Raw genomic sequence first — 115343 nt, forward strand, 5'->3', positions numbered from 1 at the left:
TGTAGACGTCGACCTCGCCCCGCACCGCGTCGAGGAACCAGACCCGGTTGACCACGTCGGCCAGCAGGTCGACGTTGTGGCTGATGATCACCAGTCCCCCGTTATGGGAGCGCAGGAAATCCCGAAGCCAGCCAACCGAATCCGCGTCCAGGTGGTTGGTCGGCTCGTCGAGCAGCAACGTCGTGGAGGACCCGGAACCGCTGTCGGATGCCGCGAACAGGATTCGCGCGAGTTCGACACGGCGGCGCTGCCCACCAGACAGGGTGCGCAGTTGCTGGGTCAGCACCCGGTCGGGCAGTCCGAGGCTGGCGCAGATGCGGCCCGCTTCGCTTTCGGCGCCGTAACCGCCGAGCGCGACGAACCGCTCCTCAAGCTGGCCGTAGCGGCGGATGGCGCGGTCGCGCGCGTCGTCGTCAGCAACCTCGGCCATCAGCGCCTGTTGCTTCTCCAGGTCGGTGAGCAACACGTCCAGACCACGGGCGGACAGCACCCGGTCGCGGGCCAGCACGTCGAGGTCGCCCTCTTTGGGATCCTGTGGCAGATAACCGATGTCGCCCTTACGCGTCACCGAGCCGGCGTATGGCTGGCCCTCCCCCGCCAAAATGCGCATGGTCGTCGTCTTGCCTGCGCCGTTCCGTCCGACCAATCCGATTCGGTCGCCGGGCTGCACCCGCAAGTCCGGACCGTCCGGGGAGAGCAGGATGCGCGCACCAGCGCGGACCTCGAGGTCCGTAGCCGTGATCACATTCGCTCCTTTTGTCCGGCGCTACTCGCCGGCGTTATTTGTCGTCAGTGAATACCGCTGGGCGCTTCTCTGCGCGTGCGGCAACCGCTTCTTCGAAGTTGGAGGTGAGCAGACGGACGAAAAGCTGTCCGAGGCCTTCGGCCTGCATGTGTCCCTCGAGGCTGCTGGCGTCCAGTCCACTCCATAGCGTGCGTTTGGTCAACTCGATACCCGGCCGCGAGAACGCCGCCATGCGCGCGGCAATCGCATAACAGGTGTCCAGCAACTGGGCTTCCGGCACCTGACAGGACACCAATCCGATCCGTTCGGCCTCCTCGGCGGAGACGTCACGGCCGGTCAGCATGATCTCGAATGCCCGCGAGGACCCGATGGCCCGGGGCAGCAGATAACTCAGGCCGAGTTCGCTGGCGGTGAGACCGTTGTTGATGCCGGCCGCCCGGAAATACGCGCTGGTCGAGGCCACCCGGATGTCGGATGCCAGCGCCAGGCACAGTCCCCCGCCGATCGCCGCGCCGTTGACCGCGGCGATCACCGGTTGGTGCAGGCGCCGCAGCTTCAGAATGATCTCGTCGAGCAGTTCCATCGACCGCAGCGCGTACGTCGGGCGGGTGAGGTCTTCGACGTGCGGGACGGTGCCGGCGGACTTGTGGTCGGCGCCCGACGAGAACCCCCGTCCCGCCCCGGTGAGGACCACCACACGCACCGAATTGTCGTAGGTGACCTCGTCGAGAGCCTCCTTGAGCGGCACCATGACGTCGAACGCCATCGAGTTCATCCGCTCGGGACGGTTCAGCGTGATCAGAGCAATCTCGGGCCGCGGGTGTTCCAGGAGGACCAAACTCACCGTGAAACGGTAACGCAGAACGGGCCCGAGTCCGCGAACGTAACCCCGGCCGGGTTCGCGCTCAGACTTCGGTCGCCTCTTCGATGTCGTAGGCCTTGAGCTGCTGCACCAGGTCCTCCAGCGCCGCCGGGGGCAGCGCACCGGCCTGGTTGAAGAGCAGCTTGCCCTTCTTGAAGGCCATCAGGGTAGGGATCGAGCGGATCTGGGCGGCCGCGGCGAGTTCCTGCTCGGCCTCGGTGTCGACCTTGGCGAAGACCACGTCGGGATGCTTCTCCGACGCAGCCTTGAAGGTGGGCGCGAAGGCGCGACACGGGCCGCACCAGGAGGCCCAGAAGTCGACCAGCACCATGTCGTTGCCGTTGACCGTTTCGTTGAACTGCGAGGCAGTGAGGTCTTGGGTAGTCACAACTGCGCTAACGCCGACGTCGTGATCGTTGTTCCCGAGCCGCTCACAACAAGCTCGGCGTCGTCTGCTGATGCCGATAGGCCCGCAACTGCTTGACCAATTCGGCCATCACCCTCGGATTGGCGATCCCCGGCTGCTTGAACACCAATGCGCCCTTTTTGAAAGCCATCAATGTCGGCAACAATGTGACCCCTGCCGTTTCGACCAATTCCTTTTCGGTTTCGAAGTTCACTTTGCCGTGCACGATGTCCGGGCAATTCTGCGCGGAAGTCTCGTAGGTAGGCGTGAACACGTCGCACGGCTGGCACAACGGCGCCCAGAAGTAAACGAACACGTTCTCGTTGCCCCTAACCGCCTGCCGGAAGTCGGCGGCGGTCAGATCACGTGTCGACCCGGTGCCCATCAGCAGTAGAGCGTACGTCAACGCGACGCGGCAGACCGCCAGCTTCGCTTACTCAACAGGCGCATCCCGTTGAGCGCCACCAGCAGTGTGGATCCCTCGTGACCGGCCACTCCCAGCGGTAACGGCAGCTGCCCAAAGAGATCCCACAGCACCAGCACCGCGATGATGCTGCTGGCGAGCGCAAGGTTGACGGTCACCACGCGGCGCGCCTGCCGGGCCAGCCCGATGATCGTCGGGATGGTGTGCAGTTCATCGCGCACCGTCACCGCGTCGGCGGTCTGCAGGGCGATGTCGGAGCCCGCACCCATCGCCATCGAGGCACACGCCGCGGCCATCGCCGGCGCGTCGTTGACGCCATCACCCACCAACAGGACCCGGTGACCGTCCGCCTGCAGCGCACGTACCGCGGCCACCTTCTGCTCGGGCAGCAGCCCGGCGCGCACGTCGGCGATCCCGGCGTCGCGGGCGACAAGTCGGGCCGCGCGGGCATTGTCGCCGGTCAGCAGCACCGGAGGTGCCGACGTCACGGCCGTCATGGCCGCGACGGAGTCCACGGCGTCGGAGCGGATCTGATCGGCGAGTCCCAGCACACCGACGGCCGCCCCGTTGAGGACGATGACCGCGGCTGTGGCCCCGGTATCGACGAGATGTGCCACTTCCCGCGGGAGCGTTCCGCGGAAGCTGTGCGGGCTGCAGACCTCGACGAAATCGCGTCCGACCATCGCACGCACCCCGCGGCCCGGCACCGCGCGGAAGTCATCGGCGGCGGGGATGGCCACACCGCGCCGGCGCGCTTCCCCGACGATCGCCCGGCCCAGCGGATGTTCGCTGAATTGCTCTGCAGCAGCGGCTAATTCGAGCAACCGCGATATGCCGACCGACTCCGGCCGCAGCGCCTGGACGGACGTCAGCCGCGGCGTCCCGCAGGTCAGCGTGCCGGTCTTGTCCAACGCGACGACGGTGGTGTCGGCAAGGCGTTCGACGACGACCGCCGACTTCACCAGGATGCCGTGCCGGCCGGCGTTGGCGATCACCGAAAGCAGCGGCGGCATGGTGGCCAACACCACCGCGCACGGGGAAGCGACGATCATGAACGTCATGGCGCGCAACAGGGTTGGCTGCAACGCAGAGCCCAGCAGCAGCGGACCCGCGATCAGAGCCAGCGAGGCCACCACCACTCCCACCGAGTATCGCTGCTCGATTTTCTCAATGAACAGTTGGGTTTTGGCCTTGGTTGCGGACGCCTCGGATACCAACTCGACGATCCTCGCGACGACGCTCTGAGATGGGTCGCGGGCGACGACCATCTGCAGCACGCCGGACCCGTTGACCGTGCCGGCGAAGACATCGTCACCGGCAGCCTTGATGACCGGCATCGATTCACCGGTGATCGAGCACTGGTCCACCTCGGACTCACCGGACAGCACCACGCCGTCGGCAGGCATCCGTTCTCCCGGCCGCACCACCAACCGGTCGCCCACCTCGAGTTCGCTCGCAGGCACCACCCGCTCGAGGCCTGCCGCGTCGACGATTACGGCCTGATCGGGCGCGAGGTCCATCAGGCCCTGCACCGAATCCGCGGTGTGCTTTGTCGCAACCTCGTCGAGGGCACCCGAGGTCGCGAAAATCACGATGAGCAAAGCTCCGTCGAATATCTGACCGATCGCCACCGCACCGATCGCCGCCACGATCATCAGCAGGTCGACGTCGAGCGCCTTGTTCCGAAGCGCCTGCGCGCCTGCCCATGCCGAGCCCCAGCCGCCGGCCAGATAACAGGCCAGATACAGCGTCCACCAGACGACGGGTGGCGCACTGGCGAGTTGCGCCGCCAGCCCGCCCAGGAACAGTGTCAACGCGACGGTGGCCCAGCGCACCGACATGACCGACCACAACGCGACGCGCCAACTCATCCGGCGGACGGCGGGAACGCGGTCGAAGGAAACCTCCGGGGCGGTCTCTTCGAGAGCGGTCAAGGTCATTCCGGCGGCCTCACAACGGCTTGGGACTACGTCTGGATGCACCGAGTCTATTGACGCGGGCGTCGCCGGAGGTCTCGGTTTGGTTCCGTTATGTCATTGAATTGGCTTCTGGCACTTGGGCATACAGACCCGCACCGCAGCAGCCGCCAACTCGTTCAGCTCGGTCGGGATACGGCGCCGAATTCCTTTGATGGACTACTTAAATTCGCCGAAAAATGGTTGCCGAAAAGGATTCATCATTGCCGAATCGCGATACGATTCTGGGATCGCCGGCTCTTCGCTGTGGAGGTGCGAGATGTCGTTTGTGGTCGCCAATACCGATTTCGTATCGCAAGCAGCGGGCAATCTCGCCCGGGTCGGATCACTGATCAGCGAAGCCAACAACGCCGCGGCGGCCCAGACGACCGCCGTCGCCGCCGCCGGCGCGGACGAGGTGTCGGCCGCCGTCGCCGCCATTTTCGGTGCGCACGCGCAGACGTATCAGACCCTCAGCGCCGGAGCCACCGCATTCCACGAACAGTTCGTGCAGTTGCTCTCCGGCGGCGCCAATGCTTATGCCCTCGCCGAAGCGACCAATATCGGTCCGCTGCAGCCGATCCTGGACCTGATCAACGCACCCACCAACGCGCTGTTGGGCCGCCCGCTGATCGGCAACGGCGCTGACGGAACCGCGGCGAACCCGAACGGCCAGGCGGGCGGCCTTCTGTTCGGCAATGGCGGCAACGGATTCTCGTCGGGCGTCGCGGGAGTAGGCGGAGGCAACGGCGGGGCCGCGGGACTGCTCGGTTTCGGCGGGGCCGGCGGCGTGGGCGGGTTGGGCGCCAACGGCGGCGCCGGTGGTGCCGGCGGCTGGCTGTTCGGCGGTGGCGGCGCCGGCGGTAACAGCGGCGGTGGCGGCGGCGCCGGCGGTGCCGGCGGCTCCGCATTCTTGTTCGGGAATGGCGGCCTCGGCGGTACCAGCCCCAACGGGATGGGGGCGGGCGGCGCCGGAGGCAACGGCGGACTGCTGTACGGCAACGGCGGTGGCGGCGGCGGCAGTTCCCTCACCGGCCCCGCCGGCAACGGCGGCAGGGCTTTCCTGTTCGGCGACGGCGGCAGTGGCGGGGCGGCATCCAACGCCGCCCCGGCCGGAGCCGGAGGCGCCGGGGGGGTCTTCGTCGGTAACGGCGGCGCCGGCGGCAACGCCCCGATGGGCGGCGTCGGCGGGCCCGGTGGGCAGGCCGGGCTGATCGGCAACGGCGGAGCCGGAGGCAATGCCAATATCAACGCCGGTAACGGCGGTAATGCGATTTTGATCGGTAACGGCGGGGCGGGTGGCAGTCCAAACGGCCTCGGCGGCCAGCGCGGGCTGCTGTTCGGCCAGAACGGCGCGCCAACGGCTAAGAGCCGTCGCAAGTCAGGAGGTTTCCTGGTTACGGTTGCGTACGTTTTCTCCCAGCAGCAAGACTGTGCCCGATCACCGGGCCGATCAGACTGAGTGGAAGGAACCACAGTGGGGCACTACATCGCCAACGTGCGCGATCTCGAGTTCAATCTGTTCGAGGTTCTTGACGTCGGTGCCGTACTGGGGACCGGCAAGTATGCCGACCTCGACGAAGACACGGTGCGCACCATCCTCTCGGAAGCGGCCCGGTTGGCCGAAGGCCCGGTCGCCGAGTCCTTCGCCTTCGCCGACCGCCATCCTCCGGTCTTCGACCCGGCTACGCACTCCATCAGCGTCGCACCGGAATTGGTGAAGACCGTGCAGGCCATCAAGGACGCGGAATGGTGGCGACTGGGCCTCGCCGAGGAGATCGGCGGCATGGCCGCGCCTCCGCCGCTCACCTGGGCGGTCAACGAGATGATCTACTGCGCCAACCCGTCGGTCTGCTTCTTCAACCTCGGCCCCATTCTTTCGCAATCACTGTTCGTCGAGGGCAACGACGAGCAGAAGCGTTGGGCCGCAATGGGAGTCGAGCGCGGCTGGCAATCGACCATGGTACTCACCGAACCCGACGCCGGCTCGGATGTCGGAGCGGGCCGGACCAAGGCCATCGAACAGCCCGACGGCACCTGGCACATCGAGGGCGTCAAGCGATTCATCTCCGGTGGCGACGTCGGCGACACGACCGAGAACATCTTCCATCTGGTGTTGGCTCGCCCTGAGGGCGCGGGACCGGGTACCAAGGGTTTGAGCCTGTTCTACGTTCCCAACTTCCTGTTCGACCCGGACACCGGCGAGCTCGGTGCGCGCAACGGGGTCTACGTCACCGGGGTGGAACACAAGATGGGTCTGAAGTCCTCCCCCACCTGCGAGCTGACCTTCGGGGCCACCGACGTTCCGGCCGTCGGATATCTGGTCGGCGGTGTCCACGACGGGATCGCGCAGATGTTCCACGTGATCGAGAACGCGCGCATGACAATCGGCGTCAAGTCTGCGGGGACCCTGTCGACGGGCTACCTCAACGCCCTCGCCTATGCGAAGGAACGGGTGCAGGGCGCGGACATGACGCAGATGACGGACAAGACCGCGCCGCGCGTCACGATCATGCACCACCCCGACGTGCGTCGCAGCCTGATGACTCAGAAGGCGTACGCGGAGGGCCTGCGAGCCGTCTACATGTATGCCGCAGCGCATCAGGACAGCGCTGTGGCACAACATGTTTCGGGCGCCGACCCCGACCTGGCGCACCGCGTCGACGACCTGCTGCTGCCCATCGTCAAGGGCGTGGGCTCGGAGCGGGCCTACGAGGTGCTGACCGAATCGCTGCAGACGCTCGGCGGGTCCGGTTTCCTCACCGACTACCCGCTGGAGCAGTACATCCGCGACTCGAAGATCGACTCGCTCTACGAAGGCACCACCGCGATCCAGGCGATGGACTTCTTCTTCCGCAAGATCGTGCGCGACCACGGGCAGTCTCTGCAGCACGTGACGACGCAGATCAACAAGACCATCGAGACCACCACGGAGTCATTGAAGGACCAGGCCGAGCTGCTGCAGGCCGCCGTCGAAGACGTCACCGGCATGACTGGTGCGCTGATGGGATACCTGATGTCGGCCGCCCAACACCCCACTGACATCTACAAGGTAGGCCTGGGCTCGGTGCGCTACCTGCTTGCCGTCGGTGACCTGATGATCGGCTGGCGGTTGTTGGCGCAGGCCAACGTGGCGGCGGCGGCGCTGGAGGGCGATCCGTCCGCGAGCGACAAGGCCTTTTACGAGGGCAAGGTCGGTGTGTCGGCGTTCTTCGCCAAGAACATGTTGCCGAAGCTGGCCGGGGTGCGGGCGGTGCTGGAGAACATCGACGACGACATCATGCGGGTCTCCGAAGACGTCTTCTGACGCATAGGGTCCGCACAGCTCCGAGGGGTAGACCGGATCGTCAAGAACCACCGACGATTTGGGGAGACATGTTGTCATTCACTCGTATCGCGATACTTGCCGGCGCCACGGCGCTGTCGGTCGCGTCGTGCAGCTCATCCACCACCTCCAGCCCGACCACATCGCCGAGCACCGTGGTGGCGTTGCCGACGACGTCGGCCCCGGGCAAGGGCGACGCACAAGTTCGTGGCCTAATCGCGTCCGTGGCGGGCAACGCGGCGCAGGTGACGCAGCAAAGCGGAACGGCCACAGTCGACTTCACCGGGTCGACCAAGGTGACCGAGATGACGACGGCGGCCCTGACGGACGTCACTGCGGGCAGCTGTGTCACGGTGAGGACCAACGATGCCGGTCAGGCAGCGACCTGGGTGCGCGTCAGCCCGGCGGTCGACGGCAAATGCCCACAGGGCAAGCAACCCACGACTCCCGGCAAGCATGCGCCGATCCAGGGCAGCGTGGCTTCCGTTGCGGGACAAACTATTACGATCAACACCGCCGCCGCGCCCCAGACGGTGACAGTTACCGACCAGACGAAGTACACCAAAATGGCCCCGGCGACGTCACAGGCGATCGCGCAAGGCAAATGCATCACAGCCCGCGGCAGCGAGGACAACGGCACGTTGCAGGCGACGGTGATCAGCCTGCGCCCGGCCGCCAACGGCAAGTGCCCGGACGGCGTTGGGCCGCACGGGCACTAGGGGGTGCTCCGCGCCCGCCGGCTAGACCGTAAACCCGAGGGCGCGCAACTGCTCGCGGCCGTCCTCGGTGATCTTGTCCGGGCCCCACGGCGGGTTCCAGACCCAATTGATCTTGATTTCGTCGACCAGGCCCGCGCCAACCAGCGCCGACCGCGACTGGTCTTCGATGACGTCGGTCAGCGGGCAGGCCGCCGACGTCAGGGTCATATCGACCAGGGCGACGGTTCCCTCGTCACCCTTCTCCAGATTCAGACCGTAGACGAGGCCGAGGTCGACGACGTTGATCCCCAGTTCCGGGTCGACGACGTCGCGCATCGCCTCTTCCACGTCGGCGAGCAGTAGCTCGTCAGATGCAGCGGCGTCGCTCATTGTGCAACCTCCTCGAAGCCGGCGTGCGCCTGCGCAGGCGCTTGCTTTGCCGCGCTGGCCCGCGCCAGCGCATCCTTGAACGCCATCCAGCCCAGCAGTGCGCATTTGACCCGCGCCGGATACTTGGCCACCCCCGCGAACGCGATCCCGTCCCCCAGCACGTCCTCGTCGCCCTGCACGGTGCCGCGCGAGGAGACCATCTCAGTGAAGGCGTCGATGGTGTCGAGGGCCTGCGACACGCTCTGCCCGATCACCTGTTCGGTGAGCACCGATGTCGCCGCCTGGCTAATCGAACAGCCCTGCCCGTCGTAGGAGATGTCGGCGACTGTCTGGCCGTCCTCAGAGAGGCTGACACGCAGCGTGACCTCGTCACCACAGACCGGGTTGACGTGGAAGACCTCGGCACCGAACGGTTCCCGCAGCCCGCGGTGGTGCGGGTGCTTGTAGTGGTCCAGGATCACGTCCTGGTACATCTGCTCGAGACGCAACGTCAGCCTCTCCCAAAGAATTCGAGGGATCGTTTCACGCCGGCGATCAGGCGGTCGACTTCCTCCTCGGTGTTGTACAGGGCGAAGGATGCCCGGGCCGTGGCTGCCAGGCCGAACCGGCGGTGCAGTGGCAACGCACAGTGGTGGCCGACGCGCACGGCCACGCCCTCGTCGTCGAGCACTTGGCCGACGTCGTGCGCGTGCACGCCGTCGACGATGAACGAGACTGGCGAGCCGCGGTTCTCCATCGACGTGGGTCCGACGATGCGCACACCGTCGATGCCGGACAGGCCCTCGATGGTCTTGGCGACCAGCTCACGTTCGTGCGCCTCAACGGCTTCCATGCCGACAGCGCTCAAATAGCGCGCCGCAGCCGCCAGTCCGACCACCTGTGACGTCATCGGCGTTCCCGCTTCGAAGCGCTGCGGGGCGGGCGCATAGGTCGAGGTCTCCATGGTGACGGTCTCGATCATCGACCCGCCGGTGAGAAACGGCGGCATCGTGTTGAGCAACTCGCCGCGGGCGTAGAGGACCCCGATACCGTTGGGCCCCAACATCTTGTGCCCGGAGAAGGCGGCGAAGTCCACCCCGAGTGCGTGGAAGTCGACCGGCTGGTGCGGCACCGACTGGCAGGCGTCGAGCACCGTGAGGGCACCGACGGACCGGGCTCGCCCGACCAGCTCGCCGACCGGCGCCAGCGCGCCGGTGACGTTCGAATGATGGCTGAATGTCACGACTTTGACGTTCTCGTCGAGCTGCAACGAGTCGATGTCGATACGACCGTCTTCGGTCACCCCGAACCACTTGAGAGTGGCGCCGGTGCGCCGCGCCAGCTCCTGCCAGGGCACCAGATTGGCGTGGTGCTCGAGTTCGGTGGTGACGATCACGTCGCCGGGCCCGAGGGCGCTGTCGAACCGGCTGTCTCCCAACACATACGACACGAGGTTCAGCGACTCGGTGGCGTTCTTGGTGAACACCAATTCGTCGGGTTCGGCACCCACGAAGGCAGCGATGTCGGCGCGGCCCTGCTCGTAGGCGTCGGTGGCTTCTTCCATCAGCTGGTGCGCGCCCCGGTGCACGCCGCCGTTGGAGGTGACGAGGAACTCACGCTCGGCGTCGAGCACCTGCAGGGGTCGCTGCGACGTCGCTCCGGAATCCAGATACGCCAACTGATTTCCACCGCGCATGACGCGCTTGAGGATGGGGAAATCGGCGCGGATCGCCGTGAGGTCCAACATGCTTACGCGCCTGCGGTCGCCTGCGTGAAGCGCACGTAGCCGTTCTGCTCGAGTTCGTCGGCCAGCTCCGAGCCGCCCGATTCGGCGATGCGGCCGCCGACGAAGACGTGCACATACTCCGGCTTGATGTAGCGCAGGATGCGGGTGTAGTGCGTGATCAGCAGGATGCCGCCGTTCTCCGCCTCGGCATAACGATTGACGCCCTCGCTGACCACCCGCAGCGCATCGACGTCCAGGCCGGAGTCGGTCTCGTCGAGGATCGCGATCTTGGGCTTGAGCAACTCGAGTTGCAGGATCTCGTGCCGCTTCTTCTCACCGCCGGAGAAGCCCTCGTTGACGTTGCGCTCTGCGAACGCCGGGTCGATCTCCAGGGCGGACATCGCGGCCTTGACCTCTTTGACCCAGTGGCGCAGCTTGGGCGCCTCACCACGGATGGCGGTGGCGGCCGAGCGCAGGAAGTTCGACACCGAGACCCCGGGCACCTCGACCGGGTACTGCATGGCCAGGAACAGGCCGGCCCGCGCCCGCTCGTCGACGCTCATCGCCAGCACATCTTCGCCGTCCAGCGTGATCGAGCCTGAGGTGACGACGTATTTGGGGTGTCCGGCGATGGCGTAGGACAGCGTCGATTTGCCGGAACCGTTGGGCCCCATCAAGGCATGCTTCTCACCGGATTTCACGGTCAGGTCGACGCCCTTGAGGATCGGGATCTCGCGTTCGCCTTCGACGCCGCTCGGGTTTTCGACGCTGACGTGCAGGTCTCTGATTTCCAGGATTGTCATGCGGTTGTTGCCTTCTCCGTCATTTCCAGTTCGTGTTCGATGGCCGCGGTGAGGCGCTCCCGCACTTCGGGCACCGCGATCTTCGAGATGATCTCGCCGAAGAAACCGCGGATCACCAGCCGGCGGGCCTGCTCTTCAGGAATGCCGCGGGAGCGCAGGTAGAACAATTGTTCGTCGTCGAATCGCCCGGTGGCGCTGGCGTGTCCGGCGCCGGCGATTTCGCCGGTCTCGATTTCCAGGTTGGGCACCGAGTCGGCGCGCGCCCCGTCGGTGAGCACCAGGTTGCGATTCATCTCGAAAGTGTCGGTGCCGGTGGCCTCGGCGCGGATCAGCACGTCACCGATCCACACAGTGTGCGCGTCGGGCAGCTTCGACGACGGATCTCCTTGCAGCGCACCCTTATACAGCACATTGGATCGGCAGTCCGGCTGGGCGTGGTCCACCAGCAGCCGCGATTCGAGGTGCTGACCGTCGTCGGCGAAGTACAGGCCCAGTAGCTCGGCGTCCCCACCCGGTCCGGCGAACCGCACGTTGGCGGCCAACCGCACCACCTCACCGCCCAGGGTGACGGTGACGTGGCGCAGCACCGCATCTCTGCCGAGGCGGGCGTGGTGTGCGCTGACGTGCACCGTGTCGTCGGCCCAGTCAGCGATCCAGATGACGGTGAGCCGGGCGGCGTCACCGACGACGAATTCGACGTTGTCGGCGTACGTTCCGCTGCCCCGGTGGTCGATGACGACCACGGCCTCGCCGAGTTCTTCGACCCGGATCTGCAGGTGCCCGTAGGCGGTGGCGCCCTGGCCCGGTCCGGCAACGGTGATGTTGACCGGTTCGCTGACCTGGGTGTCGCGCCCGACGGTCACCAGCGTCGCGGCATTGAACGACGAAAAAGCCTGAGCCGCAACCCGGTCCGCGGGAACGCCGCCCTGACCGAGGCGCTCGTCGCCGCGGCGCACTGACTCGGTCTGCACACCGTCGTGTTCGCTGACGGTGATGGTCGCGGTTCCGGTGGCTACCGCGCTGCCGTCGTGCAGCCCGCGCAGGCGCTTCAGTGGGGTGAAGCGCCACAGTTCGTCGCGGCCGTGCGGGACTTCGAAGGCGTCAACGTCGAAAGACGCGAACAGTTCCCCTTTGTTGAGCGCGGCCGTCATCCGACCGCGCCCTCCATCTGCAACTCGATCAGCCGGTTGAGCTCCAGCGCGTACTCCATCGGCAGTTCTTTGGCGATCGGCTCGACGAACCCGCGCACCACCATCGCCATGGCCTCGTCCTCGGTCATGCCGCGGCTCATCAGGTAGAACAGCTGGTTCTCGCTGACCTTCGAGACGGTGGCCTCGTGGCCCATCGTGACGTCGTCCTCGCGGATGTCGACGTAGGGGTAGGTGTCGCTGCGGCTGATCGTATCGACCAGCAGCGCATCGCATTTCACGCTCGACTTGGAGCCGTGCGCGCCTTTGTTCACCTGAACCAGGCCGCGGTAGGAGGTGCGCCCGCCGCCGCGCGCCACCGACTTGGACACGATGTTGCTCGACGTGTTCGGGGCCAGGTGCAGCATCTTGGCGCCGGTGTCCTGGTGCTGGTCCTCACCGGCGAAAGCGATCGACAGCACCTCCCCCTTGGCGTGCTCGCCGGTCATCCAGACCGCCGGGTACTTCATGGTCACCTTGGATCCGATGTTGCCGTCGACCCACTCCATGGTGGCGCCGGCCTCGGCCCGGGCCCGCTTGGTAACCAGGTTGTAGACGTTGTTCGACCAGTTCTGGATCGTCGTGTAACGGCAACGGCCACCGGGCTTTACGATGATCTCCACCACCGCGGAGTGCAGTGAGTCCGACTTGTAGATCGGCGCGGTACAACCCTCGATGTAGTGCACGTAGGCGTTTTCGTCGACGATGATCAGCGTCCGCTCGAACTGGCCCATGTTCTCGGTGTTGATCCGGAAGTAGGCCTGCAGCGGGATGTCGACGTGCACGCCCGGCGGCACGTAGATGAAGCTGCCGCCCGACCACACGGCCGTGTTCAGCGCGGAGAACTTGTTGTCACCCGCCGGGATCACGGTGCCGAAGTACTTCTTGAAGATGTCGGGGTGTTCCCGTAATCCGGTGTCGGTGTCGAGGAAGATGACGCCCTGAGCCTCGAGGTCTTCCCGGATCTGGTGGTACACCACCTCCGACTCGTACTGGGCGGCCACACCGGCGACCAGGCGCTGCTTTTCTGCTTCGGGGATGCCCAGCCGGTCGTAGGTGTTTTTGATGTCCTCCGGCAGTTCATCCCAGCTGGCGGCCTGCTTCTCGGTCGAGCGCACGAAGTACTTGATGTTGTCGAAGTCGATGCCCTCGAGGTTGGAGCCCCAGTTCGGCATGGGCTTCTTGTCGAAGATGCCCAGCGCCTTGAGCCGGATGTTCAGCATCCACTCCGGCTCGTTCTTCTTGGCTGAGATGTCACGCACGACCGCCTCGGACAGCCCGCGTTGCGCGCTGGCGCCCGCGATGTCCGAGTCGGCCCAGCCGTAGCCGTATTTGCCCAGCGACTCGATGGTCTGCTCCTGGGTCAATGGCTCGACGGTCCGTGCAGCTTCGAGTGTCATGAGGACGCTCCCTTGGTGCTCGTTGCGGTTGGGCGCGGGCTGGGCGCCGGGGCTAGAGGTACGTGGGTGGTGCAGGCGCAGTCACCGTTGACGATCGTCGCCAACAACTGCACGTGGGAGCCGAGCACCTCGGACATGGCCTGCTGCTCGGCTTCGCACAACTCGGGGAATTCCTCGGCGACGTGCGACACCGGGCAGTGGTGCTGGCAGATTTGCACACCGTGGATGGGGCCGCCCACCCGGGTGGTGGTGGCGACATATCCGGCTTTGGTCAGCGCTTGGGCGATCCGGTCGGCGGTTTCTTCGACGGCATCCTCGTCGTGGCCGTCAGCCGCCTCGACCCCGGACAGAATCGCGTCGATGCGGCGCGCCGCGCGAACGTCTTCACCGCGTCCTCGCCGCCGATCTCACGCAATTGCCGCATTGCAGCGGAGGCGAGGTCGTCGTAGGCGTGGTCAAGCTTGGCGCGACCGGCCGCGGTCAATCGGTACCGTTTGGCGGGCCGTCCGCGCCCCACCTGCTGCCAGGACGCCGCCGCAACCGACTCCGCCTCTCCCGCCTCGATCAGCGCGTCGAGATGCCGGCGGACACCCGCGGGCGCCAGGCTTAGCCGGTCGCCGATTTCGGTGGCGGTGATGGAGCCTGATTCGAGCAGCAGGCGTACGATCGTGCGCCGGGTGTGACCGTCCGAACCGACAGCACCGGCTGCGGGCGCCGCAGCAGGCTGTGTGGATTGGATTTTCACAACACCAGTGTGTCGCAATTCCGGTAATCGGTCCAGCAAGGGTGCCCTTACGTGACGAGGGCAACAGCGCTGGTTTCCCGCTCCTCGACCGGCCGCATTTTGCGGCCGGCATCGTCGCCGGCCCGATCGATGGCCCCGCTCCTCAACCGGCCGCATTTTGCGGCCGGCATCGTCGCCGGGGCTAGTCTGCTCTGATGGCAGCCCGCCACCACACCCTGAGCTCGTCGATCGCCAGTCTGCACGGCGACGAGCAGACGGTGGGCAAGCCGCTCAACGCCGCCGAGTTCACCGCGATGAAGCGGACCCGGCTGTTCGGCGCCACCGGCACGGTGCTGATGGCGATCGGGGCCCTGGGCGACGGCGCCAGGCCGGTGGTCCAGGATCCGACCTTCGGCGTGCGTCTGCTGAATCTGCCGTCGCGCATCCAGACGGTGTCGCTGACCATGACCACCACCGGCGCGGTGATGATGGCGCTGGCCTGGCTGATGCTCGGGCGGTTCGCGTCCGGCAAGCGCCGGATGTCGCGCGGCGAACTGGACCGCACGCTGGTGTTGTGGATGCTGCCGCTGTTGATCGCACCACCGATGTACAGCAAGGACGTCTATTCCTATTTGGCCCAGAGCCAGATCTCACTGGAAGGACTCGACCCCTACCGGGTGGGGCCGGCGTCCGGACTGGGCCTGGGGCATGTGTTCACGCTGTCGGTGCCGAGCCTCTGGCGAGAGACGCCGGCGCCCTACGGCCCGCTGTTCCTGTGGATCGGGCGTGGCATCTCGGGTCTCACCGGGGAGAACATCGTCGCCGCCGTGCTGTGTCACCGACTGGTGGTGCTGTGCGGTGTCGCGTTGATCGTGTGGGCGACGCCCCGGCTGGCCCGCCGGTGCGGAGTCGCCGAGGTCAGCGCACTGTGGCTCGGCGCGGCCAATCCGCTGCTGTTCATGCACCTGGTCGCCGGTATCCACAATGAGGCGCTGATGCTGGGGCTGATGCTGACGGGTGCGGAGTTCGCGTTGCGCGGCCTGGACGGACAGCGGTCGGATCGCCTTATGCCTCAGTCGTGGCGGATCGGCCCGGACTGGCAACCCCTGGGGCTCCTGCTGGGCGGTTCGATCCTCATCGTGCTCTCGTCGCAGGTGAAGCTGCCGTCGCTGCTGGCGCTGGGATTCGTCACCATGGCACTGGCCTACCGGCTCGGCAGCACGGTGAAGTCCTTCTTGCTGTCGGGCACCGCAATGGCGGCGTTGACGCTGGCGGTGATGGGCCTGGTCGGCTGGGCCAGCGGGCTGGGCTTCGGCTGGATTTTCACCCTCGGCACCGCCAATGTGGTGCGCAGCTGGATGTCGCCGCCGACGCTGTTGGCACTCGGCACCGGACAGGTGGGCATTCTGCTCGGCCTAGGCGATCACACCACCGCCATCTTGTCGCTGACCCGTGCGATCGGCGTGCTGATCATCATGGTCATGGTCTGCTGGCTGCTGTTGGCGGTGTTCCGCGGTCGGCTGCACCCGATCGGCGGCCTGGGGGTTGCGCTGGGCCTCACGGTGCTGCTGTTCCCGGTCGTCCAGCCCTGGTACCTGCTGTGGGCCATCATCCCGCTCGCCGCCTGGGCCACCCGGACGAAATTCCGGGCAGCGGCGATCATCGTCACCCTCATCGTCGGCATCTTCGGCCCGACCGCCAATGGCGACCGCTTCGCGCTGTTCCAGATCGTCGACGCGACCTTGGCCAGTGCCTTCATCGTCGTCGTGCTCATCGCATTGACCTATCACCGGCTACCGTGGCAGCCCCTTCCGGAGGAAACCGTCGAACCGGAGCCCTCGGTGACACCCGTCACTGCGACGCCCACCCCTTCCCCCGCGGCGGCGCCGGACGCCTACGCTGACTCCACGTGAGCTCCATCCCCCACGACCGCGACATCGCGGTACGACTGCGCGGGGTTTGCAAGCAGTACGGATCCGTAAAGGCCGTTTCGAGCCTCGATCTCGAGGTGCATGCCGCCGAGGTGTTCGCGCTGCTGGGTCCCAACGGCGCCGGAAAGACGACCACCGTCGAGATGTGCGAGGGCTTCATTCGCCCCGACTCCGGCAGCATCGAGGTGCTCGGATTGGACCCGATCGCCGACAACGCGCGCCTGCGCCCCCGCATCGGGGTGATGTTGCAGGGCGGCGGCGGTTACCCGGCAGCCCGCGCCGGCGAAATGCTGAACCTGGTGGCGTCCTACGCGGCCGATCCGCTGGACCCGAAGTGGCTGCTGGAAACCCTCGGCCTCACCGAAGCCGCGCGTACGACGTACCGGCGCCTCTCCGGTGGCCAGCAGCAACGCCTCGCGTTGGCGTGTGCACTGGTCGGACGGCCCGAGCTGGTTTTCCTCGACGAACCCACCGCGGGCATGGACGCCCACGCCCGGCTGCTGGTGTGGGAGCTGATTGACGCGCTGCGCCGCGACGGCGTCACGGTGGTGCTGACCACCCACCAGCTCAAAGAGGCCGAGGAACTGGCCGATCGGCTGGTGATCATCGACAACGGAACGACAGTCGCCGCGGGGACGCCGGCGGAGCTGATGCGCAGCGGCGCCAAGGACCAGCTGCGGTTCAGCGCACCGCCGCGCCTTGACCTTTCGTTGCTGACCGCTGCGTTGCCCGAGGGATACCGGGCTAGCGAGGTGTCACCCGGCGAGTACCTCGTCGAAGGCGCGGTCGGCCCGCAGGTGCTGGCGACGGTGACGGCATGGTGCGCCCGAATCGACGTCCTGGCCACCGACCTGCGCGTCGAACAGCGCAGCCTGGAGGACGTCTTCCTCGATCTGACCGGCAGGAGTCTGCGATCGTGAGCGACGTCTTCCCGCCCGGCACCTTCACCCCGGACCCGCGTCCCAGTGCCGTACCCCGCATGCTGGCCGCGCAGTTCAGCCTGGAGGCCAAGCTGCTGCTACGCAACGGCGAGCAGTTGCTCTTGACGATGTTCATCCCGATCACGCTGCTGATCGGACTCACCCTGCTGCCCTTCGGATCATTCGGCGAGCATCGCGCCGCGGTGTTCACGCCGGCGATCATGGCGCTCGCGGTGATCTCTACCGCCTTCACCGGCCAGGCGATCGCCGTCGCGTTCGACCGGCGCTACGGCGCATTGAAGCGGCTCGGGGCGACTCCGCTGCCAGTGTGGGGAATCATCGCCGGCAAGGCTCTGGCGGTGGTGTTCACCGTCTTCCTGCAGTCAATTGTCCTGGGCGCCATCGGTTTTGCTTTGGGCTGGCGACCGCCGCTGGCGGCGCTGGCACTCGGTGGCGCAGTGATCGCGCTGGGCACTGCCGGGTTCGCGGCACTGGGCCTGCTGCTCGGTGGCACCCTGCGCGCCGAGATCGTGCTCGCGCTGGCCAACCTGTTGTGGTTCGCCTTCGCCGGGTTCGGCGCGCTGACCCTGGAGACGGGCATGATCCCGTCCGGAGTGAAATGGGCCGCGCGGCTGACACCGTCGGGCGCGCTGACCGAGTCGCTGTCGCAGGCCATGAACCTGTCGGTGGACTGGTTCGGGCTGGCGGTGCTCGCAGTGTGGGGCGGTGCGGGCGCGCTGGCCGCACGACGCTTTTTCCGCTTCACCTGACCTCCCGGCCGCGACACTGCCACCAGGGACACGACACGCGGTCGCGGTTGTGCGTGGCTTCAATTTCGCTGGAACCGGCGCACCGTCTGGCTCATCCAAGCCCGTATGGATCGAATGTGGATTGGCAGCGAGGCGTTGCGGCAGGGAAAAGTCAGCCGGTACCAACTACGAACGCAGTACCGGGCGATCTACCCCGACATCTACGTGGCACGCGACACGCAACTTTCGTTACGCGTTCGCTCGGCTGCGGCATGGTTATGGACCGGTCGCCGCGGGACCCTGGCCGGGTTGACCGCTGCGGCGTTGCACGGCTCGGACTGGATCGACGAGGACGAAGCCGTCGAATTGTTGTGGCGCAATCCTCGGCCGCCCACCGGAATAATCACCCGCAATGACCGGGTGGGCATTGACGAAGTCACCCGGATTGCGGGTTTGCCCGTGACCACATCTGCCCGCACGGCGTTCGACCTGGGGCGGCAACTGACCGCCGCCGATGCGATCGCCCGTCTCGACGCATTGATGCGCGCAACACCGTTCTCCACAGCAACGACGTTGATGCTGAGCACGCGATACGCCGGAGCCCGCGGCGTGCGACAGCTCAGAACGCTGCTTCCCAAGATCGACCCGGGTGCCGCATCACCGAAGGAGACATGGCTCCGGATGCTGCTGGTCGACGCTGGACTGCCCACACCGGAGACCCAGATTCCTGTCGTCGTCAATTACCGGACAGTGGCCCTGCTCGACATGGGATGGGAGCGATTCAAAGTCGCCGTCGAATACGACGGCGACCAGCACCGCACCGACCGGCGCCAATACGTGCGTGACGTGCGCAGATTGAAGGAGCTTGGCGACCTCGGCTGGATCGTCATCCGGGTGATCGCCGAGGATCGACCCGACCAGATTGTGCGGCAGGTAGCCGCGGCACTGCAGGCCCGCGGCTACCGCAACACTGAAGGCCCGCGGCTGCCGCGACACTGACGCCACGTACACGACGCGCCGTCACGGGAGTGCGTAGCGTCAATCTCGCCGCAGATAGCGCGAGAGCCCGCCACTATGAGCGCGAGGCCCAGTTCTACTACGTGACGTAGTGGTCGTTACGATCGGGCGGTGGCCGTCGGACGATCGCTGATGCGGTTGGTGGACCTGCTCCCCAACCCCAGCCTGCGTGTCCAGCGCATTATCGCGGCACTCGTCATCCTCACCCAGGGCGGCATCGCGGTCACCGGGGCGATCGTGCGGGTCACCGCCTCGGGGCTGGGCTGCCCTACCTGGCCGCAGTGTTTCCCCGGCAGCTTCACCCCGGTCGCGGTATCCGAGGTACCGCGCATCCATCAGGCCGTCGAGTTCGGCAATCGCATGATCACCTTCGCGGTCGTCATCACCGCAGCGCTGGCCGTATTGGCGGTCACCCGGGCCTGCCGGCGCAAAGAGGTGCTGTTCTACGCCTGGCTGATGCCCGCCTCGACCGTCGTACAGGCCGTGATCGGCGGCATCACCGTGCGCACCGGGCTGCTGTGGTGGACGGTGGCGATCCACCTGTTGGCGTCGATGACGATGGTGTGGTTGTCCGTATTGCTGTTCGTCAAGGTCGGTGAGCCCGACGACGGCGAGGTACACCAGCGGGTCGCCAGGCCGTTGCGGTTGCTGACGGCGCTGACCGCGATGAACCTGTCGGTGGTGCTGGTCACCGGCACTCTGGTAACCGCGGCCGGACCGCACGCGGGCGACAAGAGCCCGAGCCGGACGGTCCCGCGGCTCAAAATCGAGATCAACACCCTCGTGCACGCACACTCGTCGCTGCTGGTCTCGTATCTGTCGCTGCTGATCGGCCTGGGCTTCGGGTTGTGGGCAATACAGGCCGACCGCGTGGTGCTGAAGCGGCTCGGCGTACTGGTAGCACTCGTTGTCGCGCAGGCCGGGGTGGGCACCGCGCAGTACTACACGGGGGTGCCCGCCGTGCTGGTGGCGCTCCACGTGGCCGGGGCCGCCGCCTGTACCGCTGCCACCGCGGCGCTATGGGCGTCGATGCGAGAAAGGGCCCAGCCCGAGACGCTCCAGGGCTGACTCGACCCCCAGAGCGAACTCGCGCTGGGCGAGGCCCCGCGTTTCGGCGTCCAGTCGCAGCCACCCGAGCGACGGGTCAATCAGCTGCAACTCCAGCAGTCGCTGCCCGGCCAGGTGGGCCCGCGCATACAGCACCTCCCCCGGTGCGGCTGCCACCGCGGCTGCTCCCACATCCCACAGTTCGAAGTCCGCCTCCCCCTGATGAAGGCCGCCGTCCTGCGCGGTGAACGCGTGTGAGGGCTTCCCCCCGACGAAGATGAGCACCGTTTCCGGCTCGCCGCCGGCTACTTGCACGAACACACTCCCGTCGCACCCGTTGATGTACGCCTCGGCGTCCAACCGGTCGGTGAAGCGCATCAGCCCGGCGCCGGCCGCGGCACCGACGTAAACGGGGCCGTCAGACGGTAGCCGGACGGGTTGGCCGGGCTGGTGGACCTGATGCGGCACGGTCGGTACCGCCTGCAGCGCAAGCTCGTCCAGATAGCTGAGCTGGGCGTTCCAAGCGACGACGGACGGCGGGTTCAGCAGGTGCTGCACGCTGGTGGTCCAGGCGAGGAATTCGTCGAGCCGGGGGGCGTAGTCGCCGGCGTCCCGCAGGATCACCAGGTGTGCGTCAGTGACCTGCGGGTCGTCCCAGGCAAGCCACCGCGCGTGCAGGCCGCGGGTGCGCAACGCGGCCACCAATCCGGCGTCGTCTCCGGCGGCACGCTGCGCACCGCCGGCAAGCACGATGCGCGGATGGAAGGTGTCCGGTCGGGCTAGCTTCATGCCCGGGCATGATATCGGCATGCATGCGATCGAAGTCAGCGAAGCCGGCGGCCCTGAAGTCCTGAACTACCACGACATCTCCGACCCTCAACCGGGTCCGGGCGAGCTGCTGATCCGCTCCGAAGCGATCGGCGTCAACTTCATCGACACCTACTTCCGCTCCGGGCAGTACCCACGCCCGCTCCCGTTCGTCCTGGGTTCGGAGGTGTGCGGCACGGTGGTGGCGGTAGGCCCGGACACCGCAGGTGACATCGGCGTCGGGGACCGGGTGGTGAGCGCCTCGGCCAACGGTTCCTACGCCGAATCATGCACTGCGCCAGCATTTTTAACAGCCAAAGTGCCCGACGGCATCAGCTCGGAAGTGGCCGCGTCGGCCCTGCTGAAGGGTCTGACGGCGCAGTACCTGGTGAAGTCGGTGTATCCGGTGCAGCGCGGTGACGCCGTGCTGGTGCACGCCGGCGCCGGAGGCGTCGGGCTGATTCTGACGCAGTGGGCGACTCACCTGGGGGCACGGGTCATCACCACGGTGTCGACGCCCGAGAAGGAGCGGCTGTCCCGGGAGGCGGGCGCCGCCGAGGTGCTGGCCTACCCCACCGACGCTTACCAGTTCGGCCAGCAGATTCGCGGTCTCACCAACGGCGCCGGGGTGGCCGCGGTCTACGACGGCGTGGGTGCCAGTACCTTCGACGCCAGCCTGGCCAGCCTGGCCGTCCGCGGGACGCTGGCCCTGTTCGGCGCGGCGAGCGGGCCCGTTCCGCCGTTCGATCCGCAGCAACTGAACTACGCCGGATCGGTGTACCTCACCCGGCCCTCGCTGGCCCACTTCATCCGTACCGGCGAGGAGTTCAGCGGGCGGGCCACCGAGCTATTCGACGCGATCGGCAGCGGGGCCGTTCGGGTCGAGATCGGCGGGACTTATCCCCTGGCCGAAGCCGCGCGTGCCCACACCGACCTGGAGGGCCGCAAGACCACCGGCTCGATCGTGTTGCTGCCTTAACTGCCTATTGAGACGTGCGGCGCACGTATGCGCGAACGGCCATCGGCGCTAACACTGCGGTGAAAGTGATGGAGTAGATCAGCGTGAACAGCGCCGGGTGGTGCATCGGTAATTGTGCGCTCGGCGGCGCAGGCGGAGCATGCGTCGTGAGTTCACGCAAGGCCTGAGAAGCAGCGGATAGCGGGTTCCACTCGGCGATGACGCGCAGCGCGTGCGGCATCGGCTGTGTTGGCGCGAAGGCATTCGACAGTGCGATGACTGGCAGTGTGATTAGGAACGTTATCGTGCCTATTCCCTCGACTGTCTTCATCAACAGTCCGACGGCCATTCCGAGCCACATAAAGCCCAGACCGAACGTCAGCACCAACCCTAGGGCCAGCGCGACATCGGCAACGCTGCAGTTGAACCGCCAACCGACAAGGAATCCGACCAGACCGATGACAACATACCCGATCATTGAATAGAGCAATGCAATCAGGCCGCGTGCGATGAGTGGCGAATAATTGGAAATTGGAAGCGATCGAAATCTTATGAAGATGCAATTTTCGAGATCAAAGGAAATTGCGGTACCCACAATTACTATTGTGGTGACAATGGCTTGGGCCTGAATTCCAGGCAACAGAAATTCGCGGTACCGCGGCACCACATCCGCGCTGATCGATCGGCCCACGACAAAAGTGAAGAACAGCACGAAGGCAACCGGCTGCAGCAGCAATTGCAGGAGTGTCGCGGGCTTCCGCCTGACGCTGATCAGGTGTCGCTTCAACATAACCGATATCTGCCGCGCGATACCAGAGCCGTGCCCATTGGAGTAGTGCACAGATTGGGGATGAGTTGTGGATGCATCCCGCACAATAGTCATGCTGTCTTACCTTCCCAGGAGCCGGTGCAACGTCGGGTCAGCGCGATGAACACTTCATCAAGAGTCGGCCGCGAAAGGCGGATGTCTTCAATCCGAATCCCGCTGTGATGCAATGCTTTAGCAATTTCAGAAAGGTCCGCCAAACCGTCAGAGGTCACCATCAGCCGCCGGGCGTTTGCGTCGATAAGGACCTCCGCAGCACTCCTCCGCAACACCGCCTCGACCGGTGCGAGATCACTCGCATGAGAAACGGTTACAACCACATTCGCTTCCCCGGCTTGTTGCTTGAGCTCGAACGGTGAGCCCTGCGCGATGACCCTGCCATTGTCTATAACGACGATATTGTCGGCGAGCCGATCGGCTTCCTCGAGGTACTGGGTAGTTACGACCAAGGTCAGTCCATCATCGACGAGACTGCGCAGCAGCTTCCACAACTCGACGCGACTGTGCGGATCCAGCCCGGCGGATGGCTCATCGAGGAACAGCACCTGCGGCCGCGCAAACAGGCTCACGGCGATATCGAATCGACGGCGCATCCCCCCGGAGTAGGAATCAACACGCCTATCGGCAATTTCAGCGACGGAGAATTGTTCCAAAAGCTGATTACTTAAGCGCGTCAACTCTTTTCGCCGAAATCCGTACAAGCTGCCAATCATGTCGATGTTCTCGCGGCCCGTTAGTAGCCCATCGAGAGTTGCTTCCTGGCAGACCAATCCGATTTTTCTGCGGACCATGTCGGGAGCCATGCACACATCGTGGCCAGCGACGCGTGCGGTACCACTCGTCGGGCGCGTCAACGTGGTCAGCAACTTCATTGTCGTGGTCTTGCCGGCACCGTTGGGTCCGAGCAGGCCCAGAACACCACCTTGCGGCACAGTGAAGCTGACGCCGTCGACAGCTGTGACGTGACCGTACTTCTTACCGAGGTCGATCACTTCCACTGCCGGATCGGACCGCAACATAACCTTCTCCTTTGCAGCGTTCTGGATCAGCAGCGCCGTCACTGTTTCGCACTATTCTTTGGTCCTACTAATTTACTCGAATAATCAGATAACTGGATGCACAAGAATCAAGGTAGAAAAGTGTGTCTGTCTGTAGACGAAAATATATATTCTGCGACGTTTACGTTTCAAAATATCGGGTCATCCGCTCACCACGAACAACTGGTACTACGCCGGTGCCAGCACATGGACGCCGAGTCGCCAGGCGTATCGCCGAAAGCCGGGGAAATCAGCGCTGCCAACGAAAACCACACGGGCGGGCAGACATTACCCCGGATGTATTTGCTCGAAGCTGCAGAGAAAGTCGCATAAACTTCCGAATCATGCCGGAGAGGTGATGAGGTTGTCGGTGGCGGGTTGCGACGGTGCGGAACTGGGTGCAGGTCTCGGCCAGGCTTGCGGGGCGGGGCGGGGGCGTACGCGTTGTGGCCACCAGAACCAACGTCCGAGCAGTACGGCGATCGAGGGTGTGATCAGTGCGCGCACGATCAGGGTGTCAAAGAGCAGGCCCATGCCGATCGTGGTGCCGATCTGGGCGATGGTGGTCAGTTCACTGACGGCCATCGAGATCATGGTGAAGGCGAACACCAGGCCGGCGGAGGTGACCACCGATCCGGTAGCGCCCAGGGTGCGGATGATCGCCGTGCCGATCCCGGCGTGAATTTCTTCTTTCAGCCGCGAGACCAGCAACAAGTTGTAGTCCGCTCCGACCGCCAATAACACGATCACCGATATCGACAGAACCAGCCAGTTCAGCTCGATGCCCAACAGGTGTTGCCACAGCAGCACCGACAACCCCAACGAGGCACCCAGTGAAGCCGCCACGGTGCCCACGATCACCAAAGCCGCGATCGCGCTGCGGGTGATGACGAGCATGATGATGAAAATCAAGCTCAACGCTGCGATGGCGGCGATCAACAAGTCATAGTCATTGCCGTCGTTGATGTCCTTGACGGCGGCGGCGGTGCCGGCGAGATAGACCTTGGCGCCTTCCAACGGAGTGCCCTTGATCGCCTCCGCAGCCGCCCGCTTGATCGCTTGCGTACTGGCCATCCCCTCCGGGCTCACCGGATCGCTTTGATGGGAAATGATGAACCGCACCGACTTGCCGTCCGGAGAAATAAAATTCTTCATAACGCGCTGGAAGTTCTCATTTTTGAATACTTCTGGAGGCAGGTAGAACGAGTCGTCGTTCATCGAGGCATCGAATGCCTTCCCCATGGCATTGGTGCTGTCCATGGTGGCCGCCATCTGATCCAGCATCCCTTTCTGCGAGGCATACATCGTCAGCGTAAGCGCTTTCATGTCCCGCACGGCCTGGGTCATCTGGGGCATCAGGGCCACCATTTGGGGCATCAGCACATCCAGGCGATCCATCTCCGGAATGATCTGCTGCAGATCTCCGGTCATCACGTCCACTCCATCAATGGCGTCAAAGATCGACCGCAGCGACCAGCACACCGGAATGTCGGCGCAGTGTTTCTCCCAATAAAAATAGCTGCGGATCGGCCGGAACGTATCCTCGAAATTCGCCACCGCGTCACGCAGTTCTTCGACGTCAGCCAGCATTGCATGAGTTTTCAGCACCAACCGGTGCGTGGCCGCGGCCATCTCAGCAGCGAGGTGGGTCATCTGCTCCATCGTGTCGATACTGGTTTGCATCTCGTCGGCCTGCGTCAACAGATCAGCCATCCGCTGCTGCTGATAAGGCTGATCAAGCTGCATCATGGAGCCTTGCATCCCGATCATGAACGGAATCGAGGTGTGCTTGATCGGTTTACCGTCCGGGCGGGTGATCACCTGAACCCGGGAAATCCCCTCCACCCGAAACAACGCCTTGGCGATCTTGTCGATCACCAACAAATCCGCGGAGTTCCGCAGATCATGACCCGACTCCACCAACAACACATCCGGATTCATCCGCGCCGCACCGAAACCCCGCTCCGCCGCCGCATACCCGACGTTGGCGGGTGCGCTTTTCGGCAGATAATTTCGGTCATTGAAATTCGCCCGATAACCCGGCAACGCCAACAACCCCACCAACGACAACGCACCAGCCCCGATCAGGATCGGACCCGGCCACCGCGCAATCGCCGCACCCAGCTTGCGCCACCGACGCACCCGCAACTGCCGCCGCGGCTCCAACACCGCGCCAAACCGGCCAGCCACCACAACCACCGCCGGCCCCAACGTCAACGCCGCCAAGACCCCCACCGTCATCCCCACCGCCAAGGGAACACCCAACGTCTGCAAATACGGCAAACGAGTAAAACTCAAACACAACATCGCCCCCGCGATCGTCAACCCCGACCCCAACACCACATGCGCAGTCCCACCAAACATCGTGAAATACGCTGACTCCCGATCCTGACCCGCCCCCCGCGCCTCCTGATACCGCCCCACCAAAAAAATCGCATAATCAGTACCCGCCGCAATCACCAACGTCACCAACACACTGGTGGCAAACGCCGAAAGCCCGATCAGCTCTTGGTAACCGAGCAAAGCGACCACACCCCGGGCCGCCATCATCTGCAGCACCACCATCACCAACACCACCACCACCGTGGTGACCGAACGGTAAACCAACAACAGCATCACCACGATCACCGCAAGGGTCGCCAGCTCGACGGTTTCCAGACTCCGCTTTGCGGCGATCTGCTGATCCACCATCAACGCCGCGGGCCCGGTGACATACGTTTTGACGCCCTTTGGAGCCGCCGTGCTATCGACGATCCGTTGAATGGCCTTAACCGCGCTCAGAGACCGCGCCTGCCCTTGCAGGCCAACGAGATTGACTGCGACATAAGAGAATTTCCCGTCGGCACTCTCTGCGCCTGACTCGGTGATCGGATCGCTCCAATAGTCCCGCACGTTTATCACGTGCTCTTGGTCAGCCCTGAGCTTCGTGACGAGCTGGTCATAGTAGGCGTGAGCATCGTCGCCGAGCGGTTCCTTGCCTTCAAGTACGAGCATTATCGTGCTGTCCGCACCATGCTCGGCGAACAGCTGGTTGATGCGTTTTGCGCCAATTACGGAGGGAGCGTGAACGGCAGAAGTCGACACCGCACGCATTTCCGCGACCACCTCAAGTGGGGGTACGAAGAGGATGAGGACCGCAACGAGAGCTATCCACCCTACGATGATGGGGATCGCGAGCCGGCGAATCATACTCGCGACCAAGAACCGCCTCGAGTGAGGTCCCGCCAGCTTTTTCTGGCCTACTGTCTCCGTCGATGCGGACGTCATCCCACTTTCACCAAACAAGAGGTCCCCGCATCAGGTCCTGACGCGGTTCGCCCCCGCCGGCCGTGCAATGTATAGCGGTATCCACAGAGGTGACTTCGCCTGGGAACCACTCGGGACTCAATATTCGAAGTGGCAGCTGAATTTTGCGAGCAAACATCCAGACATCATCTCCTGAAATATTTTGACAAGGCTAGTGTGGTTGGCGAGCTCGTGGCCATGAGAATAGTAGCCAGCAAAACCCACGCGCAGAGGTGACCGTTAGCTAACCGAGTGATCAGTTGAGGGCTAATCTTTCCTTCAGGCTCTTGGGCCGTATATCCGTCCAGTTCTGGTCCACGTATTCGACGCAGTCAGCGCGACTGGCTTCACCATAAATTACACGCCAGCCGGCTGGAACTTCAGCGAAAGTTGGCCACAAGCTATGCTGCTCCTCGTCGTTAATCAGGACGAAGAACAAGCCGTCCTCATTGTCGAAAGGATTATCGCTCATTTTCTCTCTACTTTCTCCCAATAATCTCAGCGCTGAAAGCTGAGGTTGTCATCGGACTTATTGATTTGTTTGACGAATGCGGCCGCTCTCAGAGCCCGCTGATGCTTCTTACCCTGACCAATTTCACCTCGCTTCCTGATGCTCACGTATTCCAAGCGCGGCCTGCCGGACAGCGGAGTTGTTGCATCTGTGATGGTTGTCCGCAGATTGGGACGGTTCAGGCCAGGCTTGCGGGGCGGGGCGGGGGCGCGCGCGTTGTGGCCACCAGAACCAGCGTCCGAGCAGTACGGCGATCGAGGGTGTGATCAGTGCGCGCACAATCAGGGTGTCAAAGAGCAGGCCCAGGCCGATGGTGGTGCCGATCTGGGCGATGGTGGTCAATTCGCTGACGGCCATCGAGATCATGGTGAAGGCGAATACCAGGCCGGCGGAGGTGACTACCGATCCGGTGGCGCCCAGGGTGCGGATGATCGCGGTGCGGATCCCGGCCTGAATTTCTTCTCTCAGCCGCGAGACCAGCAACAGGTTGTAGTCGGCACCGACCGCCAGCAACACGATCACCGACATCGACAGAACCAGCCAATGGAGCTCGATGCCCAACACGTGTTGCCACAACAGCACCGACAACCCCAATGAGGCACCCAGTGAAGCCGCCACGGTGCCCACGATCACCAAGGCCGCGATCGCGCTGCGGGTGATGACGAGCATGATGATGAAAATCAAGCTCAACGCTGCGATGGCGGCGATCAACAAGTCATAGTCATTGCCGTCGTTGATGTCCTTGATGACAGCGGCGGTGCCGGCGAGATAGATCTTGGCGCCTTCCAACGGGGTGCCCTTGATCGCCTCAGTAGCCGCCCGCTTGATCGCCTGCGTACTGGCCATCCCCTCCGGACTCATCGGATCACTTTGATGGGAAATGATGAACCGCACCGACTTGCCATCCGGAGAAATAAAATTCTTCATGGCCCGCTGAAAATCGGCATTCTGGAGGACTTCTGGGGGCAGATAGAACGAGTCGTCGTTCATCGAGGCATCGAACGCCTCACCCATGGCATTGGTGTTGTCCATGGTGGCGGCCATCTGATCCAGCATCCCTTTCTGGGTGGCATACATCGTCAGGGCCGCGACCTTCATCGCCCGCATTACCTGGGTCATCTGGGGCATTAGGGCCACCATCTGGGGCAGCAGCACATCCAGTCGATCCATTTCCGGAATGATCTGCTGCAGATCTCCGGTCAGCACGTCCACTCCATCAATGGCGTCAAAGATCGACCGCAGCGACCAACACACCGGAATATCGGCGCAGTGTTTCTCCCAATAAAAATAGCTGCGGATCGGCCGGAACGTATCCTCGAAATTCGCCACCGCGTCACGCAGTTCTTCGACGTCCGCCAGCATTGCATGAGTTTTCAGCACCAACCGGTGCGTGGCCGCGGCCATCTCAGCAGTGAGGGTAGTCATCTGCTCCATCGTGTCGATTGTGGTTTGCATCTCGTCGGCCTGCGTCAACAGATCGGCCATGCGCTGCTGCTGATAGGGCTGGTTGAGCTTTATCACCGAGCTTTGCATTCCGATCATGAACGGAATCGAGGTGTGCTTGATCGGTTTACCATCGGGGCGGGTGATCGCCTGAACCCGAGAAATCCCCTCCACCCGAAACAACGCCTTGGCGATCTTGTCGATTACCAACAAATCCGCCGAATTCCGCAGATCATGACTCGATTCCACCAACAACACATCCGGATTCATCCGGGCTGCACCGAAACCCCGCTCCGCCGCCGCATACCCGACATTGGCGGGTGCGCTTTTCGGCAGATAATTACGGTCATTGAAATTCGCCCGATAACCGGGCAACGCCGACAACCCCACCAACGACAACGCACCGGCCCCGATCAGGATCGGACCCGGCCAGCGTGCAATCGCCGCACCCAGCTTGCGCCACCGACGCACCCGCAACTGCCGCCGCGGCTCCAACACCGCGCCAAACCGGCCAGCCACCGCAACAACCGCCGGCCCCAACGTCAACGCCGCCAAAACCCCCACCGTCATGCCCACCGCCAAGGGAACACCCAGCGTCTGCAAATACGGCAAACGAGTAAAACTCAAACACAACATCGCCCCCGCGATCGTCAACCCCGACCCCAACACCACATGCGCAGTCCCACCAAACATCGTGAAATACGCCGACTCACGATCCTGACCCGCCCCGCGCGCCTCCTGATACCGCCCCACCAAAAAAATCGCGTAATCAGTACCCGCCGCAATCACCAACGTCACCAACATGTTTGTCGTGAAGATGGAGAGACCGATTAATTCGTGATAGGCGAGCAGTGCAACCACACCCCGGGCCGCCGCCAACTGCAGCACCACCATCACCAACACCAACACCACCGTGGTGACCGAACGGTAAACCAACAACAGCATCACCACGATCACCGCAAAAGTGACCACCACGATGACCCGCATGCTGCGGTCGCCGGCAAGCTGCTGATCGGCGATCACTACTGCAGGACCCGTCAGGAATGCTTTGAGTCCGCTGGGTCCGGGCGTGCCATGCAGCATCGCCTGCACGGCTTCCACTGATTCATTGGCCAGCGCCTCCCCTTGTGTGCCATTGAGGTACACCTGCGCATAGACAGATCGACCATCATTGCTTTCCGCGCCGGGAGCGGTAAGCGGGTCGCTCCACAAATCCTGCACATACTGCACATGACGGGTGTCCGCTCTCAGTTTGGCGATTAGCTCGTTGTAATACTTGCGGGAGCGGTCACTGAGCGGCGCTGTGTCCTCAATCAGCAGCATTGCCACGCTGTCGGTGTGATGTTCATTGAACATCGCACCCAGTCGTTGTATCGCGATGATGCCGGGAGCTTTGGTCGGACTCAGCGATACCGAGCGGAGATGACCGACGGTTTCCAGTTGCGGAACGAGGATGTTGAGGGCCGCTACGACGCCGATCCAGGCGACAATGATCGCAACCGCATGCCGGCGGACAAAGGAGGCCACAGAATGCGGGACTGTATCGCCGCCCAGACGCTCGTTGCTGACTTTGTGGCCTGGGTGCGAACTCATCCGGCTTTCACCAGGCAAAAGGTTTGTGCACTGGCGCCGGTCGACGTGCGTTCGTCTTTGATCTTGCCGTCGACGAAGATCCGACACCGAATCGTATCGCCGTCGCCCTGGGCCACCAGGATGGGTGCCACTGATGCGGCGACCGCGGTGATAGTGAGCGACCACGGCAGGCTTGTGTTTTTGAGGTCGCGTGGTATGGCTTCAGGGTCGAGGTAGTTGATGTCGGCGTACGTTCCCGAACCAGACACCTCGTAGGTGACTTTCTTTGGATTATGCGGATCGGGATCCTCACCGAAAACCACTGGGGTAACAATTACCGGAGTCGCCCCGAAAAAGGTACGAATACGGGAGACCGCGACGCCGGAAGCTGCGACGACAACCGCGATTAAGATCGGAATCCATACTCGTTTAATCACGATCATCGCGACATTCCCACCGTCGCAACCAAATCAGCGATTCCAGCATATTTAGCTGTAGAAAAATGCTGTCTACGCGTGTCGCCATTTTGTTGCCAGCGACGTTGTAAAATATGCGGCGCTGCAGAAAAATGCAACCTCACCGAAACCCCGCGCATAAGTCGTTCGGGACGGCAGATTCCCACGCTGCACGCCACCGATCGCAACCGCATGCCTGGCTCCCGATCACGCCGATCCTCGCTTTACTCCAAAAGATCACCACGTAACCCACCAGCCGTCGGTGGAACCTGTGTGCGAAGTGGGTGTACACAGCGGTGCGACCGACGATAGCGGCCTTCTTATACCTTGAACAGCGCGAATACATTTTCCTCTCATTCGAGACGAGACGTACTCACCAACGCCGTGGCAACGGGCCATCGACTACACGTTGCCTGCTTCACTGAGATTCGCGAGCAAGGTCAAAGCGTCTTGCATCCCCCGGCACCGGTCAGTGGGTCAATCGACTACTCAGCCCAGCTGAGAGCATTGACATATGGTCCCGCAGCCTGCGGCGATTCCCCGCCTGAGCACGAATATCTGCCGGCTAGAGGCTCAAAGGACCGAGTGCCTACAGGCCCGCACCGCACAGCGTCAACAGTCCAATTCACCCCTCTTCGCCGCCGCGTGTGCTGCCTTGCGTAGGCGGTCGGCCCAAAGTTCTTGATGAGACGCTTCCGTCGCACAATAGCAATTTGCGTCCAGTACTGGACATTACTATCGCAATTTTTGACACAGCGTTGGCGCCAGGGATCGAGGGGAGGTATCAAACGTGAGAGAACAGAGATTTTTTCGGGCGAAGCCGACACAGCCTCCACTCCAGATCGGTTTCTTTTACTGCTTTTGGCGCGCCAAAATGTAGAAGACGATCGGCGGTCATGGACGGCACAAAATCGACGCCCGCGTTCCGCAGAACCTCGGAGATGGCCTGTGAATATCCTCCGTCTACGCGATGAACAACTCAGGGTGGGGAGAAATGGATCGGCAGCGTTGAAATCAGCTGTCCTGAGGTGAAGCAATGAACACGCAAGGCCCCTCGTTGCCCGTAACCAGGGGACAGCTCGGCATATGGCTTGATCAGCAGATCAATGGCTTCGATTCCCGCTGGCAGCTGGCCAATTTCGCGGTCATTGCCGGCTCGGTGGACCGGGCGGTCCTGATCCGCGCCGTCGAGCATGCGCTCAGTGAATGCGACGCATTACGCGTTGTTTTCGTCGAACACAACGGCGACGTCCGCCAACACATCGTGCCCAGCGCCCAAATCGACATCCCGTATTGCGACTTGCGCCCCTATTTCGATCCCGTCGACGAGGCATACCACCGCGCTGCACTGCTGCGCACCCAACCGATGCCCCTGGACCAACCGCTGTACCGATTCGCTCTCTATCAGCTCAGCACTCACCAGTTCTACTGGTTCGTCGGCGTTCACCACCTCGTCTCTGACGGCTTCGGCTTGATGCTCTTCTGTAACCGGGTTGCATCGATTTACTCCGCCCTGATCACCAGCAAACCAATTGCGCCCACACCCCTGGGATCGCTGCAAGATCTGATCACCCTGGAAGCCGACTACGAAAACTCCCCGGAGTACCACCGCGACCGCACCTACTGGAGCAACCACCTCCGGATCGCCCCCGAGCGACCCGTCCTCAACGCTGCCACCCCAGCCACCCACACCGGCGGCCTCTGCACACCAGCACCACTACCCCAGCAAGCCATCGACCACGTACAGCAACTCAGCCGAACCCTCGGCATCCGCCAATCAGCGATCTGGACCGCCGCCCGTGCCCTGCTCATCGGCAAACAAAACCCCGCCAGTTCACCCATCGTGATCGACTTCCCGCTCACCCGACGCACCCGAGCACAATCGCTGACGCTGCCCGGCCTGATGATCGGCACCGTTCCCCTCGTCCTCACCGCTGCACCGGCTACCAGCGTGGCCGAATTCTGCCAACACACCCACCAGCAGATCCAAGACGCCGTCCGCCATCAACGCTTCCCCGTCCACACACTCCACACCGGGCCCCCGGCCCTGCCCGAACCCAAAAATCGGGTCGTCGTCAATTTCCTGCCCAGCACCGCCTCACACCCCTTCGGAAATGCCCCCGCCCACGCCGAATGCGTGGCCTTCGGCGGCATTACCGGGTTAGGAGTGTTCTTCCACAGCACCGGTGACCAACTGCTGGTGAGCACTCAGTACACCACCGACCCCGCCACAGACTTCGCCACCACCGAGACCCTGGCTCAACGCCTCCACGAGCTCATCTCAGCAATGGCCACCGACCTCCACCAACCGGTGTCCGCCCTGGACCTGCTCACCCCCCTCGAGCACACCCAACTGGACACCTGGGGCAACCACCGGACACTGCACACCCCAGAACCGGCCCCGCCGGTGTCGATCCCGCAGGTCTTCGCCGAGCGCGTGGCAGCCCACCCCGACGCGCCGGCCCTGACCTTCGACGACCGGACCTGGACCTACCACGAACTCGACACGGCCAGCACCGCGCTGGCCCAGCAACTGCACACCGCCTACGGCGCCCGCCCAGGGACCGTCATCGCGCTGCTGCTGCCGCGTAGCGCCCACGCCATCACCGCGATCCTCGCCGTGTTGAAGACCGGCGCCGCCTACCTCCCGATCGATCCGCAGCACCCGAGCGCCCGGGTGGGGTTCATGCTCACCGACACCACCCCGGTCGCGATCCTGACCACCAGCGAACTCAGCGGCCACCTCCCCCGCAGCACGGTCCCGGTGATCACCCTGGACACCCTGACCCTGGACGATTCACCCACCACCACGTCCCCGCTGCCCGGACCCGACCCCCACGACCTGGCGTACCTGATCTACACCTCCGGCACCACCGGCACCCCCAAAGGCGTGGCCACCACCCACCACAACGCCACCGCCCTGATCACCACCTTGTCGCCGCGATTAGGGCTCGACGGCGCCGCCGTCTGGTCCCAATGCCACTCCACCAGCTTCGACTTCTCGGTCTGGGAAATCTTCGGCGCCCTCTTGGGCGGCGGCCGCCTCGTCGTCATCCCCGACCACATCGTGCACTCCCCCACCGACCTGCACCACCTCCTGATCCAGGAGCAGGTCAACATGATCAGCCAAACACCAGCAGCCCTAAACCAACTCCCCTGTGACGGCTTAGACACCGCCTCCATCGTCGTCGGTGGCGAAGCCTACGCACTGGAGTTAATCCATCGCTGGGCGCCACGATGCACACTGCGCGCTGTCTACGGCCCCACCGAAACCACCATCTTCGCAACAGCCAGTACACCCCTGACAGCCGATGAACCAGCAGTGCCCCTCGGCGCCCCCGTCCCCGGAGCTGCCCTGTTCGTCCTGGATGACTGGCTACGTCCCGTGGCCCCGGGAGTGGCCGGGGAGTTGTATGTCGCCGGTAGCGGAGTCGCGGCGGGCTATTGGCTCCGGGGCGGGTTATCGGCAGCCCGGTTTGTGGCGTGCCCGTTCGGGCCGGCGGGGTCGCGGATGTATCGCACCGGAGACCTCGTCTCCTGGGGCCCCGACGGGCAACTGCGCTACCTCGGCCGCGCCGATGAACAAGTCAAAATCCGCGGCTACCGCATCGAATGCGGCGAGATCGCCGCCGCCCTCACCGCACTGGACGGCATCGAGCAAGCCGCCGTCATCGCCCGCCACGACGGCGCGGGTGAACCGCGGCTGGTCGCCTACCTCACCACCACCAACAAGGCCGGCATCAGTGTGGCCCAGGTGCGAGACCAACTCACGCAGATGCTGCCGCCGTATATGGTGCCGGCCGCGTTCGTGACCCTCGAGGAACTGCCGTTGACGGTCAACGGGAAACTCGACCGCCGCGCCCTACCCGCCCCCGACTACACCAGCCTCGCCGAGACCTATGTGGCCCCAGCCGGCCCCGTCCAAGAAGTCCTGGCCGGCATCTTCGCCCAGATCCTCGGCAGTCGCAGCGGGTCGGGGCTACCGATTCGTTCTTCGAGTTGGGGGGCGACTCCCTGTCCGCGATGCGCCTGATCGCGCTCGCCGCCACCACCTTGCACGCCGAGCTGCGGGTGGCCGACCTGTTCGAAGCCCCCACGGTGGCCGGACTCGCCCAACGCCTGACCCCCGACACCACCACCCACCTGCCGCTCGCGGCTGGGCCACGCCCAGCCCATATCCCGGTGTCGTTCGCCCAGTCCCGGCTGTGGTTCCTCCACCAGTTGCAGGGCCCCTCGGCGGTCTACAACATCCCGGCGGTCCTGGACCTGGACGGGCCCCTGAACGGTGATGCTCTTCGGACGGCTCTGGGAGATGTGATCACCCGGCATGAAGCCCTGCGCACCCGCTTCGACTCGATCGACGGGATCGGGTACCAGCACATCGCCGACCCCCAGGGCCTCGACGTGCCCTGGCAGCTCATTGATGCCCGCACCTGGAACGCCCAGCAGGTGGAGGCCGTCCTCGCCGAGTGTGTGGGCTACGGCTTTGACCTCAGTGCGGAGATCCCGATCCGCGCCACCCTGCTGCACACCGGCCACCACCGGCACGTGCTGGTGCTGCTGGTGCATCACATCGCCGCCGACGGCTGGTCGATGGGCCCGCTAGCGCGGGATCTGCAGACCGCCTACAGCGCCCGCCTGACCGGCGCCGCCCCCACCTGGACACCCCTGGCGGTGCAGTACGCCGACTACACCCTGTGGCACCACCAGGTGCTCGGCGACCCCAACCAGCCCGACAGCCGCCTGGCCGGCGAGCTGGCCTACTGGGAACACACCCTGGCCGGCCTACCCGACCGGTTGGAACTGCCCACCGACCGCCCCTACCCGCCCGTCGCGGACTACCGCGGCGCCACCCTGAACTTCGGCTGGCCCGCCGACCTCACCAGTCAGATCCACACCCTGGCCCGCACTCAGCAGGTCTCCCCGTTCATGGTGGTGCACGCCGCCCTGGCCGTGGTCCTGTCCGCGCTGGCCGGCACCACCGATGTCGCAATCGGAGTCCCCACCGCCGGACGCACCCACCCCGCGTTGGATGACCTGATCGGGTTCTTCGTCAACACCCTGATCCTGCGCACCCCCCTCCACCACCACGACACGGTTACCGCGCTGCTGAACCGCATCCGCACCCGCAGCGTGGAGGCCTTCGAACACCAACACACCCCCTTCGAACTCCTGGTGGAGCGCCTGCACCCCACCCGCTCGCGCACCCACCACCCCCTGATCCAAGTCATGCTCGCCTACCAAAACCTGCCCTCGACCCACCCAGAAACCACTCACACCCTGCGACTGGGCGACGCCGACATCACCGCCCACCCGGTCTCGACCGGCACCGCCCGCATGGACCTCGTCCTATCGCTCAGCGAAACCGTCGACGCACACGGGGCCCCTATCCTCACCGGGACTGTCGAGTACCGCACCGACGTCTACGACCCCGCCACCATCGAAAACCTGCTCACCCACTGGCGCCACACCCTGGAAGTCTTCACCACCACCCCCGATACCCCCCTGCACCAGCTCGACCTGCTCACCCCCCTCGAACACACCCAACTACAAACCTGGGGCAACCACCGGACCCTGCACACCCCACCACCCGCCCCCGTCTCGATTCCGCAGGTCTTCGCCCACCAGGTCGCAGCCCACCCCGACGCGCCGGCGTTAACGTTCCAGGACCGGACTTGGACCTACCACCAACTCGACACGGCCAGCACCCAGTTGGCCCACCACCTGCACACCAGCTACGGCGCCGCACCAGGGACCGTCATCGCCCTGCTCCTACCCCGTAGCGACACCGCCATCCTGGCCATCCTCGCCGTGCTCAAAACCGGCGCCGCCTACCTCCCCATCGACCCCCAGCACCCCAGCGCCCGGATCGCGTTCATGCTCACCGACACCACCCCGCTGGCCGTCCTGACCACCACCGCCCTCACCGGCCACCTCCCCCCCACCACCGTGCCGGTCCTCACCCTGGACAGCCTGACCCTGAACGACTCACCCACCACCACGTACCCGCTGCCCGGCCCCGACCCGCACGACCTGGCGTATCTGATCTACACCTCCGGCACCACCGGCACCCCCAAAGGCGTCGCCATCACCCACCACAACCTCACCGCACTCCTGGGCGCTGCACACCCCCGCCTGCCCGAGCACGGGGTGTGGTCGCAATGGCACTCCTACGCCTTCGACGTCTCGGTCTGGGAAATCTTCGGCGCGCTGCTGGGCGGGGGCCGGCTGGTGGTGGTCCCCGACCACGTCGTGCACTCCCCCACCGACCTGCACCAACTCCTGGCCCGGGAGCAGGTCAGCATCCTCAACCAAACCCCCTCAGCGCTAGCGATGCTCTCACCGTCCACCGTGGCCGCCGCCACCGTCATCGTCGCCGGAGAAGCCTGCCCCCCCGACCTGGCCGCGCAATGGGCCCCCGGGCGCGTCATGCGCAACGCCTACGGCCCCACCGAAGCCACCATCTACGCCACCCTGAGCACCCCGCTGGCACCCGACACCCCCACCGTCCCCATCGGCACCCCCGTCCCCGGACGCCGCCCTGTTCGTCCTCGACAACTGGCTACGCCCCGTCGCCCCAGGCGCGGTGGGCGAGTTGTATGTCGCCGGCACCGGCGTCGGGATCGGCTACTGGCGACCGCAGCGCCCTCTCCGCCTCAAGGTTCGTCGCCTGTCCCGACGGCCCACCCGGCTCCCGGATGTATCGCACCGGAGACCTCGTCTCCTGGGGCCCCGACGGGCACCTGCACTACCTCGGCCGCGCCGATGAACAAGTCAAAATCCGCGGCTACCGCATCGAATGCGGCGAAATCACCGCCACCCTCACCGCACTGGACGGCATCGAACAAGCCGCCGTCATCGCCCGCCAGGACGGCGCGGGCGAGCCGCGGCTGGTCGCCTACCTCACCACCCCCGACGGTAGGGCCGGCATCGATGTGGCCCAGAGTGCGCAGACCAACTCACGCGAGATGCTGCCGCCCTATATGGTGCCGGCCGCGTTCGTGGAGCTCAAGGAACTGCCATTGACCGTCAACGGCAAACTCGACCGCCGCGCCCTGCCCGCCCCCGACTACACCCCCACCACCGCGACCTATGTGGCTCCGGCCGGCCCCATCCAAGAAGTCCTGGCCGGCATCTTCGCCCAGATCCTCGGAATCGAGCGGGTCGGGGCTACCGATTCCTTCTTCGAGTTGGGGGGCGACTCGCTGTCGGCGATGCGCCTGATCGCCGCCGCCACCACCACCCTGCACACCGACCTACGCGTCGCCGACCTGTTCGACGCCCCCACCGTCGCCGGACTCGCCCAGCGCCTGACCCCCGACACCACCCAACACCTGCCACTGGTGGCCCAGGAGCGCCCAGCCCGGGTCCCCGTGTCGTTTGCCCAGTCCCGGCTGTGGTTCCTCGAGCAGTTGCAGGGCCCCTCGGCGGTCTACAACATACCGGCGGTCCTGGACCTGGACGGGCCCCTGACCGGCGACGCTCTTCGGACGGCCCTGGGCGATGTGATCGGCCGCCATGAGGCCCTGCGCACCCGTTTTGTCGCGATCGACGGGGTCGGGTATCAACACATTCTCGATGCTGAGGGGCTCGAGGTGCCCTGGCACATGATTGATGCCCGCACCTGCACCCCCGAACAACTCGAAGCCACCCTCACCGCGTGTGCGGGCTACGGCTTTGACCTCAGTGCGGAGATCCCGATCCGCGCCACCCTGCTGCAGACCGGCCCCCACCGGCACGTGCTGGTGCTGCTGGTCCACCACATCGCCGCCGACGGCTGGTCGATGGGCCCCCTAGCGCGGGATCTGCAGACCGCCTACACCGCCCGCCTGACCGGCGCCGCCCCCACCTGGACACCCCTGGCGGTGCAGTACGCCGACTACACCCTGTGGCACCACCAGGTGCTGGGCGACCCGGCCGACCCGCATAGCCGTCTGGGCACCGAGCTGGCCTACTGGGAACACACCCTGGCCGGCCTACCCGACCGCCTCCCCTTACCCACCGACCGCCCCTACCCCGCGGTGGCCGACTACCGCGGCGCCACCCTGGACTTCGGCTGGCCCGCCGAGCTCACCAGTGAGATCCACACCCTGGCCCGCACCCAGCAGGTCTCCCCGTTCATGGTCATCCACGCCGCCCTGGCCGTGGTCCTGTCCACTCTGGCCGGCACCGACGATGTCGCGATCGGAGTCCCCACCGCCGGACGCACCCACCCCGCGTTGGATGACCTGATCGGGTTCTTCGTCAACACCCTGATCCTGCGCACCCCCCTCCACCACCACGCCACCCCCACCGCGCTGCTGACCCGCATCCGCACCCGCAGCGTGGAGGCCTTCGAACACCAACACACCCCCTTCGAACTCCTGGTGGAGCGCCTGCACCCCACCCGCTCGCGCACCCACCACCCCCTGATCCAAGTCATGCTCGCCTACCAAAACCTGCCCTGGACCCACCCCGACACCACCACCGCTCTGAGGCTCGGCGAGGCGCAGGTCACCGCCCACCCGGTCTCGACCGGCACCGCCCGCATGGACCTCGTCCTCTCCCTCACCGAACACCTCGACCAGCACGGGGCCCCCACCCTCACCGGCACCGTCGAATACCGCACCGACGTCTACGACCCCGCCACCATCGAAACCCTGATCACCCGCTGGCGCCACACCCTGCACACCTTCACCACCGACCCCGACATTCCCCTGCACCACCTGGACCTGCTCACCCCGGTTGAGCACACCCAACTAGGCACCTGGGGCAACCACCGGACCCTGCACACCCCACCACCGGCACCTCCGATGTCGATCCCCCAAGTCTTCGCCGCACAGGTCACAACCCACCCCCACGCGCCGGCGCTGACCTTCGACGACCGGACCTGGACCTACCAGCAACTCGATACCGCCAGCACCCAGTTGGCACACCACCTGCACACCAGCCACGGCGCCCGCCCAGGGACCGTCATCGCCCTGCTCCTACCCCGCAGCGACACCGCCATCACCGCGATCCTGGCCGTGTTGAAGACCGGCGCCGCCTACCTGCCCATCGACCCCCACCACCCGAGCGCCCGGGTCGCGTTCATGCTCACCGACACCACCCCGGTCACGATCCTGACCACCAGCGAACTCAGCCGCCACCTCCCCCACACCACCGTCCCGGTGCTCACCCTCGACACCCTGACCCTGGACGACTCACCCACCACGACCCCGCTCCCCGGGCCCAGGCCGCAGGACCTGGCGTATCTGATCTACACCTCCGGCACCACCGGCACCCCCAAAGGCGTCGCCCTCACCCACCACAACCTCACCTCCCTCCTGGACGCAGCACACCCGCACCTGCCCGAGCACGGGGTGTGGTCGCAATGGCACTCCTATGCCTTCGACGTCTCGGTCTGGGAAATCTTCGGCGCGCTGTTGAGCGGGGGCCGGCTGGTGGTGGTCCCCGACCACGTCGTGCACTGCCCCACCGACCTGCACCAACTCCTGGCCCGGGAGCAAGTCAGCATCCTCAACCAAACCCCCTCAGCGCTAGCGATGCTCTCACCGTCCACCGTGGCCGCCGCCACCGTCATCGTCGCCGGAGAAGCCTGCCCCCCCGAGCTGTCCGCGCAGTGGGCCCCGGGTCGGGTGATGCGCAATGCCTACGGCCCCACCGAAGCCACCATTTACGCCACCCTCAGCGCCCCCCTGACCCCCGGCACATCCGTGGTCCCGATCGGTGGCCCCGTCCCCGGAGCGGGCCTGTTCGTTCTGGACGGCTGGCTACGTCCGGTCGTGCCGGGGGTGGCCGGGGAGTTGTATGTGGCCGGTAGCGGGGTGGGGGTCGGCTATTGGCGTCGGGGTGGGTTGTCGGCGTCGAGGTTTGTGGCGTGCCCGTTTGGGCCCGCGGGGTCGCGGATGTATCGCACCGGAGACCTCGTCTCCTGGGGCCCCGACGGGCAGTTGCGGTACCTCGGCCGGGCTGATGAACAGGTCAAGATCCATGGGTACCGGATTGAGTGCGGGGAGATCGCGGCCGCCCTGACCGGATTGGAGGGGATCGAGCAGGCCGCGGTCATCGCCCGCCAGGACGGCGCGGGCGAGCCGCGGCTGGTGGCCTACCTCACCACCACCGACCAGGCCGGAATCGACACCTCCCGGCTCCGCACCCAACTGGGTGAGGTCCTACCCGGCTACATGATCCCGGCGGCGTTCGTGACCCTGGACGTTTTGCCGTTGACGGTCAACGGGAAACTGGACCGCCGCGCCCTGCCCGCCCCCGACTACACCCCCACCACGCAGACTTTTATGGCCCCGGCCGGCCCCGTGCAAGAAGTCCTGGCCGGCATCTTCGCCCAGATACTCGGAGTCGAGCGGGTCGGGGCTACCGATTCCTTTTTCGAGTTGGGGGGCGACTCGCTGTCGGCGATGCGCCTGATCGCGGTGGCCGCCACCACTTTGAACGCCGAGGTGCGGGTGTCCGACTTGTTCGAGGCCCCCACGGTGGCTGGGCTGGCCCAACGCCTGACCCCCGAGACCATCCAACACCTGCCGCTCGCGGCTGGGCCACGTCCAGCGCGGATTCCGGTGTCGTTTGCCCAGTCCCGGCTCTGGTTCCTCCACCAATTGCAGGGCCCCTCGGCGGTCTACAACATCCCCGCCGTCCTCCACCTCGACGGCCCGCTGAACAGTGACGCTCTTCGGACGGCCCTGGGGGATGTGATCGGCCGCCACGAAGCGCTGCGCACCCGCTTCGACACCATCGACGGCATCGGATATCAGCACATCTGCAACCCCGACGAGCTCAAGGTGCCCTGGCAGCTCATTGATGCCCGCACCTTCACCCCCGAACAGCTCGAGGCTGCCCTCGGCGATGCTGTGGGCTACTGCTTCGACCTCAGCTCGCAGATCCCGATCCGCGCCACCCTGCTGCACACCGGCCTCCACCGCCATGTGCTGGTGCTGCTGGTCCACCACATCGCCGCCGACGGCTGGTCGATGGGCCCCCTAGCGCGGGATCTGCAGACCGCCTACACCGCCCGCCTAGCCGGCGCCGCCCCCACCTGGACACCCCTGGCGGTGCAGTACGCCGACTACACCCTGTGGCACCAAAAGGTGCTGGGCGATCCCGCCGACCCGCATAGCCGCCTGTGCGCCGAGCTGGGCTACTGGGAACACACCCTGGCCGGCCTGCCCGAACGCCTGGCCTTGCCTACCGATCGCCCCTACCCGCCGGTCGCGGACTACCGCGGCGCCACCCTGGACTTCGGCTGGCCCGCCGACCTCACCAGTCAGATCCACACCCTGGCCCGCGCCCAGCAGGTCTCCCCGTTCATGGTGCTGCATGCCGCCCTGGCCGTGGTCCTGTCCGCGTTGGCCGGCACCGACGATGTCGCGATCGGAGTCCCCACCGCCGGACGCACCCACCCCGGCCTCGATGACCTGATCGGGTTCTTCGTCAACACCCTGATCCTGCGCACCCCCCTCCACCACCACGACACGGTGACCGCGCTGCTGACCCGCATCCGCACCCGCAGCGTGGAGGCCTTCGAACACCAACACACCCCCTTCGAACTCCTGGTGGAGCGCCTCAACCCGGCCCGCTCCCGGACCCACCACCCCCTGATCCAAGTCATGCTCGCCTACCAAAACCTGCCCTGGACCCACCCCGACACCACCACCGCTCTGAGGCTCGGCGAGGCGCAGGTCACCGCCCACCCGGTCTCGACCGGCACCGCCCGCATGGACCTCGTCCTATCTGTCAGCGAAACCGTCGACCAGCACGGGGCCCCCACACTCACCGGCACTGTCGAATACCGCACCGACGTCTACGACCCCGCCACCATCAACACCCTGCTCACCCGCTGGCAACACACCCTGCACGTCTTCACCACCACCCCCGATACCCCCCTGCACCAGCTCGACCTCCTCACCCCCCTCGAACACACCCACCTGCACACCTGGGGCAACCACCGGACCCTGCACACCCCACCACCCACCCCTGTCTCGATTCCGCAGGTCTTCGCCCACCAGGTCGCAGCCCACCCCGACGCGCCGGCGTTAACGTTCCAGGACCGGACTTGGACCTACCACCAACTCGACACGGCCAGCACCCAGTTGGCCCACCACCTGCACACCAGCTACGGCGCCGCACCAGGGGCCGTCATCGCCCTGCTGCTGCCCCGCAGCGACACCGCCATCCTGGCCATCCTCGCCGTGTTGAAGACCGGCGCCGCCTACCTACCCATCGACCCCCACCACCCGAGCGCGCGGGTCGCGTTCATGCTCACCGACACCACCCCGCTGGCCGTCCTGACCACCACCACCCTCACCACCCACCTCCCCCACACCGCCATCCCAGTCCTCGAACTCGACACCCTGACCCTGAACGACTCGCCCACCACCACCACGTCCCCGCTGCCCGGACCCGACCCCCACGACCTGGCGTACCTGATCTACACCTCCGGCACCACCGGCACCCCCAAAGGCGTGGCCATCACCCACCACAACGTCACCGCATTGATTACCGATCTGCAGCAGATGGACTTATACGGATCTGCAAGCGATTCGCAGAGTTGGTCGCAGTGTCACTCTTACGCCTTCGACGTCTCAGTGCGGGAAATCTTCGGCGCTCTCCTTGGCGGAGGCCGCCTGATCGTGGTCCCCGACCACGCGATGGAGTCCCTGGACAACTTCGGTCAGTGGTTAGAGTCAGCAGGAGCCACGGTGGTCTATCTCACCGCGCCCGCGCTCACAATGCTGTCCAAGCGTGGTTTAGCGACCGTCCATACGCTCATGGTGGGCGCCGAACCCTGCCCCGTGGAGGTAGTGCACCGCTGGGCCGACGAGCGCACGATGATCAACTCCTACGGCCCCACCGAAACCACCATCACAGTCACCATCAGCACCCCGCTGAGACCGGACACACCCGTGGTCCCGATCGGCGCCCCCGTCCCCGGAGCGGGCCTGTTCGTTCTGGATGGCTGGTTGCGTCCGGTCGTGCCGGGGGTGGTGGGTGAGTTGTATGTCGCCGGCAGCGGAGTGGGGGTCGGCTATTGGCGCCGCGGCGGGTTGTCGGCGGCCCGGTTTGTGGCGTGTCCCTACGGCCCTGCCGGGTCGCGGATGTATCGCACCGGAGACCTCGTCTCTTGGGGCCCTGACGGGCAACTACGCTACCTCGGGCGGGCTGATGAACAAGTCAAAATCCGTGGGTATCGAATTGAGTGTGGGGAGATCGCCGCCGCCCTGACCGGGTTGGAGGGGATCGAGCAGGCCGCGGTCATCGCCCGCCAAGACACTCCGGGTGATCCGCGGCTGGTGACCTACCTCACCACCACCGACGGTGCGGCTGGGATCGATACCTCTCGGCTGCGCGCCCAGCTGGGTGAGGTGTTGCCGGGCTATATGGTGCCGGCGGCGTTCGTGGTGCTTGAGGCGCTGCCGTTGACCGTCAACGGGAAACTGGATGGCCGCGCCCTGCCCGCCCCCGACTACACCAGCCTCACCGAGACATTTGTGGCCCCGGCCGGTCCCGTGCAAGAAGTCCTAGCCGGGATCTTCGCGCAGATCCTCGGGGTCGAGCGGGTCGGGGCAGGTGATTCGTTCTTCGAGCTGGGCGGCGACTCGCTGTCGGCGATGCGCCTGATCGCCTCCGCCGCCACCACCCTTAACACCGACGTGCGGGTCGCAGACTTGTTCGAAGCCCCCACCGTGGCCGGACTGGCCCAGCGAATAATCCCCGAGACCGCTACCCAGCTGCCACTGGAGGCTCGGGAGCGCCCAGCCCGGATCCCGGTGTCGTTCGCCCAGTCCCGCTTGTGGTTCCTGCACCACCTGCAGGGACCTTCGGCGGTCTACAACATCCCCGCCGTCCTCCACCTCGACGGCCCACTGAACGGTGACGCTCTTCGGACGGCGCTGAGCGATGTGATCGGCCGCCACGAAACCCTGCGCACCCGCTTCGACACGATCGACGGCATCGGCTACCAGCACATCTGCAACCCCGAGAACCTCGACGTGCCCTGGCAGACCGTCGATGCCCGCACCTTCACCCCCGAACAGCTCAAGACCGCCGTCGCCGAGGCTGTGAGCTACGGCTTTGACCTCAGTTCAGAGATCCCGATCCGCGCCACCCTGCTCCACACTGGCCAGAACCGGCACGTGCTGGTGCTGCTGGTCCATCACATCGCCGCCGACGGCTGGTCACTCGGACCCCTAGCGCGGGATCTGCGGACCGCCTACACCGCCCGCCTGACCGGCGCCGCCCCCACCTGGACACCCCTGGCGGTGCAGTACACCGACTACACCCTGTGGCACCAAAAGGTGCTCGGCGACCCCACCGACCCCGACAGCCGCCTGGCCACCGAACTGGCCTACTGGGAACACACCCTGGCCGGCCTGCCCGACCGGTTAGAACTGCCCACCGACCGCCCCTACCCGCCGGTCGCGGACTACCGCGGCGCCACCCTGGACTTCGGCTGGCCCGCCGAGCTCACCCGTGAGATCCACGCGCTGGCCCGCACCCAGCAGGTCTCCCCGTTCATGGTGGTGCACGCCGCGCTGGCCGTGGTCCTCTCTGCGCTGGCCGGCACCGACGATGTCGCGATCGGGGTCCCCACCGCCGGACGCACCCACCCCGCGTTGGATGACCTGATCGGGTTCTTCGTCAACACCCTCGTCCTGCGCACCCCCATCGACCACCACGCCACCCCCACCGCGCTGCTGGCCCGCATCCGCACCCGCAGCGTGGAGGCGTTCGAACACCAACACGTCCCCTTCGAACTCCTGGTGGAGCGCCTGCACCCCACCCGCTCGCGCACCCACCACCCCCTGATCCAAGTCATGCTCGCCTACCAAAACCTGCCCTGGACCCACCCAGGAACCTCAGACACCCTGCGGCTGGGCGATGCGCAGATCACCGCCCACCCGGTCTCGACCGGCACCGCCCGCATGGACCTCGTCCTATCGCTCAGCGAAACCGTCGACGCACACGGGGCCCCTATCCTCACCGGGACTGTCGAGTACCGCACCGACGTCTACGACCCCGCCACCATCGAAAACCTGCTCACCCACTGGCGCCACACCCTGGAAGTCTTCACCACCACCCCCGACATTCCCCTGCACCAACTCGACCTTCTCACCCCGGTTGAGCACACCCAACTGGACACCTGGGGCAACCACCGGACCCTGCACACCCCACCACCCGCCCCCGTCTCGATTCCGCAGGTCTTCGCCCACCAGGTCGCAGCCCACCCCGACGCGCCGGCGTTAACGTTCCAGGACCGGACTTGGACCTACCACCAACTCGACACGGCCAGCACCCAGTTGGCCCACCACCTGCACACCAGCTACGGCGCCGCACCAGGGGCCGTCATCGCCCTGCTGCTGCCCCGCAGCGACACCGCCATCCTGGCCATCCTCGCCGTGCTCAAAACCGGCGCCGCCTACCTCCCCATCGACCCCCAGCACCCCAGCGCCCGAGTGGGGTTCATGCTCACCGACACCACCCCGCTGGCCGTCCTGACCACCACCACCCTCACCAGCCACCTCCCCCCCACCACCGTGCCGGTCCTCACCCTGGACAGCCTGACCCTGGACGACTCGCCCACCACCACGACCCCGCTGCCCGGACCCGACCCCCGCGACCTGGCGTACCTGATCTACACCTCCGGCACCACCGGCACCCCCAAAGGCGTCGCCACCACCCACCACAACATCACTACCCTGCTCACCTCACTGCACCGCCAGCCCCACATCTACCGATCCCTGGCCGGCCCGCAAACCTGGACCCAATGCCACTCCTACGCCTTCGACTACACCATGTGGCAAATCTTCGGCGCCCTCCTCGGCGGCAGCCGGCTCGTCGTCATCCCCGAACACATCGTCAGCTCCCCCCACGACCTGCACGCCCTCCTGATTCAGGAGCAAGTCAGCGTCCTGAGCCACACCCCCACCGCCCTGCAACACCTCAGCGCCGAGGGACTCGACGGCATCACCGTCATCACCTCCGGTGAACCCTGTCCTCCCACCGTCGCCGCCCAATGGGCACCGGGCCGCACACTGCTCAACACCTACGGCCCCACCGAAACCACCATGCACACCACCGCCGCACCCCCACTCACACCCGACACCCCCATCGTCCCCATCGGCACCCCCGTCCCCGGAGCCGCCCTCTTCGTCCTCGACCACTGCCTGCGCCCTGTCCCACCCGGAGTGACCGGGGAGTTGTATGTCGCCGGCAGCGGAGTCGCGACCGGCTACTGGCGCCGCGCAGCCTTGAGCGCGGCCCGGTTTGTGGCCTGCCCCTACGGGCCGCCCGGGTCGCGGATGTACCGCACCGGGGACCTCGTCTCCTGGGGCCCCGACGGACAATTGCAGTACCTCGGCCGCGCGGATGAACAAGTCAAAATCCGCGGCTACCGCATCGAATGCGGCGAGATCGCCACCGCCCTGACCGGATTAGACGGGATCGAACACGCCGCGGTCATCGCCCGCCAAGACACCCCCGGTGAGCCGCGGCTGGTCGCCTACCTCACCACCACCACCGGCGCCGGCATCGACACCTCCCGGCTCCGCAACCAGCTGAGCGAGGTCCTACCCGGCTACATGGTGCCGACCGCGTTCGTAACCCTGGACGTCTTGCCGTTGACCGTCAACGGGAAACTGGACCGCCGCGCTCTACCAGCCCCCGACTACAGCACCACCGCACAGGCTTATGTGGCCCCGGCCGGCCCAATTGAAGAGATGCTCTCCACTCTCTACGCCCACATCCTCGGCGCAGAGCAAATCTCAGCCACCGACTCGTTCTTCGACCTCGGTGGGGACTCCCTGTCCGCGATGCGCCTGATCGCCGCCGCCAACACCACCCTCAACACCGACCTCCGCGTCACAGACCTCTTCGATGCCCCTACCCTCACCGCCCTCGCCCGGCGCGTCGAAGGACGCTCCCAAACCACCGACATACCGCCGGTCCAGACCCTGCGCACCGGCAGCGGCACCCCGCTGTTCTGCATTCACGCCACCAGCGGCATCAGCTGGCCCTACCAAACCCTCGGCCACCACCTGACCACCCCCCTGATCGCCATCCACCAACCGCTCGAACCCCACGAAACCCCACCGCAGACCCTCCAAGAAATGGCGAAAAACTACGCCCAACGCATCCACACCGCCCACCCCCACGGCCCCTACCACCTCATCGGCTGGTCCTACGGCGGCGTTCTTGCCCACCACATCGCCATCGAACTCCGCCACCAAGGCCACACCAACACCCGCCTCATCCTGCTCGACTCCCTCCCCGCCCTACCGACCGTCAACCAGGACGACAACCTGCCCCCCCTGCGCTTACCCGACAACGTCGTCCCCGACGACCAACTCATCACCGACCTCACAACCAACCACCATCGAAACATCGCCCTCTACCGAAACCACCAACCCGCCGTCTACGACGGCCCCACCCTGCTCATCGCCGCCGAACACACCCCACCCCCCACCCACACCACCTACGAATCCACCCGCACCAAAGCCGCCCACCTCCTCCGATCCTGGCAACCCCACCTCACCGGCCCCACCACCGCCCACTCCATCAACTGCACACACCACCAACTCCTCAACCCCGACATCGTCATCACCTACGCCCACCACCTCAAAGCCTTCCTTCGCACGACCACCGAGCAAGCCCCACCAACATGACGACACATTCCGCATGAGGACCCCACTCATCTCAGACCCACACGCTGACTGGACGCCTCTGCCGATGCGGTCGCCGGCTACGACACATGTCACAGACCACCATGACGCGCACCGGGCCTGATCGCGACTACTGCCCCAAGCGTTCCCAAGGCACTGTTCACAACCAGGCTGTCATCGCCCCAACCGGCCAACACACTGAAGGGCTGCGGGCCTGCTCCGCGCGAATTGAATCTAAACCGCATTAGCGCGACCGGGTGCTCGCGCGGCTTGACAGCACCATCGAGATAGCCGAAGGCCAGTCGATCGGCGCGAAGCGCGAAGAGCCAGTCGCGGTCAGCATCGGCTGTTGAAACTGCCACCGGCGCCAACGTGCCCGACGTTCAGCTCGACCGATGCGTAGCAGCGAACGCCGGGACGGCACAAACCGTAAACGCCGCGACAAGCGCGAATTAGATTGATAGACAGCCTAATACGTTCTTTCCGGCATGCCCACATCGATGGATCATTGAGAAAGCGGAGGAACCACGCCGCTGGGCTGGTCCTTGGCGTCGACCCGATGTCGGTGATTACGCGCTCAACGACCGGTTGCGCGCCAATGCAACCCCCAGAACCCCGAGACGCGTCGCCACCACACCGTGAAACCACCGGACACATGCCTTCTGCGACTTGGCGGTTCACGAACGCGATTGCGGTCCCGGTCGGATAGGGGACATGGCATGACGGTCAGCCTTCGCGCGGGCTGTCACGTGATCACCGCATCTGGGACCCGAAAAAAGCTCGGCTAAGACGTCACCGGTTGGTGAGGCAGACCCGCACTTCTGGGCCGCGGCGCTTCCCGCCTAGCGGTCAGCAGAAACTCTGCTTCCGACCACGAAATGCCTTGCAATCAGATCGCTTTTACTCTGCACCCAAACCCGGCCCAGTGCGCCACGCTTGTCCGCGAGCCTGATCTGAGCGGAACCAGTACGCTGACTCTCCAAGTTGCGCAGGGCAAGACTGTATTTGAAAAGCACCATGAGCAGGAACGCGTATACCGGGTTTACTCGGCACGGAGAATCCTCCGTGTTGCCTAGTATGTCCAACGCTGCCAGCATCGTGGACTCGGCCCGCCAACAAGCCGGGAAAATCCCGTCCATCAGGGGACCGCGGTCGTCCATTTCCAGCACTTGTTGAGAATCCAAAATGTCCTGGACGCCAGCAAGATCGCGATTCGCCAGGTCACCGGCCACCCTCAGCTCAAGCTCATCCAACTGGCGGCAAAATTCTACAATCTGATCTGACGTCAGTCGCATCCTCGCACTTGTCATCTATTTCTCTTTCCGTACGTCTCGTTGAATTCATGTTCTGGATGACGTTCCAGGCAGCACGATCGCAACAGAGAGCCGTCACTCGACCGCAAGCCCCGGAACGCGGTCAGCTTCTGACACACGTCCGGCCGACGGGCATTAAGCCATGGGTCCCGCGTTACGGGCACCCGCGTCAAAGCTGCTATGTAAGAGCAAATCCCGACGTCGACATGGGAAAGACTGCTACATATCGCCGCACGCTACCGAGGTGGAATGATCGACCTACGCCGATCGTGACCACTGCCGATACGGTATCCCGTTCTCGTGCAACTCTTTCCGAACGACTCCGCTCAAGGCACTACCCGTGGTGAGGTCCATGAGTATGCAACACGTTCGTTGGCCCGTAGTAGCGAGAACATGAACCAAATGTGCACTCAAAACTACTGTGACACAAGTTGAATAGCGCGACTGTGCCGATGTTCACATGCGAAAGTCACAGTTGTGCTGATGCTCACACCCGCCGATGACATTTTTCGGGATTGAGCAGTAAACGGAGCTGCAGTCGCTTGTCAAGCAGGCATCGTGAACCAGACCAGAACCGGACGAACTCACTACGCCTATCCGGTCCGGTCACCAGCTCGGCAAAGCGCGACACACTTCCGCGGTGCGGAGATACCCTTTGCATCAACACTATTCGGCTTGCCCCAGTCATGCGCGACCCGTCATCACCACTCGACTCAACTCCACAATAGGGTCGGCGTCACCGTGCGCTGCGAATCTCCGTCCGATCTGCTGCTGCAGTAGCAACGGCGCTCAGCACTATTGGCGGCCGGCACACGAAGCGTGCGATCACGGCCGCCGCTGCGGGACCCTCCGGGTCGAGTTCGGCGGGACTTATCCCCCGGCCGAAGCCGCGCGTGCGCACACCGACTTGGATGGCCGCAAGACCACCGGCTCGATCGTGTTGCTGCCCTACGCCTCCTCGGGCCCCTCGGTGTCCCACGTCGTCGGGATCATCGGCAATGTCGGCCCGCCGCCGAACGAGTCGCCGGCCAGGGTGATCAGACCAGCCGCCCGCACACCGCCCTTGCGGGCCGTGCCGGTGAAGCCCAGCGACCCGGCGCCCTGATCGGATTCCACTGCCTGCGGATCCGAATCGTCTGTTATGTCGGCGAATTCGTCGGCATAGGCGCGCTGCGGCTCCCCCTGCTGACGTCGCTTGCGCGCCTTTCTGCGGGCGGCGGCGGCGGCCGCGGCGGCGGCGCTGTCGGGTTCCGGTGCTTTGGCGCGGGCGCTTGCACTCGCGGCGCCGCGATGCACCGGCCCGAGGCCAGGACCCGGGCCGGCTCCGATGGCATAGGGCAGAAACGCGTGCCCGGCAAGTGCGGGCGGCGGCGCGGACGGCGGCGTGCTGACGGTGCTCACCGTCGTCGCGGGAGCGCCCGCCGGAACGGACGGAGATACCGAACCGGCCAGCGCCGGGGCGACAACGGCCGGCGCCGCCGACGCCGCGGCCGCAACAGGCGCCAGTACCGGCATGACGACGGGCGCGGCGGCGGGTATCGCGGCCAGCGCGGCCAGCGCCGCCACACTGGCCGTGGCCGCGACCGCGGGCAACGTGGCGAGCGTCGACCACAACGGGGACGTTGCGAGCGCCGCCGCCAGCACCGGATGGGCGACCAGGTAGACGATGATCTGCGCGGGGGTGATGCCGCCGAGGGACTGCAGGGCCGCGACGGGGTTGGTCAACAGCAGCTGGATCCAGTTCTGCAGTCCCTGGAAGTCCTGGGCGAACAGGAAGAGTCGGGAAATCCAGTAGCCGGGCTGGCCCGGCACCGTATACGAGGCATACGGAATGCCGTTGAGGGTGCCCGCGGCGGGGTCCCAGTTGATTCCGATCAGCCGCAGGGCGAGCTGGAAGACCTGCTGCGGGATCTGCTGGAGCTGTTCAAGAGGGTTTGAGGCCGCCGCGGGCGAATTGAGAATGGGCGGCGCGGGCTGGCCGGGCGGGACTGACGCCACCGCCGCGGCGGAAACGGCTTCATACCCTGTCATGATGCCGGCGGCCTGGATCCACATGCGGACGTAGTCGGCTTCGTTGAGGGCTATCGGGATGGTGTTGATGCCGAAGAAGTTCGTTGCCACCAGCACCCCGTGTATGGCGTGGTTGGCGGCCAATTCGAGCAGCGTGGGCATGGCCGCCAGCGCGGCGGTGTACGCCGCGGCCGCCGCCTCGTGCTGTAGGGCCGTCGTGGCGCTCTGCGCGGCGGTCGCGGTCAGCCACTGCAGGTACGGCAGGTGGGCGGCGGCATACTCCTGCGCACTCGGACCCTGCCATGCGCCGGCCTGAACCGACGCCAGAATTGTGACGAGTTCGTCTGCTGCTGAGGCATATTCGGCGCTGAGTGCGCTCCATGTCTGCGCAGCGGCCAGCAGCGGGCCGGGGCCCGGGCCGTTACTCAGCAATGCCGAATGCACCTCTGGAGGCGAAGCCATCCAGATGGGGGCGGTCATGGTCAGCCGGCGGTCAACAGATACCCAGTGACCGAACAGGAGATGCACGGCCCTGTGGGAACGACGCAAGACGTCATGCCGAACACTCCTCTCGTTGTCGGGGTACCACAAAATTCGATATCGCGACGGGCGGTATCGCAAATCGTGCACGCCCAGACGGAAGGCAGCGGACGCTGCTGGCCGTTACGCGAAATACGTTGTTAGTAAACGTATTTAGTGATGACCATCGACCCGGACCGCACGCGCACGGGATTTGAATCGGGCTGGTTCTGGATCGACGGAACAACCCGCCGAGAGTGAAAACCACGACGCGTCCACCGGCGAGTCGCGTCGTAAAATTCACAGTCGGCGCCGGGTGGGGCCTGGTCGGCGCCGGGTGGGGCCTGGTCGGCGCCCGGGTGGGGCCTGGTCGGCGCCGGGTCGGCGTCGGATAGGCGCCGAGGTGCAGGCGGGTCAGAACAGAGTCGGCAGCGCGATCGCCGAGTCAACGGCCAAAGCGCAGAAGACCAGCGCCAAATAGTTATTCGATTGCAGGAACAGCCGCAGCGGCTTCACCGACTCCCCCGCCCGCACTCCCGCATACAACTGGTGGGCCATCGTGAGGAACCACACGCCGGCCACCAGCGCCACCGCCGCGTACAGCCATCCGGCCGCCAGAGCCAGCACGAACGTCGCCAGCACCGTCAGCCAGGTGTAGATCACAATCTGCTTGGTGACCTGACGCTCGGTCGCCACGGCGGGCAGCATCGGCACACCGGCGACTTTGTAGTCCTCCTTGTACCGCATGGCCAGGGCCCAGGTGTGCGGCGGAGTCCAGAAGAAGATGATCGCGAACATCGCCAGCGCCGGCCAGCCGATGGTGCCGGTGACGGCCGACCACCCAATCATGACCGGCATACAGCCGGCAGCGCCGCCCCACACCACGTTCTGCGCAGTGCGCCGCTTGAGCAGCAGCGTGTAGACGAACACGTAGAACGCGATCGTGGCCACCGCCAGCAGACCAGATAGCAGGTTCGTGGTCCACCACAGCCAGCAGAACGAGGCCACGCTCAATGCCAGGCCGAAGATCAGCGCGTGGCGCGTCGGCACCGCAGCCCGGGCCAGCGGCCGTCGCGCGGTCCGCTTCATCACTTTGTCGATGTCCGCATCGGCCACACAGTTGAGCGTGTTGGCGCCACCGGCGGCCATCATGCCGCCGACCAGTGTGTTGAGGATGAGCAGCGGGTTGACCGAGCCGCGGTGCGCGAGCAGCATCGCCGGTATCGCGGTGACCAGCAGCAGCTCGATCACCCGCGGTTTGGTCAACGCCAGGTACGCCAGAACGGTGCCGGTGATCCGGCCTGAAGTCCGGCTGGGCGCCGCAATCTCTGGGCGGCCGCGAACGCTCACGCATTAACTCCTCGGGAAATCGCAGCCGCGCGCAGCTTCTACTACGCATGATGGTAGACCGCGCCAGCACTGCCACAGCCCCGCAGGGTCGATCTGCCCGAAATTTCTCGACCTGTCTGCCTCCGCGGCGCTGATGACAGCCACCAAACCGCGACACGATATTTTCACACAGGCTTCCGCGGGTACACGCAATCTGGGCCTGCATGCGCCAGCAATCCCGCACTAGGGTGGGATTGATCAGTTTGATGACCCCAGGACTGAGGACTGAATGACCACACTTGAAGAGATCTCCGAGCTCACCCGCCCGCACCACCCCGACGACTGGACCGAGATCGATTCGGCTGCGGTCGACACGGTCCGGGTGCTGGCCGCCGACGCCGTCCAGAAAGTCGGCAACGGTCACCCCGGAACGGCGATGAGCCTGGCTCCACTGGCGTACACGCTGTTTCAGCGCGCGATGCGCCACGACCCGAGTGACGTCCACTGGCTGGGCCGTGACCGCTTCGTCCTGTCGGCCGGACACAGCAGCCTGACCCTCTACCTGCAGCTCTACCTGGGCGGCTTTGGGCTCGAACTGTCCGACATCGAGGCACTGCGCACGTGGAAGTCCAAGACTCCCGGGCACCCGGAATTCCGGCACACCGACGGGGTCGAGATCACTACCGGCCCGCTGGGCCAGGGGTTGGCCTCGGCCGTCGGCATGGCGATGGCGTCCCGCTACGAGCGCGGCCTGTTCGACCCGGACGCCGAACCCGGCACGAGTCCGTTCGACCACTACATCTACGTGATCGCCTCTGACGGCGACATCGAGGAAGGCGTTACGTCGGAAGCGTGTTCGCTGGCCGGGGTGCAGCAGCTGGGCAACCTGATCGTGTTCTACGACCGCAACCAGATCTCCATCGAGGACGACACGAACATCGCCCTCTGTGAAGACACCGCCGAGCGCTACCGCGCGTACGGCTGGCACGTGCAGGAAGTTGAGGGTGGCGAGAACGTCATCGGAATCGAGGAGGCGATCGCGAACGCGAAGGCCGAAACCGGCCGGCCGTCGTTCATCTCGCTGCGTACCATCATCGGCTTCCCGGCGCCCAACCTGATGAACACCGGCAAGGCGCACGGCGCCGCGCTCGGTGAGGACGAGGTGGCGGCCACCAAGAAGATTCTCGGGTTCGACCCGGACAAGACGTTCGAGGTTCGCGACGAGGTCATCGCGCACACCCGCAAGCTGGTGGACCGGGGCCGCGAAGCGCACCAGAAGTGGCAGACCGACCTCGACGCGTGGGCGGAGCGCGAACCCGAGCGCAAGGCACTGCTGGACCGGTTGACGGCCGAGAAGATGCCCGACGGCTGGGATGCCGACCTGCCGCACTGGGAGCCCGGCTCGGACGAGGTCGCCACCCGCAAAGCCTCCAACGAGGTGCTCAACGCGGTGGGCCCGAAACTGCCGGAACTGTGGGGCGGTTCGGCCGACCTGGCCGGAAGCAACAACACCACGATCAAGGGCGCCGATTCCTTCGGTCCCCCGTCGATTTCGACCAAGGACTACACGGCGCACTGGTACGGGCGCACGCTGCACTTCGGTGTGCGTGAGCACGCGATGGGCGCCATCCTGTCCGGCATCGTGCTGCACGGCCCCACCCGGGCCTATGGCGGCACGTTCCTGCAGTTCTCCGACTACATGCGCCCCGCGGTGCGGCTCGCGTCGCTGATGGACATCGACACCATCTACGTGTGGACGCACGACTCGGTCGGCCTCGGCGAGGACGGCCCGACCCACCAGCCGATCGAGCACCTTTCGGCACTGCGGGCCATCCCGAACCTGTCGGTGGTCCGCCCGGCCGACGCCAACGAGACGGCCTACGCCTGGCGCACGGTCCTGGCCCGCGGCAACGGCAGCGGACCGGTCGGCCTGATTCTCACGCGTCAGAACGTGCCGGTGCTGGAGGGCACGAATCTGGACGGCGTGGCCCGCGGCGGCTATGTCCTCGGTGGCACTGACGGCGATGAGGAGCCCGACGTGGTGCTGATCGGCACGGGCTCGGAGGTCCAGCTCGCCGTCGAGGCGCAGAAGTTGTTGGCAGAGCGCGACATTCTCGCGCGAGTCGTCTCGATGCCGTGTGTCGAGTGGTTCGAGTCGCAACCGCAGGACTACCGCGACAGCGTGCTGCCGCCCTCGGTGTCGGCCCGGGTGGCCGTCGAAGCCGGTGTTGCCCAGTCATGGCACAAACTTGTCGGCGACACGGGCAAGATCGTGTCGATCGAGCATTTCGGGGAATCCGCCGATTACAAGACGCTGTTCCGCGAGTACGGCTTCACCGCCGAAGCCGTTGCTGCCGCCGCGGAAGAAGCAATGGATAACTGAGAAAAGGTGATCAGATGACCCAGAACCCCAACCTTGCCGCGCTCAGCGCTGCGGGCGTATCCGTCTGGCTCGACGACTTGTCCCGGGACCGGATCAAATCGGGCAACCTGCAGGAACTGATCGACACCAAGTCCGTCGTCGGGGTGACCACCAACCCGTCGATCTTCCAGAAGGCGCTGGCCGACAGCGATACCTATGACGACCAGATCGCCGAATTGGCCGAGCGGGGCGCCGACGTCGACGCCACCATCCGCACCGTCACCACCGACGACGTCCGCAACGCCTGTGATGTGCTGAGGCCGCAGTGGGAGTCCTCCGACGGGGTCGACGGCCGGGTGTCGATCGAGGTCGACCCGCGCCTGGCCCACGACACCGACAAGACCACCCAGCAGGCGGTCGAGTTGTGGAAGATCGTCGACCGGCCGAATCTGCTGATCAAGATCCCGGCCACCGAGGAGGGCATTCCTGCCATCGCTTCGACCCTGGCGGAAGGCATTTCGGTCAACGTCACGCTGATCTTCTCCGTCGAGCGTTACCGCGCGGTGATGGGCGCCTATCTGGACGGGCTGGAGAAGGCCAAGCAAGCCGGCCACGACCTGTCCAAGATCCATTCGGTGGCTTCGTTTTTCGTCTCGCGGGTGGACACCGAGATCGACAAGCGCCTGGAGAAGATCGACTCCGACGAGGCCCGCGCCCTGCTCGGCCAGGCCGCCGTCGCCAACGCCCGACTGGCTTACGCGGCCTATCAGGAGATCTTCGAGGGCGGCGAGCGATTCAAGGGGCTGCAGGCGGACGGAGCCCGGGTGCAGCGGCCGTTGTGGGCGTCGACCGGCGTCAAGAACCCCGATTACTCCGACACGCTGTACGTCACCGAGTTGGTGGCCCCGAACACGGTGAACACCATGCCGGAGAAGACGATTGACGCCGTCGCCGATCACGGTACGATCCACGGCGACACGATCACCGGGACCGCGTCCGAAGCCCAGAAAGTGTTCGACAAGCTGGACGCGATCGGCATCGATCTGACCGACGTGTTCCTGGTGCTGGAGAACGAAGGGGTGGAGAAGTTCGAGGCTTCCTGGGGCGAACTGCTCGAGGAGACTCAGGCGCAGCTCGACTCCGCCGACAAATGAGCCCAGCCGCACCCGAGGCGCAGTGGCAGAACCCCCTGCGCGACAAGCGGGATAAGCGGCTGCCCAGGATCGCCGGCCCTTGCGGCATGGTGATTTTCGGCGTCACCGGGGACCTGGCGCGCAAGAAGGTGATGCCGGCGATCTACGACCTGGCCAACCGGGGGCTGCTGCCCCCCACCTTCTCGCTGGTGGGATTCGCGCGCCGCGACTGGGACACCGAGGACTTCGGCCAGGTGGTGCATGACGCCGTCAAGGAACACTGCCGAACCCCGTTCCGGCAGGAGAACTGGGACCGGCTGGCCGAGGGGTTCCGTTTCGTACCAGGTGCTTTCGACGACGACGATGCGTTCAGCCGGCTCGCCGAAACGCTGGAGAAGCTCGATGCCGAACGCGGCACGGGCGGGAACCACGCGTTCTATCTGGCGATTCCGCCCAAGTCCTTCCCGGTGGTCTGCGAACAGCTGGAGAAATCGGGTTTGGCTCGGCCGCAAGGTAATCGGTGGAGCCGAGTGGTTATCGAAAAGCCCTTCGGCCACGACTTGAAGAGCGCGCAGGATCTCAACAAAACCGTCAACTCCGTCTTCCCGGAGGAGTCGGTCTTCCGCATTGACCACTACCTCGGCAAGGAGACGGTGCAGAACATCCTGGCTCTGCGCTTCGCCAACCAGTTGTTCGATCCGATCTGGAACTCCCACTACGTCGACCACGTGCAGATCACCATGGCCGAAGACATCGGCCTCGGTGGGCGGGCCGGCTACTACGACGGCATCGGCGCCGCCCGCGATGTCATCCAGAACCACTTGATGCAACTGCTGGCGCTCACCGCGATGGAGGAGCCGGTCAGCTTCACTCCGAAAGCGTTGCAGACGGAGAAGATCAAGGTGCTCTCGGCGACACAGCTGGCGCAGCCGCTCGACCAGACCACCAGCCGCGGCCAGTACACCGCCGGTTGGCAGGGCGGCGAGAAGGTGGTCGGACTGCTCGACGAAGAGGGGTTCGCCAAGGACTCCGTGACCGAGACGTTCGCCGCCATCACCCTCGAGGTGGACACCCGGCGCTGGGCCGGGGTGCCGTTCTACCTGCGGACCGGAAAGAGGTTGGGGCGCAGAGTCACTGAGATCGCGCTGGTTTTCAAACGGGCACCGCACCTGCCGTTCGACGCCACCATGACCGATGAGCTCGGCACCAACGCCATGGTCATTCGGGTGCAGCCCGACGAGGGAATCACATTGCGCTTCGGTTCCAAAGTGCCCGGCACCGCGATGGAAGTCCGCGACGTCAACATGGACTTCTCCTACGGCTCGGCGTTCGCCGAGGAGTCACCGGAAGCATACGAGCGGCTGATCCTCGACGTGCTGCTCGGTGAGCCGTCGCTGTTCCCGGTGAACGAAGAAGTCGAATTGGCCTGGGAGATACTCGATCCCGCTTTGGACAACTGGGCGTCGCACGGTAAACCCGATCCGTACGAAGCGGGCACCTGGGGGCCCGATTCGGCGTTCGAGATGCTGCGCCGCACCGGCCGGGAATGGCGGCGGCCATGAGTCGCGCTGAGAACGAGGAGCGGCGCACATGATTCGCGCCGGCGACGATGCAGAACGAGTGATGCTGAGGAGCGGCGCACATGATCGTCGAACTGCCTGACACCACCACCACGGCGGTCAACAAGAAGCTCGACGAGATGCGCGAAATGGCCGGCGTGGTCACCATGGGCCGGGTCTTGACGCTGATCATCGCGCCGGACAGCGAAGCCGTGGTGGAGGATTCGATCCAGGCCGCCAACGACGCCAGTCACGAGCATCCGAGCCGCATCATCGTGACGATGCGGGGCAACGCCTACGCCGACGAGCCCCGCCTGGACGCGCAGATCCGCGTAGGCGGTGACGCGGGCGCCGGTGAGGTGGTGGTGCTGCGACTTTCCGGGCCGCTCTCCGGGCACGCCGCCAGCGTCGTCATCCCCTTCCTGCTGCCCGACATCCCGGTGGTGGCCTGGTGGCCGGACAACGCTCCGGCGGTGCCCGCCCAGGATCCGTTGGGCAAGTTGGCTATTCGCCGCATCACCGACGCCACCAACGCGGTCGACCCGTTGGCCGCGATCAAGAGCCGGTTGCCCGGTTACAGCGCCGGCGACACCGACCTGGCCTGGAGCCGCATCACGTACTGGCGCGCGTTGTTGACCTCGGCGATCGACCTGCCACCACACGAACCGATCGAGTCGGCCCGGATCAGCGGCCTGGAAACAGAACCCGCACTTGATATTCTGGCGGGCTGGCTGGCCAGCCGGATCGACGGCCCGGTTCACCGGGAGGTCGGTGAGCTCACGGTGGAACTGGTGCGCAAGAGCGAGACCATCGTACTCAGCCGGCCGCAGGACGGAACCACAGCAACACTGAGCCGCACGGCCAAGCCCGACGCGCTGGTTCCGTTGGCGCGCAGGGTGACTGGCGAGTGCCTCGCCGAAGACCTGCGTCGGCTGGATGCCGACGAGATCTACCACGCGGCCCTGGAGGGCATCAAGAAGGTGCAATACCAATGAGCTCCGAGATCGAAGTATTCCCCGACAGCGAACGTCTGGCGCAGGCCGCGGCGCGGCGCCTGGTCGACACGATCGCCCAGGCGATGACGGCGCGGGGCCGGGCGCTGATCGTGTTGACCGGCGGCGGCAACGGCGTAGCGCTGCTGCGCGAACTCGCTTCGCATCCGGTCGACTGGTCCGGCGTGCACCTGTTCTGGGGGGACGAGCGCTACGTTCCCGAGGACGACGAGGAGCGCAACGAAAGGCAGACCCGCGAGGCGTTGCTCGATCACATCGACATTCCGGCCAGCCAGGTGCACCCGATGGCGGCCAGCGACGGCGAGTTCGGCTCCGATCTCGAGGCTGCGGCTCTGGCGTACGAGCAACTGCTGGCGGCCAACGCCGCACCCGGCGAACTGGCACCGCACTTCGACGTTCACCTCCTCGGTATGGGACCCGAAGGCCACATCAATTCGCTGTTCCCGGACACCACCGCAGTGCGGGAAACCAGCCGCATGGTGGTCTCGGTGGACGACTCCCCCAAGCCGCCACCACAACGAATCACCTTGACCTTGCCCGCAATTCAGCGTTCCCGCGAGGTGTGGCTGTTGGTCTCGGGTGAAGGCAAGGCCGACGCGGTGGCGGCGGCCGTCGGCGGCGCCGACCCGGTGTCGCTACCGGCCGCCGGGGCCATTGGTCGCGAGATCACCCGCTGGCTGCTGGACGAGGCTGCGGCGGGCAAACTCGCTCGTTGACATTGCGGGTGTTCTGACGGGTCTATATCCGCCGGTGTCAAGCTGGTATTAATGACCGCATGGCAGACAGAAGCGGCGGCCGCCCGACTCCGGCTCGGCAAAGAATGAAGACCCTCACCCAGGCGGCATTGAATGCCGACAAGACGGTCGAGCAGGTCGAAGACGTCCTCGACGGACTCGGCACCTCCCTGGTGGAACTGAACAAGTCGCTATCGGCGCTGAACCAGACCGTCTCGCGGCTGGAGAACGGCCTGGACCACCTGGATGGAACCCTGTCCAGCCTCGACGATCTCGCCAAGCGTCTGCTCACCGTGCTGCAGCCGGTGGAGGCCATCCTGGAACGGATGGACAACATCGTGAGCTGGGGCGAGACGATGATGATGCCGATCAACGCCACCGAGCACGTGATGCGCGGGGTACTGGACAGGCTCCGCAATCGGAGTGTGCGCTGACTCCGTGACCCGACCGGTTCCCACCCCGCCGCTTGCGGAAGGTACCGGCCTGCCCTGGGATGTGGCCGTCACAGATGCGGTCGCCACCATCGCTGCTGCCCGCGACCGGTACGGCGACACATTCGCGGTCGAGAGCGGCGGCGACCGCTACCTGTTCACCTTCTCCCCCACCGGCGTCGAGTCGTTCTACGCGCTGCCGGAGGAGAAGGCCAGCAAGGGCGTCGCCGATTTCCTGATGTTGCGCCGCAAGCTACCTGATGAGATCTTCGTCGGCCGCCGCACCTTGCCCACCAACCTTTTTCGCCGCGACGACGTCGCCGGCTATCTCGCAAATCTGGACATCGCGCTGCGGCAGACGACCGCCGAACTGGGTTCGGCCGGTTCCGTCGACGTTTTCGACCTCACCCGCCGGCTCGGCCACCGAATGGGCCTCGCCTCCTGGGCGGGCCCCGGATGCTCCGATGGTGCGGCCTTCGAGCGCCTGGTCCATGCCTTCGACACCTTGGACGGCTCCGATGCGTTCGTCCATCCAGACCGGATGGCGGCCGTGGCGGCCTCGGACAAGCGCGCCGAACGGGGGGCGCTGGCCGATGTCACCGCAACGGTGGCCGAGGCGGTGCGGCGTTACCAGGCCGGCGACCACGAGGGCCAGGATCTGTTCGGCAGGATCGTCAGCGCTTGGACGGGTGAGCCCGACCAGGTGCTCGGCATCGCACACGACGTCGCGCTCATACACGTCGCGTCCATGTCCAACCTCGCCGCCGCACTCGGCTGGGCGCTGGTCGACCTGATCGAACACCCCGCGCACCATCCCCGACTTCGCCACGGCGACAACGACTTTGCGCAACGCTGTGCGCTGGAGTCCACGCGGTTGGCACAGCGTTCGATCATGAGCCGAACGGTGCTCGCCCCGGTCGACCTGGACACCGGCGCCATCACCTACCGGGTGCCGCCGGGCTGGACCATCGCCACGCTGTTGCCGCTGCTCAACACCTCCGCGGCGCCCGGGCTGGCCGTGTGGGATCCGGAGAGATGGACCCGTCACCGGCTCACCGACCCCCCTGACCTGCCGTCTCCGATGCTGGTGACGGCATTCGGCCACGGACGGCATTCCTGCCCGGCGCAACCATTTTCACTGTCCGCGATGACGGCTGCGGTGACGCATCTGCTGCGCGAGTACGAGCTGACAGCAGGCTGGACCGCGCATCCACGGCCGGTCCCGGCTCAGATCGGCGGCGTAGCACGGGCCGACGGCCCCTGCCCGATCGAGTACGTCGCCGTTCGATGACCCAAGCACGCCGATCCGCGTAGCCAACACCCCGATAAGATCGCGTCATGCCGGAATTCGCCACCGCACCGCCGTGCCGCCTGCGGCGCCGCCCGATGTCCTGATCCGGAGCTTCGATGCCCACCGTCGTCGCCTTCCACGCCCATCCTGACGATGAGGTCATCCTCACCGGCGGCACCCTGGCCAAGGCGGTTGCTGCCGGTCATCGGGTAATCGTCGTCACCGCCACCGACGGCCGCATCGACAGCGAGCCCGACCCTACCCGGCTGAACGAATTGCATTCGAGCACAGCCATTCTCGGTGTGCAGCGCACGGAGTGCCTAGGCTACGCCGACAGCGGGTACGGTCCCGATTTCTACCCGGACCCACCGGGCCGGGTGCGATTCGCCAGAGCCGATGTCGAAGAGGCCGCACAACGGCTGGCGGAGATACTTCGCACCGAGGACGCCGACCTCTTGCTGGGCTATCAGGCCAACGGCGGATACGGCCACCGCGACCATATACAGGTGCATCATGTCGGCAAGCGGGCCGCTGAACTGGCCCGCACCCCAAGGGTTCTCGAGGCGACCATGCCGCGCGAAGTACTGCGCCGGTTCAACGACCTCTGCAGTCGGCTGCGGCTGCCCCCGCCGTATGACCCCGACGTGCTCGACGATGCCTATGCGCCCGGTGCCACCATCACACACCGGGTCGACGTCCGGAGGTTCGCCCGGCAGAAGCGGGACGCGGTGGCCGCCCATCGGTCCCAACTCGGTACCGGTCTAGGTGCACGTGTTTACCAGTCGCTGCTACGACTGCCACCGCCGTTGCTGGGCGCGGTTTTCCGGCACGAATGGTTTGTCGATCCCGCGGCCACGCACGGGCCGCTGCGCGACAACATCTTTGCGGGCACCAACCCCTGAGCGCGCACATCGTGGTCGAGCGGGCCGGCACAACACTGTGCGGGTCAAGGCGGCAGCGGGAATCGCCCGTTATCCGCTGTTGCGTAACGCGCTGGCGAGTCCGTTCATCGTCAGCAGGATGCCACGCTGCATCAGTTCGTCGTCTTCACCCGAGCGATAGCGGCGCAGCAGCTCCACCTGCAGGTGGTTCAGCGGCTCCAGGTACGGGAACCGGTTGAACACCGAACGCGCGAGCGCTGGGTTGTCGGCCAGCAGGTCCTCCTGGCCGGTGATGCGCTTGTACATCGCGATCGTGCGGTGGTGCTCGTCGACGATCTTGTCGAAGACCCTGCTGCGCAACGATTCGTCGTCGACCAGCTCGGAGTAGCGGGCGGCCAGCCCCAGGTCGCTCTTGGCCATCACCTGCGCCATGTTGGACAGCACGCTGCGGAAGAACGGCCACCGCTCGTACAGCTCGTGCAGCACCGCGAGCCGATCCTCTTCGCTTTCCGGTCCCGCGGTGATCCACTGCTCGAACGCCGAACCGGTGCCGTACCACCCGGGCAGCATCACCCGCGACTGGCTCCATGCCAGCACCCATGGAATGGCGCGCAGGTCCGAGATGGATTCCGTCGGCTTGCGCGACGACGGCCGGCTGCCGATGTTGAGTGACCCGATCTCACTCACCGGGGTGGAGGCCTTGAAGTACTCGACGAAACCCGGTGTGTCGTGCACCAATTCGGCGTAGGCGCGCTGGGCCAAGGTGGCGATCTCCTCGAGCACCCCATAGGCGGGCTCGGCGGCGTCACCGAGTCCTTCGACGTCGAGCAACGTCGACTCCAGGGTCGCGGCCAGCAGGCTCTCCAGGTTGCGCCGGGCCGTCTGCGGCTCGGCATACTTGGCGGCGATCACCTCGCCCTGCTCGGTGAGCCGCAGGGATCCGTTCACCGCGCCCGGCGGCTGGGCCAGGATGGCCTGGTAACTGGGGCCGCCGCCGCGTCCGACGGTGCCGCCGCGACCATGAAAGAGCCGCAGCCGGATGCCGCCCTTGCGGGCGGCTTCCACCAGGGCCAGTTCGGCGCGGTAGACCGCCCAGTTCGCGGCCAGGTAGCCGCCGTCCTTGTTGGAGTCGGAGTACCCCAGCATGACTTCCTGCATGTCGCCGCGGGCGGCCACCATGCCCCGGTAGAGCGGAAGATCCAGCATCGCCTGCAGGATCGACGCCCCGTTGTGCAAGTCGTCGATCGTCTCGAACAGCGGCGAAATGCCGACCGGGCAATACGGGTCGTCTCCCGACGCGTCCAGCAGTCCGGCCTCCTTCATCAGGATGGCCGCTTCGAGCACGTCCGACACCGACCGGCACATCGAGATGACGTAGTTGGGAACCGCTGCGGGACCGTAGGTTTGGACCGCGTGCGTGGCCGCCCCGATGATGTCGAGTTCCTTTCGGGCCAGCTCCGAGAGCTTGGCGCCGGCGCGTACCAGCGGGCGGCGGGTGCTGAGCTCGCCGACCAGCAATTCGACGCGTTCGTTTTCGGGTAGCGCGGCGTAGTCGGGGTGCACACCGGACCAGGCCAGCAGTTCGGCGACCACTTCCTCGTGCACGTCGGAGTTCTGCCGCAGGTCGAGGGCGGACAGGTGAAAACCAAAGACGTGCACGGCTTCCCGCAAGAGGGCCAGCCGGTCGTCGGCCAGCACCGTGCTGCCGTGCGTGCGCAGCGAGGCGTCGATGGTGTCGAGATCCGCCCGCAGCTCGCCGGGTGCGGCATACGCCGGCAGGCCGAGGTCGAGGGTGTGCAGCGGTTGCTCGTCGAGGATGTCGGTCGCGGTGGCGCTCAGCCGGGAACGGATCACCCGCAACGCGCGCCGGTACGGCTCGTCGTCGCGGGCCTTGTCCTGGCAGCCCTCGGCGAGTTCGGCGAGTTCGGGCGTCACCCGGAGCAGCCGCGACGACATCGACAACTCCTGCTCGAGCTGGTCGAGTTCGGCCAGGTAGTGGGCGAGCGCGGTGTAGGCCGCGCTGCCGGTCGCGAGCCGGACCACGTCGGCAGTGACATTGGGATTGCCGTCCCGGTCGCCACCGATCCAGGATCCCGGCTGCAGTATCGGGCCGGACAGCAGATCGGCGTCGGGCCAGCGGGCCCGCAGTGCCTCTCGGACTTCGGCGTTGACCTTGGGCATCACCTCGAAGAACGAGGCGGGGTAATAGCGCAGGCCCGCGGCGATCTCGTCACTGATCTGCAACCGGGACAACCGGATTATCGCGGTCTGCCACAGGGTGAGAATCTGGCGGCGCAGTTCGGTTTCCACACTGCGGCCGCTGTCGGTCTGGGTGTGACCCTCCGCGTGCAACCGCATCAGCTCGGTGATCCGGTGCTGGGTCACGAAGACGGTTCGCCGCCGGGTCTCGGTGGGGTGTGCGGTGATCACCGGAGCGACCAGCGCGCCCCTCAGGGCACCTGCGACGGTCGCCGAATCCAGTTCCGCACGATCGAGTTTCGCGTAGGTGGCGGCCAGACTACTGTCCTGCGGCGGCTCACCGGCGGCGACGTGAATGCTGCGGCGACGCTCGCGGTGGATGTCCTCGGCGACGTTGGCCAGCAGGGCGAAGTGGGTGAACGCGCGGATGACGGGGATGGCCTGGTGGATGTCGATGCCGTCGAACATGCGGGACACCTCGTTGCGGTCGATCTCCGATCGCCGCACCCGAAACGATTCCACCCGCGCTCGTTCGACGAGGTCGAAGACCTCTTCACCGTTCTGCTCGCGCACGGTGTCGCCGAGGATGGCGCCCAGCATCCTGATGTCGGCGCGCATCGGCTCGGTCGCCTCGCGTCCCAACTTGGTGCGATGGACGTCGCCGATCGGGTCCAGGGCGGTGTCGGTCACGTCAACCATGCGTCTAAGTATCAGTGCAGACCGTCGAGTCGGCTATTTGGGCGCGGGTACCGCCCTGCGCCTTGCCGGTCGTGAGCCTTTTGTCCCCGTTCGGTAGGCTGCCCGGTATGGAATTGGCTCTACAGATCACTCTGGTGGTCACCAGCGTGCTGGTGGTGTTGCTGGTGCTGCTGCACCGCGCCAAGGGTGGTGGTCTGTCGACGCTGTTCGGTGGCGGGGTTCAGTCCAGCCTTTCCGGGTCGACGGTCGTGGAGAAGAACCTGGACCGGTTGACGCTGTTCATCGTCGGTATCTGGCTGGTTTCCATCGTGGGCATGGCCCTGCTGATCAAGTACCGCTAGCCGCAGCATGAGCTGGCCCGCCCAGCAGGGACACCCGGCCTGGTCGGCTGAGGGCGTCGTTATCACCACCCAGTACATGCCGCTGTCGTTCATGCTGGCGCTGTTCAAGCCCAAACTTCTGATCGACGGCTACCAGGGGCCGCCGATGTCGTGGGGTCGCAACGTCGTGCCGGTGCGGCCCGGTCAGCACCGGGTCCACGTGCACGTGCCGTACTGGCTGCCGCCTCAGATCGGGCCGGCGGACACCCTGGTCGACATCTACCCGGGGCGATGGGTCGAACTCGAATACAAGGCGCCGGTGTGGGGCTTCAGCCCCGGTTCGCTGGGCACCCCGCCGCAGAGCTACAACGGCGTCGGAATCACCGTGGCAATGCTGGTGATCCTGCTGGCTCTGGCGTTCGTGTTTCCGCTGTTGCTGTTGCTCATCGCGATCTGACGTCGCGATATCGCGCGGTTTACGGCAGCGGTCCCCCGGCGGCGATCGCCGCCAGCGTCGCGAACTGTTCCCCGTCCAAGGACGCACCGCCGACCAGACCGCCGTCGATGTCGTCCTGAGCGACCAGGTCGCCGACGTTCTTGGCGTTCATCGAGCCGCCGTAGAGCACCCGGACGGACTGGGCGATCTGCGGTGAGGCTAGCGCGGCAAGCTCTTTGCGGATCGCCGCGCACACCTCCTGAGCGTCGGCCGAACTGGCCACCCGGCCGGTGCCGATCGCCCAGACCGGTTCGTAGGCGATGACGACCTTGTCGATCTGCTCGGCAGACAATCCGGCCAGGGACCCGCGCAGCTGCTCGACATTGTGCGACACGTGGTTTCCGGCCTCGCGGACCTCGAGATGCTCGCCGACGCAGACGATGGGGGTCAGCTCGTGCTTGAGAGCGGCAGCGGCTTTGGCGGCCACCAGCGCGTCGTCCTCGTGGTGGTAGGTGCGGCGTTCGGAGTGCCCGACCACCACGAAGCTGCATCCCAGCTTCGCCAGGAATGCCCCGCTGATCTCACCCGTGTAGGCGCCGGAGTCGTGCTGCGACAGGTCCTGCGCGCCGTAGGTCAGGCGCAGTTTGTCGCCGTCGACCAGGGTCTGCACGCTGCGCAGGTCGGTGAACGGCGGGATGACCGTGACGTCGACGTTGTCGAAGTACTTGTCCGGCAACGAGAACGCGATCTTCTGCACCAGCGCGATCGCCTCGAAGTGATTGAGGTTCATCTTCCAGTTGCCGGCGATCAACGGCTTGCGGCTCACGAGTCTCCTCCGGTCGGCTGGGGCTCACCGAGCACTTCGATGCCCGGGAGTGATTTGCCCTCAAGGTATTCCAGCGACGCGCCGCCGCCGGTGGATATGTGGGAGAACGCGTCTTCGGGGATCTTCAGGGCGCGGACCGCAGCAGCGGAGTCGCCGCCGCCGACGACGCTGAACGCGCCCTTTCCGGTCGCCTTGACGATGGCCTCGGCAACACCCCGGGTGCCCTCCGCGTAGGCCGGAAACTCGAACACCCCCATCGGCCCGTTCCAGAACACCGTCTTGGCGTTGGACAGCAGGGTGGTGAACCGCTTGACCGATCCCGGGCCGATGTCCAGACCCATCAGGTCATCCGGAATCTCGTTGGCGGACACCGTCTGTGGCGGTGATCCGGCCTCGAACTTCTCGGTCACCACGATGTCGACCGGCAGCCGCAACACGTCGTGGTAGGTCTCCAGCAGATTGCGGCAGGTCTCAACCATCTCTTCTTCCAGCAGCGACTTGCCGACCGAATAGCCTTGGGCGGCAAGGAAGGTGAAGCACATGCCGCCACCGATCACGATGCTGTCGGCTTTGGTCGCCAGCGATTCGATCACGCCCAGCTTGTCCGACACCTTCGACCCGCCCAGCACCACCGCATACGGCCGCTCGGTGGAACTGGTCAACTGCTGCAGCACCTTGATCTCGTCGGCGACGAGGTTGCCCGCATAGTGCGGAAGAAGCGTCGCGACGTCGTACACCGATGCCTGTTTGCGGTGCACCACACCGAAGCCGTCGGAGACGAAAGCTCCCCCGGGCCATACCAATTCGGCGAGCTGCCGGGCCAGGGCGAGGCGTTCTCCGTCGTCCTTGCTGGTCTCACGCTTGTCGAAGCGGATGTTCTCCAGCAGCAGGATGTCGCCGTCGGTGAGTCCTTCGGCGCGCGCCAGCGCGTCGGTGCCGACCACATCTCCGGCCAACTGCACATGCCGGCCCAACTGCTCACCGAGCGCCGCGGCCACCGGCGCCAGCGAGTACTTCGGGTCGGGCCCGTCCTTGGGACGGCCGAGGTGCGCGGTGACGACCACCTTGGCGCCGGCGTCCAGCAGCGCCTTCAACGTCGGCACCGATGCGGTGATCCGTCCGGCGTCGGTGATGTTGCCTTGCCCACCAGCAGAGTCGTCCAGTGGCACGTTCAGGTCCGAACGCACCAGCACCCCGCGGCCCGAAACACCCTCGGCCAGCAGGTCTTTGAGAGTCGGGACGCCCACGGCTAGAGCGACTTGCCGACGAGCTTGACGAGGTCGATGAGGCGGTTGGAGTAGCCCCATTCGTTGTCGTACCAGGAGACGACCTTGGCCTGGTTGTCGATGACCTTGGTCAGCCCGGAGTCGAAGATCGAGCTGTGTGGGTCGGTGACGATGTCGCTGGAGACGATCGGGGCGTCGTAGTACTTCAGGATACCCTTCATCGGCCCGTCGGCGGCGGCCTTCATCGCGGCGTTGATCTGCTCGGCGGTGCCCGGCTTGGCCAGCTCGGCAGTCAGGTCGGTCACCGAGCCGGTCGGGATCGGCACCCGCAGCGCGTACCCGTCGAGCTTGCCCTTGAGCTCGGGCAACACCAGTCCGATGGCCTTGGCCGCCCCGGTGGAGGTCGGCACGATGTTCAGCGCCGCCGCCCGCGCGCGCCGCAGGTCCTTGTGCGGGCCGTCCTGCAGGTTCTGGTCCTGGGTGTAGGCGTGGATGGTGGTCATCAGGCCCTTGACGATGCCGAACTCGTCGTTGAGGACCTTGGCGATCGGGCCCAGGCAGTTTGTGGTGCACGAGGCGTTGGAGATGATGTTCTGGCTGCCGTCGTACTTGTCGTCATTGACCCCGAGCACGATGGTGATGTCCTCATCGGTGGCCGGGGCAGAGATGATGACTTTCTTGGCACCGGCGTCGAGGTGCCCCTTGGCCTTGGCCGCATTGGTGAACAGGCCGGTGGATTCGACCACCACGTCCACGCCCAGATCACCCCAGGGCAGCGCGGCCGGTCCCTCGCGGACCTCCAGCGCCTTGATCTTGGCCGGACCCACCACGATGGTGTCCTCGCCCTCCAGGCTGACGTCGTAGGGCAGCCGACCCAGGATCGAGTCGAACTTCAACAGATGCGCCAGGGTGTGGTTGTCGGTGATGTCGTTGACGGCCACCACCTCAATGTCGGCGGTGCCCTTCTCCTGCTGAGCCAGAAGGGCCCGGTAGAAGTTGCGTCCGATTCGACCAAAGCCGTTGATGCCAACTCGGACCGTCACGTGTCTCTCCTCTTTCCTTGTGTCCGCTGCTAAGCGCTCGTGGTCAGCCTAGATCAGTGCGGAAATCGTGGCGCGGCCTGACCGGTGACGGCGTTGTCATTTAACGATCGCAACGTGTGACGGGAGTCAAATCATCCCGAACGTCACCATTTGGAAACGGCACGGTGCGGCGCGGTTGGAGTCTTGGATCGGCGTCTAACAATCGAACCGGTCATCACGACCAGACGGATCTGCTGGAGCGCGAATAAAGGAGTTGACGTTGATGACGATCTTCGATCGATTCAACCTCAAAGTGATCGCTGCCGCCGCGGGGGTGTGCGGGGCCGCATTGTCGCTGAGCCCGACTGCGGCGGCCGTGCCGCTGAAGACGGGTGGCCACGCGTGCATCCAGGGAATGTCGGGAACGGCCGGCGCGGTCGAAGGCGCGCCCGCGGGAGCCGCCGGCGCCGCCGGAGCCGGAGCGGGAGGAGCCGCGGCCGGAGCACCGGCGTGCTGCGCCTACGGAGGCCCGGCCGCAGCTGCGGGCGGAGCGCCGGCCGCTGGCGGAGCCGCCGGGGCCGGTGGAGCCCCGGCCGGTGGGCCGGCAGCCCCCGCAGGTGGGCCCGGTGGACCGGCCCCCGCCGCGGGAACCACGCCGGTGGAGAACTGCGGCCCGGCAAGCGCTCCCATCACCGGCATGTCCGGCGTCGGTGCGCCTGTGGTGGTGCCCGGACCAGTGGGCGCAGCAGCCGTACCGGCCGCCGCCCCGGTCGTGGTGCCCGGGCCGATCGCGGCTCCCGTGCCGGTAGGCGCCCCGGTCCCGATCGGCGCACCCGTGCCCGTCGGCGCACCGGTCCCCGTCGGCGCACCCGTGCCGGTCGGGGCACCCGTGCCGATCGGCGCGCCCGTGCCCGTCGGCGCCCCCGTCCCCATCGGCGCGCCCGTCCCCATCGGCGCACCCGTGCCCGTCGGGGCCCCGGTCCCCGTCGCCGGACCCGTCCCGGTGGGGGCACCAGTGCCGGCCGGCGTGCCGGTGGCCCCGATCACCACGATGTCCGGGACCGGGAAGGGCGCACCGACCGGACCGGCGCCGGCGGGTGGACCGGTGGCCGGCCAGCCCGTCATGCCCGGTCCGACCGGGTGACTCTTCCCGCAGCTGACGCTGAGGGGGCGGTGTCACGTCGTCTGCAGCCAGCGCAGCGCTGACTCGGCGGCGTGGTAACCGCACAGACCGTGAATGCCGGCTCCCGGCGGCGCCGATTGTGAGCAGAGGTACACCCCCGGCACGCCGATCCGGTAGGGATCGACGGCGATCCGCGGCCGGAACAGGATCTGCAGCTTGTCGTTGGCACCGCCGATGATGTCGCCGCCGATGTGGGTGGCGTTGCGGGCCTCCAATTCGGCCGTGCCGGTGCTCACGGTGGCGACGATGCGGTCGCGGAATCCCGGGGCGAACCGCTCGATCTGGTCCACGATCGCCGCGGTCGCGTCGCCGGTGTAACCGAACGGCACATGCGCGTAGGCGTAGATCGGGTTGATGTTGCCCGCCGATCGCGTCGGGTCGGCCAGATACTGCTGACCGAGCAGCACAAACGGGCGCTCGACCATGGCGCCTTGGGCGCGCCGCCGCTCGGTGTCGGCGACCTCCGCAAAGCTGCCGCCGAGATGCACGGTGCCCGCTTTGGCACAGTCGGGATTGGTCCAGGGGATGTCACCTTCGATGGCGAAGTCGACTTTGAAAGCCGAGGAACCTTCGCGGTACCGGCGATAGGACCGCCTGATCCGGGTGGGCATCGCATCGCCGTAGATCCCCAGCACCTGGGCGGGACTCAGGTCGAGCATGACGATGTCGGCGGTCGGGATGTCGCGACGGCGGGTCACCTTGACACCGGTGGTGACCCGTCCGCCCGCGGCGTCCAGGGCCGCGGCCAGCGCCCGGGTGATCGCGCCGGACCCGCCTTCGGCCACGGGCCAGCCGTACCGGTGCCCACTGGCCAGGATCATCAACCCCAGGGAGGCGGTCAGTGGCCGGTCCAGCCGGGTGTAGGCGTGCGCGGCCGCTCCGCCGTACAGCGCGCGTGCCTGCTCGGTGCGGAAATAGCCGGCCACCGTGGTGGCGGGCAGCAGTGCGCGCGGACCGAACGACGCAAGCCGCAGCGGATGCCGCGGAATATTGATGACCGGCCGCAGCAGGTCCTCGGCCAGGTCGTCGAAACCCTTGGCCAACCCGCCCACGGCAGCCCGCCAGCGTCGGCGGTCGGCACCCAACCCCTTGGCAGTCTTGGCGACCGACTGATACAACACCCCGGCGGAACCGTCGTCGAGCGGATGGGCGCAGTCGGCCTCCGGCCATTTCCAGGTCAATCCGTAGCTGAGCAGGTCGATCTCCTGCCAGAACGGTGATCCGACACCCAGCGGGTGGAAGGCGGAGCAGTGGTCGTGGATCACGCCGGGCACCGTCAGTTCGCCCGACCGCACTCCCCCGCCGATGGTGTCCTGCGCTTCCAGGACGTGCACGTCGATGCCCTGGCGGGCAAGGTGGATCGCCGCGGCCAGACCATTGGGACCGGCGCCGACGATGATCGCCTTCGTCATGAGGTTCCGTGCACGACGGGCTCGGTCGTGACGTGCACCGGAAACCGATCACCCGGCTCGGGCCACGGTTGACGCGTCAGCATGTCGCTGACGTCGACGTAGCCGGACTCGATGAGACCGGTCTTGGCGTCGACGATCCGGTACCACTGCTTCTGAATGTGGATCGGCTGACCCTCGAGGACGATGACACGGACGTCGCCGTCCTCGAAGTTGCAGCGCCGCTGCAGCGCCTCCAGGAGTTGCTCATTGTGCAGGTGCCCTTCGCCGAAGTTCCATCCGACCAACGGTCCGGCCACGATTTCGCCGTCCCGCACCCGGTAGTCGGCTTCGTTGTCGATTGCCCGGGCCAGCAGGCCGTTGAGCGCGCGTCCGTGGGTATGCATGGCCCGGAACGCCCCCACTTTGTCCGACATCACCTCGGCGGTGGCCGCGCCGTACAGCTTGGTGAGCTGATTGACCACCAGCGCAGAGCTTTTCACCACGTCGGCTTCGATCTTGTCCTCCGCCCCGGCGCGGAAGCACCAGGTACTCGTCGCCCAGTTGCCGGCGTAGTAGCGCATCGACGGCAGGAACGAAATCTTTTCGGGGAACATGTTTCCTACGATGACAATGGCGACCGCGATCGCGATCAGCGCCAGCAACAGCGGCGATCTCAGGTCGGTGGCGCGGATCGCGCCGTAATGCCCGAACAGATAGAACAGCGAAAAGATGAAGAACACGTTCCACTCCAACGGCACCCCCATCGGGAGGTTGGACAGGATGTTGAGGTGGAACAGCACCATGAAGCCGATCAGGAACCACCGCCACGGATGGTCGCCGGCGAAGAAGACCAGCACCGTGGGAACGATGAATTCCGCTGTGGTGCCGCCGACATGGGCCATCAGTTTCGGTAACCAGGTGGGTCGCAGGTCGTTGACGTGGTCCCGGTAGAGCAGGTGCTTGACCGGGAGGAACAGCCGGCTGCGCAGTAGCGCGTTGTTGCTCGTCATCACGGCCACGACATAGGGGAAGTGGTGGTTGAGCTTGGACGTCGCCGCGCCCCACCACAGGCACAGCATGATGATCTTGAACGCCGCGACCTGGTCGGTGAACGGGAAGAAGAAGACGAACAGCTTGAGCCAATAGTGTTCGCCGCGCGCGGCCAGAAATATGGTCTTGTCACGCAAGCCGAGTAGCGCCAGCGCGACGATCGTCGGGATGACCAGGACCGGGTCGATCAGGCCGACGTCACCGGTACCGGTCACCGGGCCGCCGTGTCCGGGCGATATCAGCGCCCACACCGCGCTGGCCAGCACGATGGCATACAACGCAACGTCGACGATGCCGCGGGAATCGCCACGGGTCAAGGGCACCTTGTCAGGCCAGGCCGGCAGGCGAATTGTCTTGGGACGCAACCAGTACAGGACACCGCCGATCGGCGGCATGAAGCGCCCGGTGAGTGGTCCGGACCCGCAACCCAACCCGAGCACCTCGAACAGCAGCGTGAAGACAACGACCTTCTGATACACGATCGGTTGCGTCCACCACTGGGCGATGTGGCTGAGCCCGCCCAGACCAGGAGTCAGCGAGATGATCGCGGCCGGAACCGCCACATACAGGCCGATCTTGATCAGGTAGAGCAGGTAGACCGCATACGGCGTACCGAAGCCGTTCTCCGCCCAGTGCCGGGTGACGACCTGCAGTCGCGTTGCCCGTGGCAGCGTCAGCCAGGTTTCGTGATCGACGTCGGGAAGGTCCGGTGAGATGAATCCCATGGCTGGCCCCATTCCAAGAGCGTTCGTGGCCATTCCAATGTATCGGCACGATAAGGCCCACCCGAAGGCCCATCGGCGAGTTCTCGGAAGCCCGACCCCGTCCCGGTGAAAGCTATTGCCATAAAGGGTGATTCACCGAGACACCGGACCTCCCGCGCCTTCAGGGCCGGACAGCGCCGGCCGGTCACCCGGTCGGACGCGCTGTGCCGCCCCGGAAGCCTGCCGGCGGGAACGCCATCCGCGCGACCCCTCAGCGCGCACGGATGGCTTGCCCGCCGCCACCCCCAGCGGCCGCGGGCGGTCACCACCCGCACACCGTGGCCGCTGCGAAACCTTCGGATCCCTCAATCGTTCAATCAACTCCAGCAGGAGTTTTCGGTCCTGGCGCTGGATGCCGAGAAACCGCCGCAGATCACGTACCTGGTCAGGACGGCCCGCTGCCTCGGCGAGGACGATCGCTCTGTGATAGATGTCCATCTGCAAGTTGGTTCTCTTGCAGATCTGGGTGATCAGGCGCAGCACAACATCGGCCTGGCTACTGCTATCGGTGGCCCGGTCCATGTGTGCCTCTTTCGGTTTGGCGCTTGACGTTGGCAAACGCTAACCGGCCGGAGCCGTTGCACGGCTATGCGCCGAAACCGAACTTGACCTTTACTTTTGTGCGCGCAGCACAGCCGGCGACATCCAGCGGCAGACCTCCAGCGCGGTCTGGACCTTGAACACCGCGTCAGGGTCGTCGAAATCCTGACCGCACAGTTCCATTGCCTGGCCAACGCGGTATTGAATAGTGTTGCGGTGCAGGATCATTGCGTCCGCCGTCGCCACATAGCTGCGGTTGCGGACCAGGAATTCGCGCAGTGTGGCACGCAACCATTCGTTGCGCTCGTCGGCGCCGGCCAGGTCGCCCAATACGTCACCGACGAACCGCCGCAGCTCGTCCACGTCGCCGGCCATCAACGCCACCGGGGCGACGTCGTCGTAGAAGACAACGGGCTCGCCGTGACGGTCCCCGCCCGCCAGCACGACCGTCTTCACCAGCTCGGCCTGCTTTATGGACGCCCGGAAACCGCGCAACCCGCTACCGGACCGGCCGCACGCCACCCGGGCACCGATACATGCCGACTCGAACGCGCCGCGCAGGGCCGACAGATCGGGGGTACCCGCGACCGAGAACCACAGCTTGGCCTCCCGCTCGTCGGTGGGCACCAGCAGCGATCGGCCGGCCGCATCCAGCTCGGCGGCCATCAGGCAGCGCACCTCGTCGAAGCGTGCCACGACCTGGTCGATCGGCACCGCGTCGTCCACCCACACCACGGCGGCCACGTGCCGTCCGTCAAGCCCGTAGCGCAGCACCTTTTCGGCACGCTGCACATCGACCGGAGTCCCGGCGAGCACCTCGCTGATCCAGTGCTGCTGCAATCCGCTGCGCCGGCTCAGCCAGCGGTCGTGCTCCTCCTCATAGGCGCGGATCAGCTGGTCAGCGACCAGATCGATCACCCGGGCGGACCGGTTCACCAAGGCGATGATCGTCGGAAGCTGCTGGTGGGGCTCCAGACGCAGCACATACTGCATCGCCACTTCCAGGAACCGCGCGTGCCCGAGCCGATGTGCCCGGACCAACGGCGCCAACGGGATGTCCCGCTGCGCGGAGGCCCGCGCGTAGGCGAGTGCGGCAGCGGGCGCCTCGAGCAGCGCTGTCGGCACATCCCGCTCCAGGTAGTGCACCGCGGCGACGAAGTTCTCGGTCAGGCTCGCGCGCCACAGCTCCATCATCCGCGGGTCGTGTTTGAGCCCTTGAATCTCGCCCTTCATCATGTCGAACAGCTCGGCGGTGAAAGTGTCGCGGATCGCGTCCATCTGTCGGGCGATCACCGAAACGCACCCGGGACCCACCGCATTGCCCGCTTCGGCCACCCTCGGTGTCCCTTCTACAGCCGCGTGAACCTGGAACCCAAGCACACTGTGCACCTTCGGGCGCTTCCACGCGACCGTTTCGGGCACGATGCCGGCACACAATCGCAGAGGTGGTCGCTACGATCTGAGGGACTCGACGGCAAGGGAGCCTCAGTGAGCAACGAGAACGACGACCCGCACAGCGGCGATATCGCGAAGTTCGATCCGGGAATGACCCGACGCATGATCAGCGTCATGCGGCCCGTCCTGAAGACCTATTTCCGGTCGGAGGTGCACGGGCTCGACGGCTTCCCGCCCGGAGGGGCGCTGGTGGTCGCCAATCACTCCGGCGGTCAATTCCCGATGGACGTCCCGATCTTCAGCACCGACTTCTACGACAAGTTCGGCTACGACCGCCCGGTACTGACACTGAGCCACGACATCCTCTTCATGGGTCCGACCGCCGACTTCTTCCGCAAGACGGGCTACATCCGGGCCAACCGGGAGAACGCCGCGGCGGCGCTGCGCTCCGGCGGCGTGGTCGTCGTCTTCCCGGGCGGCGACTACGACGCCTACCGCCCGACCACGGTGGAGAACGTCATCGACTTCAACGGCCGCAAGGGCTACGTCCGCACCGCGATCGAGGCGGGCGTTCCCATCGTGCCGATGGTCGGAATCGGCGGTCAGGAAACCCAGCTGTATCTCACCCGCGGTACCTGGCTGGCGCGCAATCTGGGCATCAAGAAGTTGCTCCGCAGCGATATCCTGCCGCTCTCTTTCGGATTCCCGTTTGGCTTCAGCGCCGCCATCCCGCCCAATCTGCCCCTGCCGGCCAAGATTGTGATGCAGGTGCTCAAACCCATCGACATCGCAGCACAATTCGGCGACGACCCGGACGTCGACCAAGTCGACGAGTATGTGCGGTCGGTGATGCAAGAGGGGCTCAACCAGCTCGCCGCCAAGCGTCGATTCCCGATTGTGGGCTGAGCCATGGCATCTCGTCTTGAAGAGGGCCTCGCAGAGATGCTGGGCGTGTTCTCCACGCTGAGGCGTGCGGGCATGATCGCGCCCATGCGCCCCGACCGCTACCTGCGGGTGGTTGCGGCGATGCGCCGTGAGGGCATCGGTTTCACCTCGGGCTTCGCCGGCGCGGCGCAACGCTGCCCTGATCGCCCCGGCTTCATCGACGAACTCGGCACTCTGACCTGGCGGGAGCTCGACGACCGCGGCGACGCCTTCGCTGCCGCGCTGCAAGCCCAGCCGGGTGGACCTCCCAAGGTGGTCGGCATCATGTGCCGCAATCACCGCGGATTCGTCGATGCACTCCTGGCGGCCAATCGGGTCGGCGCCGACGTCCTGCTGCTCAACACCTCCTTCGCCGGTCCCGCGCTGGCCGAGGTGGTCAGCCGCGAGGGTGTCGACGCGATCGTGTACGACGAGGAGTTCACCCCCACGGTGGATCGGGCACTGGCCGACGCGCCGAACGCGACCCGCATCGTGGCGTGGGCCGACCAGCCGCACGAGCTGACCGTGGAGAAACTCATCACATCGCATGCCGGCCAGCGGCCGCAGCGCACCGGCGGCAAGGGCAAGTTGATTCTGCTCACCTCCGGAACCACCGGAACACCGAAGGGCGCCAAGCATTCCGGCGGCAGCGGAGGGATCAAGACCCTCAAGGGGGTGCTGGACCGCACGCCCTGGCGCGCCGAGGAGCCGATCGTGATCGTGGCGCCGATGTTCCACGCCTGGGGTTTCTCGCAATTGGTGCTCGCCTCGTCGCTGGCCTGCACGGTGGTGACCAGACGCAAGTTCGATCCGGAGGCCACGCTGGCACTGGTCGACAAGTACCGGGCGACCGGTTTGGCGGTGGTGCCGGTGATGTTCGACCGCATCATGGAGTTGCCCGAAGAGGTCCGAAACAAGTACAGCTGCCGGTCGTTGCGTTTCGCCGCGGCATCGGGTTCGCGGATGCGGCCCGACGTCGTCGTTGCTTTCATGGACCAGTTCGGCGACGTGATCTACAACAACTACAACGCCACCGAAGCGGGAATGATCGCGACCGCCACTCCGGCCGACCTGCGCGCGGCCCCCGATACCGCGGGCAAGCCGGCCGACGGAACCGACATCCGGATCCTGGACTCCGATTTCAAGGAAGTGCCCACCGGCGAGGTCGGAACCATCTACGTGCACAACGGCAGTCAGTTCGACGGCTATACGTCCGGCACCACCAAGGATTTTCACGCCGGCTACATGTCGTCGGGTGACGTCGGCTACCTCGACGCGAACGGGCGGCTGTTCGTGGTGGGCCGTGACGACGAGATGATCGTCTCCGGCGGGGAGAACATCTATCCGATCGAAGTGGAGAAGACGCTGGCCGCCCACCCCGAGGTCGCCGAGGCGTCGGTGATCGGCGTGGACGACGAGCAGTACGGCCAGCGGTTGTCGGCGTTCGTGGTGCTCGAGCCGGGTGCCTCGGCGACGGTCGAGACGCTCAAGCAGCATGTCCGGGACAACCTCGCCAACTACAAAGTGCCGCGCGAAATCACGGTGCTCGACGAGCTCCCCCGCGGCAGTACCGGCAAGATCCTGCGCAACGAGCTCAAGGCCCGGGTGAGCGGCTCATGATGCGGCGGCTGTTGCAGCAACTGCGCCGGCCCCGCCCGCTGACCCGGGCGACAGTGGAACTGGTGAATGCGGCCAACGGATTACACCCGATCACCCGCAACCCGTACGCGTCGCCGACGGTGTTCTGGTTCGGCTGGCCCACTTCCGAGGTGCCCGGCCTGTATGCGTCGGTGTCCGCGCTGGACGCGGTGCGCCGGGGCCGCCGGGGTGACTTCGCCGGCCCGAAGGGCAAGCTGGCGCTGGCAATGACGGCGGCGTCCTGGGCGATCCTGGCCGTCATCCGCTATCGCGGAATCACCACTCCGGGACCGATATTGGAAGCCGGGCTGACCGAGCAGCTCGGGTCCGACTACGCCGACCAGCTCAAGGCCCTGCCCACCGAGCCGACCCGGCGGGGGCGGCGCAATCTGCCGCTGCGCACCACCGTGGCACGGCGCCGCTTCGTCGACAAGCAGAACATCGTCTCCTACGGACCGCACGGCCGAGCGAACCTGGCCGACATATGGCGCCGCAGGGATCTGCCGCGGGACGGCAAAGCACCTGTCCTGCTACAGATTCCCGGCGGCGCCTGGATGATCGGGTGGCGCCGTCCACAGGCGTATCCCTTGATGAGTCACCTGGTTTCACGGGGCTGGGTGTGTGTGTCGATGAACTACCGCGTGTCACCCTGGCACACCTGGCCCGCCCACATCGTCGACGTCAAACGCGCGCTGGCCTGGGTCAAGGAGAACATCGCCGCCTACGGGGGTGACCCGAATTTCGTTGTGCTCAGCGGTGGTTCGGCTGGCGGTCACCTGACCGCACTGGCCGCGCTGACCCCCAACGACCCCAAGTTCCAGCCCGGCTTCGAAGACGCCGATACGTCGGTGATGGCGGCCGTGCCGTTCTACGGCCGCTACGACTGGTACTCCACCGAGGCCCCCGGGCGCGCCCAGTTCGTGCAGGTGCTCGAAAGATTGGTGGTCAAGCACAAACTCGACACCCACCGGGAGATCTACGAAGAGGCGTCGCCGTTGCGCTACGTCCACGTGGACGCCCCACCGTTTTTCGTGTTGCACGGTACCGACGACTCCCTGATCCCGGTGGCCGAGGCACGGGAGTTCGTCGAAGAGCTGCGATCGGTGTCGAAGGCCCCGGTCGCGTACGCCGAGCTGCCCAACGCGCAGCACGCATTCGACATCTTCGGATCCCCGCGCGCCAACAAAGCCGCCGAGGCGGTCGCGCGGTTCCTGTCCTGGGTGTACGTGACGAACTATTCCAGCGACCGCTAAAGGCCGGCGGCGCGCTCCAGCTCGGCCAGCGCAGGCTCGATGGCATCGGCCATTTCGTCGATGTCGCTGGCAACCTCCGGCGTCGTGACGAATCCGAAGTCCAGGTGCTTCTGGTAGGAGAAGCAGGTGATGTTGAGCGCCACGTCCATCACCGGCGGTCCCAGCGGAACCAGCGAATCGAGCTTGGCCCCGGCCATGTAGAGCGGGATCGGCGGGCCGGGCACATTGGACACGACCAGGTTGATCGGAGCCAGGTTGCGCGACAGCCCGGTGGCTGTGTAGGCGCGCGCCGCCAGCTGCAACAGGCCCGGGGGTGTGGTCTCGGTGAGGCCCATGATCTGGTGCGCGGACAGCGCTTTGGCCATCTCCTTGGCGTTCTGCGTGCTCTCGTGAATGGCTTTGAGCCGCTCGGCCGGGTCGTCGATGTCGGTGGCCAGCGATGCGGTCATCGAGCTGATCTGGTTGCCGACGTCCGATTTGCTCTCCTCGGTGCGGGTGGACACCGGAATCTGGGCGATCAGCGGCTTGTAGGGCAGCTCGTCGCGCTTCTGCAGGTATTCGCGCGCCGCACCGGCCACCAGGGCGAGAACCACGTCGTTGAGCTTGACCCCGAAGGCGTCCTTGACCGCCTTGACCCTGTCCAGCTCCACCCGGCACCCCGTGATGCGCCGGTGCGGCGACACCGGTGCGTTGAACCGGGTCTTGGGGGCCTCGAAGTAGCGTGGCGGCCGCGCGCCGACGCCGAGGGCGGCGATCTGCTGGCGCACCGTCTGCTCGAGCAACCGGGCGATACGGAACGGGGTCATGACGCCGACGTTGATCAGTGCGCCGAGCGCACGCCGCTCCAGTCCGGGGATGGTGAAGCCGACGAATCCCACCGTTTCCTTCTGCGGCGGCCGCGGTTCGACAGTGACGTCCAGCAGGATCTCGCCGAGGCCGGCGCCCGAGACGCCGTCGACGATCGCGTGGTGCATCTTGGTCAAGGTGGCGATACGGCCGCCTTCGACGCCTTCGATGACCCACAGTTCCCACAGTGGCCGCGAGCGGTCCAGCTTGTAGGACATCAGTCGGCCGACGAGTTCCTCGAGTTCGCGCCGGCCACCCGGAGCCGGTACACCGATTCGCCGGACGTGGAAGTCGATGTCGAGTTCTTCGTCCTCGACGAACCACGGCCGGTCCAGGCCGAGCGGAGCGCCGGTCACCCGCCAGCGCAACTGAGGTATCTCGGGCAACCGCTCGATGAGCAGTTCACGCAGGCGTTGGAAGCTGTAGTCGGGCGCTTTGCGTGGATCGCAGATCGCCAGGGCACCGACATGCATGTGCCAGCCTGCAGTTTCGGCAGACCAGAACGCCGCGTCAACACTCGAGAGCCGTTTCATCCCACGACCGTAGCCCGCAGCCACCCGACGAAGCCAATATTTCTTTCTCCCCGGGCGCGCCAGTCGTTCTCACAGCGCGCATCAGTCAGGCCGAGCAGACGGAAACTCGCACAGAAACTAGCGGTTCTGTGCGAGTTTCCGTCTGCTCGCCGAAATTAGGCGACTCAGGCGTCTTCGAGGAGGTCCGGAGTGACCGCGGATTCGGTGTCCGGAATCCCGTCCACTTTCGCCTTCCGGTCGGCCATCGACAGTAAGCGCCGAATCCGTCCTGCCACAGCATCTTTGGTCATCGGCGGATCGGCGAGCCGGCCGAGTTCTTCCAGCGATGCCTGCCGGTGCTCGACCCGCAGCTGGCCCGCGGTGGCCAGGTGGTCGGGCACCGTGTCACCGAGTATCTCCAGCGCGCGCTCCACCCGGGCCGCTGCGGCCACGGCTGCACGCGCCGAGCGGCGCAGGTTGGCGTCGTCGAAATTCGCCAGGCGGTTGGCCGTGGCGCGAACCTCACGACGCAGCCGCCGCTCCTCCCAGACCAGCCGGGTGTCCTGGGCACCCATCCGGGTGAGCAGGGCGCCGATCGCCTCGCCGTCGCGCACCACCACCCGGTCCGCGCCGCGCACCTCGCGGGCCTTGGCGCTGACCCCGAGCCGCCGCGCCGCACCGACAAGCGCCAGGGCCGCCTCCGGCCCGGGGCAGCTCACCTCCAGAGCCGAGGAACGCCCGGGTTCGGTCAGCGACCCGTGCGCCAGGAAAGCTCCCCGCCACGCGGCCTCGGCGTCCGCGATGCTGCCGCCGACGACCTGCGCCGGCAGGCCGCGCACCGGACGTCCGCGCATGTCCAGCAAGCCGGTCTGCCGGGCCAGCGCCTCACCATCGTTGGCCACCCGCAACACATACCGGGTGTTCTTGCGGATTCCACTGGCCGACAACACATGCACCACCGCGTTGTAGCCGTACAGGTCGAAGATGTCCTTGCGCAGCCGCCGCGCGATGCTGCCCAGATCGACCTCGGCCTCGACGACCACGCGGCCCGCCACGATGTGCAGGCCGCCGGCGAACCGAAGCAAGGACGTGACTTCCGCACGCCGCGCGCTGACCGACTTGACTACCAGACGGCTCAGCTCGTCCTTGACTTCAGTCGTCATCGCCACGCGTCGTCACCCCTCGGTAGTACACCGTCGATCGGTATCTCTTCTGTGGCCTTCACCGCGGGCGCCGCCGGATCCCTGTCTCGCACACGCACCCCGTCCAGGACTGCCGCCAGCTTGCCCGGGTCATGTAAAGGTGTACCAGGTCGGGCCACGTCGGCGAAGTGGACCTCGGCCTGCAGCAGTGTCGCGGTGCGTCGCAGTTGGTCGCGTTCGCGGTCGCTGGGGACTCGCTCGGCGTCGATGATGATGTCGTCCACGGTGAATCCCGGCGCATGCTGCGCCAGGACGTGGAGATGACGTTCCACCGAGAAACCCGCCGTCTCCCCCGGCTCGGCGACGAGGTTGAGCACCAGGGCCTTGCGGGCCGTCGTGGCCTGCAACGCCTGCAGCAGGCCGGGAACCATGACGTGAGGGATCACGCTGGTGAACCAGGAACCCGGTCCCAGCACCACCAACTCGGCCGCCATGATGGCGTCGACGGCCTGCCGGGTCGCCGGCGGAGCGGCCGGCAACAGGCGCACCCGGCGCACCTTGCCCGGCGTCGATGCGATGGCGACCTGACCGCGGATGACCCGGAACATGCGCGGGTCGGACTCCAGCCCGGACACGTCGGCCTCGATCTGCAGGGCGATTGGGCACATCGGCAGCACCCGGCCTTTGACGCCGAGAATGCGCCCGATCTCGTCGAGGGCGGCGACCGGATCGGCCAGCACCTCCGAGAGCCCGGCCAGCAACAGGTTTCCGATCGGGTGCCCGGCCAGCGCGCCGCTCCCGCCGAACCGGTGTTGCAGGATGGTGGCCCACAGCCTGCCGTGCGGACTGTCGGATGCCAACGCGGCCAACGCCATTCGTAAATCACCCGGCGGAACCACGTCCAGCTCGCTGCGGAGCCGGCCCGATGAGCCGCCGTCGTCGGCGACCGTCACGATCGCGGTCACGTGCGGGGTCAGGCGGCGCGCCGCCGACAGCGTCGCGTACAGGCCGTGTCCGCCGCCGAGCGCGACGATGCTGTCACTCATTCGCGACCCAGATCCCGGTGCAGCGCCCGTACGGTCAGCTGCGGATCGGATCCCAGCAGGCCCATCAAGGCCTCCGCGATCGCCACGCTGCGGTGCTTACCGCCGGTGCAGCCGATCGCGACCGTCATGTAACGCTTCCCCTCCCGGCGGTAGCCGTCGACCACCAGCGATAGCAACCGATGGTAAGTCTCCAGGAACTCCGCCGCGCCCGGTTGGCTCAAGACGTAGTCGCGCACCGGCTCATGCTGGCCGGTCAGCGGGCGCAACTCGTCCACCCAGTGCGGGTTGGGCAGGAACCGCACATCCATCACCATGTCTGCGTCCATCGGCAGGCCGTATTTGAAGCCGAAGGACTCGACCGTGACGCTGGTGGTCGCGCCCCCGTTGCCGCCGAACGCCCGCTCGATGCTCTCCCGCAGACCGCGCACCGACAGGGTCGACGTGTCGATGATCAGATCCGCGGTGGCACGCACCGGAGCCAGCATCCGACGTTCCGCGGCGATGCCTTCGGCCAGGGTCTGTTCGCCCTGCAGTGGATGACTGCGGCGATTGTTCTCATAGCGGCGCACCAGCATGTCGTCGGACGCCTCCATGAACACCACCCGCGGCGTGATGTTGCGGGTCGCCAATTCGTTGCGCACCTCGTCCAGATCCCCGGTGAACCCGCGGGACCGCACGTCCATGACGACCGCGAGCTGGGTGATCCGGGATCCGGCGGCCAAGCCGAAATCGACCATGCGAGTGATCAACTGGGGTGGCAGATTGTCGGCCACGTACCACCCGAGGTCCTCGAGCACCTTGGCGGCGGTGCCGCGTCCGGCACCCGACAATCCGGTCACCAGAACGACATCGATGCCGCTGGAGTTCTCGCCGTTGGTCATTCCGCAGCTCCCGTCGCGTCAGGCCGTAGTGCCTCGAGTACGGCGGTGGCGGTGGCGACACCGATACCCGGAACGGCGGTGATCTGGTCGACAGTGGCCTCCTTGAGGCGGGCTATCGATCCGAAGTGGGTGACCAGCGCCTTGCGCCGGTGCTCGCCCAATCCGGGTACGGAGTCCAGCGCCGACGCCGTCATTCGCTTGGATCGCTTGCTGCGATGGTAGGCGATGGCGAAACGGTGCGCCTCGTCGCGCACCCGCTGCAACAGGTACAGCCCCTCGCTGTTGCGGGGCATGATGACCGGATCGGGCTCGGCGGGCACCCAGATCTCTTCGAGCCGCTTGGCCAGCCCGATCACCGCGACGTCGGTGATGCCCAGCTCCTCCAGCACGGCGCTGGCCGCGTTGACCTGCGGCGCCCCGCCGTCCACCACGTAGAGGTTGGGCGGGTAGGCGAACCGGCGCGACTTGCCTTCTGGGGAAAGCACATTCGTGTCACTCTGGTCGCTGAGATGCCGCACGAAGCGGCGCCGCGTCACCTCGGCGATCGAGGCCACATCATCCGAGCGACCCTCCCCCGCGGCCTCCCGGATGCCGAAGTGCCGGTAATCGGACTTGCGCGGCAGGCCGTCTTCGAACACCACCAATGAGCCGACGACGTCGGTGCCCTGCACGTGGCTGATATCGACGCACTCGATGCGCAACGGCGCGTCGGCCAGACCGAGCGCGTCCTGAATGTTTTGCAGCGCAGCCGATCTGGCGTTGAAGTCACCCGCCCGTTTCAGCTTGTGTTGCTGCAGAGCCTCTTTCGCATTGCGTTCCACCGTTTCGGCGAGCGCGCGCTTGTCGCCGCGGCGCGGCACCCGCAGGGTGACCTTGGCGCCACGCAGCCCGGACAGCCAGCTGGCCAGCTCATCGTGGTTGGACGGCAGGCACGGCACCAGCACCTCGCGCGGCACCGGATTGACGGATTCGTCGGCCGCTCCGCCCAATTCAGCCTGCTCACCGTAGAACTGCGTCAGGAACTGCTCGACCAGCTGCTCGGCGCCGGAATCCCCCGGGTCGCCGGACTTTTCGACGATCCAGCCCCGCTGACCCCGGACCCGTCCCCCGCGGACGTGGAAGACCTGCACCGCGGCCTCGAGATCGTCGTCGGCGAAGGCGACGACGTCGGCGTCGGTACCGTCGCCGAACACAACGGCCTGCTTCTCCATCGCCCGCCGCAACGCACCCAGGTCGTCACGTAACCGGGCCGCGCGCTCGAAGTCCAGCTCGGCGGACGCTGCGTGCATCTGTTGCTCCAGCTCGCGCGCGAAGCGTTCGGTCTTGCCGGACAGGAAGTCGCAGAAGTCGAGCACGATCTGGCGGTGCTGCTCGGCACTCACCCGGCCGACGCACGGCGCCGAGCATTTGTCGATGTAGCCGAGCAAGCAGGGACGGTCGATCTGGTTGTGCCGCTTGAAGACTCCGTTGGAGCAGGTGCGGGCGGGGAACACCCGGGTGAGTAGGTCGAGCGTTTCGCGGATGGCCCACGCGTGGGAGTAGGGCCCGAAATAGCGCACCCCTTTGCGCCGCGGTCCGCGGTAGACCATCAACCGCGGGTACTCCTCGTTGAGGGTGACGGCCAGCACCGGGTAGGACTTGTCGTCGCGGTAGCGGACGTTGAAGCGCGGGTCGAATTCTTTGATCCAGTTGTATTCCAGCTGGAGCGCCTCGACCTCGGTGTTGACCACCGTCCACTCGACCTTGGCGGCCGTGGTCACCATCTGTCGGGTCCGTGGGTGCAGTCCGGCGATGTCGGCGAAGTATGAGGTGAGCCGACTGCGCAGGCTCTTGGCCTTTCCGACGTAGATCACGCGGCCGTGCGTATCCCGGAACCGGTAGACGCCCGGCTCGACCGGGATGGACCCGGGCGCGGGACGGTAAGTAGCGGGATCTGGCACGTGTCCAGGCTAATGGTCGGCGGAAGACGACTTGGAGAGACCGTAGCTCTGTCGCGCGGGTGGTCCCGCAGCCAGAAGGCATTTTACGACTTGCGCGAACTCCCATGAAACACGAACGGAGCGCAGGTCTTTCTGTTTATCGTGGATGGGCCAGGGGGGCATGCACGTAACACTGCGTGGGGGGTCAAATGTCTTTTCTCACAGTCGTGCCGGACATCGTGACGGGCGCGGCGGCCGATGTCGCCGGCATCGAGTCGGTGCTTCGCAGGGCCAATCAAGCGGCCGCCGCTTCCACCACCGAGGTCCTGTCCGCAGCCGGCGACGAAGTGTCCAGGGCGATCGCCCAAATGTTCTCCGGTCACGCCCAGGAGTACCAGGCGCTCAGCATGCGGGCAACGGCCTTTCAGAGCGAGCTGGCGCGGACGCTGAGCGCGGCCGCGAGCCGGTACGTGGCGGCCGAGGCCGCCGCCGCTGCTGACATGTCGGCGCAGAGCATCGAGCAGGGCCTGCTCGACGTCATCAACCTGCCCACCAATGCGTTGCTGGGGCGGCCCCTGATCGGGGACGGCGCCAGCGGGACGACGAACGCGCAGGGGGTCGGAACGCCCGGTGGCGGCGGTGGCCTCCTGATCGGAAACGGCGGCCGCGGCGGCGACAGCATCGCAGCGGGCGTCGTGGGGGGCGCCGGCGGTCCGGCCGGGCTGCTGGGCACGGGCGGCACCGGCGGCATGGGCGGCTTCGGTGCCGCAGGCGGAGTCGGCGGCACCGGAGGCTGGCTGTACGGAAACGGCGGTATCGGTGGCATCGGCGGTCCCTACAGCACCGGCGGCACCGGCGGTAGCGCACTGTTGTTCGGCGCCGGAGGAACCGGTGGCCTGGGTGGGGCACTCGGCGGCGCCGGCGGGATGGGTGGCCGCGGCGGGTGGCTGATCGGAGATGGCGGCACCGGCGGCACCGGCGGAGTCTCCGGCGGGCCCGGTGGAGCCGCCGCGGGCCCGGGCGGAGCTGGAGGCGCCGCGAGCCTCGGCGCACCCGGCGCTACCGGCGCCACCGGCGGCCCGCCCGCCATTGCGGTAGTGGTTGACCAGCAGTTGCACCGACCGTATGTCAACGTGTCCATCGGTGGCGGTCCGATTTCGCAGGTGGTTCTCGACACCGGCTCGGTAGGCCTGATCGTTCCGCCGCAGGATGTGAACTTCGCGTCGCTCGGGCCGGTCACTCATGCGGGGTACAGCATCACCTACGGCGACTTCGCCAATCAGATCACCGAAACGTACGACACCTACGCGACGACTGTGAATTTCGGGAACGGGATCATCACCGCGCCCACCACCATCGGGGTGATCACGTCCGTCGCCCAGACAGTCAACGGTGTGACCACCTTTCTCCCGACATCAGCAGGGGTGCCAGTGCTCGGAATCGGAGCAACCCAGTTGGGCGGGTCACCCATTGCCGGTCCGATACAGGCACTTCCGGGCACCTTGAACCAGGGCATCCTGATCAACGAGCCCGCGGGGCTCGTTCAGTTCGGTGCTAACCCGGGCACCGCCTTCGCCCTCTCGAATGGCGCTCCGATCACCAACCTGCTGGTGAGCGTCAACGGAGGCGCTCCGCTGCCGGTCTTCGGCGCGCTGGTCGATACCGGTGGCCTGTCGGGTCTCCTGCCCTTTTACCTGGGGACCGGAGCGGTCAACGGGTTGGTACCGGCCGGCACCCACCTGACGTTCTACAACGACGGCGGCGTGCTGCTGTATCAGCAGACCGTCGGCACGGGCTCCGACGCGCCGCGCGTCGGGTTCCTGAGTCTGAATACCGGCAACACACCCTTCGAACTGATGCCGATCTATTTCTCCTACAGCACGCCGGCGGGAACCATTTTCTACAACCGCTAAGCCACGCGACTGTTCAACTGCGCCTTGCGGATTGGCGCCCACTCGGCCATCGGGAAACCAGCCGAGGAATTGCACGCCGTGATCACCAGGACCACCTTGGGCACGGCGACCAAGCCAAAACTGCATGTCCAGTCCGGACGCCCCATGCTCCACATCATGACGTCGTCCTGTGGCGCGCCGAACTCGGTGACACGCATCGGCTGGAAGTCGCCGCGCGGGCTTACCCCGATCGCGTCGTCCCGGCAGTCGGAGACTTCACTGAAAGCCCGCCAGGCCACACCGTAGGGATTCAGTTCGTAGTCGTACACGCTGATCGATTCGGCGTACATCGACGGACCGCCGAACGTATAGGCCGACTCGGCGTAGTCCGCAGCATCCGACGGCCGCAGCGGTGATCCCCGGAAAAGCAGGGCCGCCGCGCATTCCTTGGGGCGGACGCTGGTGAAATAGTCGTCGCCCACCGGCGCCGCCCGGCCGGGCCCCCACGGCGTCTCGTCCCCGTCCCGGAGCAGCAAGTCGCGAGCCGAAGCCGCTTGTCCAGACTGGCCAGTCGCTCGCATGCCGTGCCCGTCGACCGCTCGGGTGCAGCCGACCAGCATCAGCGCGGCGAGACAGACGGTGATGATCCGGCGCTGCCGGGCACGTGTCATCAGCGAGCGTGCAGGTCCGGCCGGTAGCGGGCCAGTTGCGCGCGAACGGCGTCCATTGCCTGCACGGCGCGCTCCTTGTCCACCGACTGAATCGCCATGATGGGAATGTATTCGTCGTCGGGTAGATCCACGCGAGCCCAGCGGCTGCCCACCGGGAAGGACACACCGACCACGTCGCCCCACGGTATCAGCTTGTCGCTGAACACATTCCGCACCGAAAGCCCGGCGGCGCCGACGCGCAACCGGGGCCGCGTGAACAGTAGGGCCAGGCCGGCCAGCACCACACCCAGCACACCCATCGCCACCTGGTCGGCCGTCTGGAAAACGACGCCACTGGAGCCGACCTTGAGCACCAACCCGATCGCGATGTGCGCCACCACGAGCAGAACCGCCGCGGCGTAGGCGAACATCGGCGTCAGGTGGGGACGGCAGACCAGGTCCCAGGTGGGGCTCCGGTCGTCGGGCGACTCGGTCACGATCGAGCGCGCAGATCGCGCAGGGTCAGCGCGGTGGTCAGGGCCGCGGCGGCCGCCTGGGCGCCCTTGTCTTCGGCGGACGACGGCAGGCCGGCCCGATCCAGGGCCTGCGCCTCGGTGTTAGTGGTCAGCACGCCGTTGGCGACCGGCGTCGACGCGTCCAACGAGACCCGTGTGAGGCCCTGGGTGACCGCGTCGCAGACGTAGTCGAAGTGCGGTGTCTCGCCCCGGATTACCACCCCGAGCGCGACGACGGCGTCATGAGTGCGGGCCAACTCCTGGGCGACCACCGGGATCTCGATCGCGCCGAGCACCCGCACCACTGTCGGATTGTCGATGCCGGAGTCGGTTGCCACCTTGCGGGCGCCGGCCAACAGGGCGTCGCAGATCTTGTCGTGCCAGGTGCTGGCGACGATGGCCAGCTTGGTGCCGGACGCGTCCAGCACCGGCATGTCCGGCACGCCGGCGCCACCACTCATTTGCGCCGCTCCTTCTCATTGCTGCGCAATGCATCGTCGCCGCCGCGCCCGCTCATTTGCGCCGCTCCTTCTCATTGCTGCGCAATGCATCGTCGCCGCCGCGCCCACTCATTTGCGCCTCACAGAGCACCGCCGAATTCGCCTGGCAGATGCACGGATTCGTGGAAGTCGTCCAGGCCGGCCAGGTCGTGGCCCATCTTGTCGCGCTTGGTCATCAGGTACCGGATGTTCTCCGCGTTGGCGCGCACCGGCAACGGCACCCTTTCGATGATGTGCAATCCGTAACCGTCCAGGCCGACCCGCTTGGCCGGATTGTTGGTCAGCAACCGCATCGAGCGGACCCCGAGGTCGACGAGGATCTGCGCACCGATGCCGTAATCCCTTGCGTCAGCCGGCAATCCGAGCTTGAGGTTGGCGTCCACGGTGTCTTCGCCGGCGTCCTGCAGCTGATAGGCCTGCAATTTGTGCATCAGGCCGATGCCACGGCCCTCGTGTCCGCGCATGTACAGCACCACACCACGCCCCTCACGGGCCACCATGGCCATCGCGGCGTCCAGCTGCGGCCCGCAGTCGCACCGGCGCGACCCGAACACGTCGCCGGTCAGGCACTCCGAGTGCACGCGCACCAGCACGTCGTCGCCGTCACCGGTGGGCCCGGCGATGTCACCGCGGACCAGCGCCACATGCTCGACGTCCTCGTAAAGGCTGGAATATCCGATCGCGCGGAACTCCCCGTGCCGGGTGGGGATCCGGGCCTCGGCGATGCGCTCGATGTGCTTTTCGTGCTTGCGGCGCCACTCGATCAGGTCCGCGATGGTGATCAGGGCGAGCCCGTGTTCGTCGGCGAACACCCGCAACTCATCGGTCTGGGCCATCGAGCCCTCGTCTTTTTGGCTGACGATCTCGCAGATCGCGCCGGCCGGTTGCAGTCCGGCCATCCGGGCCAGGTCGACCGCAGCCTCGGTGTGTCCGGGGCGGCGCAGCACCCCGCCGTCCTTGGCCCGCAACGGAACCACGTGCCCGGGGCGGGTGAAATCGGTCGCGATACTGGCCGGATCGGCCAGCAGGCGCATCGTCGTCGCCCGGTCGGAGGCCGAAATTCCGGTTCCCACACCAATTCTCGCGTCGACCGTCACGGTGTAGGCGGTGCCGTGCTTGTCCTGGTTCACCGCGTACATGGGCAACAGACCCAGCCGGTCGCAGATATCGCCGTCCAACGGCACGCATAGATATCCGGAGGTGTAGCGGACCATGAAGGCGACCAGTTCGGGAGTGGCCTTTTCGGCCGCAAAGATCAGGTCGCCTTCGTTCTCGCGATCCTCGTCATCGATGACGACGACGGCCTTGCCCGCCGCAATGTCGGCAACCGCCCTTTCGACGGAGTCCAACCTCGTCATCTTGTGTCCTCACCTGGCTGCTGTTGCTCTCAAGTATGAACCACCGCAGCCCCGCAGTTATTGCCCCTGCTCGTTGAGCGGGAGCCGCAGCCTCAGCTTCCGGCCTGCAAAAGCCGTTCCACGTACTTTGCAATCACGTCCACCTCGAGGTTCACCTGGGTGCCCACCGGCGCCGAACCGAGCGTCGTCAGCTCGCGCGTGGTCGGGATCAGCGAGACCTCGAACCAGTCCCTGGGCTCGGCGCCCAGCCCGGAGACGGTCAGCGATATCCCGTCGACGGTGATCGAGCCCTTCTCCACCACGTAGCGCGCCACCGGGGCGGGCATCTCGATCCGCACCACCTCCCAGTGCTCGGAGGGGGTCCGGGCCACGATCTCGCCGGTGCCGTCGACGTGCCCCTGCACGATGTGCCCACCCAGCCGGCTGTTGATCGCCGCGGCGCGTTCCAGGTTCACCCGGCTGCCGGGCCGCAGCTCACCCAGGTTGGACCGATTAAGCGTCTCGGCCATCACGTCGGCGCTGAACTGGCCGTCCGGCAGCACGTCCACCACGGTCAGGCACACCCCGTTGACGGCGATCGAGTCCCCGTGGCCGGCATCGGAGGTGACCCGCGGACCGCGGATGATCAGTCGCGAAGCGTCGGCCAGCGCATCGCGGCCGGTCACCTCTCCGAGCTCCTCGACAATTCCGGTGAACATCGCACCAGGTTAATGAGTGTCCGACCGGGCCTGCACCCGCCTGGCTCCCTGGCCGGGTCGGGGGCACCCTCTACGATGCAGGGTATGCAAAAATCCCGCCGCCTTCTGGCTGTCCTGGCTGCGCTGGTCGTCGCGATCACGTTTGCCGCAGGGTGCTCGATCAAAAAGAAAGACAGCGGCGGGCCACTTCCGGACGCCGCAGCCACCCAGACTCTGGTCACCCAGGCCACCCAAACCAGCAAGGGCGTCAAGAGCGCACACATCGTTCTGACGGTCAACGGCAAGATCCCGGGACTGTCTATCAAGACCCTGACCGGCGACCTCAACACCGAGCCCACCGCCGCCAAGGGCAACGTCAAGCTGACGTTCGCCGGATCGGACATCGACGCCGACTTCGTGGTGATCGACGGAATCCTGTACGCCACGCTCACCCCGAACAAATGGAGCGACTTCGGAAAGGCGTCGGACGTCTACGACCCCTCGCAGATCCTGAGCCAGGACAAGGGCGTGGCCAACGTGCTGGCGAACTTCAGCGAGGCGAAAGCCGATGGGCGCGAGAACATCAACGGCCTGAACACCGTGCGGATCACCGGGAAGACCACTGCCGAGGCGGTGAACGCGATCGCACCGCCGTTCAGCGCGTCGGAGGCGGTCCCGACGACGATCTGGGTTCAAGACGGCGGTGATCACCAGCTGGTGCAGGCCCGATTGGAGCGCGGCACCGGCAACTGGGTGCAGATGACCCTGTCGAACTGGGGCCAGCAGGTCCAGGTCACCAAGCCCCCGCTGAGCTGATGACCATGCGGGCAGGACGTCGAATCGCAATCAGTGCGGGCAGCCTCGCGGTGCTGCTGGGTGCCCTCGACACCTATGTCGTGGTCACGATCATGCGCGACATCATGAACAGCGTCGGCATTCCGGTGAACCAGCTGCAGCGGATCACCTGGATCGTGACGATGTACCTGCTGGGTTACATCGCCGCGATGCCGCTTCTGGGCCGGGCCTCTGACCGGTTCGGCCGCAAGTTCGTGCTGCAGGCCAGTCTGCTGATGTTCATTGTCGGCTCGGTGGTGACCGCGCTGTCGGTGCAGATCGGAAACTGGACCATCGAGGCCGGCGACTACATCCTGCTGTCACCGGATCCGAACCGGGCTTTCCACGTGCTGATCGTCGGCCGCACCATTCAGGGCATCGCCAGCGGCGCCCTGTTGCCGGTGACGCTGGCCCTGGGTGCCGACCTGTGGTCGGAGCGCAACCGCGCCGGCGTCCTCGGCGGCATCGGAGCGGCACAGGAACTGGGCAGCGTGCTGGGCCCGCTGTACGGCATCTTCATCGTCTTTCTGTTCCACGACTGGCGCCACGTGTTCTGGATCAACGTCCCGTTGACCCTGATCGCCATGGTGATGATCCATTTCAGCCTGCCCTCGCACGACCGCAGCGACTCGCCGGAGAAGATCGACATCACCGGCGGCCTGCTGCTGGCGCTCGCGCTGGGTCTGGCCGTGATCGGTCTGTACAACCCCAACCCCGACGGCAAGCAGGTGCTGCCGAGTTACGGGTTGCCGCTGGTGATCGGGGCGGTCGTCGCCGCCGTCGCGTTCTTCGCCTGGGAGCGTTTCGCCCGTACCCGGCTCATCGAGCCCGCCGGCGTCCATTTCCGTCCGTTCCTGTCTGCGCTGGGCACGTCGGTCTGCGCCGGCGCGGCCCTGATGGTGACGCTGGTGAACGTCGAGTTGTTCGGCCAGGGCGTGCTGCAGATGGACCAGACCCAGGCGGCGGGCCTGCTGTTGTGGTTCCTGATCGCGCTGCCGATCGGCGCGGTACTCGGCGGGTGGATCGCCACCCGGGCCGGCGACCGGGTCGTGGCGTTCGTCGGGATGCTGATCGCGGGCGCCGGCTACTGGCTGATCTCGCACTGGCGCGGCGACCTGATGCAGCGCAAGCACGACATCTTGGGGCTGATGCTGCCCGCCGTACACACCGACCTGCTGGTCGCAGGCCTGGGACTCGGTCTGGTGATCGGACCGCTGTCCTCGGCGGCGCTGCGCGTGGTGCCCGCGGCCCAGCACGGTATCGCCTCAGCCGCCGTGGTGGTGGCCCGCATGACCGGCATGCTGATCGGCGTCGCGGCACTGAGCGCGTGGGGGCTCTACCGGTTCAACCAGAACCTGGCTCACCTCTCGGCGACCATTCCTCCGGACGCCAGCGTGTTGGAGCGCGTCAGCATTCAGGGCAAGCAGTACCTGCAGGCGTTCGCCGATATGTACGGCGACATCTTCGAGGTCACCGTGGTGATCTGCGTCGTGGGTGCGCTGCTGGGACTGCTGATCGGCGGCCGCAATGAGCACGCCGACGACGACGTGGACGACGTGGACGAGCGGCCGGCCGTCGAGGCGCAGCCGGTGCGGGAGCCCGCTAGCGAGCCACCAGGCTGAGCAGCAGGTCCGGTCCGACCTGCTCGACGCTGTCGAACTGCCAGCGCAACGCGTGCGACATGCTGGACACTCCGACATCGTCGACGGCCGTCACCGGACCGCCCAGCAGGATCGGCGCGACATAGGCCAGGATCCGGTTGATCGCACCCGCCCGCAGGAACGCCCCGGCCAGGGTGGGTCCGCCTTCCAACAGCACATCGGTGCGGTCCGCGAGCGCCCTGAGCACCTCGATGGGTTCACGGGTGCGGATCACCATGGTGCGTGAATCGTCGTTGAGCACATTGGCTTCCGGCGGGATATCGCGTCTGCCCACCACCACCCGCAGCGGTTGCTGCGGGGCCAACGAACCGTCCGGCAACCGCGCGGTCAGGGTCGGATTGTCGGCCAGCACGGTGCCGGTGCCGACGATGATCGCGTCCGCGATCGCGCGGCGCCGATGCAAATCTGCGCGCGCGGCCTCGCTGGAAATCCACTGACTCGATCCGTCGGCCGCGGCGCTGCGCCCGTCGATGCTGGTCGCGTACTTCCAGGTGACATGCGGAAAACCGGTGCGCTGCTTGAACAGCCACTCCCGTAGCGGACCGGCGGCCACCTGATCGGCCATGATGCCCGACCGCACCTGCAGCCCCGCCGCCGTCAGTCGCCCGGCCCCGCCACCGGCAATGCCGTTCGGGTCGTTGAGGGCGTAGATCACCGTGCCCACCCGCGCCTCGATGAGTGCGTTCACGCACGGCGGTGTCTTGCCGTAGTGGTTGCACGGCTCCATGGTGATCACCGCGATACCACCGGCGGCCAGACCGCCGGCCCGGCGCAGCGCGATGACCTCGGCGTGGTCGCCGCCGGCCGGCTGGGTGGCGCCGACGCCGACGACCCGGCCTTCCTGGTCCACGATCACGGCCCCGACCGGCGGATTCGGATAGGTTGTGCCCTTGACCTGGTAGGAGTGCTCGATGGCCAGCTTCATGGCCTCTTCGATGCTTTTGACCTGCTCGGGGACGTTCGGTCCGGTCATGACCGGCTCCCCAGGTGGCGGGATGCCGCGCTGGCCTGCCGGCGCAGCGCCGCCACCGCGGCGGCCGGATCCTGCGCGCCGTACACCGACGAACCGGCGACGAAACAGTCGACGCCGGCTTCGGCGGCCTGCTCGATGGTGTCCTCGTTGATACCGCCGTCGATCTCGACCAGGATCGTCAGCTCCCCCGCGTCGACCAGCTTGCGCACTGTCCGCACCTTGCTCAGCACCTCCGGGATGAAGCTCTGCCCGCCGAAACCGGGCTCGACGGACATGATCAGCAGGGTGTCGAACTGGGGCAGGATTTCCAGGTACGGCTCCAACGAGGTGCCGGGCTTGACGCTGATTCCGGCCTTGGCCCCGGCGGCGCGGATGTCACGGGCGACGCCGACCGGGTTGTCGGTGGCCTCGGCGTGGAAGGTGACGTTGTAAGCGCCGGCCTCGGCGTACGGCGGTGCCCAGCGGTCCGGGTTCTCGATCATCAGATGGCAGTCCATCGGAATGTCGGTGGCCGCCAGCAGGCTCTCCACCACCGGCAGACCGATGGTCAGGTTGGGCACGAAGTGAGCGTCCATCACGTCGACGTGCAGCCAGTCGGCGCCGTGCACTGCGGCGGCTTCGTCGGCAAGCCGAGCGAAGTCAGCCGCCAGGATTGACGGCGCTATCAGCGGACCCCCCGTACCAGGCATGTGCGACAGACTACTAATCCTCCGGAAGCCGGCGCAGGGCAGCCGCGAACATGGCGTCCGTGCCGTGCCGGTGCGGCCACAACTGCACGTAGGGGCCCTCACCCAGTCCGTCCACCGGTTCGAACAGCGGCCGGGTGTCCAGCGCCGCCACCGGGTGCCGGCGCAGCGCGTCGGCGACCACTCCCACCGTCTCGGCCAGGTGTGGGGAGCACGTCGCGTACAGCACCACCCCACCCGGGCGGGTGAGCGAGATCGCGGCGGCCAGCAGTTCACGTTGCAACCTGGCCAGTGCGGGCACGTCCGACGGCTGTCGTCGCCAGCGTGCCTCGGGCCTGCGTCGCAGCGCGCCCAGCCCGGTGCACGGCACGTCGACCAATACCCGGTCGAACACCGGTTCCAGTCCCGTCTCCCGACCGTCGGCCCGCAATACCTCGACGGGCAGGCCCCGGGTGTTCTCCACGACCAGATCCGCCCGATGCTCGGCGGGTTCCACCGCGGTCACCGTCGCGCCCCGTTGCGCGGCGAGGGCGGCCAGCAGTGCGGTCTTGCCGCCCGGGCCCGCGCACAGATCCAGCCAGTGCCCGGTGTCGCCGTCGACCGGAACCAGGGTCAGCGCCCGCGCCACCAACTGGCTGCCCTCGTCCTGCACCAGCGCCTGCGCCTGGCGTACCGGGTCCAGCTGCCCGGGGTCACCTCCGGGCAGGTATACCGCGTAGGGCGAGTACCGCCCGACGGTGCCGTGCACCGTCTCGGCGAGATCGGCGGCCGACAGTACCCCGGGGCGGGCCGCCAGATGCACCAGGGGTCGTTCGTCGTCGCTGGCCAGCACGTCGTCCAGCTCGGCGGCCGATGCTCCCAGCGCATCGGCGAACGCCTGAGCGATCCAGCGTGGGTGAGCGTGCACGAAGGCCGAGTGACCGACCGGGTCGTTGCGCGGCGCCAATTCCTGCACCCAGGACTGCTCGTCCCTGCCCGAGATGGTGCGCAACACGCCGTTGACGAAACCGGCTCGCGCCGAATCGAATTCGATACCCGCCTGGTCGACGGTGGTCGATACCGCGGCATGCGCATCCACCCGGGTGCGCAGCAGCTGATATGCCCCGAGCCGCAGCAGGTCAAGCAGAACCGGACTGATCGTGTCCGGCGCACGGCCGGCGGCGGCCCCGATCACGGCGTCCAGCAGCCCGGCGCTGCGGCACGTTCCGTAGGTGAGTTCGGTGGCGAACGCGGCGTCACGGCCGGTGATCCCGCGTTCGCGCAGCAGCGCCGGCAGCACCAGATTCGCGTAGGCGTTGCGTTCCCGGACCGCACGCAGCGCATCGAACGCGGCCCGGCGAGCGGGGTCCAGCGGCTTCCGGCGCGGTCGCTGCTGGGGCTTCTGCGGTTTGCGGTCGGGCCGTTTGTGGTAGGACCGGTCCTGGGTCATGACGCCCGGATCTCAGGGGCGAGCCGGGCACCTCGCGCCCAGTCGGCGGCGTTCATCGGCTTCTTCCCGGGAGGCTGGATCTGGCCGAGCCGCACCGGTTGGGACGCCGTGCCGACCCACACCTGCTTGCGGCCGATGTGCATGCCACCCGGCGACAGGGGCTGCGGAGCTTCCGAATCCACTTGCACCGGACCAACTTTCACTCTCATGTCACCGATGAGGGTCCACGCCCCGGGGTTCGGTGTGACGGCCCGGATGCGCCGCTCGACCACCTGCGCAGGCAGGTCCCAGCGCACCCGGGCCTGCTCGACGGTGATCTTGGGCGCCAGGCTGACCCCGTCGGCGGGCTGCGGGCGTGGGGTCAACGCCCGGTCCTCGATACCGTCCATGGTCGCCGCCAGGAGCTCCGCACCGGACGCCGCAAGTCGCCCCAGCAGATCACCGGCCGTGTCGGTCGGCCGGATGGTTTCGGTGACGGTGCCATACACCGGCCCGGAGTCCAGGCTCGGCTCGATCTGGAAGGTGGTGGCCCCGGTGACGGTGTCACCCGCGGCGATCGCGGCCTGTACCGGTGCGGCGCCTCGCCAGGCCGGCAGCAGCGAGAAGTGCAGGTTGACCCAACCGTCCGGAGGAACCGCCAGCAGCGGACCGCCGAGCAGCGCGCCGTAGGCCACCACCGCGCAACACTGCGGGGCCAGCTCCGCCAGTTCGGCCACGAACTCCGGCGAGTTCGGCCGCGCAGGCCGCAACACCGGGATCCCGCGGTCGAGGGCCTCCCGCGCCACCGGCGACGGTTGCGGTGTGCCGCGGCGCCCCGCCGCCGCATCGGGCCGGGTCAGGACCGCGATGACCTCGTGTCGGGGCGAGTCCATGAGCCGACGTAGGGCGGGCAACGCGGGTTCGGGGGTACCGGCGAAGACGAGGCGCACCGGCACAGTCTATGAACTTCGGACTCAGGCAACGCGCCCCGCAGTCACCCAGCGACATCACAGCTATCTACAAACTTGCCTATGCATACTGTGTCCGTACGACACAAATTCCGGGTCTTTACTCCCTCAAAGGAGCCACGCATGACAATTGACACCCCCGTTCTCGCCTACGAGACACTCGAGGCCACCCACCGGGCCATGTGGGCGCTGGGCGACTACGCACTGATGGCCGAAGAGGTGATGGCACCCCTGGGTCCCCTGCTGGTGGCCGCCGCAGGTATCGGACCGGGTGTCCGGGTGCTCGACGTCGCCGCCGGGTCGGGCAACATCTCGCTGCCCGCGGCCCGGACGGGCGCCACCGTCACGTCGACCGATCTCACCCCGGAGCTGCTGCAGCGCTCCCAGACGCGCGCGTTCGCGGAGCGCCTGAAGCTGCACTACCAGGAGGCCAACGCTCAGGCACTTCCGTTCGGCGACAACACATTCGACGCAGTGATCTCCGCGATCGGGGTGATGTTCGCTCCGGATCACCAGTGTGCCGCCGATGAGCTTGTCCGGGTGTGCCGGCCGGACGGAACGATCGGGCTGATCAGCTGGACACAGGAGGGCTTCTTCGGCCGGATGCTGGCGACCATCAGGCCCTACCGGCCCAGTCTGTCGTCGGACCTGCCGCCCTCTGCGCTGTGGGGGCGTGAGGCCTACATCACCGGACTGCTCGGCGACCGGGTCACCGACGTCGACACGCGGCGCGGGCTGCTCGAGGTGACGCGGTTCGACACCGCCCGCGACGTGCACGACTACTTCAAGAACAACTACGGCCCGACGATCGAGGCGTACGAGAACATCGGTGGGAATCGGGTGCTGGCAGCCGAACTCGACGCCCAGCTCGTCGAACTCGCCGACGAATACCTGACGAACGGCGTGATGGAGTGGGAGTACCTGCTGCTCACCGCACACAAGCGCTGAGAGCCGCGGCGGTCCGGCGCTTACAGCTCGCTGAAGTCGACGTGAGCGTCGGGTTCGCCGCCGGCGGCGGTGAACGCGGTGAGCGCCCGGACCAGTCCGTGGCGCTCCGCCGGCGGCATCTTCTCGACGATGCGGGCGATCTCGCTCCGCCGGTTTGCCGTCACCTTTGCGACCACTTCACGACCGCGCTTGGTCAGCGAAGCGAGCAACTCCCGGCGGGATGTCGGATGTGGCAGGCGGTCGATCAAGCCGGCGCTGACCAGCCGGTCGACCATCCGGCCGGTGGCCGAGGGTTGCACACCCAGGGAAGTCGCCAGTGTCGCCAGATTCACCGGACCGCGGTTGGACAGGATGACCAAGGTGCGGAACTGCGGGATGGTGATGGAGTCGTCTACTGCCGCAATCGAATTCGCCGAAATCCCAACTAACAGCCTGGACGCTGTCAACAACGCGTCGGTGATCATGTCCAGCGACTCTGTCGTCGCGTTCTCTGTTGCCATCGAAGCCCCCTTCCCCGGTGCCGAGCTAGAGCACAGAAATTGTAACAGCCTCCTACAATCGAACACCTTAATTGTTGCTTGCCCATATAATTTCCTATGGATCCGTTCGCGACCGGGGCAGGCGCCACAACCGCAGGAGATCCGATGACCAGCTACGTCTGTGAGGCGCCCGTCACCGTCACCCGATGTGCAGCGGATCGATCTGGACCCGAACCGGCTCACTGGTCTGCCGGGCACTGAGCACCCCGACGGCGCCGCGCAGCGCCGCCGCCAGTCGCAGTCCGTCCGCACGCGGGACCCGCACCAGCATCCTGGTGACCGCGGCATCGGCCGCGATGCCCGCCGGGCGGCGTGCGCCCGCCGGCAGGTCCACCGGGCCCAGCAACTCCGCGTGGTCGGGCAGCCGCGCTTCCTCGAGCAGGGCGGCCACCGCCTCGGCGGTGCCGTCCAAGGCGGCGATGTGCACACTCGGCGGTAGGCCCACTTCGGCGCGCGCCGCGAGTTCGGCATCGGCGTGGCCCACCGGATCCCAGCGAATCAGCGACTGAACCGTCGGAAGCGCCGACTCGGCGATCACCGTCACCACCCCGCCGTCACCGCGGGGCCGCACCAGGGCGGCCGCGTTCATCCATCGCCATAACGCGTCCTCGGCCGCGCGCAGGTCCTGGCGGCCCAGCAGCGCCCAGGTATCCAGCAGCAGCGCCGCCCCGTAACCACCCGCGGCGCACGGTTCGGCGCCGGGCGTGGCGACGACCAGGGCCGGACGTGCCGGAACCTGAGGCACGATGACATCAGCCGCTGAGGTCACCACGGGGGTGCCCGGGAACGCCCTGCCGAGTTCCTCAGCGGTGCGGCGGGCACCGACCACCACCGCACGTACCGCGTCGGACCCGCATTTCGAGCAGCGCACCGCCGGATCCACCCGACCGCACCACCGGCACATCGCAGCGCCGCCGCGATCCGTCAACGCCAATGGACCGGTGCAGTGCCGGCAGCGTGCGATCGTCCGGCAGCGCCCACACGCCAGCGACGGCACATATCCGCGCCGGGGCACCTGGACCAGCACCGGCGCCCCTGCCTCCAGCGCGGAGCGGGCGGCGCGCAGCGCGATCGAGGGCAGCCGTGCCGTGTGCGCCGCCGGGTCGCGCTCCTCGGCATATCCGCTGTCGTCGAGCGCCACCACTCGCGGCGTACGGGCGCGCACCACCGGCCGTGGCGCGACCACATCCTGGGCCCACCCGCTGCGCACCAGCGCCTGCGCCTCCGCGGTACGGCTGTAGCCGCCGATCAGCGCGGCGCAGCGGGCCTGGTGTGCGCGCAGCATCGCCACCTCACGGGCATGCGGGTAGGGCGCCCGCGGCTCGGCCAGGCTGTCGTCGGCGTCGGACCAGACCATGACCAGCCCGAGGTCGGTGACCGGCGCAAAGACCGCACTACGGGTGCCGATCACCACGCGTGCGCCGCCGCGGAGCGCGGCCAGCCACCGCCGGTAGCGAGCCGCGGGCCCGAGCCCGGCTGTTAACGCCACGACGCTGGACTCGTCGACCCATGCCACGGCCGCCTGCCATAACGTGTCCAGATCGCGCTGATCGGGCACGATCGCCAGCACCGAATGCCCGGCCGCGACCGTCTGGGCCGCCGCCTCGGCGAACCGGTCCGCCCACCGCTCCCCCGGCAACGCCTGCCACACAGCGCGAGCGGCCCGCGATTGCGCCAGCGCATCCAGGAACTGACCGCCCCGGCCGTAGCCCTGCCAGCAGGCGGGGTCCACCGGCTGCACCACCGGCAGGGCCGGAATCGGGGCTAGTTCCTTCTCGACCCTGGCGTGCCGGGCCGGCACCGCCAGGCGCAGCACGTCCGGCCTGGTGCCGGCGTAGCGGGCGGCGACCGCTTCGACCAGTCGGCGGATCTCCGGAGTGAGAACGGGCTCGGCCGATACCACCCGGTCCAGCCAGCCAAGCCTGCCCTGATGGTCGGTGTCGTGGCGGCGTTCCAGCACGAACGCGTCGACCAGCCGCCCGTGGAAACGCACCCGGACCCGCACCCCGGGCTGGGCATCGTCGGACTGCTCCGGCGGTACCAGGTAGTCGAATTCGCGATCCAGGTGTGGCACCGACAGCATGGGCAGCACCCGCGCGATCGGCTCCACGTCGGCGACCGCGCCGGCGGTATGCCGAGTTATGTTGTCAGACAGGCTTTTTCTCGTCACGGTGGGTCCACCGTAACCACAGGCAGCGACAACTAGCTGTCGGCGGCCGCGGCAATGTCGGTACGACCGAAGAAGAAACCGGCCGTGATCAGGATCTCGGCGGCGGCGTACGACCACCAGATCGGCACCGCCAATGCCTCGTTGCCGAGGATGAATCGGCTGATCGCGATCATCGAATCCGATGCCGCGAAGCACACCGCGCCCACGGCGGTCCAGATGGTGGGCAGCTTGGCCAGCAGCGCGGCGCACACCATTGCCGACAACACGGTGATGTAGACCGTCACGGGCAGAGCCAGGTTTTCCTTGCCGTCGTCCAGGTGTGGCCAGAACCAGATCAGCATCGACGCCGACGCCACCACCATCAGCGCGGCAGCGGCGACGCGGGGCCGCGTCGGAGCGGCGTGGGGTACCAGCGCTCCGAGAAAACAGATGTGCGCCAACAGGAATGAACCAAGGCCGAGGACGAACGACTGCGTCCACCACGGGATCGCCAGCAGCCAGTCACCGCCGGCCGAGAACAGCAACGCCGGCACCAGCCAGCGCCGCTCGCGGACGACGGGGTGCGCGAACGCGGCGACCATCAGCAGCAGCGCCATCGACGCCTTGAACGGCGGCTGCAGGATCCAATGTCCGGTGAGTTCGCTGCCGGGCGGCACGCGCAGTGCGATGACCGTCAGATAGACGCCGTAGGCGATCCCCGCCCAGCCGGCCGCCACCCAGCCGCCGACCATCAGACGCGATGCGTACGGTACCTCCATGCCGAATTTCGACAACACCGCATTACCTCGGGATGATGAGAAACCCGGAGTCGATCCCATCCTGCTGAAGGTACTGGATGCGGTTCCGTTTCGGCTATCAACCGACGACGGAATCGATGCGGTGCGACAGCGGCTGCGCGACCTGCCGCGCCGGGCGCTTCATCCCGAGCTACGCGTCGAAGACCGGGCGATCCCGGGACCGGCCGGGTCCATCGGTGTGCGAATCTATTGGCCACCAACGGAATCGGTTGCGCCGATCGTATTGTTCTTCCACGGCGGCGGCTTCGTGATGGGTGACCTCGACACGCACGACGGCACCTCACGCCAGCACGCCGTCGGCGCCGACGCCATCGTGGTGTCCGTCGACTACCGGCTGGCACCCGAGCACCCCTACCCCGCCGCCGTCGAGGACGCCTGGGCCGCAACGCGGTGGGTGGCCGAGTTCGGCGCCGAAATCGGCGGCGACACCAGCCGCATCGCCGTCTCGGGGGATTCGGCGGGCGGCACGATCGCCGCGGCGGTGGCACAGCGGGCCCGCGACGAAGGCGCGCCGGCCATCACCTTTCAATTGCTGTGGTACCCCTCCACCATGTGGGACTCGTCGCTGCCGTCGTTCACCGAGAATGCCGACGCGCTGATCCTGGACGCGAAGGCCATTTCCGACTTCTCCCGTTGGTACGCAGGCGAAGTCGACATGGCCAACCCACCGGCAGCCATGGCGCCGGGACGGGCTGACGACTTGTCGGGGCTGCCGGCCGCCTATATCGCCGTCGCCGGTTTCGACCCGCTGCGCGACGACGGCATCAAGTACGGCGAGCTGCTGGCGAACGCCGGCGTGCCCACCGAGGTGCACAACGCGGAGACGATGGTGCACGGCTACGTGGGCTACGCCGGAGTGGTGCCCGCAGCCACCGCAGCGATGGAGCGCGGTCTGTCCGCATTGCGCGTTGCGCTACATGGATAATTGCCCGCATGCATACGCTAGTTGCATGACGGAGCCGACCGATGCCCGACCAGAGATCGATCCGCTGCTGAAGATGCTGCTCGATGCCGTGCCGATGACGTTCAAGGCGTCCGACGGCGTCGAAGTGGCCCGCGCCCAGCTCGCCGCGCTGAAGGCGCCACCCGAGTTGCTGCCGGACCTGCGCATCGAGGACCGGACGGTGGGATACGGCGAACACGCCGACATCCCGGTGCGGATCTACTGGCCGCCCACCGCAGCGGTGGACAACCTGCCGGTGGTCGTCTTCTATCACGGTGGCGGGTGGGCACTGGGCGACCTGGACACCCACGACCACGTGGCGAGGGCCCATGCCGTGGGCGCGGAGGCCATCGTGGTGTCGGTGGACTACCGGCTTGCCCCGGAGCACCCGCACCCGGCCGCAGTCGAGGACAGTTGGGCCGCCCTGCGCTGGGTCGGCGAGAACGCCGCGGAGCTGGGTGGTGACCCGAACCGGATCGCCGTGGCCGGCGACTCGGCCGGCGGGAATCTTTCCGCGATCATGGCGCACTTGGCCCGCGACCACGGCGGACCGTCGGTGGTCTTCCAACTGCTGTGGTACCCGTCGTGCATCGGCGATCGAACGCTGCCCTCGTTCAGCGAGAACGCCAACGCGCACATCCTCGACGACGACGTGATCGACGCATTCCTGAGCTGGTACGTCCCCCATCTCGACGTCAGCGACCACACCACCCTGCCGGTCAACCTGGCGCCCGGCAACGGCGTGCTGGCCGACCTGCCACCGGCGTTCATCGGCACGGCCCATCACGATCCGCTGCGGGACGACGGCGCGCTGTATGCCGAGATGCTCAGTGCCGCAGGCGTTCCGGTGGAATTGGTCAACGAGCCGAACATGGTGCACGGCTACGTCAGCTTCGGCCTGGTGGTGCCGGCGGCCGCCGAGGCGACCAACCGCGGCCTGGCCGCGCTGAAGAAGGCGCTCTACCCCTGAGATTCGCTCTCTGACAACGTCTTCCGCGCATTTCCGCGGAATCCGCACTCTAACGCAGTGGTGACAATACGATATCCCGATCGGGCTTGACGCTACCTGTCGGGAGGTACGCAATGTCGTTTGTGATCGCTGCGCCGGAGTGGGTGGCTGCGGCAGCTTCGGACCTGGCGAATATCGGGTCGACGCTCAGCGCGGCCAATGCCGCCGCAGCGTTTCCCACCAGCACCGTGCTGGCCGCTGGCGCCGACGAGGTGTCCGTGCTCATCGCGGCCATGTTCGGCGGTCACGCGCAGGCGTATCAAGCGTTGAGCGTGCAGGCATCGGCCTTCCACGCCCAGTTCGTCGAGTTGATGACCGGCGGTGCGGGCGCCTATGCGGCCGCCGAAGCCTCCAACGTCGAGCAGACGCTGCTCAACGCCATCAACACCCCCACTCAGTTGCTGCTCGGTCGGCCGCTGATCGGCAACGGCGCCGACGGCGCCACACCCGGGGCGGCCGGCGGGGCGGGCGGGCTGCTGTACGGCAATGGCGGCAACGGAGCGGCCGGAGTGTTTGGCGGGGTGGCCGGCGGCCCGGGCGGGTCTGCCGGTCTGATCGGCAATGGTGGCGCCGGCGGGGTCGGTGGCGCCGGGGCGGCGGGCGGTGCCGGGGGCAATGGGGGGTGGCTGTACGGCAACGGCGGCGCCGGCGGGACGGGCGGTACAGGCATCGTCTCCACCGGTATCGGTCGTGCCGGTGGACTCGGAGGAGCCGGCGGCATGGCCGGTTTGTTCGGTGACGGGGGCGCCGGCGGGGCGGGCGGTGCGGGCGGCGGCGGCCCCGACGCCGGTTTCGGTGGTGCCGGTGCGGCTGGCGGTGCGGGTGGTATGGCGTTCTTCGGCAATGGTGGCGCCGGCGGATCGGGCGGCACCGGGGGTGCCGGCTCGCTCGGCGCCGCCGCTGGCGGCGCGGGGGGCACTGGCGGCGCGGTTCAGTTGGTCGGTCACGGTGGCGCCGGCGGCAACGGCGGCACCGAAGTCGGCGGCGGCAGTAGCGGCGGCGGCGCAGGTGGTGCGGGTGGTTCCGTCGGCCTCCTCGGCGATGGTGGGGCAGGTGGCGCCGGTGGAACCGGCGTGTCCAGCGACGCGGGCGGCGGCGGCAATGGGGGCATCGGCGGGTTGCTGGGAGGCAACGGAGGGGCCGGCGGAATTGGCGGCGAGACGGACTACAGTGCCGGCGGTGCCGGCGGGTCCGGCGGCGCAGCCCGGCTGTTCGGCAATGGCGGTGCTGGCGGCGCAGGCGGCTTCGGGCCTCGGGCCGGCGGAAACGGCGGCGCGGGTGGCACCGCCGGGCAGTTCGGAGACGGTGGGTCTGGTGGGAACGCCGGAGATGGAACGGGCTCACGGGGCCTCGGCGGAATCGGCGGGGTCGGCGGTTCGGCCAACCTGTTCGGCAACGGTGGGGTCGGCGGTGCCGGCGGAACCAGCGGCTTTGAGCCCCTTGCCTTTGCCGGTCTCAAGGGCGGCGCAGGCGGCGCGGGTGGATCCGCCGGCCTAATCGGTGCTGGTGGGGCAGGCGGCGCCGGGGGTGCCGGAGGAGATGCCAGCGCATTCCTCAACGCTGACGGAGGTGCCGGTGGGCCGGGCGGAACTGGCGGCGCCGCAAAACTGCTGGGCACTGGCGGCAACGGCGGGAACGGCGGGTCCGGTGGGGCTGCCGGTGGGGGTGGCGCCCCCGGAGCTGGCGGAACCGCCGGCAACGGAGGCATTCGGGGCTTGCTGCTAGGCGGCGATGGCGCTACCGGCCTGCCCGGCGCGCCGGGCTGACCTCAGCGCGAATATCCGCTGGGCGCAACGCCATACCAGCGTTTGAAGGCGTGCGAGAAGGTCGAGACTTCGGTGTAACCCAGCCGCCTGGACACCTCGTCGACGGTCAGCCCCACATTGCACAGCAAATCGACCGCCACCGCCGAGCGCGCCTCGTTGAGCAGGTCACGAAAGGACGTGCCCTCCTCGGCCAGCCGGCGCCGCAGCGTCCGCGGATGCATGTCGAGCCCGGCGGCGATGTCGGAAAGCGTTGGGAATGAACCGGAGTCGCGAAACAGTTTGGTGCGCACCAATGCGGTAATGCCGCGTCGCTGCTCGTTGCGCTGCATCAGCACGTCGCATTGCGCAATACACATCTCCAAGGTGTGCCGGTCGGCCTGCGGCAGTGGCTCGTCGAACATGGCGCGCGGGAAGTGCAGCCGGTTGTGGGCGCGGCCGAACGCGACGTCGTGCACGGGGATCACCCCGAGCAGCGGGCGCAGCAGTTCCTCGTCGATGGCCAGTTCGGCCGACACCTGTTCCGCGTATTTCTCGGCCACCGATATCGCGAAGCTCATTGTCGTGGTGAGTATTCCGGCGATGTCGCGTTCGATGAAAAAGGTGCGGACATCGTCAGGGAGGTGGCTGGCGTCCAGTTCGATCAGGCAGTCGTCGGCGGTTTCGAGGAAGGTGATGCCGATATGCATGGTGGTCAGGGCGAAGTAGCGCATCGCGATACCGAGTAGTTCGCGCAGGGTGCCGCAGGACATCACCGCGAACCCGAACAAGCCGAAGTGGGTAAGCGTGAACCGGCTCCCCACGTCGATGCCCAGGCCGGTTGCGTCGGGCAGTCGGCTCAGCACCCGGCGAACCACCGTGATTTCATCCAGCCCACTGACCACGGCGTCGGGATCGTCCAGGTCCGCCGGGCCGATCGCCGTGCCCGCCAGGACGTCGGCGGTCGGGACTCCCCGCTCGCGGGCGACCTCGCACAGCACCCGGGTCGGATACACCGGATGCCGTACCTCGGCCGGCGGTGGCAAGTGCTGCATGTGTCCCAAAATCCCAACTCTGTGTCCCATAGTCCCATTACGGGTCGCGGTCACCGTCCCTAGGGTGGGGACCATGGCCACCCTCACCGCCGAACGGCCCCTGCGCGGCCCGGCCAGAAGACTGAGCACCTGGACGATGACCCGGGAGGCACTCACCATCGGATTCGACGCCGGCGACGGGTTCCTGGGCCGGTTGCGCGGCAGCGATATCACCAGGTTCCGTTGTGGTGGAAGGCGATTCGTTGCGCTCAGCCATCCCGACTACGTCGACCATGTGCTGCACGAGGCCCGGCTGAAGTACGTCAAGTCCAACGAGTACGCGCCGATCAAGGCTGCCGCCGGCATCAATCTGCTGACCGACGAGGGCGACTCGTGGGCCGGTCACCGCGGTGTGCTGAACCCGACGTTCGCCCGCCGCCACCTCAACGAACTCGTCGACCTGATGATCGACCCGATCGCCGACGTCACCGCAGCGCTGCCCGTCGGCGCACCGTTCGACATGCACGAGATCATGGTCGAAACGACGTTACGGGTGGTGGCCAACGCCTTGTTCAGCCAGGACTTCGGGCCGCTGATCGAGAGCATGAACGATCTCGCCACCCGCGGATTGCGCCGGGCCGAGAAGCTGGAGCGCCTGGGGCTGTGGGGACTGATGCCGCAGCCGGTTTACGACGCCCTGGTGTGGTGCACCTATTCGGGTGTGCACCTGCCTCCGCCGTTACGTGAGGTCCAGGAGATCACCCTCGAACTCGACCGCGCGGTGAATGCGGTGATCGACCAGCGGTTGGCGGCGCCGACCGAATCCGCCGACCTGCTCAACGTGCTGTTGCGGGCCGACGGCGGCACGTGGCCACGACAGCGCGTCCGTGACGAGGCGCTGACGTTCATGCTGGCCGGTCATGAGACCACCGCCAACGCCATGTCCTGGTTCTGGCATCTGATGACGCTCAACCCGGCAGCCCGCGACCGGATGATCGCCGAGGTCGACGACGTGCTGGGCACGCGCCGCCCGGTCGCCGCGGATCTGGGCAACCTCCCGTGGACTACCGCATGCTTGCAGGAGGCGCAGCGCTATTTCTCCGCGGTGTGGATCATCGCGCGTGAGGCCGTCGAGGACGACGTGATCGACGGGCACCACATCCGCCGGGGCACCACCGTCGTCATCCCGATCCATCACATTCACCACGACCCGCGGTGGTGGCCCGACCCGGAAACGTTCGACCCGAACAGGTTTCTTGATACCGTCCGGGCTCGCCCCCGGTCGGCCTACTTGCCGTTCGGCGGCGGCCGGCGCATCTGCATCGGGCAGAGCTTCGCGCTGATGGAGATGGTGCTGATCGCCGCGATCATGAGCCAGCGGTTCACTATGGCCACCGCACCTGGCCATCCGGTCGAACTCGAAGCAACATTGACACTGCGCCCCAAATACGGGGTCCACCTCATCGCGGAGAGCCGTTCATGACAATCACGCCTGACCACCAAGTCCTGATCGTCGGCGCCGGGTTCTCCGGCATCGGCGCCGCCATCAAGCTCGATGAGGCGGGATTCTCCGATTACCAGATCGTCGAGGCCGGCGACGGCGTCGGCGGCACCTGGTACTGGAACACCTACCCGGGGATCGCCGTCGACATCCCATCGTTCTCTTACCAGTTCTCGTTCGAGCAGAGCCCGGACTGGTCGCGCACCTACGCGCCCGGGCGCGAACTACGCGCCTACGCCGAGCACTGCGTCGACAAGTACCGCATTCGCTCCCGAATCCGGTTCAACACCAAGGTGATTGCCGCCGAGTTCGACGAACAACACAATCTGTGGCGGGTCCAGACCGACCCGGGCGGTGAAATCACCGCGCGCTACATCATCAGCGCCAGCGGCGTCCTGACGGTGCCCAAGCTGCCCGACATCGACGGAGTCGACTCGTTCGACGGCATCACCATGCACACCGCGCGCTGGGATCACAGCCAGGACTTGACCGGCAAGCGCGTCGGGATCATCGGCACCGGCGCCTCGGCCGTCCAGATCATTCCGGAGATCGCACCCGTCGTCTCGAACCTGACCGTTTTCCAGCGCACACCGATCTGGTGCTTCCCCAAGTTCGATGTCCCGCTGCCCGCCGCGGCGCGCTGGGCAATGCGGATTCCCGGCGGCAAAGCGGTGCAGCGGGCACTCAGCCAGGCTTTCGTCGAAGCGACATTCCCGATCTCGGCGCACTACTTCAAGGTGTTCCCGCTGGCCAAGTGGACGGCGGCGGCGGGACGGCGGTACCTGCGTCAGGAGGTCGACGACCCCGAGGTTCGTGCGCAACTCACGCCGCAATATGCGGTCGGATGCAAACGGCCGGGTTTCCACAACACGTACCTGTCCACCTTCAACCGCGACAACGTGCAGCTGGTCACCACCCCTATCGACAAGATCACCCCGTCGTCGGTCGCCACCGACGACGGCACGCATTTCGACGTCGACGTGCTGATCCTGGCCACCGGGTTCAAGGTGCTCGACAGCGACGACGTGCTGACCTACGCCGTGTCCGGCGTCGGCGGGCAGTCGTTGAGCCGGTTCTGGGACGAGCACCGCACGCAGGCCTACGAGGGCGTCAGCGTTCCGGGTTTCCCGAACTTCTTCGCCGTGTTCGGGCCCTACGGTTACGTCGGCTCGTCGTACTTCGCGCTGATCGAGACCCAGACGCATCACATCCTGCGTTGTTTGAAGCGGGCGCGCGCCAAGGGTTCGACGCGGGTGGAGGTCACCGCGGAGGCCAACGACCGCTACTTCGCCGAGATGATGCGCAAGCGCTACCGTCAGGTGTTCTGGCAGGACAGCTGCCGGCTGGCCAACAGCTACTACTTCGACAAGAACGGCGACGTACCGCTGCGGCCCACGACGACCGTCGAGGCACACTGGCGGAGTAGGCATTTCGATCTGGACGACTACCGATACACGGGATAGCCCGCGCCGCTCTCGCGACACTGAACCTGCGCACATGACACGCGGTGCGAGGTGTACCTGGTTTATGTTTCGACGAGGCCGTCGGCTGCCAGCGGCCTGCCGCTAGGCTTTGGCCATGGCGAAAGTGTTCTCCCATATCGACGACTCGCTGCGGGCATTCATCGACGAACAGGCGATGTTCTTCGTCGCCACCGCTCCGTCTGAGGGTGGCCGAATCAATCTGTCGCCCAAGGGATACGCCGATACCTTCGCGGTGCTCGACGACCACACGGTCGCCTATCTGGACCTGTTCGGCAGCGGCGTGGAGACCATCGCACACCTGCGGGACAACGGCCGCATCACGCTGATGTTCTGCTCGTTCACCCGCAACTCACGCATTCTGCGGCTGTTCGGCACCGGGCGGGTGCTGCGCCCGGACGACGACGAATTCGCTCGCGTGCGAAGCCATTTCGGGGAACTGCGGCCGGGCATTCGGGCGGCCATTGTCGTCGACGTGGAACGGATCGCGGACGCGTGCGGGTTCGCGGTGCCCTACTACGAGCTCGTCGATGACCGGCCGGTGCTCGACAACTATCACGGCAAGCAGCCGCTCGAGGCCTACGCCGGCACGATCGGGCGCAATCAGCACAGCATCGATGGCCTGGCCGGGCTGGAACCGGACCACCCGCTACCGCCCCGTTAGTTGCCCAGCAGACGCAAACTCGCACGAACCCTAGGGGGTTTCGTGCGAGTTTGCGACTGCTCGCGGTGAAACGCTAGATCGCGCGCTTGAGGTCGTCGACCTTGTTCAGCTGCTCCCACGGCAACTCGATGTCGGTCCGCCCGAAGTGCCCGTACGCGGCGGTCGGCGCGTAAATGGGGCGCAGCAGGTCCAGGTCGCGGATGATCGCGCCGGGCCGCAGGTCGAACACCTCCGGAATGATCTTCTCGATCTTGACCGGGTCGACCGCCTCGGTGCCAAAGGTCTCGATGAACAGCCCCACCGGGGCGGCCTTGCCGATGGCGTAGGCCACCTGCACCTCGACGCGCTCCGCGAGCCCGGCGGCGACGACGTTCTTGGCCACCCAGCGCATCGCGTACGCAGCCGAGCGGTCCACCTTCGACGGGTCCTTGCCGGAGAAGGCGCCACCACCGTGCCGGGCCCAGCCGCCGTAGGTGTCGACGATGATCTTGCGGCCGGTCAGGCCGGCGTCGCCCATCGGGCCGCCGAGGACGAACTTGCCGGTCGGGTTCACCAGCACGCGTGTCGACGACGAGTCCAGGGTTTCGTGGGCCAGTTCCTCGAGGACGGTCTGCAGCACGTGCCGGCGGATGTCTGGGTCCAGCGTGTTCTCCAGGTCGATGCCGTCGGCGTGCTGGGTGGAGACGACGACGGTGTCCAGCCGCACCGGGACGTTGTCCTCGTAGGCGATGGTGACCTGGGTCTTGCCGTCCGGCCGCAGATAGTCCAGCGTGCCGTTCTTGCGAACCTCGGTCAGCTTCCGCGACAGCCGGTGCGCCAGCGCGATCGGCAGCGGCATCAGCTCCGGGGTGTCGTTGATCGCATAGCCGAACATCAGGCCCTGGTCGCCGGCGCCCTGGGAGTCCAGCGGGTCCGCCGCGCCCTCGACGCGTGCCTCGTGGGCGGTGTCAACGCCCTGGGCGATGTCCGGCGACTGCGCGCCGATCCCGATGTTGACCCCGCACGACGCGCCGTCGAAGCCCTTGTCCGACGAGTCGTAGCCGATGTCGAGGATGCGGGCGCGCACCGTGTTGGTGATGTCGGCGAACGCCTCCTTCGCCGAGGTCGTCACCTCCCCCACCACGTGCACCTGCCCGGTGGTCACCAGCGTCTCGACCGCCACACGTGAGCGCGGGTCGCTTGCCAGCAGCGCGTCGAGGACCGAGTCACTGATCGCGTCACAGATCTTGTCTGGATGCCCCTCGGTCACCGACTCGCTGGTAAATAGCCGACCCTTCTCGCTCACCCTGGTACGTCCTTCCAGTCCATGCCCGCCCAACGGTTAGTTAGGCGAATTATTTTCCGATGCCTTCAAGCAAACCGGACCTGACGGCCCGTCTGCAAATTCTCGGGGGTTCCCGACGGGCCACGCTGCCCGGCACACGTTATCTGTCTGAGGCCCCGTCCCCATGCAAGTCCCCGTGCAGGAACGTGGCGATCGCATCAACGATACGACTCGCCATCAAAGTCTTGGACCCATGCTGCAGCGCCGATTCGGTTCCATCGGCAGCCAGCAGCCAGCCGTCGTTGCTGTCCACCTCGAACGCCCTGCCGTCACCGACCGCGTTGACGACCAGCAGGTCGCACCCCTTGCGCCGGAGTTTGGCGCGGGCGTGGAACAGCACGTCGCCGTTGGCGTCACCGGTCTCGGCCGCGAACCCGACGATCGCCCGCATATTGGGCAGCTGACCGTGTGAGCGGGCCTGCACCGCGCCGGCCAGCACGTCGTCGTTGCGAACCAGCTCGATGGTCGGGGGGCCCTGGTCACTCTTTTTGATCTTTGCGGTGGCAACCTGGGTCGGCCGGAAATCGGCCACCGCCGCCGCCATCACCAGCACGTTGGCCTCCGGGGCGTGCTTGGACACCGCACTGCCGAGCTGTTCGGCGGAGCTGACGTGCACCACGTTCACCCCGGCCGGATCGATGAGCCCCGCGGTGTGTCCGGCGATGAGCGTGACCTCGGCGCCACGCTGTGCGGCCACCCGCGCGACGGCATAGCCCTGCTTGCCGGAGCTGCGGTTGCCGATGAAGCGCACCGGGTCGATCGCCTCGCGGGTACCGCCGGCCGTCACCAGCATCTTGCAGCCCGCCAGGTCATACGGCAGCGCATCATGGCGCTCCAGCAACAGGTGGGCCAGCGTGGTGATCTCCTCGGCCTCGGGCAGGCGGCCCGCGCCGCTGTCCGAGCCGGTGAGACGACCCGAGGCGGGTTCCAGCACCACCGCGCCGCGGCGCCGCAAAGTCGCGACGTTGTCGACGGTGGCGGGGTGCAACCACATTTCGGTGTGCATGGCCGGTGCGAACATCACCGGACAGCGGGCGGTGAGCAGTGTTCCGGTCAGCAGGTCGTCAGCGCGGCCGGCGACCGCTCGGGCCAGCAGATCCGCGGTCGCCGGAGCGACAACCACCAGATCGGCCTGCTGGCCGAGCCGGACGTGCGGCACTTCGGGGACGTCCTGGAAGACACCGGTGCGCACCGGCTCGCCCGACAGCGCCTCGAAAGTGGCGGCTCCGACGAAGTTCAGCGCGGAGTCGGTGGGGATGACCCGGACGCGGTGGCCGGCTTCAGCGAGCTGACGGACGACAGTGCAGGCCTTGTAGGCCGCGATACCGCCGGATACGCCGACGATGACGCGCTTGCTGAGCTCACTGTCCACGGCGCGCCAGACCCTGTTACTCGCCCTCGGTGTGTTCGAGCAGGTCGGCGTGGATTTCGCGCATCGCGATCGAAAGCGGCTTCTCCTGCAAACCGGGCTCGACCAACGGGCCGACGTACTCGAGGATGCCTTCGCCGAGCTGGTTGTAGTAGTCGTTGATCTGGCGGGCCCGCTTGGCCGCGTAGATCACCAGCGCGTACTTGCTCGAGACGCGGTCCAGCAACTCGTCGATGGGCGGGTTGGTGATGCCCAGCGGGGTGTCGTAGGCGCCCGCCACACCGGCCGACGAATCGAACTGATCTGCGGCTGCGACGGCGGCCAACGACGTGTCGGACTGCGGAATGGTCACGTAAAAAATCTCCTGGCGCTCGGACGTTCGTAGTGCGTTCAAAGGTTTTGAACGGTTGAAAAAATCGATTGTGAAATTTCGGGGACCCGTTAAACGGAGTCAGGGACGGTTCCCACCAGCAAGGATACCAATTCGGCGCACGCAGACTCTAATCGACTGTTCACCACCACCACGTCGAAGTCGCCTTGTGCAGCCAATTCGATGCGGGCGGTGTCCAGCCGGCGCTCGATGACGTCGGGTGTTTCGGTGCCCCGGCCGATCAGCCGGGCTTCCAGATCCGCCCAGCTGGGCGGGGCCAGAAACACGGTGAGAGCTTCCGGCATTGCCTGCTTGACCGCGCGGGCCCCGGCCAGATCGACCTCGATCAGTACCGGAAAACCGGCCGCCGTAGCGGCACGCACCGGCGCGGCCAGAGTGCCCGAGCGGTGCAATCCCCCGTGGATTTCCGCCCATTCCAGCAGTTCGCCCTGATCAATGAGCTGCTGGAATCGGGCGGGGCTGACGAAGTGATAGTCGACGCCGTCGACCTCCCCCGGCCTTGGTGCTCGCGTCGTGGCCGAGACGCTGAAGTGCAGGTTCGGTATCTGCTCGCGCAGACACCGGACCACCGTCGACTTGCCGACCGCGGAGGGACCGGACAGTACGACTGTTCTCCCAACAGGCGTCGTACCTTCCGGTCCCTCGCCGGCGCTCACCGGCGCTCCTGGGTCGGGGGCCCGACTAGG

General features: G+C 66.5%; 87 protein-coding genes and 3 pseudogenes (2 of these 90 cut by a window edge). 37 read left to right on the forward strand and 53 right to left on the reverse strand.

The annotated features are described in order from the left end of the window. The 5 genes in view from QXH22_RS01230 to QXH22_RS01250 are tightly spaced (at most 43 nt apart) and all read right to left on the reverse strand, a layout consistent with a single transcriptional unit that may run on beyond the window. Window positions 1–745, reverse strand: the 5' end (the start) of a protein-coding gene (locus tag QXH22_RS01230; protein ID WP_306274764.1) for an ABC-F family ATP-binding cassette domain-containing protein. It extends 884 nt beyond the left edge of the window; the window shows 745 of its 1629 coding nt (coding positions 1–745); it begins with the start codon at window positions 743–745; its stop codon lies beyond the left edge, outside the window. Window positions 746–779: 34 nt separating this feature from the next. Then, window positions 780–1607: an enoyl-CoA hydratase gene (locus QXH22_RS01235; protein ID WP_306275927.1), complete on the reverse strand. Its 828-nt coding sequence runs from the start codon at window positions 1605–1607 to the stop codon at window positions 780–782. Between the two features lie 43 nt (window positions 1608–1650). Next, a complete protein-coding gene (trxA, locus tag QXH22_RS01240; protein ID WP_306240959.1) occupies window positions 1651–1995 on the reverse strand; it encodes a thioredoxin in 345 nt (114 codons plus the stop codon). A 43-nt stretch (window positions 1996–2038) separates the two neighbouring features. Next, complete coding sequence (locus QXH22_RS01245) at window positions 2039–2398, reverse strand: co-chaperone YbbN (protein WP_306244243.1); 360 nt, start codon at window positions 2396–2398, stop codon at window positions 2039–2041. Between the two features lie 17 nt (window positions 2399–2415). Then, window positions 2416–4377, reverse strand: coding sequence for a heavy metal translocating P-type ATPase (locus tag QXH22_RS01250; protein WP_306274765.1), 1962 nt, complete (start codon window positions 4375–4377; stop codon window positions 2416–2418). A gap of 295 nt (window positions 4378–4672) precedes the next feature. Here QXH22_RS01250 and QXH22_RS01255 point away from each other — a divergent pair, with 295 nt between their 5' ends. The 3 genes from QXH22_RS01255 (at window position 4673) to QXH22_RS01265 (ending at window position 8436) form a co-directional block, all read left to right on the forward strand. After that, a complete protein-coding gene (locus QXH22_RS01255; RefSeq protein WP_306274766.1) occupies window positions 4673–5854 on the forward strand; it encodes a PE family protein in 1182 nt (393 codons plus the stop codon). A 15-nt stretch (window positions 5855–5869) separates the two neighbouring features. Beyond that, window positions 5870–7699 carry an acyl-CoA dehydrogenase gene (locus QXH22_RS01260; protein ID WP_306240962.1) on the forward strand — a complete coding sequence of 610 codons (1830 nt, stop codon included), beginning with the start codon at window positions 5870–5872 and terminating at the stop codon, window positions 7697–7699. 71 nt (window positions 7700–7770) lie between these two features. Continuing rightward, the gene (locus QXH22_RS01265) at window positions 7771–8436 is read left to right on the forward strand and encodes a DUF5666 domain-containing protein (protein WP_306274767.1); all 666 of its coding nucleotides are present in this window, start codon (window positions 7771–7773) and stop codon (window positions 8434–8436) included. Window positions 8437–8457: 21 nt separating this feature from the next. On the opposite strand, the gene QXH22_RS01270 is transcribed toward QXH22_RS01265, so the two are convergent. From QXH22_RS01270 to QXH22_RS01300, 7 genes and pseudogenes are all read right to left on the reverse strand, one after another. Further along, entirely contained in the window at window positions 8458–8805 is a 348-nt protein-coding gene (locus QXH22_RS01270; protein WP_306240964.1) for a metal-sulfur cluster assembly factor, read from the reverse strand. Continuing rightward, window positions 8802–9299, reverse strand: coding sequence for a Fe-S cluster assembly sulfur transfer protein SufU (gene sufU, locus QXH22_RS01275; RefSeq protein WP_306244245.1), 498 nt, complete (start codon window positions 9297–9299; stop codon window positions 8802–8804). Before sufU ends, QXH22_RS01270 begins: the two co-directional genes overlap by 4 nt. Beyond that, window positions 9296–10531, reverse strand: a complete 1236-nt coding sequence (locus QXH22_RS01280) for a cysteine desulfurase (RefSeq protein ID WP_306240965.1) — start codon at window positions 10529–10531, stop codon at window positions 9296–9298. The genes sufU and QXH22_RS01280 overlap by 4 nt, the downstream gene beginning before the upstream one ends. Window positions 10532–10533: 2 nt before the next feature. Next, window positions 10534–11313 (reverse strand): Fe-S cluster assembly ATPase SufC, encoded by a 780-nt coding sequence (gene sufC, locus QXH22_RS01285; RefSeq protein ID WP_306274768.1) that lies wholly within the window; start codon window positions 11311–11313, stop codon window positions 10534–10536. Continuing rightward, window positions 11310–12464 (reverse strand): Fe-S cluster assembly protein SufD, encoded by a 1155-nt coding sequence (gene sufD / locus QXH22_RS01290; RefSeq protein ID WP_306274769.1) that lies wholly within the window; start codon window positions 12462–12464, stop codon window positions 11310–11312. Before sufD ends, sufC begins: the two co-directional genes overlap by 4 nt. Further along, window positions 12461–13900 (reverse strand): Fe-S cluster assembly protein SufB, encoded by a 1440-nt coding sequence (gene sufB, locus QXH22_RS01295; protein WP_306240968.1) that lies wholly within the window; start codon window positions 13898–13900, stop codon window positions 12461–12463. The genes sufD and sufB overlap by 4 nt, the downstream gene beginning before the upstream one ends. Further along, window positions 13897–14681, reverse strand: a pseudogene (locus QXH22_RS01300) (helix-turn-helix transcriptional regulator). The gene sufB and the pseudogene QXH22_RS01300 overlap by 4 nt, the downstream one beginning before the upstream one ends. A 158-nt stretch (window positions 14682–14839) precedes the next feature. Here QXH22_RS01300 and mptB point away from each other — a divergent pair. The 5 genes from mptB to QXH22_RS01325 all read left to right on the forward strand — a co-directional run bounded on the left by mptB (window position 14840) and on the right by QXH22_RS01325 (window position 20309). After that, window positions 14840–16537 (forward strand): polyprenol phosphomannose-dependent alpha 1,6 mannosyltransferase MptB, encoded by a 1698-nt coding sequence (gene mptB, locus QXH22_RS01305; protein ID WP_306240970.1) that lies wholly within the window; start codon window positions 14840–14842, stop codon window positions 16535–16537. After that, complete coding sequence (locus tag QXH22_RS01310) at window positions 16534–17475, forward strand: ABC transporter ATP-binding protein (protein WP_306240971.1); 942 nt, start codon at window positions 16534–16536, stop codon at window positions 17473–17475. The genes mptB and QXH22_RS01310 overlap by 4 nt, the downstream gene beginning before the upstream one ends. A gap of 59 nt (window positions 17476–17534) precedes the next feature. Next, complete coding sequence (locus QXH22_RS01315; protein ID WP_306275928.1) at window positions 17535–18245, forward strand: ABC transporter permease; 711 nt, start codon at window positions 17535–17537, stop codon at window positions 18243–18245. A gap of 105 nt (window positions 18246–18350) precedes the next feature. Continuing rightward, entirely contained in the window at window positions 18351–19223 is an 873-nt protein-coding gene (locus QXH22_RS01320; protein WP_306274770.1) for an endonuclease domain-containing protein, read from the forward strand. Window positions 19224–19373: 150 nt separating this feature from the next. Next, window positions 19374–20309 carry a heme A synthase gene (locus QXH22_RS01325; protein WP_306275929.1) on the forward strand — a complete coding sequence of 312 codons (936 nt, stop codon included), beginning with the start codon at window positions 19374–19376 and terminating at the stop codon, window positions 20307–20309. Here QXH22_RS01325 and QXH22_RS01330 read toward each other — a convergent pair. Continuing rightward, entirely contained in the window at window positions 20259–21077 is an 819-nt protein-coding gene (locus QXH22_RS01330; protein ID WP_306274771.1) for a hypothetical protein, read from the reverse strand. The two genes, QXH22_RS01325 and QXH22_RS01330, sit on opposite strands and share 51 nt — an antisense overlap. A 19-nt stretch (window positions 21078–21096) precedes the next feature. Between QXH22_RS01330 and QXH22_RS01335 the strand changes: the two genes are divergently transcribed. Next, window positions 21097–22074, forward strand: coding sequence for a quinone oxidoreductase (locus tag QXH22_RS01335; protein ID WP_306275930.1), 978 nt, complete (start codon window positions 21097–21099; stop codon window positions 22072–22074). 4 nt (window positions 22075–22078) lie between these two features. Here the strand turns inward: QXH22_RS01335 and QXH22_RS01340 are convergent, their stop codons facing one another. From QXH22_RS01340 to QXH22_RS01365, 6 genes are all read right to left on the reverse strand, one after another. Next, complete coding sequence (locus QXH22_RS01340) at window positions 22079–22936, reverse strand: ABC transporter permease (RefSeq protein WP_306274772.1); 858 nt, start codon at window positions 22934–22936, stop codon at window positions 22079–22081. Beyond that, the gene (locus tag QXH22_RS01345) at window positions 22933–23898 is read right to left on the reverse strand and encodes an ATP-binding cassette domain-containing protein (RefSeq protein WP_306275931.1); all 966 of its coding nucleotides are present in this window, start codon (window positions 23896–23898) and stop codon (window positions 22933–22935) included. Before QXH22_RS01345 ends, QXH22_RS01340 begins: the two co-directional genes overlap by 4 nt. 360 nt (window positions 23899–24258) lie before the next feature. Continuing rightward, window positions 24259–27183, reverse strand: a complete 2925-nt coding sequence (locus QXH22_RS01350; RefSeq protein WP_306274773.1) for an RND family transporter — start codon at window positions 27181–27183, stop codon at window positions 24259–24261. Window positions 27184–27457: 274 nt separating this feature from the next. Continuing rightward, window positions 27458–27673, reverse strand: a complete 216-nt coding sequence (locus QXH22_RS01355) for an MbtH family protein (protein ID WP_306274774.1) — start codon at window positions 27671–27673, stop codon at window positions 27458–27460. A gap of 123 nt (window positions 27674–27796) precedes the next feature. Beyond that, window positions 27797–30748, reverse strand: a complete 2952-nt coding sequence (locus QXH22_RS01360; RefSeq protein WP_306274775.1) for an RND family transporter — start codon at window positions 30746–30748, stop codon at window positions 27797–27799. Next, entirely contained in the window at window positions 30745–31170 is a 426-nt protein-coding gene (locus QXH22_RS01365; protein WP_306274776.1) for an MmpS family transport accessory protein, read from the reverse strand. Before QXH22_RS01365 ends, QXH22_RS01360 begins: the two co-directional genes overlap by 4 nt. A gap of 1048 nt (window positions 31171–32218) precedes the next feature. Here QXH22_RS01365 and QXH22_RS01370 point away from each other — a divergent pair. From QXH22_RS01370 to QXH22_RS01380, 3 genes and pseudogenes are all read left to right on the forward strand, one after another. Beyond that, complete coding sequence (locus QXH22_RS01370; protein ID WP_306274777.1) at window positions 32219–35215, forward strand: amino acid adenylation domain-containing protein; 2997 nt, start codon at window positions 32219–32221, stop codon at window positions 35213–35215. Next, window positions 35206–37659 (forward strand): annotated as a pseudogene (locus QXH22_RS01375) (condensation domain-containing protein); the annotation flags it as partial. The gene QXH22_RS01370 and the pseudogene QXH22_RS01375, both read left to right, overlap by 10 nt. Window positions 37660–37880: 221 nt before the next feature. Continuing rightward, window positions 37881–48839, forward strand: a complete 10959-nt coding sequence (locus QXH22_RS01380; protein WP_306274778.1) for a non-ribosomal peptide synthetase — start codon at window positions 37881–37883, stop codon at window positions 48837–48839. A gap of 839 nt (window positions 48840–49678) precedes the next feature. Here QXH22_RS01380 and QXH22_RS01385 read toward each other — a convergent pair. Beyond that, window positions 49679–50146 (reverse strand): hypothetical protein, encoded by a 468-nt coding sequence (locus QXH22_RS01385; RefSeq protein ID WP_306240985.1) that lies wholly within the window; start codon window positions 50144–50146, stop codon window positions 49679–49681. An 844-nt stretch (window positions 50147–50990) separates the two neighbouring features. On the opposite strand from QXH22_RS01385, the pseudogene QXH22_RS01390 reads away from it, so the two are divergent. After that, window positions 50991–51098: pseudogene (locus QXH22_RS01390) on the forward strand (quinone oxidoreductase); the annotation flags it as partial. On the opposite strand, the gene QXH22_RS01395 reads toward QXH22_RS01390, so the two are convergent. Together QXH22_RS01395 and QXH22_RS01400 are read right to left on the reverse strand one after the other, a co-directional pair. Further along, window positions 51098–52639, reverse strand: a complete 1542-nt coding sequence (locus tag QXH22_RS01395) for a PPE family protein (RefSeq protein WP_306274779.1) — start codon at window positions 52637–52639, stop codon at window positions 51098–51100. The pseudogene QXH22_RS01390 and the gene QXH22_RS01395 overlap by 1 nt on opposite strands. A gap of 453 nt (window positions 52640–53092) precedes the next feature. After that, the gene (locus QXH22_RS01400; RefSeq protein ID WP_306274780.1) at window positions 53093–54028 is read right to left on the reverse strand and encodes a heme o synthase; all 936 of its coding nucleotides are present in this window, start codon (window positions 54026–54028) and stop codon (window positions 53093–53095) included. 268 nt (window positions 54029–54296) lie between these two features. On the opposite strand from QXH22_RS01400, the gene tkt reads away from it, so the two are divergent. The 8 genes from tkt (at window position 54297) to QXH22_RS01440 (ending at window position 63432) form a co-directional block, all read left to right on the forward strand. Further along, complete coding sequence (gene tkt, locus QXH22_RS01405) at window positions 54297–56390, forward strand: transketolase (RefSeq protein WP_306274781.1); 2094 nt, start codon at window positions 54297–54299, stop codon at window positions 56388–56390. Between the two features lie 14 nt (window positions 56391–56404). After that, entirely contained in the window at window positions 56405–57523 is a 1119-nt protein-coding gene (gene tal, locus QXH22_RS01410) for a transaldolase (RefSeq protein WP_306274782.1), read from the forward strand. Further along, a complete protein-coding gene (gene zwf, locus QXH22_RS01415; protein WP_306274783.1) occupies window positions 57520–59064 on the forward strand; it encodes a glucose-6-phosphate dehydrogenase in 1545 nt (514 codons plus the stop codon). Before tal ends, zwf begins: the two co-directional genes overlap by 4 nt. A gap of 80 nt (window positions 59065–59144) precedes the next feature. Continuing rightward, a complete protein-coding gene (opcA, locus tag QXH22_RS01420; RefSeq protein ID WP_306240992.1) occupies window positions 59145–60056 on the forward strand; it encodes a glucose-6-phosphate dehydrogenase assembly protein OpcA in 912 nt (303 codons plus the stop codon). Further along, window positions 60053–60790: a 6-phosphogluconolactonase gene (gene pgl, locus QXH22_RS01425; RefSeq protein ID WP_306240993.1), complete on the forward strand. Its 738-nt coding sequence runs from the start codon at window positions 60053–60055 to the stop codon at window positions 60788–60790. The genes opcA and pgl overlap by 4 nt, the downstream gene beginning before the upstream one ends. A gap of 59 nt (window positions 60791–60849) precedes the next feature. Further along, window positions 60850–61242 carry an ATPase gene (locus QXH22_RS01430; RefSeq protein ID WP_306240995.1) on the forward strand — a complete coding sequence of 131 codons (393 nt, stop codon included), beginning with the start codon at window positions 60850–60852 and terminating at the stop codon, window positions 61240–61242. A gap of 4 nt (window positions 61243–61246) precedes the next feature. Beyond that, complete coding sequence (locus QXH22_RS01435; protein WP_306240997.1) at window positions 61247–62530, forward strand: cytochrome P450; 1284 nt, start codon at window positions 61247–61249, stop codon at window positions 62528–62530. A 116-nt stretch (window positions 62531–62646) separates the two neighbouring features. Beyond that, window positions 62647–63432: a PIG-L deacetylase family protein gene (locus tag QXH22_RS01440; protein WP_306240998.1), complete on the forward strand. Its 786-nt coding sequence runs from the start codon at window positions 62647–62649 to the stop codon at window positions 63430–63432. Window positions 63433–63501: 69 nt separating this feature from the next. Here the strand turns inward: QXH22_RS01440 and ppc are convergent, their stop codons facing one another. Continuing rightward, on the reverse strand, window positions 63502–66309 hold the full coding sequence (ppc, locus tag QXH22_RS01445) for a phosphoenolpyruvate carboxylase (protein WP_306240999.1): 2808 nt from the start codon (window positions 66307–66309) through the stop codon (window positions 63502–63504). A gap of 107 nt (window positions 66310–66416) precedes the next feature. On the opposite strand from ppc, the gene secG reads away from it, so the two are divergent. Both secG and QXH22_RS01455 read left to right on the forward strand, forming a co-directional pair. Continuing rightward, on the forward strand, window positions 66417–66650 hold the full coding sequence (gene secG, locus QXH22_RS01450; RefSeq protein ID WP_065133648.1) for a preprotein translocase subunit SecG: 234 nt from the start codon (window positions 66417–66419) through the stop codon (window positions 66648–66650). A 7-nt stretch (window positions 66651–66657) separates the two neighbouring features. Next, window positions 66658–67086: a hypothetical protein gene (locus tag QXH22_RS01455; protein WP_306241000.1), complete on the forward strand. Its 429-nt coding sequence runs from the start codon at window positions 66658–66660 to the stop codon at window positions 67084–67086. A 19-nt stretch (window positions 67087–67105) separates the two neighbouring features. Here the strand turns inward: QXH22_RS01455 and tpiA are convergent, their stop codons facing one another. Genes tpiA through gap form a run of 3 tightly spaced genes read right to left on the reverse strand, consistent with a single transcriptional unit; the run spans window position 67106 to window position 70160 of the window. Then, window positions 67106–67891, reverse strand: coding sequence for a triose-phosphate isomerase (tpiA, locus tag QXH22_RS01460; protein ID WP_306274784.1), 786 nt, complete (start codon window positions 67889–67891; stop codon window positions 67106–67108). Continuing rightward, window positions 67888–69138, reverse strand: a complete 1251-nt coding sequence (gene pgk / locus QXH22_RS01465) for a phosphoglycerate kinase (protein WP_306241003.1) — start codon at window positions 69136–69138, stop codon at window positions 67888–67890. Before pgk ends, tpiA begins: the two co-directional genes overlap by 4 nt. Before the next feature lie 2 nt (window positions 69139–69140). Further along, entirely contained in the window at window positions 69141–70160 is a 1020-nt protein-coding gene (gene gap, locus QXH22_RS01470) for a type I glyceraldehyde-3-phosphate dehydrogenase (RefSeq protein ID WP_306274785.1), read from the reverse strand. Between the two features lie 262 nt (window positions 70161–70422). Here gap and QXH22_RS01475 point away from each other — a divergent pair, with 262 nt between their 5' ends. After that, the gene (locus tag QXH22_RS01475; protein WP_306274786.1) at window positions 70423–71283 is read left to right on the forward strand and encodes a beta-xylosidase; all 861 of its coding nucleotides are present in this window, start codon (window positions 70423–70425) and stop codon (window positions 71281–71283) included. Window positions 71284–71315: 32 nt separating this feature from the next. Here the strand turns inward: QXH22_RS01475 and QXH22_RS01480 are convergent, their stop codons facing one another. The 4 genes from QXH22_RS01480 to QXH22_RS01495 all read right to left on the reverse strand — a co-directional run bounded on the left by QXH22_RS01480 (window position 71316) and on the right by QXH22_RS01495 (window position 76402). Next, window positions 71316–72734 carry an NAD(P)/FAD-dependent oxidoreductase gene (locus QXH22_RS01480; RefSeq protein WP_306274787.1) on the reverse strand — a complete coding sequence of 473 codons (1419 nt, stop codon included), beginning with the start codon at window positions 72732–72734 and terminating at the stop codon, window positions 71316–71318. Further along, window positions 72731–74488, reverse strand: coding sequence for a DUF3556 domain-containing protein (locus QXH22_RS01485; protein WP_306275932.1), 1758 nt, complete (start codon window positions 74486–74488; stop codon window positions 72731–72733). The genes QXH22_RS01480 and QXH22_RS01485 overlap by 4 nt, the downstream gene beginning before the upstream one ends. Before the next feature lie 132 nt (window positions 74489–74620). After that, window positions 74621–75049 (reverse strand): hypothetical protein, encoded by a 429-nt coding sequence (locus tag QXH22_RS01490; RefSeq protein WP_306274788.1) that lies wholly within the window; start codon window positions 75047–75049, stop codon window positions 74621–74623. Between the two features lie 90 nt (window positions 75050–75139). Beyond that, the gene (locus QXH22_RS01495) at window positions 75140–76402 is read right to left on the reverse strand and encodes a CdaR family transcriptional regulator (RefSeq protein WP_306241009.1); all 1263 of its coding nucleotides are present in this window, start codon (window positions 76400–76402) and stop codon (window positions 75140–75142) included. 210 nt (window positions 76403–76612) lie between these two features. Between QXH22_RS01495 and QXH22_RS01500 the strand changes: the two genes are divergently transcribed. From QXH22_RS01500 to QXH22_RS01510, 3 genes are read left to right on the forward strand one after another with little or no spacing between them, the layout of a single operon-like run. Next, window positions 76613–77368 (forward strand): 1-acyl-sn-glycerol-3-phosphate acyltransferase, encoded by a 756-nt coding sequence (locus QXH22_RS01500; RefSeq protein ID WP_306244249.1) that lies wholly within the window; start codon window positions 76613–76615, stop codon window positions 77366–77368. A 36-nt stretch (window positions 77369–77404) separates the two neighbouring features. Next, window positions 77405–79006 carry an acyl-CoA ligase FadD12 gene (gene fadD12, locus QXH22_RS01505; protein WP_306244251.1) on the forward strand — a complete coding sequence of 534 codons (1602 nt, stop codon included), beginning with the start codon at window positions 77405–77407 and terminating at the stop codon, window positions 79004–79006. After that, window positions 79006–80277: an alpha/beta hydrolase gene (locus QXH22_RS01510; protein WP_306275933.1), complete on the forward strand. Its 1272-nt coding sequence runs from the start codon at window positions 79006–79008 to the stop codon at window positions 80275–80277. The genes fadD12 and QXH22_RS01510 overlap by 1 nt, the downstream gene beginning before the upstream one ends. On the opposite strand, the gene QXH22_RS01515 is transcribed toward QXH22_RS01510, so the two are convergent. The 5 genes from QXH22_RS01515 to uvrC form a co-directional block, all read right to left on the reverse strand. Then, on the reverse strand, window positions 80274–81656 hold the full coding sequence (locus QXH22_RS01515) for a wax ester/triacylglycerol synthase family O-acyltransferase (RefSeq protein WP_306241011.1): 1383 nt from the start codon (window positions 81654–81656) through the stop codon (window positions 80274–80276). The genes QXH22_RS01510 and QXH22_RS01515 overlap by 4 nt on opposite strands. 164 nt (window positions 81657–81820) lie before the next feature. Further along, entirely contained in the window at window positions 81821–82798 is a 978-nt protein-coding gene (gene whiA / locus QXH22_RS01520) for a DNA-binding protein WhiA (protein ID WP_055579598.1), read from the reverse strand. Then, on the reverse strand, window positions 82795–83823 hold the full coding sequence (yvcK, locus tag QXH22_RS01525; RefSeq protein WP_306241012.1) for a uridine diphosphate-N-acetylglucosamine-binding protein YvcK: 1029 nt from the start codon (window positions 83821–83823) through the stop codon (window positions 82795–82797). Before yvcK ends, whiA begins: the two co-directional genes overlap by 4 nt. Then, window positions 83820–84704: an RNase adapter RapZ gene (gene rapZ, locus QXH22_RS01530; RefSeq protein WP_306241013.1), complete on the reverse strand. Its 885-nt coding sequence runs from the start codon at window positions 84702–84704 to the stop codon at window positions 83820–83822. Before rapZ ends, yvcK begins: the two co-directional genes overlap by 4 nt. Next, window positions 84701–86644: an excinuclease ABC subunit UvrC gene (gene uvrC / locus QXH22_RS01535; protein ID WP_306241014.1), complete on the reverse strand. Its 1944-nt coding sequence runs from the start codon at window positions 86642–86644 to the stop codon at window positions 84701–84703. Before uvrC ends, rapZ begins: the two co-directional genes overlap by 4 nt. A gap of 188 nt (window positions 86645–86832) precedes the next feature. Here uvrC and QXH22_RS01540 point away from each other — a divergent pair, with 188 nt between their 5' ends. Then, window positions 86833–88536, forward strand: a complete 1704-nt coding sequence (locus QXH22_RS01540; RefSeq protein WP_306241015.1) for a PecA family PE domain-processing aspartic protease — start codon at window positions 86833–86835, stop codon at window positions 88534–88536. On the opposite strand, the gene QXH22_RS01545 is transcribed toward QXH22_RS01540, so the two are convergent. The 5 genes from QXH22_RS01545 to QXH22_RS01565 form a co-directional block, all read right to left on the reverse strand. Then, window positions 88533–89186, reverse strand: a complete 654-nt coding sequence (locus tag QXH22_RS01545) for a hypothetical protein (protein ID WP_306274789.1) — start codon at window positions 89184–89186, stop codon at window positions 88533–88535. The genes QXH22_RS01540 and QXH22_RS01545 overlap by 4 nt on opposite strands. Then, the gene (locus QXH22_RS01550; protein ID WP_371934196.1) at window positions 89186–89596 is read right to left on the reverse strand and encodes a PH domain-containing protein; all 411 of its coding nucleotides are present in this window, start codon (window positions 89594–89596) and stop codon (window positions 89186–89188) included. Before QXH22_RS01550 ends, QXH22_RS01545 begins: the two co-directional genes overlap by 1 nt. 62 nt (window positions 89597–89658) lie before the next feature. After that, window positions 89659–90141: a 6,7-dimethyl-8-ribityllumazine synthase gene (gene ribH, locus QXH22_RS01555; protein ID WP_306241018.1), complete on the reverse strand. Its 483-nt coding sequence runs from the start codon at window positions 90139–90141 to the stop codon at window positions 89659–89661. 119 nt (window positions 90142–90260) lie between these two features. Next, a complete protein-coding gene (locus QXH22_RS01560; protein ID WP_306241019.1) occupies window positions 90261–91538 on the reverse strand; it encodes a bifunctional 3,4-dihydroxy-2-butanone-4-phosphate synthase/GTP cyclohydrolase II in 1278 nt (425 codons plus the stop codon). Window positions 91539–91630: 92 nt separating this feature from the next. Then, a complete protein-coding gene (locus tag QXH22_RS01565; RefSeq protein ID WP_306241020.1) occupies window positions 91631–92236 on the reverse strand; it encodes a riboflavin synthase in 606 nt (201 codons plus the stop codon). A 75-nt stretch (window positions 92237–92311) separates the two neighbouring features. Here QXH22_RS01565 and QXH22_RS01570 point away from each other — a divergent pair, with 75 nt between their 5' ends. Together QXH22_RS01570 and QXH22_RS01575 are read left to right on the forward strand one after the other, a co-directional pair. Continuing rightward, window positions 92312–93031, forward strand: a complete 720-nt coding sequence (locus QXH22_RS01570; RefSeq protein WP_306241021.1) for an LppX_LprAFG lipoprotein — start codon at window positions 92312–92314, stop codon at window positions 93029–93031. A gap of 5 nt (window positions 93032–93036) precedes the next feature. Then, the gene (locus tag QXH22_RS01575) at window positions 93037–94671 is read left to right on the forward strand and encodes an MFS transporter (RefSeq protein WP_306241022.1); all 1635 of its coding nucleotides are present in this window, start codon (window positions 93037–93039) and stop codon (window positions 94669–94671) included. Here the strand turns inward: QXH22_RS01575 and ribD are convergent. Genes ribD through fmt form a run of 4 tightly spaced genes read right to left on the reverse strand, consistent with a single transcriptional unit; the run spans window position 94652 to window position 98727 of the window. Further along, window positions 94652–95683 (reverse strand): bifunctional diaminohydroxyphosphoribosylaminopyrimidine deaminase/5-amino-6-(5-phosphoribosylamino)uracil reductase RibD, encoded by a 1032-nt coding sequence (gene ribD / locus QXH22_RS01580; protein ID WP_306274790.1) that lies wholly within the window; start codon window positions 95681–95683, stop codon window positions 94652–94654. The genes QXH22_RS01575 and ribD overlap by 20 nt on opposite strands. Then, window positions 95680–96381, reverse strand: a complete 702-nt coding sequence (gene rpe / locus QXH22_RS01585; RefSeq protein ID WP_306275934.1) for a ribulose-phosphate 3-epimerase — start codon at window positions 96379–96381, stop codon at window positions 95680–95682. Before rpe ends, ribD begins: the two co-directional genes overlap by 4 nt. A gap of 4 nt (window positions 96382–96385) precedes the next feature. Further along, window positions 96386–97798 (reverse strand): RsmB/NOP family class I SAM-dependent RNA methyltransferase, encoded by a 1413-nt coding sequence (locus QXH22_RS01590; RefSeq protein WP_306274791.1) that lies wholly within the window; start codon window positions 97796–97798, stop codon window positions 96386–96388. Then, complete coding sequence (gene fmt, locus QXH22_RS01595; protein ID WP_306274792.1) at window positions 97795–98727, reverse strand: methionyl-tRNA formyltransferase; 933 nt, start codon at window positions 98725–98727, stop codon at window positions 97795–97797. Before fmt ends, QXH22_RS01590 begins: the two co-directional genes overlap by 4 nt. Before the next feature lie 141 nt (window positions 98728–98868). Here fmt and QXH22_RS01600 point away from each other — a divergent pair, with 141 nt between their 5' ends. Next, the gene (locus QXH22_RS01600) at window positions 98869–99693 is read left to right on the forward strand and encodes a class I SAM-dependent methyltransferase (protein ID WP_306241026.1); all 825 of its coding nucleotides are present in this window, start codon (window positions 98869–98871) and stop codon (window positions 99691–99693) included. Between the two features lie 20 nt (window positions 99694–99713). On the opposite strand, the gene QXH22_RS01605 is transcribed toward QXH22_RS01600, so the two are convergent. The 3 genes from QXH22_RS01605 to QXH22_RS01615 all read right to left on the reverse strand — a co-directional run bounded on the left by QXH22_RS01605 (window position 99714) and on the right by QXH22_RS01615 (window position 103160). Further along, window positions 99714–100193 carry a MarR family transcriptional regulator gene (locus QXH22_RS01605; RefSeq protein ID WP_306241027.1) on the reverse strand — a complete coding sequence of 160 codons (480 nt, stop codon included), beginning with the start codon at window positions 100191–100193 and terminating at the stop codon, window positions 99714–99716. A 178-nt stretch (window positions 100194–100371) separates the two neighbouring features. After that, window positions 100372–102315 (reverse strand): primosomal protein N', encoded by a 1944-nt coding sequence (locus QXH22_RS01610; RefSeq protein WP_306275935.1) that lies wholly within the window; start codon window positions 102313–102315, stop codon window positions 100372–100374. Between the two features lie 119 nt (window positions 102316–102434). Then, window positions 102435–103160 (reverse strand): lysoplasmalogenase, encoded by a 726-nt coding sequence (locus tag QXH22_RS01615; RefSeq protein WP_306241028.1) that lies wholly within the window; start codon window positions 103158–103160, stop codon window positions 102435–102437. Between QXH22_RS01615 and QXH22_RS01620 the strand changes: the two genes are divergently transcribed. The 3 genes from QXH22_RS01620 (at window position 103159) to QXH22_RS01630 (ending at window position 106917) form a co-directional block, all read left to right on the forward strand. After that, the gene (locus tag QXH22_RS01620; protein ID WP_306274793.1) at window positions 103159–104124 is read left to right on the forward strand and encodes an alpha/beta hydrolase; all 966 of its coding nucleotides are present in this window, start codon (window positions 103159–103161) and stop codon (window positions 104122–104124) included. The two genes, QXH22_RS01615 and QXH22_RS01620, sit on opposite strands and share 2 nt — an antisense overlap. A 25-nt stretch (window positions 104125–104149) precedes the next feature. Continuing rightward, on the forward strand, window positions 104150–105112 hold the full coding sequence (locus QXH22_RS01625) for an alpha/beta hydrolase (RefSeq protein ID WP_306274794.1): 963 nt from the start codon (window positions 104150–104152) through the stop codon (window positions 105110–105112). A gap of 113 nt (window positions 105113–105225) precedes the next feature. Then, window positions 105226–106917: a PE family protein gene (locus tag QXH22_RS01630; protein WP_306274795.1), complete on the forward strand. Its 1692-nt coding sequence runs from the start codon at window positions 105226–105228 to the stop codon at window positions 106915–106917. A gap of 2 nt (window positions 106918–106919) precedes the next feature. Here QXH22_RS01630 and QXH22_RS01635 read toward each other — a convergent pair whose 3' ends face one another. Beyond that, window positions 106920–107948: an AraC family transcriptional regulator gene (locus tag QXH22_RS01635; protein WP_306241032.1), complete on the reverse strand. Its 1029-nt coding sequence runs from the start codon at window positions 107946–107948 to the stop codon at window positions 106920–106922. Between the two features lie 73 nt (window positions 107949–108021). Between QXH22_RS01635 and QXH22_RS01640 the strand changes: the two genes are divergently transcribed. The 3 genes from QXH22_RS01640 to QXH22_RS01650 all read left to right on the forward strand — a co-directional run bounded on the left by QXH22_RS01640 (window position 108022) and on the right by QXH22_RS01650 (window position 111573). Next, window positions 108022–109410 carry a cytochrome P450 gene (locus QXH22_RS01640; protein ID WP_306274796.1) on the forward strand — a complete coding sequence of 463 codons (1389 nt, stop codon included), beginning with the start codon at window positions 108022–108024 and terminating at the stop codon, window positions 109408–109410. Continuing rightward, a complete protein-coding gene (locus QXH22_RS01645) occupies window positions 109407–110891 on the forward strand; it encodes a flavin-containing monooxygenase (RefSeq protein ID WP_371934144.1) in 1485 nt (494 codons plus the stop codon). Before QXH22_RS01640 ends, QXH22_RS01645 begins: the two co-directional genes overlap by 4 nt. Before the next feature lie 115 nt (window positions 110892–111006). Continuing rightward, window positions 111007–111573: a pyridoxamine 5'-phosphate oxidase family protein gene (locus tag QXH22_RS01650; RefSeq protein WP_306241034.1), complete on the forward strand. Its 567-nt coding sequence runs from the start codon at window positions 111007–111009 to the stop codon at window positions 111571–111573. A gap of 73 nt (window positions 111574–111646) precedes the next feature. Here QXH22_RS01650 and metK read toward each other — a convergent pair whose 3' ends face one another. The 5 genes from metK to mihF form a co-directional block, all read right to left on the reverse strand. Beyond that, the gene (gene metK / locus QXH22_RS01655; protein WP_306274797.1) at window positions 111647–112858 is read right to left on the reverse strand and encodes a methionine adenosyltransferase; all 1212 of its coding nucleotides are present in this window, start codon (window positions 112856–112858) and stop codon (window positions 111647–111649) included. Between the two features lie 139 nt (window positions 112859–112997). Further along, window positions 112998–114269, reverse strand: a complete 1272-nt coding sequence (gene coaBC / locus QXH22_RS01660) for a bifunctional phosphopantothenoylcysteine decarboxylase/phosphopantothenate--cysteine ligase CoaBC (RefSeq protein WP_306274798.1) — start codon at window positions 114267–114269, stop codon at window positions 112998–113000. A gap of 16 nt (window positions 114270–114285) precedes the next feature. Continuing rightward, window positions 114286–114618, reverse strand: coding sequence for a DNA-directed RNA polymerase subunit omega (gene rpoZ, locus QXH22_RS01665; RefSeq protein WP_306241037.1), 333 nt, complete (start codon window positions 114616–114618; stop codon window positions 114286–114288). Window positions 114619–114707: 89 nt separating this feature from the next. Further along, a complete protein-coding gene (gene gmk, locus QXH22_RS01670; protein ID WP_306241038.1) occupies window positions 114708–115313 on the reverse strand; it encodes a guanylate kinase in 606 nt (201 codons plus the stop codon). Between the two features lie 25 nt (window positions 115314–115338). Then, a protein-coding gene (gene mihF, locus QXH22_RS01675) for an integration host factor, actinobacterial type (protein ID WP_036355303.1) crosses the window boundary here: on the reverse strand, window positions 115339–115343 show its 3' end. The gene runs 310 nt beyond the window's last position; only the last 5 of its 315 coding nucleotides appear in the window; the start codon falls outside the window, past its right edge — the gene reads right to left on this strand; the stop codon is at window positions 115339–115341.

The organism is Mycobacterium sp. TY814 (assembly GCF_030755175.1).
GTDB lineage: Bacteria > Actinomycetota > Actinomycetes > Mycobacteriales > Mycobacteriaceae > Mycobacterium.

Coding starts and splice junctions, on each gene's coding strand:
- QXH22_RS01245 (WP_306244243.1), bottom strand. CDS start 2,398: ATGGGCACCGGGTCGACACGTGATCTGACCGCCGCCGACTTCCGGCAG.
- QXH22_RS01250 (WP_306274765.1), bottom strand. CDS start 4,377: ATGACCTTGACCGCTCTCGAAGAGACCGCCCCGGAGGTTTCCTTCGAC.
- QXH22_RS01255 (WP_306274766.1), top strand. CDS start 4,673: ATGTCGTTTGTGGTCGCCAATACCGATTTCGTATCGCAAGCAGCGGGC.
- QXH22_RS01270 (WP_306240964.1), bottom strand. CDS start 8,805: ATGAGCGACGCCGCTGCATCTGACGAGCTACTGCTCGCCGACGTGGAA.
- QXH22_RS01280 (WP_306240965.1), bottom strand. CDS start 10,531: ATGTTGGACCTCACGGCGATCCGCGCCGATTTCCCCATCCTCAAGCGC.
- sufC (WP_306274768.1), bottom strand. CDS start 11,313: ATGACAATCCTGGAAATCAGAGACCTGCACGTCAGCGTCGAAAACCCG.
- sufD (WP_306274769.1), bottom strand. CDS start 12,464: ATGACGGCCGCGCTCAACAAAGGGGAACTGTTCGCGTCTTTCGACGTT.
- sufB (WP_306240968.1), bottom strand. CDS start 13,900: ATGACACTCGAAGCTGCACGGACCGTCGAGCCATTGACCCAGGAGCAG.
- mptB (WP_306240970.1), top strand. CDS start 14,840: ATGGCAGCCCGCCACCACACCCTGAGCTCGTCGATCGCCAGTCTGCAC.
- QXH22_RS01315 (WP_306275928.1), top strand. CDS start 17,535: ATGCTGGCCGCGCAGTTCAGCCTGGAGGCCAAGCTGCTGCTACGCAAC.
- QXH22_RS01320 (WP_306274770.1), top strand. CDS start 18,351: ATGGATCGAATGTGGATTGGCAGCGAGGCGTTGCGGCAGGGAAAAGTC.
- QXH22_RS01325 (WP_306275929.1), top strand. CDS start 19,374: ATGCGGTTGGTGGACCTGCTCCCCAACCCCAGCCTGCGTGTCCAGCGC.
- QXH22_RS01330 (WP_306274771.1), bottom strand. CDS start 21,077: ATGAAGCTAGCCCGACCGGACACCTTCCATCCGCGCATCGTGCTTGCC.
- QXH22_RS01335 (WP_306275930.1), top strand. CDS start 21,097: ATGCATGCGATCGAAGTCAGCGAAGCCGGCGGCCCTGAAGTCCTGAAC.
- QXH22_RS01340 (WP_306274772.1), bottom strand. CDS start 22,936: ATGACTATTGTGCGGGATGCATCCACAACTCATCCCCAATCTGTGCAC.
- QXH22_RS01345 (WP_306275931.1), bottom strand. CDS start 23,898: ATGTTGCGGTCCGATCCGGCAGTGGAAGTGATCGACCTCGGTAAGAAG.
- QXH22_RS01350 (WP_306274773.1), bottom strand. CDS start 27,183: ATGACGTCCGCATCGACGGAGACAGTAGGCCAGAAAAAGCTGGCGGGA.
- QXH22_RS01355 (WP_306274774.1), bottom strand. CDS start 27,673: ATGAGCGATAATCCTTTCGACAATGAGGACGGCTTGTTCTTCGTCCTG.
- QXH22_RS01360 (WP_306274775.1), bottom strand. CDS start 30,748: ATGAGTTCGCACCCAGGCCACAAAGTCAGCAACGAGCGTCTGGGCGGC.
- QXH22_RS01365 (WP_306274776.1), bottom strand. CDS start 31,170: ATGATCGTGATTAAACGAGTATGGATTCCGATCTTAATCGCGGTTGTC.
- QXH22_RS01370 (WP_306274777.1), top strand. CDS start 32,219: ATGAACACGCAAGGCCCCTCGTTGCCCGTAACCAGGGGACAGCTCGGC.
- QXH22_RS01380 (WP_306274778.1), top strand. CDS start 37,881: ATGTATCGCACCGGAGACCTCGTCTCCTGGGGCCCCGACGGGCACCTG.
- QXH22_RS01385 (WP_306240985.1), bottom strand. CDS start 50,146: ATGACAAGTGCGAGGATGCGACTGACGTCAGATCAGATTGTAGAATTT.
- QXH22_RS01395 (WP_306274779.1), bottom strand. CDS start 52,639: ATGACCGCCCCCATCTGGATGGCTTCGCCTCCAGAGGTGCATTCGGCA.
- tkt (WP_306274781.1), top strand. CDS start 54,297: ATGACCACACTTGAAGAGATCTCCGAGCTCACCCGCCCGCACCACCCC.
- tal (WP_306274782.1), top strand. CDS start 56,405: ATGACCCAGAACCCCAACCTTGCCGCGCTCAGCGCTGCGGGCGTATCC.
- zwf (WP_306274783.1), top strand. CDS start 57,520: ATGAGCCCAGCCGCACCCGAGGCGCAGTGGCAGAACCCCCTGCGCGAC.
- opcA (WP_306240992.1), top strand. CDS start 59,145: ATGATCGTCGAACTGCCTGACACCACCACCACGGCGGTCAACAAGAAG.
- pgl (WP_306240993.1), top strand. CDS start 60,053: ATGAGCTCCGAGATCGAAGTATTCCCCGACAGCGAACGTCTGGCGCAG.
- QXH22_RS01430 (WP_306240995.1), top strand. CDS start 60,850: ATGGCAGACAGAAGCGGCGGCCGCCCGACTCCGGCTCGGCAAAGAATG.
- QXH22_RS01440 (WP_306240998.1), top strand. CDS start 62,647: ATGCCCACCGTCGTCGCCTTCCACGCCCATCCTGACGATGAGGTCATC.
- ppc (WP_306240999.1), bottom strand. CDS start 66,309: ATGGTTGACGTGACCGACACCGCCCTGGACCCGATCGGCGACGTCCAT.
- secG (WP_065133648.1), top strand. CDS start 66,417: ATGGAATTGGCTCTACAGATCACTCTGGTGGTCACCAGCGTGCTGGTG.
- QXH22_RS01455 (WP_306241000.1), top strand. CDS start 66,658: ATGAGCTGGCCCGCCCAGCAGGGACACCCGGCCTGGTCGGCTGAGGGC.
- QXH22_RS01475 (WP_306274786.1), top strand. CDS start 70,423: ATGACGATCTTCGATCGATTCAACCTCAAAGTGATCGCTGCCGCCGCG.
- QXH22_RS01480 (WP_306274787.1), bottom strand. CDS start 72,734: ATGACGAAGGCGATCATCGTCGGCGCCGGTCCCAATGGTCTGGCCGCG.
- QXH22_RS01485 (WP_306275932.1), bottom strand. CDS start 74,488: ATGGGATTCATCTCACCGGACCTTCCCGACGTCGATCACGAAACCTGG.
- QXH22_RS01490 (WP_306274788.1), bottom strand. CDS start 75,049: ATGGACCGGGCCACCGATAGCAGTAGCCAGGCCGATGTTGTGCTGCGC.
- QXH22_RS01500 (WP_306244249.1), top strand. CDS start 76,613: ATGACCCGACGCATGATCAGCGTCATGCGGCCCGTCCTGAAGACCTAT.
- fadD12 (WP_306244251.1), top strand. CDS start 77,405: ATGCTGGGCGTGTTCTCCACGCTGAGGCGTGCGGGCATGATCGCGCCC.
- QXH22_RS01510 (WP_306275933.1), top strand. CDS start 79,006: ATGCGGCGGCTGTTGCAGCAACTGCGCCGGCCCCGCCCGCTGACCCGG.
- QXH22_RS01515 (WP_306241011.1), bottom strand. CDS start 81,656: ATGAAACGGCTCTCGAGTGTTGACGCGGCGTTCTGGTCTGCCGAAACT.
- whiA (WP_055579598.1), bottom strand. CDS start 82,798: ATGACGACTGAAGTCAAGGACGAGCTGAGCCGTCTGGTAGTCAAGTCG.
- yvcK (WP_306241012.1), bottom strand. CDS start 83,823: ATGAGTGACAGCATCGTCGCGCTCGGCGGCGGACACGGCCTGTACGCG.
- rapZ (WP_306241013.1), bottom strand. CDS start 84,704: ATGACCAACGGCGAGAACTCCAGCGGCATCGATGTCGTTCTGGTGACC.
- QXH22_RS01540 (WP_306241015.1), top strand. CDS start 86,833: ATGTCTTTTCTCACAGTCGTGCCGGACATCGTGACGGGCGCGGCGGCC.
- QXH22_RS01545 (WP_306274789.1), bottom strand. CDS start 89,186: ATGACACGTGCCCGGCAGCGCCGGATCATCACCGTCTGTCTCGCCGCG.
- QXH22_RS01550 (WP_371934196.1), bottom strand. CDS start 89,596: ATGTTCGCCTACGCCGCGGCGGTTCTGCTCGTGGTGGCGCACATCGCG.
- ribH (WP_306241018.1), bottom strand. CDS start 90,141: ATGAGTGGTGGCGCCGGCGTGCCGGACATGCCGGTGCTGGACGCGTCC.
- QXH22_RS01560 (WP_306241019.1), bottom strand. CDS start 91,538: ATGACGAGGTTGGACTCCGTCGAAAGGGCGGTTGCCGACATTGCGGCG.
- QXH22_RS01565 (WP_306241020.1), bottom strand. CDS start 92,236: ATGTTCACCGGAATTGTCGAGGAGCTCGGAGAGGTGACCGGCCGCGAT.
- QXH22_RS01570 (WP_306241021.1), top strand. CDS start 92,312: ATGCAGGGTATGCAAAAATCCCGCCGCCTTCTGGCTGTCCTGGCTGCG.
- QXH22_RS01575 (WP_306241022.1), top strand. CDS start 93,037: ATGCGGGCAGGACGTCGAATCGCAATCAGTGCGGGCAGCCTCGCGGTG.
- ribD (WP_306274790.1), bottom strand. CDS start 95,683: ATGACCGGACCGAACGTCCCCGAGCAGGTCAAAAGCATCGAAGAGGCC.
- QXH22_RS01590 (WP_306274791.1), bottom strand. CDS start 97,798: ATGACCCAGGACCGGTCCTACCACAAACGGCCCGACCGCAAACCGCAG.
- QXH22_RS01600 (WP_306241026.1), top strand. CDS start 98,869: ATGACAATTGACACCCCCGTTCTCGCCTACGAGACACTCGAGGCCACC.
- QXH22_RS01605 (WP_306241027.1), bottom strand. CDS start 100,193: ATGGCAACAGAGAACGCGACGACAGAGTCGCTGGACATGATCACCGAC.
- QXH22_RS01610 (WP_306275935.1), bottom strand. CDS start 102,315: ATGCTGTCGGTGCCACACCTGGATCGCGAATTCGACTACCTGGTACCG.
- QXH22_RS01620 (WP_306274793.1), top strand. CDS start 103,159: ATGCCGAATTTCGACAACACCGCATTACCTCGGGATGATGAGAAACCC.
- QXH22_RS01615 (WP_306241028.1), bottom strand. CDS start 103,160: ATGGAGGTACCGTACGCATCGCGTCTGATGGTCGGCGGCTGGGTGGCG.
- QXH22_RS01625 (WP_306274794.1), top strand. CDS start 104,150: ATGACGGAGCCGACCGATGCCCGACCAGAGATCGATCCGCTGCTGAAG.
- QXH22_RS01630 (WP_306274795.1), top strand. CDS start 105,226: ATGTCGTTTGTGATCGCTGCGCCGGAGTGGGTGGCTGCGGCAGCTTCG.
- QXH22_RS01635 (WP_306241032.1), bottom strand. CDS start 107,948: ATGCAGCACTTGCCACCGCCGGCCGAGGTACGGCATCCGGTGTATCCG.
- QXH22_RS01640 (WP_306274796.1), top strand. CDS start 108,022: ATGGCCACCCTCACCGCCGAACGGCCCCTGCGCGGCCCGGCCAGAAGA.
- QXH22_RS01645 (WP_371934144.1), top strand. CDS start 109,407: ATGACAATCACGCCTGACCACCAAGTCCTGATCGTCGGCGCCGGGTTC.
- QXH22_RS01650 (WP_306241034.1), top strand. CDS start 111,007: ATGGCGAAAGTGTTCTCCCATATCGACGACTCGCTGCGGGCATTCATC.